The 113,336-nt window shown below is 65.0% G+C and carries 104 protein-coding genes and 1 tRNA gene (2 of these 105 cut by a window edge); 41 read left to right on the forward strand and 64 right to left on the reverse strand.

Annotated features, from left to right (window positions below; translation table 11 throughout):
* The 3 genes in view from BI327_RS12155 to BI327_RS12165 are tightly spaced (at most 22 nt apart) and all read right to left on the reverse strand, a layout consistent with a single transcriptional unit that may run on beyond the window.
* A protein-coding gene (locus tag BI327_RS12155; protein WP_076860450.1) for an enoyl-CoA hydratase/isomerase family protein crosses the window boundary here: on the reverse strand, positions 1–833 show its 5' portion. It extends 250 nt beyond the left edge of the window; the window shows 833 of its 1,083 coding nt (coding positions 1–833); the start codon lies at positions 831–833; the stop codon falls past the left edge of the window.
* Positions 830–1,975, reverse strand: a complete 1,146-nt coding sequence (locus BI327_RS12160; protein WP_076860775.1) for an isobutyryl-CoA dehydrogenase — start codon at positions 1,973–1,975, stop codon at positions 830–832. The genes BI327_RS12155 and BI327_RS12160 overlap by 4 nt, the downstream gene beginning before the upstream one ends.
* A gap of 22 nt (positions 1,976–1,997) precedes the next feature.
* Positions 1,998–3,494 carry a CoA-acylating methylmalonate-semialdehyde dehydrogenase gene (locus BI327_RS12165; protein WP_076860451.1) on the reverse strand — a complete coding sequence of 499 codons (1,497 nt, stop codon included), beginning with the start codon at positions 3,492–3,494 and terminating at the stop codon, positions 1,998–2,000.
* A 120-nt stretch (positions 3,495–3,614) separates the two neighbouring features.
* Between BI327_RS12165 and BI327_RS12170 the strand changes: the two genes are divergently transcribed.
* The gene (locus BI327_RS12170; RefSeq protein ID WP_076860452.1) at positions 3,615–4,529 is read left to right on the forward strand and encodes a LysR family transcriptional regulator; all 915 of its coding nucleotides are present in this window, start codon (positions 3,615–3,617) and stop codon (positions 4,527–4,529) included.
* Between the two features lie 148 nt (positions 4,530–4,677).
* Here BI327_RS12170 and BI327_RS12175 read toward each other — a convergent pair whose 3' ends face one another.
* Positions 4,678–5,286 carry a TetR/AcrR family transcriptional regulator gene (locus tag BI327_RS12175; RefSeq protein ID WP_076860453.1) on the reverse strand — a complete coding sequence of 203 codons (609 nt, stop codon included), beginning with the start codon at positions 5,284–5,286 and terminating at the stop codon, positions 4,678–4,680.
* A 60-nt stretch (positions 5,287–5,346) separates the two neighbouring features.
* Positions 5,347–5,898 (reverse strand): PaaI family thioesterase, encoded by a 552-nt coding sequence (locus BI327_RS12180; RefSeq protein ID WP_076860454.1) that lies wholly within the window; start codon positions 5,896–5,898, stop codon positions 5,347–5,349.
* Between the two features lie 133 nt (positions 5,899–6,031).
* Here BI327_RS12180 and BI327_RS12185 point away from each other — a divergent pair, with 133 nt between their 5' ends.
* Positions 6,032–6,802 carry an enoyl-CoA hydratase gene (locus BI327_RS12185; RefSeq protein WP_076860455.1) on the forward strand — a complete coding sequence of 257 codons (771 nt, stop codon included), beginning with the start codon at positions 6,032–6,034 and terminating at the stop codon, positions 6,800–6,802.
* Between the two features lie 270 nt (positions 6,803–7,072).
* Positions 7,073–9,352 carry an FdhF/YdeP family oxidoreductase gene (locus tag BI327_RS12190; protein ID WP_076860456.1) on the forward strand — a complete coding sequence of 760 codons (2,280 nt, stop codon included), beginning with the start codon at positions 7,073–7,075 and terminating at the stop codon, positions 9,350–9,352.
* 204 nt (positions 9,353–9,556) lie between these two features.
* Here the strand turns inward: BI327_RS12190 and BI327_RS12195 are convergent, their stop codons facing one another.
* Positions 9,557–10,816, reverse strand: coding sequence for an MFS transporter (locus BI327_RS12195; protein WP_076860457.1), 1,260 nt, complete (start codon positions 10,814–10,816; stop codon positions 9,557–9,559).
* A gap of 278 nt (positions 10,817–11,094) precedes the next feature.
* Between BI327_RS12195 and BI327_RS42685 the strand changes: the two genes are divergently transcribed.
* From BI327_RS42685 to BI327_RS12210, 4 genes are all read left to right on the forward strand, one after another.
* Positions 11,095–11,262 (forward strand): hypothetical protein, encoded by a 168-nt coding sequence (locus tag BI327_RS42685; protein ID WP_167386865.1) that lies wholly within the window; start codon positions 11,095–11,097, stop codon positions 11,260–11,262.
* Positions 11,263–11,371: 109 nt separating this feature from the next.
* Positions 11,372–11,881, forward strand: coding sequence for a ParB N-terminal domain-containing protein (locus tag BI327_RS12200; RefSeq protein WP_076860458.1), 510 nt, complete (start codon positions 11,372–11,374; stop codon positions 11,879–11,881).
* A gap of 436 nt (positions 11,882–12,317) precedes the next feature.
* A complete protein-coding gene (locus tag BI327_RS12205; RefSeq protein ID WP_076860459.1) occupies positions 12,318–13,514 on the forward strand; it encodes an acetyl-CoA C-acyltransferase in 1,197 nt (398 codons plus the stop codon).
* A gap of 215 nt (positions 13,515–13,729) precedes the next feature.
* Positions 13,730–15,034, forward strand: coding sequence for an MFS transporter (locus BI327_RS12210; RefSeq protein WP_076860460.1), 1,305 nt, complete (start codon positions 13,730–13,732; stop codon positions 15,032–15,034).
* A 28-nt stretch (positions 15,035–15,062) separates the two neighbouring features.
* Here the strand turns inward: BI327_RS12210 and BI327_RS12215 are convergent, their stop codons facing one another.
* From BI327_RS12215 to BI327_RS12225, 3 genes are all read right to left on the reverse strand, one after another.
* A complete protein-coding gene (locus BI327_RS12215; protein WP_076860461.1) occupies positions 15,063–16,403 on the reverse strand; it encodes a carbohydrate porin in 1,341 nt (446 codons plus the stop codon).
* 24 nt (positions 16,404–16,427) lie between these two features.
* Positions 16,428–17,447: a transporter gene (locus BI327_RS12220; RefSeq protein ID WP_076860462.1), complete on the reverse strand. Its 1,020-nt coding sequence runs from the start codon at positions 17,445–17,447 to the stop codon at positions 16,428–16,430.
* A gap of 154 nt (positions 17,448–17,601) precedes the next feature.
* Positions 17,602–18,387, reverse strand: coding sequence for an acetoacetate decarboxylase (locus BI327_RS12225; protein WP_076860463.1), 786 nt, complete (start codon positions 18,385–18,387; stop codon positions 17,602–17,604).
* 282 nt (positions 18,388–18,669) lie between these two features.
* Between BI327_RS12225 and BI327_RS12230 the strand changes: the two genes are divergently transcribed.
* Positions 18,670–19,833 (forward strand): patatin-like phospholipase family protein, encoded by a 1,164-nt coding sequence (locus tag BI327_RS12230; protein ID WP_076860464.1) that lies wholly within the window; start codon positions 18,670–18,672, stop codon positions 19,831–19,833.
* Between the two features lie 116 nt (positions 19,834–19,949).
* On the opposite strand, the gene BI327_RS12235 is transcribed toward BI327_RS12230, so the two are convergent.
* Together BI327_RS12235 and BI327_RS12240 are read right to left on the reverse strand one after the other, a co-directional pair.
* Positions 19,950–21,509 (reverse strand): acyl-CoA carboxylase subunit beta, encoded by a 1,560-nt coding sequence (locus BI327_RS12235; protein ID WP_076860465.1) that lies wholly within the window; start codon positions 21,507–21,509, stop codon positions 19,950–19,952.
* Entirely contained in the window at positions 21,439–22,413 is a 975-nt protein-coding gene (locus BI327_RS12240) for an IclR family transcriptional regulator (RefSeq protein WP_076860466.1), read from the reverse strand. Before BI327_RS12240 ends, BI327_RS12235 begins: the two co-directional genes overlap by 71 nt.
* A 130-nt stretch (positions 22,414–22,543) precedes the next feature.
* Between BI327_RS12240 and BI327_RS12245 the strand changes: the two genes are divergently transcribed.
* Both BI327_RS12245 and glsA read left to right on the forward strand, forming a co-directional pair.
* Positions 22,544–22,765 (forward strand): acetyl-CoA carboxylase biotin carboxyl carrier protein subunit, encoded by a 222-nt coding sequence (locus BI327_RS12245; RefSeq protein WP_076860467.1) that lies wholly within the window; start codon positions 22,544–22,546, stop codon positions 22,763–22,765.
* A 273-nt stretch (positions 22,766–23,038) separates the two neighbouring features.
* Positions 23,039–24,898 carry a glutaminase A gene (glsA, locus tag BI327_RS12250; RefSeq protein WP_076860468.1) on the forward strand — a complete coding sequence of 620 codons (1,860 nt, stop codon included), beginning with the start codon at positions 23,039–23,041 and terminating at the stop codon, positions 24,896–24,898.
* Between the two features lie 172 nt (positions 24,899–25,070).
* Here the strand turns inward: glsA and BI327_RS12255 are convergent, their stop codons facing one another.
* From BI327_RS12255 to BI327_RS12325, 15 genes are all read right to left on the reverse strand, one after another.
* A complete protein-coding gene (locus BI327_RS12255; RefSeq protein ID WP_076860469.1) occupies positions 25,071–25,598 on the reverse strand; it encodes a carboxymuconolactone decarboxylase family protein in 528 nt (175 codons plus the stop codon).
* A gap of 475 nt (positions 25,599–26,073) precedes the next feature.
* Entirely contained in the window at positions 26,074–26,433 is a 360-nt protein-coding gene (locus BI327_RS12260) for a Zn-ribbon domain-containing OB-fold protein (protein WP_076860470.1), read from the reverse strand.
* On the reverse strand, positions 26,430–27,566 hold the full coding sequence (locus BI327_RS12265) for a thiolase family protein (protein ID WP_076860471.1): 1,137 nt from the start codon (positions 27,564–27,566) through the stop codon (positions 26,430–26,432). Before BI327_RS12265 ends, BI327_RS12260 begins: the two co-directional genes overlap by 4 nt.
* A gap of 163 nt (positions 27,567–27,729) precedes the next feature.
* Positions 27,730–28,896 (reverse strand): acyl-CoA dehydrogenase family protein, encoded by a 1,167-nt coding sequence (locus tag BI327_RS12270; protein WP_076860472.1) that lies wholly within the window; start codon positions 28,894–28,896, stop codon positions 27,730–27,732.
* Between the two features lie 10 nt (positions 28,897–28,906).
* Positions 28,907–30,106: a CaiB/BaiF CoA transferase family protein gene (locus tag BI327_RS12275; protein ID WP_076860473.1), complete on the reverse strand. Its 1,200-nt coding sequence runs from the start codon at positions 30,104–30,106 to the stop codon at positions 28,907–28,909.
* A gap of 163 nt (positions 30,107–30,269) precedes the next feature.
* The gene (locus BI327_RS12280) at positions 30,270–30,470 is read right to left on the reverse strand and encodes a hypothetical protein (protein WP_024582174.1); all 201 of its coding nucleotides are present in this window, start codon (positions 30,468–30,470) and stop codon (positions 30,270–30,272) included.
* A 143-nt stretch (positions 30,471–30,613) separates the two neighbouring features.
* Complete coding sequence (locus tag BI327_RS12285) at positions 30,614–32,152, reverse strand: class I adenylate-forming enzyme family protein (RefSeq protein WP_076860474.1); 1,539 nt, start codon at positions 32,150–32,152, stop codon at positions 30,614–30,616.
* Positions 32,153–32,280: 128 nt separating this feature from the next.
* A complete protein-coding gene (locus BI327_RS12290; protein ID WP_076860475.1) occupies positions 32,281–33,450 on the reverse strand; it encodes an acetyl-CoA acetyltransferase in 1,170 nt (389 codons plus the stop codon).
* Between the two features lie 129 nt (positions 33,451–33,579).
* The gene (gene eda, locus BI327_RS12295) at positions 33,580–34,230 is read right to left on the reverse strand and encodes a bifunctional 4-hydroxy-2-oxoglutarate aldolase/2-dehydro-3-deoxy-phosphogluconate aldolase (RefSeq protein WP_076860476.1); all 651 of its coding nucleotides are present in this window, start codon (positions 34,228–34,230) and stop codon (positions 33,580–33,582) included.
* Positions 34,227–35,183, reverse strand: a complete 957-nt coding sequence (locus BI327_RS12300) for a sugar kinase (RefSeq protein ID WP_076860477.1) — start codon at positions 35,181–35,183, stop codon at positions 34,227–34,229. Before BI327_RS12300 ends, eda begins: the two co-directional genes overlap by 4 nt.
* A 27-nt stretch (positions 35,184–35,210) precedes the next feature.
* Complete coding sequence (denD, locus tag BI327_RS12305; protein WP_076860478.1) at positions 35,211–36,197, reverse strand: D-erythronate dehydrogenase; 987 nt, start codon at positions 36,195–36,197, stop codon at positions 35,211–35,213.
* Positions 36,198–36,243: 46 nt separating this feature from the next.
* Complete coding sequence (locus tag BI327_RS12310; RefSeq protein ID WP_076860479.1) at positions 36,244–37,152, reverse strand: carbohydrate ABC transporter permease; 909 nt, start codon at positions 37,150–37,152, stop codon at positions 36,244–36,246.
* Entirely contained in the window at positions 37,145–38,104 is a 960-nt protein-coding gene (locus BI327_RS12315) for a carbohydrate ABC transporter permease (RefSeq protein WP_076860480.1), read from the reverse strand. Before BI327_RS12315 ends, BI327_RS12310 begins: the two co-directional genes overlap by 8 nt.
* A gap of 107 nt (positions 38,105–38,211) precedes the next feature.
* Complete coding sequence (locus BI327_RS12320) at positions 38,212–39,534, reverse strand: ABC transporter substrate-binding protein (RefSeq protein WP_076860481.1); 1,323 nt, start codon at positions 39,532–39,534, stop codon at positions 38,212–38,214.
* A 113-nt stretch (positions 39,535–39,647) separates the two neighbouring features.
* Positions 39,648–40,715, reverse strand: coding sequence for an ABC transporter ATP-binding protein (locus BI327_RS12325; protein WP_076860482.1), 1,068 nt, complete (start codon positions 40,713–40,715; stop codon positions 39,648–39,650).
* Positions 40,716–40,920: 205 nt separating this feature from the next.
* On the opposite strand from BI327_RS12325, the gene BI327_RS12330 reads away from it, so the two are divergent.
* The 4 genes from BI327_RS12330 (at position 40,921) to BI327_RS12345 (ending at position 45,625) form a co-directional block, all read left to right on the forward strand.
* Positions 40,921–41,949, forward strand: a complete 1,029-nt coding sequence (locus BI327_RS12330; RefSeq protein ID WP_076860483.1) for an HTH-type transcriptional regulator GntR — start codon at positions 40,921–40,923, stop codon at positions 41,947–41,949.
* Positions 41,950–42,161: 212 nt separating this feature from the next.
* Positions 42,162–44,000, forward strand: coding sequence for an IlvD/Edd family dehydratase (locus tag BI327_RS12335; protein WP_076860484.1), 1,839 nt, complete (start codon positions 42,162–42,164; stop codon positions 43,998–44,000).
* Between the two features lie 121 nt (positions 44,001–44,121).
* Positions 44,122–44,853 (forward strand): SDR family oxidoreductase, encoded by a 732-nt coding sequence (locus BI327_RS12340; RefSeq protein ID WP_076860485.1) that lies wholly within the window; start codon positions 44,122–44,124, stop codon positions 44,851–44,853.
* Between the two features lie 25 nt (positions 44,854–44,878).
* Positions 44,879–45,625: an SDR family NAD(P)-dependent oxidoreductase gene (locus BI327_RS12345; RefSeq protein WP_076860486.1), complete on the forward strand. Its 747-nt coding sequence runs from the start codon at positions 44,879–44,881 to the stop codon at positions 45,623–45,625.
* Here the strand turns inward: BI327_RS12345 and BI327_RS12350 are convergent.
* Positions 45,622–46,491, reverse strand: a complete 870-nt coding sequence (locus BI327_RS12350; protein WP_076860487.1) for a LysR substrate-binding domain-containing protein — start codon at positions 46,489–46,491, stop codon at positions 45,622–45,624. The two genes, BI327_RS12345 and BI327_RS12350, sit on opposite strands and share 4 nt — an antisense overlap.
* Before the next feature lie 94 nt (positions 46,492–46,585).
* Between BI327_RS12350 and BI327_RS12355 the strand changes: the two genes are divergently transcribed.
* From BI327_RS12355 to BI327_RS12370, 4 genes are all read left to right on the forward strand, one after another.
* Positions 46,586–47,500 carry a DMT family transporter gene (locus tag BI327_RS12355; protein WP_076860488.1) on the forward strand — a complete coding sequence of 305 codons (915 nt, stop codon included), beginning with the start codon at positions 46,586–46,588 and terminating at the stop codon, positions 47,498–47,500.
* An 82-nt stretch (positions 47,501–47,582) separates the two neighbouring features.
* A complete protein-coding gene (locus tag BI327_RS12360; RefSeq protein ID WP_076860489.1) occupies positions 47,583–48,263 on the forward strand; it encodes a site-2 protease family protein in 681 nt (226 codons plus the stop codon).
* 101 nt (positions 48,264–48,364) lie between these two features.
* On the forward strand, positions 48,365–48,772 hold the full coding sequence (locus BI327_RS12365; protein ID WP_076860776.1) for a hypothetical protein: 408 nt from the start codon (positions 48,365–48,367) through the stop codon (positions 48,770–48,772).
* Positions 48,773–49,011: 239 nt separating this feature from the next.
* Complete coding sequence (locus BI327_RS12370; RefSeq protein WP_394329854.1) at positions 49,012–50,205, forward strand: ABC transporter substrate-binding protein; 1,194 nt, start codon at positions 49,012–49,014, stop codon at positions 50,203–50,205.
* A 262-nt stretch (positions 50,206–50,467) separates the two neighbouring features.
* Here BI327_RS12370 and BI327_RS12375 read toward each other — a convergent pair whose 3' ends face one another.
* The 7 genes from BI327_RS12375 to BI327_RS12405 all read right to left on the reverse strand — a co-directional run bounded on the left by BI327_RS12375 (position 50,468) and on the right by BI327_RS12405 (position 57,147).
* A complete protein-coding gene (locus tag BI327_RS12375; protein WP_076860491.1) occupies positions 50,468–51,262 on the reverse strand; it encodes a TonB family protein in 795 nt (264 codons plus the stop codon).
* A gap of 12 nt (positions 51,263–51,274) precedes the next feature.
* Positions 51,275–51,739 (reverse strand): TonB system transport protein ExbD, encoded by a 465-nt coding sequence (exbD, locus tag BI327_RS12380; protein ID WP_076860492.1) that lies wholly within the window; start codon positions 51,737–51,739, stop codon positions 51,275–51,277.
* A gap of 3 nt (positions 51,740–51,742) precedes the next feature.
* Entirely contained in the window at positions 51,743–52,780 is a 1,038-nt protein-coding gene (gene exbB / locus BI327_RS12385; protein ID WP_394329848.1) for a tonB-system energizer ExbB, read from the reverse strand.
* A gap of 3 nt (positions 52,781–52,783) precedes the next feature.
* A complete protein-coding gene (locus BI327_RS12390; protein WP_076860493.1) occupies positions 52,784–53,473 on the reverse strand; it encodes a Fe2+-dependent dioxygenase in 690 nt (229 codons plus the stop codon).
* Positions 53,474–53,493: 20 nt separating this feature from the next.
* Positions 53,494–56,058, reverse strand: a complete 2,565-nt coding sequence (locus BI327_RS12395) for a TonB-dependent receptor (protein ID WP_083742037.1) — start codon at positions 56,056–56,058, stop codon at positions 53,494–53,496.
* Positions 56,059–56,316: 258 nt separating this feature from the next.
* Entirely contained in the window at positions 56,317–56,556 is a 240-nt protein-coding gene (locus BI327_RS12400; protein ID WP_028344615.1) for a hypothetical protein, read from the reverse strand.
* Between the two features lie 129 nt (positions 56,557–56,685).
* On the reverse strand, positions 56,686–57,147 hold the full coding sequence (locus tag BI327_RS12405) for a MarR family winged helix-turn-helix transcriptional regulator (RefSeq protein ID WP_076860494.1): 462 nt from the start codon (positions 57,145–57,147) through the stop codon (positions 56,686–56,688).
* Between the two features lie 182 nt (positions 57,148–57,329).
* Between BI327_RS12405 and BI327_RS12410 the strand changes: the two genes are divergently transcribed.
* From BI327_RS12410 to BI327_RS12420, 3 genes are read left to right on the forward strand one after another with little or no spacing between them, the layout of a single operon-like run.
* Positions 57,330–58,499, forward strand: a complete 1,170-nt coding sequence (locus BI327_RS12410) for an efflux RND transporter periplasmic adaptor subunit (RefSeq protein WP_076860495.1) — start codon at positions 57,330–57,332, stop codon at positions 58,497–58,499.
* Positions 58,496–61,642: an efflux RND transporter permease subunit gene (locus BI327_RS12415; RefSeq protein ID WP_076860496.1), complete on the forward strand. Its 3,147-nt coding sequence runs from the start codon at positions 58,496–58,498 to the stop codon at positions 61,640–61,642. Before BI327_RS12410 ends, BI327_RS12415 begins: the two co-directional genes overlap by 4 nt.
* Before the next feature lie 56 nt (positions 61,643–61,698).
* The gene (locus BI327_RS12420; RefSeq protein WP_076860497.1) at positions 61,699–62,259 is read left to right on the forward strand and encodes an invasion associated locus B family protein; all 561 of its coding nucleotides are present in this window, start codon (positions 61,699–61,701) and stop codon (positions 62,257–62,259) included.
* Between the two features lie 9 nt (positions 62,260–62,268).
* Here BI327_RS12420 and BI327_RS12425 read toward each other — a convergent pair whose 3' ends face one another.
* From BI327_RS12425 to BI327_RS12445, 5 genes are all read right to left on the reverse strand, one after another.
* Complete coding sequence (locus BI327_RS12425; protein ID WP_159450439.1) at positions 62,269–63,324, reverse strand: transporter substrate-binding domain-containing protein; 1,056 nt, start codon at positions 63,322–63,324, stop codon at positions 62,269–62,271.
* A 138-nt stretch (positions 63,325–63,462) separates the two neighbouring features.
* Positions 63,463–63,870 carry a GNAT family N-acetyltransferase gene (locus tag BI327_RS12430; protein ID WP_076860499.1) on the reverse strand — a complete coding sequence of 136 codons (408 nt, stop codon included), beginning with the start codon at positions 63,868–63,870 and terminating at the stop codon, positions 63,463–63,465.
* 177 nt (positions 63,871–64,047) lie between these two features.
* Positions 64,048–64,121, reverse strand: a tRNA-Gln gene (locus BI327_RS12435).
* Between the two features lie 211 nt (positions 64,122–64,332).
* On the reverse strand, positions 64,333–64,527 hold the full coding sequence (locus BI327_RS12440) for a hypothetical protein (protein WP_143271588.1): 195 nt from the start codon (positions 64,525–64,527) through the stop codon (positions 64,333–64,335).
* Between the two features lie 188 nt (positions 64,528–64,715).
* Positions 64,716–67,208 (reverse strand): penicillin-binding protein 1A, encoded by a 2,493-nt coding sequence (locus tag BI327_RS12445; protein WP_076860501.1) that lies wholly within the window; start codon positions 67,206–67,208, stop codon positions 64,716–64,718.
* A 548-nt stretch (positions 67,209–67,756) separates the two neighbouring features.
* Here BI327_RS12445 and BI327_RS12450 point away from each other — a divergent pair.
* The gene (locus BI327_RS12450; RefSeq protein ID WP_028344609.1) at positions 67,757–68,107 is read left to right on the forward strand and encodes a hypothetical protein; all 351 of its coding nucleotides are present in this window, start codon (positions 67,757–67,759) and stop codon (positions 68,105–68,107) included.
* A 138-nt stretch (positions 68,108–68,245) separates the two neighbouring features.
* On the opposite strand, the gene ggt is transcribed toward BI327_RS12450, so the two are convergent.
* The 8 genes from ggt to BI327_RS12490 form a co-directional block, all read right to left on the reverse strand.
* Positions 68,246–69,982, reverse strand: a complete 1,737-nt coding sequence (gene ggt / locus BI327_RS12455; protein WP_076860502.1) for a gamma-glutamyltransferase — start codon at positions 69,980–69,982, stop codon at positions 68,246–68,248.
* Positions 69,983–70,066: 84 nt separating this feature from the next.
* A complete protein-coding gene (locus tag BI327_RS12460; protein ID WP_076860779.1) occupies positions 70,067–71,566 on the reverse strand; it encodes an amino acid permease in 1,500 nt (499 codons plus the stop codon).
* 146 nt (positions 71,567–71,712) lie between these two features.
* Complete coding sequence (locus BI327_RS12465) at positions 71,713–71,976, reverse strand: BA14K family protein (RefSeq protein ID WP_083742038.1); 264 nt, start codon at positions 71,974–71,976, stop codon at positions 71,713–71,715.
* 180 nt (positions 71,977–72,156) lie between these two features.
* Positions 72,157–72,702, reverse strand: a complete 546-nt coding sequence (locus BI327_RS12470) for a c-type cytochrome (protein ID WP_076860504.1) — start codon at positions 72,700–72,702, stop codon at positions 72,157–72,159.
* Entirely contained in the window at positions 72,689–73,966 is a 1,278-nt protein-coding gene (gene soxC / locus BI327_RS12475; RefSeq protein WP_076860505.1) for a sulfite dehydrogenase, read from the reverse strand. The genes BI327_RS12470 and soxC overlap by 14 nt, the downstream gene beginning before the upstream one ends.
* Positions 73,967–74,085: 119 nt before the next feature.
* Complete coding sequence (locus tag BI327_RS12480; protein ID WP_076860506.1) at positions 74,086–75,042, reverse strand: catechol 2,3-dioxygenase; 957 nt, start codon at positions 75,040–75,042, stop codon at positions 74,086–74,088.
* 153 nt (positions 75,043–75,195) lie between these two features.
* Positions 75,196–75,381 (reverse strand): hypothetical protein, encoded by a 186-nt coding sequence (locus tag BI327_RS12485; protein WP_076860507.1) that lies wholly within the window; start codon positions 75,379–75,381, stop codon positions 75,196–75,198.
* Between the two features lie 88 nt (positions 75,382–75,469).
* Positions 75,470–77,362 carry a putative bifunctional diguanylate cyclase/phosphodiesterase gene (locus tag BI327_RS12490; protein ID WP_347337670.1) on the reverse strand — a complete coding sequence of 631 codons (1,893 nt, stop codon included), beginning with the start codon at positions 77,360–77,362 and terminating at the stop codon, positions 75,470–75,472.
* 396 nt (positions 77,363–77,758) lie between these two features.
* On the opposite strand from BI327_RS12490, the gene BI327_RS12495 reads away from it, so the two are divergent.
* The 3 genes from BI327_RS12495 (at position 77,759) to BI327_RS12505 (ending at position 80,812) form a co-directional block, all read left to right on the forward strand.
* Positions 77,759–79,507, forward strand: coding sequence for an ATP-binding protein (locus tag BI327_RS12495; protein ID WP_089025445.1), 1,749 nt, complete (start codon positions 77,759–77,761; stop codon positions 79,505–79,507).
* A gap of 199 nt (positions 79,508–79,706) precedes the next feature.
* Complete coding sequence (locus tag BI327_RS12500; protein WP_076860509.1) at positions 79,707–80,285, forward strand: peroxidase-related enzyme; 579 nt, start codon at positions 79,707–79,709, stop codon at positions 80,283–80,285.
* Between the two features lie 14 nt (positions 80,286–80,299).
* Positions 80,300–80,812 (forward strand): MgtC/SapB family protein, encoded by a 513-nt coding sequence (locus BI327_RS12505; protein WP_076860510.1) that lies wholly within the window; start codon positions 80,300–80,302, stop codon positions 80,810–80,812.
* On the opposite strand, the gene BI327_RS12510 is transcribed toward BI327_RS12505, so the two are convergent.
* Positions 80,773–81,399 (reverse strand): ParB-like protein, encoded by a 627-nt coding sequence (locus BI327_RS12510; protein ID WP_076860511.1) that lies wholly within the window; start codon positions 81,397–81,399, stop codon positions 80,773–80,775. The genes BI327_RS12505 and BI327_RS12510 overlap by 40 nt on opposite strands.
* Positions 81,400–81,510: 111 nt before the next feature.
* Here BI327_RS12510 and BI327_RS12515 point away from each other — a divergent pair, with 111 nt between their 5' ends.
* The 7 genes from BI327_RS12515 (at position 81,511) to BI327_RS12545 (ending at position 87,292) form a co-directional block, all read left to right on the forward strand.
* Positions 81,511–82,368, forward strand: coding sequence for an ion channel (locus tag BI327_RS12515; protein ID WP_245334779.1), 858 nt, complete (start codon positions 81,511–81,513; stop codon positions 82,366–82,368).
* Positions 82,369–82,455: 87 nt separating this feature from the next.
* The gene (locus BI327_RS12520) at positions 82,456–82,797 is read left to right on the forward strand and encodes a hypothetical protein (RefSeq protein WP_076860513.1); all 342 of its coding nucleotides are present in this window, start codon (positions 82,456–82,458) and stop codon (positions 82,795–82,797) included.
* Between the two features lie 182 nt (positions 82,798–82,979).
* Complete coding sequence (locus BI327_RS12525) at positions 82,980–83,279, forward strand: acyl carrier protein (RefSeq protein ID WP_076860781.1); 300 nt, start codon at positions 82,980–82,982, stop codon at positions 83,277–83,279.
* Positions 83,280–83,288: 9 nt separating this feature from the next.
* Positions 83,289–83,765 carry a 3-hydroxyacyl-ACP dehydratase FabZ family protein gene (locus BI327_RS12530; RefSeq protein WP_076860514.1) on the forward strand — a complete coding sequence of 159 codons (477 nt, stop codon included), beginning with the start codon at positions 83,289–83,291 and terminating at the stop codon, positions 83,763–83,765.
* Positions 83,758–84,939, forward strand: a complete 1,182-nt coding sequence (locus BI327_RS12535) for a beta-ketoacyl-ACP synthase (RefSeq protein ID WP_076860515.1) — start codon at positions 83,758–83,760, stop codon at positions 84,937–84,939. Before BI327_RS12530 ends, BI327_RS12535 begins: the two co-directional genes overlap by 8 nt.
* Before the next feature lie 117 nt (positions 84,940–85,056).
* Positions 85,057–86,334: a beta-ketoacyl-ACP synthase gene (locus BI327_RS12540; protein ID WP_076860516.1), complete on the forward strand. Its 1,278-nt coding sequence runs from the start codon at positions 85,057–85,059 to the stop codon at positions 86,332–86,334.
* 22 nt (positions 86,335–86,356) lie between these two features.
* Entirely contained in the window at positions 86,357–87,292 is a 936-nt protein-coding gene (locus BI327_RS12545; protein WP_076860517.1) for a lipid A biosynthesis lauroyl acyltransferase, read from the forward strand.
* Positions 87,293–87,426: 134 nt separating this feature from the next.
* Here the strand turns inward: BI327_RS12545 and BI327_RS12550 are convergent, their stop codons facing one another.
* The 7 genes from BI327_RS12550 to BI327_RS12580 form a co-directional block, all read right to left on the reverse strand.
* Positions 87,427–88,536, reverse strand: coding sequence for a polyamine ABC transporter substrate-binding protein (locus tag BI327_RS12550; protein WP_076860518.1), 1,110 nt, complete (start codon positions 88,534–88,536; stop codon positions 87,427–87,429).
* Positions 88,537–88,542: 6 nt separating this feature from the next.
* Complete coding sequence (locus tag BI327_RS12555; RefSeq protein ID WP_076860519.1) at positions 88,543–89,712, reverse strand: aminotransferase; 1,170 nt, start codon at positions 89,710–89,712, stop codon at positions 88,543–88,545.
* Positions 89,713–89,720: 8 nt separating this feature from the next.
* On the reverse strand, positions 89,721–90,050 hold the full coding sequence (locus BI327_RS12560) for a rhodanese-like domain-containing protein (protein ID WP_076860520.1): 330 nt from the start codon (positions 90,048–90,050) through the stop codon (positions 89,721–89,723).
* A 136-nt stretch (positions 90,051–90,186) separates the two neighbouring features.
* Complete coding sequence (locus tag BI327_RS12565) at positions 90,187–92,112, reverse strand: potassium transporter Kup (protein ID WP_076860782.1); 1,926 nt, start codon at positions 92,110–92,112, stop codon at positions 90,187–90,189.
* Positions 92,113–92,266: 154 nt separating this feature from the next.
* Positions 92,267–94,189, reverse strand: coding sequence for a potassium transporter Kup (locus tag BI327_RS12570; protein WP_076860521.1), 1,923 nt, complete (start codon positions 94,187–94,189; stop codon positions 92,267–92,269).
* A gap of 114 nt (positions 94,190–94,303) precedes the next feature.
* Complete coding sequence (locus BI327_RS12575; protein ID WP_076860522.1) at positions 94,304–95,134, reverse strand: OmpA/MotB family protein; 831 nt, start codon at positions 95,132–95,134, stop codon at positions 94,304–94,306.
* A gap of 40 nt (positions 95,135–95,174) precedes the next feature.
* The gene (locus BI327_RS12580) at positions 95,175–95,948 is read right to left on the reverse strand and encodes a motility protein A (RefSeq protein ID WP_076860523.1); all 774 of its coding nucleotides are present in this window, start codon (positions 95,946–95,948) and stop codon (positions 95,175–95,177) included.
* 273 nt (positions 95,949–96,221) lie between these two features.
* Between BI327_RS12580 and BI327_RS12585 the strand changes: the two genes are divergently transcribed.
* The 3 genes from BI327_RS12585 to BI327_RS12595 all read left to right on the forward strand — a co-directional run bounded on the left by BI327_RS12585 (position 96,222) and on the right by BI327_RS12595 (position 98,763).
* Complete coding sequence (locus tag BI327_RS12585; RefSeq protein WP_076860524.1) at positions 96,222–97,199, forward strand: NADPH:quinone oxidoreductase family protein; 978 nt, start codon at positions 96,222–96,224, stop codon at positions 97,197–97,199.
* A gap of 838 nt (positions 97,200–98,037) precedes the next feature.
* Positions 98,038–98,226, forward strand: coding sequence for a hypothetical protein (locus BI327_RS12590; RefSeq protein ID WP_076860525.1), 189 nt, complete (start codon positions 98,038–98,040; stop codon positions 98,224–98,226).
* A 303-nt stretch (positions 98,227–98,529) separates the two neighbouring features.
* The gene (locus BI327_RS12595) at positions 98,530–98,763 is read left to right on the forward strand and encodes a hypothetical protein (RefSeq protein WP_076860526.1); all 234 of its coding nucleotides are present in this window, start codon (positions 98,530–98,532) and stop codon (positions 98,761–98,763) included.
* 10 nt (positions 98,764–98,773) lie between these two features.
* Here the strand turns inward: BI327_RS12595 and BI327_RS12600 are convergent, their stop codons facing one another.
* The 7 genes from BI327_RS12600 to BI327_RS12630 form a co-directional block, all read right to left on the reverse strand.
* Positions 98,774–100,045 carry an NAD(P)/FAD-dependent oxidoreductase gene (locus BI327_RS12600; RefSeq protein ID WP_076860527.1) on the reverse strand — a complete coding sequence of 424 codons (1,272 nt, stop codon included), beginning with the start codon at positions 100,043–100,045 and terminating at the stop codon, positions 98,774–98,776.
* Positions 100,046–100,106: 61 nt separating this feature from the next.
* The gene (locus BI327_RS12605; RefSeq protein WP_076860528.1) at positions 100,107–101,765 is read right to left on the reverse strand and encodes a thiamine pyrophosphate-binding protein; all 1,659 of its coding nucleotides are present in this window, start codon (positions 101,763–101,765) and stop codon (positions 100,107–100,109) included.
* A gap of 224 nt (positions 101,766–101,989) precedes the next feature.
* Positions 101,990–103,135 (reverse strand): acyl-CoA dehydrogenase family protein, encoded by a 1,146-nt coding sequence (locus tag BI327_RS12610; protein WP_076860783.1) that lies wholly within the window; start codon positions 103,133–103,135, stop codon positions 101,990–101,992.
* 185 nt (positions 103,136–103,320) lie between these two features.
* Complete coding sequence (locus tag BI327_RS12615) at positions 103,321–104,148, reverse strand: SDR family NAD(P)-dependent oxidoreductase (protein WP_076860529.1); 828 nt, start codon at positions 104,146–104,148, stop codon at positions 103,321–103,323.
* 9 nt (positions 104,149–104,157) lie between these two features.
* The gene (locus tag BI327_RS12620) at positions 104,158–104,562 is read right to left on the reverse strand and encodes a MaoC family dehydratase (protein ID WP_076860530.1); all 405 of its coding nucleotides are present in this window, start codon (positions 104,560–104,562) and stop codon (positions 104,158–104,160) included.
* Positions 104,559–105,014 (reverse strand): MaoC family dehydratase N-terminal domain-containing protein, encoded by a 456-nt coding sequence (locus BI327_RS12625; RefSeq protein ID WP_076860531.1) that lies wholly within the window; start codon positions 105,012–105,014, stop codon positions 104,559–104,561. Before BI327_RS12625 ends, BI327_RS12620 begins: the two co-directional genes overlap by 4 nt.
* An 8-nt stretch (positions 105,015–105,022) precedes the next feature.
* Positions 105,023–106,207 (reverse strand): lipid-transfer protein, encoded by a 1,185-nt coding sequence (locus tag BI327_RS12630; protein ID WP_076860532.1) that lies wholly within the window; start codon positions 106,205–106,207, stop codon positions 105,023–105,025.
* A 95-nt stretch (positions 106,208–106,302) separates the two neighbouring features.
* On the opposite strand from BI327_RS12630, the gene BI327_RS12635 reads away from it, so the two are divergent.
* From BI327_RS12635 to BI327_RS12655, 5 genes are all read left to right on the forward strand, one after another.
* Positions 106,303–107,103: a TetR/AcrR family transcriptional regulator gene (locus BI327_RS12635; protein ID WP_076860533.1), complete on the forward strand. Its 801-nt coding sequence runs from the start codon at positions 106,303–106,305 to the stop codon at positions 107,101–107,103.
* On the forward strand, positions 107,033–108,589 hold the full coding sequence (locus BI327_RS12640; protein WP_076860534.1) for a long-chain-fatty-acid--CoA ligase: 1,557 nt from the start codon (positions 107,033–107,035) through the stop codon (positions 108,587–108,589). Before BI327_RS12635 ends, BI327_RS12640 begins: the two co-directional genes overlap by 71 nt.
* Positions 108,590–108,681: 92 nt before the next feature.
* A complete protein-coding gene (locus BI327_RS12645) occupies positions 108,682–109,278 on the forward strand; it encodes a DUF2889 domain-containing protein (RefSeq protein WP_076860535.1) in 597 nt (198 codons plus the stop codon).
* A 55-nt stretch (positions 109,279–109,333) separates the two neighbouring features.
* The gene (locus BI327_RS12650; protein ID WP_076860536.1) at positions 109,334–109,882 is read left to right on the forward strand and encodes a GrpB family protein; all 549 of its coding nucleotides are present in this window, start codon (positions 109,334–109,336) and stop codon (positions 109,880–109,882) included.
* Positions 109,883–110,009: 127 nt separating this feature from the next.
* On the forward strand, positions 110,010–110,927 hold the full coding sequence (locus BI327_RS12655) for a DMT family transporter (protein ID WP_076860537.1): 918 nt from the start codon (positions 110,010–110,012) through the stop codon (positions 110,925–110,927).
* A 27-nt stretch (positions 110,928–110,954) separates the two neighbouring features.
* Here BI327_RS12655 and BI327_RS12660 read toward each other — a convergent pair whose 3' ends face one another.
* Together BI327_RS12660 and BI327_RS12665 are read right to left on the reverse strand one after the other, a co-directional pair.
* Complete coding sequence (locus BI327_RS12660; protein WP_076860538.1) at positions 110,955–111,425, reverse strand: carboxymuconolactone decarboxylase family protein; 471 nt, start codon at positions 111,423–111,425, stop codon at positions 110,955–110,957.
* Positions 111,422–111,835 carry a cupin domain-containing protein gene (locus tag BI327_RS12665; RefSeq protein WP_076860539.1) on the reverse strand — a complete coding sequence of 138 codons (414 nt, stop codon included), beginning with the start codon at positions 111,833–111,835 and terminating at the stop codon, positions 111,422–111,424. The genes BI327_RS12660 and BI327_RS12665 overlap by 4 nt, the downstream gene beginning before the upstream one ends.
* Before the next feature lie 89 nt (positions 111,836–111,924).
* Between BI327_RS12665 and pdxR the strand changes: the two genes are divergently transcribed.
* Positions 111,925–113,336, forward strand: the 5' portion of a protein-coding gene (gene pdxR, locus BI327_RS12670) for a MocR-like pyridoxine biosynthesis transcription factor PdxR (RefSeq protein ID WP_076860540.1). The gene runs 43 nt beyond the window's last position; the window shows 1,412 of its 1,455 coding nt (coding positions 1–1,412); the start codon lies at positions 111,925–111,927; the stop codon falls past the right edge of the window.

The raw sequence follows: 113,336 nt of genomic DNA on the forward strand, positions 1-113,336 counted from the left end.
ACCACCATGCCGCGCGGCGACTTCTCGCCGAGTGTCTTCAAAGTGGCCTGCGCCAACTCGGAGCCGTCGGCCACGAGCGCCGCGGCGATGTCGTCCATCCGTCCGCGCGCGAACCAGCCGTCGATCCTGGCCTGCATCGCGGCGACCGGGCCGGACTTTTCGCCGGTGGCAAAGCCCGCGATCAGCCGGTCGATCTCGGCCGAGCTCGTGCGAGGGGCAACCTCGGTCAGCGCCTCGCGCAGCGCAGGCAGCTTCGCGCTCGGCACCACGGCGTCGGCGAACTTGGCGTAGATCGCGTCGGGGCCGTTCATGGTCGTACCGGTCAGCCCGAAATAGGTGCCGATCTCGCCCGGCGACCGCGATAGCAGATAGGTGCCGCCGACATCGGGGAAGAAGCCGAGCCCGACCTCGGGCATCGCCAGTTTCGTCCGCTCCGTCACCACGCGGTGGCGCCCGTGGGCCGACAGCCCGACGCCGCCGCCCATCACGATGCCGTCCATGAAGGCGACATAGGGTTTCGGGAAATGCTTGATCCGCGCGTTGAGGATGTATTCGTCGCGCCACAGGATCTTGCCGAGATCACCCTTGACCTTCGAGCTTTCCCAGAGCGCGCGGATATCGCCGCCGGCGCATAGGCCGCGCTCGCCGGCGCCTTCCAGCACGATGACGGCGACGTCGGGATCGGCTTCGAACAGGTCGAGCGCCTTGTCGATGTCGTGGAACATCTCCAACGTCACCGCATTGATCGCCTTCGGCCGGTTGAGCCGGATGATGCCGGCAGAACCCTCCTTGCGCGCGATCAGATCGCCTTCTGCCGCAGCCACATCATTCATCGCGCGCCCTCGATCAACTTGCGCGACACGATCAGCCGCATGATTTCATTGGTGCCTTCGAGGATCTGGTGCACGCGCAGATCGCGCACGATCTTCTCGACGCCATATTCGCTGAGATAGCCGTAGCCGCCGTGCAGTTGCAGCGCCTGGTTGGCAACCTCGAAGCCGACATCGGTGCCGAACCGCTTGGCCATCGCACAGAGCATGGAAGCGTCGGGGTCCTTGCGGTCGAGCGCAGCCGCCGCGCGCCAGAGGAAGGTGCGTGCGGCTTCCAGCTCGGTCGCCATGTCGGCGATCTTGAATTGCAGCGCCTGGAATTCGTCGAGGCGTTTGCCGAAGGCCTTGCGGTCCTTCATGTAGGCCAGCGCCTTGTCGAGCGCGGCCTGGGCGCCGCCGAGCGAGCATGCCGCAATGTTGAGACGGCCGCCGTCGAGGCCGGCCATCGCGATCTTGAAGCCGATGCCCTCCTCGCCGAGCCGGTTCTCGACCGGCACGCGCGCGTTCTCGAACATCACGGCGCGGGTCGGCTGCGCGTTCCAGCCCATCTTGCGCTCGTTGTTGCCGAACGACACGCCCGGCGTCTTGCCGTCGATGACGATCGTCGAGACGCCGCCGGGACCATCGCCGCCGGTGCGCACCATCGCGACCAGAAGATCGGTGCTACCGGCGCCGGAGATGAACTGCTTCTGGCCGTTGAGCACGTAATGATCGCCGTCGCGCACCGCGCGGGTGCGGAGCGCAGCGGCGTCGGAGCCGGCGCCCGGCTCGGTCAGGCAATAGCTCGCGATCAGCTCCATGGTGCAGAGCTTCGGCAGCCATTGGTGGCGCTGGGTGTCGTTGCCATAGGCATCGATCATCCAGGACGCCATGTTGTGGATCGAGATGAAGGCCGACGTGGTCGGGCAGCCCGTCGCCAGCGCCTCGAAGATCAGTGCGGCGTCGAACCGCGTCATCGCCGAGCCGCCGACGTCGTCCTTGATGTAGATGCCGCCGATGCCGAGGCCTGCGGCCTCGCGCATCACGTCCACCGGAAAGTGTTTCTTCTCGTCCCATTCGAGCGCGTGCGGCGCGATCTTTTCCGCCGCAAACGCCCGTGCCATGTCGCGAACCGCGATCTGGTCCTCGATGAGAGCGAACTGCATCATTGCCTCGCCCTGAACGGACTTACTTCATCGTCGGGATCGAGAACTCCGCGCCGTCCTTGACGCCGGACGGCCAACGCGAGGTCACCGTCTTGGTCTTGGTGTAGAAGCGAACCGCGTCCGGACCGTGCTGGTTGAGATCGCCGAAGCCCGACTTCTTCCAGCCGCCGAAGGTGTAGTAAGCAATCGGCACCGGGATCGGCACGTTGACGCCAACCATGCCGACATTGACCTTGGCCGCGAAGTCGCGCGCGGCGTCGCCGTCGCGGGTGAAGATCGCAACGCCGTTGCCGTAATCATGGTCGGACGGCAGCGCCAGCGCCTCGTGATAGTCCTTGGCGCGCACCACCGAGAGCACCGGGCCGAAGATCTCTTCCTTGTAGATCCGCATGTCCTTGGTGACGTTGTCGAACAGCGAACCGCCGAGATAGAAACCGTTCTCGTAGCCCTGCATCTTGAAGCCGCGGCCGTCGACGGCGAGCGTCGCGCCTTCCTTGACGCCGATGTCGATGTAGCTCTTGACCTTCTCGACCGCCTCGCGGGTCACCAGCGGACCGTAATCGGCCGACGGATCGACCGAGGTGCCGATCTTGAGCGACTCGACGCGCGGGATCAGCTTGTCCATCAGACGGTCGGCGGTGGTCTTGCCGACGGGAACCGCGACCGACACCGCCATGCAGCGCTCGCCGGCCGAGCCGTAGCCGGCGCCGATCAGCGCATCGACCGCCTGGTCCATATCGGCGTCCGGCATGATGATGGCGTGGTTCTTGGCGCCGCCGAAGCACTGGCAGCGCTTGCCGGTCTGCGCGGCGCGCTCATAGATATACTGGGCAATGGGCGTCGAGCCGACGAAGCCGATCGCCTTGACGTCGGGATCGTCGAGGATGGCGTCGACCGCCTCCTTGTCGCCGTTGACGACGTTGAGGATGCCGGCCGGCAGGCCTGCCTCGATCATCAGCTCGGCGAGCTTCATCGGCACACCGGGATCGCGCTCCGAGGGCTTGAGGATGAAAGCATTGCCGCAGGCGATCGCGGGCGCGAACTTCCACATCGGGATCATCGCCGGGAAATTGAACGGGGTGATGCCGGCAACGACGCCGAGCGGCTGGCGCATCGAATAGATGTCGATGCCGGGGCCGGCGCCCTCGGTGTACTCGCCCTTCATAAGATGCGGGATGCCGCAGGCGAACTCGGCGACTTCGAGGCCGCGCTGGATGTCGCCCTTGGCGTCGGGAACCGTCTTGCCGTGCTCACGCGCCAGAAGCTCGGCGAGCTTGTCGTAGTCGCGCTGCACCAGCTCGACGAACTTCATCATGACGCGGGCGCGGCGCTGCGGGTTGGTGGCGGCCCATTCCGGCTGCGCGGCCCTGGCGTTCTCGACCGCGGCGCGGACTTCGGCCTTCGAGGCCAGCGCCACCTTGGCCTGGACGTCGCCGGTCATCGGTTCGAAAACGTCTGCGGTACGGCCCGAGGTGCCCTTGACCTCCTTGCCACCGATGAAATGTCCGATCGAGCGCATGGATAAACCTCCCTGAAGGACCTGAATCGCCAGCCGGCCGGCGGGATCACTTTACAAACCCTATTGACCCTGCATTTTATAGGATTCAAGTCCGATAAATTGCACCATAGATGTGCGGAAATGCTGGATCAAGGCGGCGGCACAATCGACTGGGACGACTTCCGCTTCGTGCTTGCCATCGTGCGCGGCGGGTCGGTTTCGGCTGCCGCCAAGCAGCTCGGCGTCGATCATGCCACAGTGATCCGCCGTGTCGACCGGCTGGAGCGCCACCTCTCCGCAAAACTGTTTGATCGGCGCAAGACCGGCTATCTGCTGACCGAGGCCGGCCAGCGCGTCGCCGATAGCGCGGAGGCGATGGAATCCACCATCGTGGCCAACCAGGAGGCGGTCGGCGGGTCGCGCGCGCATCTCACCGGCACGGTGCGGATCGGCGCGCCCGACGGCTTCGGCAGTCACTTTCTGGCCTCGCGGCTGGTCAAGTTCACCGAGCGGTATCCCGATCTCGATCTGCAGCTCGTCGCCACCGCGCGGCTGTTCTCGCTCTCCAAGCGCGAGGCCGACATCGCGATCAGCCTGACCATGCCGAAGGAAGGCCGCATCGTCGGCCGCAAACTGCTGGACTACACGCTCGGGCTTTATGCCGCACCCGCCTATCTCGCGCAGGCGCCTGCCATCGCGGCGCGGGCCGACCTGCCGCGGCATCGCTTCGTCGGCTACATCGAGGAGCTGCTGTTCACGCCGGAGCTGGACTATCTGCCGCAGGTCTCGCCGAAGATCTCGGCCAAATTCCGCAGCGCCAACCTGATCGCGCAGCTCAACGCCACCATCGCCGGCTTCGGCATCGCCGTGCTGCCGCACTTCATGGCGAGCGCCCACCCCGAGTTGCAGCCGGTGCTGCGCGACGAGGTGCGGATCTCGCGCACCTTCTGGCTTTTGATGCACGCCGACAGCAAGGACCTCGCCCGCATCCGCGCGGTGGCGGATTACATCTACGAGACGGTCGAAGCCGAGCGCGCGCTGTTTGGCGGGCCCTAATCTTTCCATCGTCCCGGCGAACGCCGGGACCCATAACCACAGGGCTGTGTTGTTGAAGGGATCGTGGCCCCAGCGAGGTTAAGCAACCGACACTAGGGGTAATGGGTCCCGGCCTGCGCCGGGACGACGATGGGGAAGGACCCTGCCCTTAATTCACCTTCTTCTTCGCCGGCGCCTTCGCCGTCGCGCGGCCCAGCGCCGCCTCGCGGCCTGCGGCCAGGATCTCGTCGGACATTTCGCCATTGCCGGCGATCCGCGACATCACGATGGTGCCCATCATGGTCGCCAGCGTCGCCATCGCCTGCTTGCGCGCGGTCTTGCGCGGCACGTCCTGGATCTGGTCGGTGATCATGTCGATCATCTGGTCGAGCTTGAGCGCGAAGGCCTTGCGGGTCTTCAGGCTTTCGCGGGCGATCTCGGCGCCGAGCGCCGGCACCGCGCAGCCCTGACCGGGATCGTCGCGATGGGTCGCCGACAGGTAGCCGTCGACGATGGTCGAGAGCCGCTTCTCCGGCGCCACCTCGGCCGTCACCTTGCGCCAGCGCTCGTTGGCGCGGTCCATGGCGTAGTTGAAGGCCTCGATCACCAGCGCCTCGCGCGAGTCGAAATGGGCGTAGAAGCCGCCATGGGTCAGGCCGGCATCCTTCATCAGGTCGGCGACGCCGATGCCATGGGCGCCCTTCTCGCGCAGCCGCGTCGCGGCCCTCTTCACGATCCGCGCGTGGGTCTCCTGCTTGTGTTCTTTCGAATAGCGCATGCCGATCTCATGGAATGTTTCTAATCATATAATAGCAGATTTGCGCCCGGGATGCTGCAGTTATTTCGCCTTGTTCACCCCTTGGGGTTCCCCGCCGAGCATCGAAAATGTCGCGGTCGCGTGCACCGCAAGATTGCCCCGTCCGTCGCGGACGAAGCCCTCGGTGTAGCTGGTCTGGCGGCCGCGCTTGATCACCCGGCCCTCGGCCGAGATGGTTCCTGAGCGCGCCGACAGCGGGCGCAGATAGGTCAGCTTGAGGTCAAGGGTGACGGAGGCCTGCCCCGCCGGCAGTTCGGTCGAGATCGCGCAGCCCATCGCAGTATCGAGCAGCGCCGCGGCGGTCGCGCCGTGCAGCAGGCCGATCGTGTTCTCCAGGCTCTCATGCGGCTCGAGTTCCATCACGATCCGCCCCTCGTCGACCACGGCCATGCGGAAGCCGATCAGCCTGGCCATCGGCGGCGGCGGCAGCCTCCCGTCGCGGATCGCGCGCATCGCCTCGATGCCGGTCATCCCCATCGCCGCCATCGCCACCGGCCCGGGCGCCTGCCATTCCACCACGCGCGTGCGCGTCAGCTCGGGCGAATGTAGATCTGATGTCTCGGCGGCGGTCATGACGGCTCCATTTATATGATGCATATAATTCTATATATCCGCCTCCGCCGGCGCAACCGTTGCGCCCATGCTTGACAGGGACCGGGTTTGTCCGGGACATGGCGCGATCAATTCCTGCGCCGGGACGTTCTCCATGGACATGCTCAATCCCCACTGCGGCATCGACCGCGACTCCAGAGGCGTCGTCCGCCTCACGATCTGCAACGCCGGCAAGCTGAACATCGTCAGCTCGGCCGTCACCAACGGCGTGCGCGAGGGCTTTGAGCATCTGGCCGCCGACCGCACCATCCGCGCGGTGATCCTGGCCGGCGAAAGCGAACGCAGCATGATCGGCGGCGCCGACATCAAGGAGATGGCGACGCTCGACCCGAAATCAGCCGAAGCCTTCATCAGCCGCCTGCGCGATCTCTGCGAGGCCGTGCGCAAATTCCCCGCTCCCGTGATTGCCCGCCTGCCCGGCTGGTGCCTCGGCGGCGGCCTCGAGGTCGCAGCCGCCTGCGACGTCCGCGTCGCCGCGCATGATGCGATGTTCGGCATGCCGGAGGTTCGCGTCGGCATCCCTTCGGTGATTCATGCGGCGCTGCTGCCCCGCCTGATCGGCTGGGGCCGCGCCCGCTGGCTGATGATGACCGCGGAGAACATCGACGCCCCGACCGCCCTCGCCTGGGGCCTGGTCGACACCGTGGCAAAGCCCGGCGGCCTCGACGACGCCGTCGAGCACACCGTGAAGGCGCTGCTGGAATGCGGCCCCGAAGCGCTGCGCATCCAGAAGGATTTGCTGCGGCAATGGGAGGAGCTGCCGCTGACCGAGTCGGTCAACCTCAGCGTCGGCGTGTTCGGAAAATCGTTCCAGACCGGCGAGCCGCAGCGGCTGCTGCAGGGGTTTCTGGATCGGAAGCGGTAGACGCCTGAGATCTTGTAGCCCGCATGAGCGAAGCGATATGCGGGATCGGCGGTCCCGGATGTCGCTTCGCTCATCCGGGCTACGAGATCCCTCCAGGCTACGCATTTGACGGACTGTTGACCGCAGGGCCCAACCAACTAGTCTAACCTCCATCGCCAGCGAGCGGTTCCGATCGAGAACGTCGATCGAAGCCCGCTGCCTGCGATAGAACCAACAATCCATTTCGGGAAGTACGCACGGGGTCACCACTCACAGGCTGCAGGAGGACATATGGTCCAAAAGCGCGACGTTCCCGGTATCCGCCCCTATGATGCTCCGGCCGGCGGCTGGGGCGCCCTCAAGGCCACCGCTGAGGCGGTTCGCACCCAGATGGATCTGGTCGAGGCGCCGATCACGCTGCTGCGGACCAACAAGCCCGACGGCTTCGACTGCCCAGGCTGCGCCTGGCCCGACAAGGAGCACACCTCCACCTTCCAGTTCTGCGAGAACGGCGCCAAGGCCGTGACCTGGGAGGCGACCAGCAAGCGCGTCACGGGCGAATTCTTCGCCGCCCACACCGTCACCGAATTGCTCGGCTGGACCGATTTCCATCTCGAGAACGAGGGCCGCCTGACCGAGCCCCTCGCCTATGATTCCGCGAGCGACACCTACCGGCCGATCACCTGGGATGACGCCTTCGCGCGGATCGGCGCGACGTTGCGTGCGCTACCGGATCCCAACATGGCCGAGTTCTACACCTCCGGCCGCGCCTCCAACGAGGCCGCCTTCCTGTTCCAGATCTTCGCGCGCGAATACGGCAGCAACAATTTCCCCGACTGCTCGAACATGTGCCACGAGGCCACCAGCGTCGGGCTGCCGCAGTCGATCGGCATCGGCAAGGGCACGGTGTCGCTGGACGATTTCGATCACTGCGAGCTGATCATCGCGATGGGCCACAACCCCGGCACCAATCATCCGCGCATGATGGGCACGCTGTGGGAGGTGTCGCGCCGCGGCGTGCCGATCATCGTGTTCAATCCCTTGCGCGAGCGCGCGCTGGAGCGCTTTGCCGATCCGCAGGATCCGATCGAGATGGCGACGCTGGGTTCGACCCGGATCGCCTCGACCTATTATCAGCCCAAGGTCGGCGCCGACGCCGCAGTGCTGAAGGGCGTCATGAAGGCGCTGATCGAGAAGGACGACGCGAGCCACGACGTGCTCGATCACGCCTTCATCGCCGAACACACCAACGGCTTTGATGCGTTCGCGGCCGATCTGCGCGCGACGCCGTGGGAACAGATCGAGGCGGTGTCCGGCTTCAGCCGCGCCCAGCTCGGCGAGGTCGCAACAGCCTACGCGAAATCCAACGCCACTATCGTCACTTACGGCATGGGCATCACCCAGCACATGCGCGGCACCGACAACGTCCAGCAGATCGCAAACCTGCTGCTGTTGAAGGGCAATTACGGCAAGCCCGGCGCCGGCATCTGCCCGCTGCGCGGTCACTCCAACGTGCAGGGCAACCGCACCGTCGGCATCACCGAGAAGCCCAACATCCCGATGTTCGAGGGCATCGAGCGCACCTTCGGCTTCAAGCCGCCGCGCCATCACGGCCACGACGCGGTCGCCGCGATGGAGGCGATCGACGACGGAAGGTCCAAGGTGCTGGTCTGCCTCGGCGGCAATTTTGCCATCGCCCTGCCCGACCCCGAACGCTGCGCGGCCGCGATGCGCAAGCTCGAGCTTGCCGTCCATCTCGGCACCAAGCTCAACCGCTCGCATCTCTTGATCGGCAAGCAGTCGATCATCCTGCCGGTGCTGGGGCGCACCGAGCGCGACATCCAGGCTTCCGGCCCGCAGGTCATCACCGTCGAGGATTCGATGTCGATGGTGCATGCCTCGCGCGGCAAGCTCAATCCGGCCTCCGAATTTCTGCTGTCGGAATCGGCGATCATTGCCGGCGTGGCGATGGCGACGCTGCCTTCGAGCAAGGTGCCGTGGGCCGAGCTGGTCGCCGATTACGACCGCATCCGCGACGCCATCGAGGGCGTCTTCCCGGAGTTCAAGGATTACAACGCGCGGATCCGGATTCCCGGCGGCTTCCGCCTGCCGCTGCCGCCGACCGAGCGCAAATGGACCACCGCATCCGGCAAGGCCGAATTCCTGATCTTCGACGGCCTCGAAGAAGACCCGGTGCTGTCGGACAAGTCCGTCCTCAAGCTCACCACCATCCGCAGCCACGACCAGTACAACACCACGATCTACGGCTTGAACGACCGCTATCGCGGCGTGTTCGGCCGGCGCGACGTGCTGTTCGCCAACGAGGCGGACTTGACCGCACGCGGCCTCGCCCATGGCGATCTCGTCGAGATCGAGACCGCGCTGCCCTCCGGCGAGCCGCGCCGTCTGACCCTCACCGCAATCGTCTACGACATCGCCCGCGGCTCGGTCGCTGCCTATTATCCCGAAGCCAACGGCCTGGTGCCGCTCGACTACCAGGACAAGGAAAGCGGCACGCCGTCGTACAAATCGGTGCCGGTGCACATTCGCCGCGCTGCGCAGGCGGCGTGATTTGGCTTTCGGTTCGTAGCCCGCATGAGCACAGCGATATGCGGGATATGCCTATCCCAGGATATCGCTTCGCTCATCCCGGCTACGCGCTTCATCCGGGCCCGCAAGTCGCCGTAACGACAGAGCTTGTAGCCCGCATGAGCGCAGCGACATGCGGGACCGTTCACCCCGGATATCGCTTCGCTCATCCGGGCTACGCGGACATCACCTTGCATTGGCCGGCGCATGCACCGGCCAGAGATCGGCGCGCCAGTGCAGCGCGATCGCGAGCATGGCGATGAAGCCGGCGGCGGCGAGCAGTGTGCCGGTCGCGGTGTAGCCGATCAGGTCGATCAGGCTGCCGGCGGCGAGCAGGCCGAGCGGCAGGCCGTAGATCACCATCATGCGGACGCCCATCACGCGGCCGCGCAGATGCGCGCTGGCATTGCGCATCAGCATCACCGCGGCCGAGATCATCGACATGCTCTGCGCGATGCCGGCCAGCACCAGGCAGGCCATCGCCACCGGCATGGTCCGGAGTTCGACGAACACCAAAAGCATCGCGTACCAGGCGAGCGTCGCGCCGATCAGGAGCCGCGCGATGCGCACGCCGCCGGCCATGCTGAGCGTGATCGAGCCGATCAGCGATCCCACAGCAAAGCTCGCGGAGAGATAGCCGAGCCCGGTCTGGTCGGTGTGGAAGATGTCGCGCGCGACGTAGGGCAATAGCCCGTTGGTGAGCGGAAACGCGGTGAGATTGGCGAGGAACGCGACGCAGAGCGCGGCGCGCATGCCGGGGCCGCTCCAGGCATAGACGATGCCCTCCTTGAGATCGCGCAGCAGCTTTGAACCCGGCAGGTCGATATCAGACTGATCGGCGACGCCGTGCGATTTCGGCCGGCTCATGCAGAGCATCAGGATGGCGGCGATGAAATAGAAGCTGGCGATTCCGACATAGACATAGCCGATGCCGAGCGCCGCAAACAATCCCGCCCCGGTCAGCGCCCCCGCGATCCGCGCCGAGTCCTGCGTGGTGCGCGCCAGGCTGATGGCGCCGACCAGCTGCTCCGGCGGCATGATGTCGGCGAGCAGCGCGCCGCGCACGCCGAGATCTGACGGCCGGATCAGCCCCATGATCGCGACGATGATCATGACGTTCAACGGCGCAAGGTGGCCGGTCGTCGCCAGCGTCATGATGGTCCCGGCCAGCGCCGTATAGGCAAAGCGCATCACGGCCAGCAGATCGCGATGCCCCATCCGGTCGCCGATCATGCCGACCACAGGCGCGACCAGCGTGCCGACATATTGCAGCGAGGCGAGCACGGTCAGCAGCAGCACCGAGCCGGTCTCGACCATGATGTACCAGCCGAGCACCAGCGTCTCGACCTCGAACGCCCAGGAGGTGAGCAGATCGGACGGCCACTGGAAGCGATAGCTGCGGATGCGAAACGGTGCGAGCGCGGAGGTCCGCGTGGTCCCGCTCACGACGCGATGACGCGTGTCACGGCGTGTCCTGCCCTTTTCTTGGTTCTTCTGGGTCTTGGCTTCGGATGTTGATTCTCTTGGGAAAACGTTCCGTTCCGGCAGCGTAGCGCCGAGGCAGGACGTGTCAATCGAAGCCGCCGCATGCGGCCATGCGCGATGACATCGGCGGCACGTGCTGCACTGCCCGCTCGGATGCGCCCGGCGCGCCCCCCGGATCGGCCCCTCCGCCCCACCAGACGATTGTGCTACAATGCCCTTTCGAGACCGCGGAGGACCCCATGACAGCCTTCGAAGTTTTCGCGATCTACGTGACGCCCTTTGTGATCATCGGGATCGCAATCAAGCTCGTGATGAAGCGCTATGCCGTCGATCTGCCCGATGTGCAGAAACAGGCCGGCTCCGCACCGAAGCGGCGGTTCCTGCTCGGCGCCTGGCGGTCTGATTAGGGCATGAAGTCGAGCGCTTGAGCCCCGCTCCGATTTACAAGGTGCCAGCCACGGCGTAGCGCTGCATCCTTGAACATGTTTTGGATCGCCCCTGAGGAGAAGTGACAGCGTGCCTGGCCCGGAAAGCCTTCCAATCGACCAGATCTACGTTCCCTTGAAGAAGCGGAAGACCCTTAGGCTCGAGGTCGTTCAAGAGATCGCGGCCAGCATTCTGGAAATTGGACAACAAGTCCCGATTCTGGTTCGACCAGATGAGAGCCGGCTCGTCTTGCTCGAGGGACTGCATCGGCTCGAGGCCTGCAAGGCGCTGGGCGAGACCACGATTATCGGAGTGTTGGGTTCGGCGGAGGCTGCTCACCACAAGGCTCTGCTATCAGACACAGCTGAAACCGAGGCAGAGCGGGACAAGATGGCGCGATTGAAAAAGCTGCGCCTCGAAAGGGAAGCTGCGGATAGATCGACCGCATCCGTGGCTGCAACCATGGGAACATCGGCCGAGCCTCGGTCAATGCGTTCCGGCAAGAGTATCAGACAAGGATCGTCGGGCGATCCAGCGCCGAAAACCAAAACCCTTTCGGAATGGCTCACCCAGCAAAAGCGCGATGGTGGCCGCTATTGATGGCCGGCCCGTGCGCCGGCCATGCGCTGCTGCGTCTAGGCGCCCCTGCGCTCATTCAGGCAGCCCAGCCCGCCGCAGCGCGCCCTTCATCATCGTCTCGATGTATTCTGGCTGGAAGCAATACATGCGGTAAAGGCTGTTAACCTCTCACAGCGCGTGCAACACATTCGGTGTCGTCCCTGCGAAAGCAGGGACCCATAACCACCGGCCTTGGTTGTCGGAAGGATCGTTGCCCCGCCGTCGCACAACAATTCGCATTTGGGGTAATAGGTCCTGGCTTTCGCCAGGACGACAGTAGTGATTGCGGAACCATCCCGGCCTCCGCAACTCATGCGAACACGACATTTTGTCATGGAACACGCAGTTGCATTTTTTGCGCTGCATCATATGATGCATATAATGCAATCAAATCCCCGGCATTGAAGGGAATCCTGCCATGGCATCCAGCGCCGATCCCGTCGTCATCCTCTCCGCCGCCCGCACCCCGCTCGGCCGTTTCATGGGCGAGCTCACGCCGCTCGCGGCGCACAAGCTCGGCTCGCATGTGATCGGCGCGGCGCTGGAACGCGCCAAGCTGGCGCCCGAGCGCATCGACGAGGTGTTCATGGGCAACGTGCTGCCGGCCGGCCAGGGCCAGGCCCCGGCCCGCCAGGCCGCGCGCGGCGCCAAGTTGCCCGACGCCACCGGTGCCACCACCGTCAACAAGGTCTGCGGCTCCGGCATGAAGGCGACCATGCTCGCCCATGACATCATCAAGGCCGGCTCGGCCGAGATCGTGCTGTCCGGCGGCATGGAGAGCATGAGCAATGCGCCGTACCTGTTGCAGAAAGCGCGCGGCGGCTATCGCGCCGGCCACGACCGCATCATCGACCACATGATGATGGACGGGCTCGAGGACGCCTATGAGACCGGCCGCTCGATGGGCGATTTCGGCGAGGCGACCGCGGAGGCCTATCAATTCACCCGCGCCGACCAGGACGCTTTCGCGATGGAGACGCTGAGCCGCGCCCGCAAGGCGGTGGAGAGCGGCGCCTTCAAGGCCGAGATCGCGCCGATCACGCTGGCCGAGAAGGCCGGTCCGCGCATCATCGCCAATGACGAGCACCCGCTGAAGGTCGATCCCGCAAAGATCCCCGGCCTGAAACCGGCGTTCCGCGCCAATGGCACCATCACGCCGGCCGCCTCCTCGGCCAATGCCGACGGCGCCGCTGCGCTGATCCTGGCGAGGCGCTCGCTCGCCGATCGCGACGGGCTGCCTGTGCTGGCCGAGATCAAGGGCCACGCCACCCACAGCCAGGAGCCGCAATGGTTCACGACGGCGCCGATCCCGGCGATCAGGAAGTTGCTCGACAAGGTCGGCTGGAGCGTCGGCGATGTCGACCTGTTCGAGATCAACGAGGCGTTCGCGGTGGTCGCGATGGCGGCGCAGCGCGACCTCGGCATTCCCCGTGACCGGCTCAACATCAATGGCGGCGCCTGCGCGCTCGGCCATCCGATCGGCGCCACCGGCGCGCGGCTGATCGTGACGCTGCTGCACGCGCTGGAGGCGCAGAACCTGAAGCGCGGCGTCGCTGCGCTGTGCATCGGCGGCGGCGAAGCCACCGCTATCGCGGTGGAGCTGGTGACGCACTGATTCAACGCACCGTCATTGCGAGGAGCGATAGCGACGAAGCAATCCATGCATCCGCAGGCGCGGATCGATGGATTGCTTCGCTTTGCTCGCAATGACGCGGCGAGACCGTTCGTGCCCATGTCCGAAAACGAGGGAACTTCGCCATTTTAGACATAGCGCCGTCGTGCCATATTGCGCATCACGAATAGAACCTCATTGCATTGATCCGGAACCCAATGATCTCGAACTGGCTTGCTTCCGCCCTCGCCCGCCGCAACATCCACTACGGCTGGGTGATGGTCGCCGTGACTTTCCTGGCCGCGCTGATCTCCGCCGGCACCGTTGGCGCGCCCGGCGTCTTCATCGTGCCCTTGCAGAAGGAATTCGGCTGGTCCACCGCCGAGATCTCCTCGGCGCTGTCGATCCGCTTCATCCTGTTCGGACTGATGGCGCCGTTCGCCGCCGCGCTGATGAACCGCTACGGCCTGCGCAACGTGACGCTGGCGGCGCAATTGATCGTGGTCTCCGGCCTCGTCACCTCGCTGGCGATGACGCAGGTCTGGCAACTCATCCTGCTGTGGGGTGTCGTGATCGGGATCGGCACCGGTATGACCGCGCTGGTGCTCGGCGCGACCATTGCGGCGCGCTGGTTCGTGGCGCGGCGCGGCCTCGTGATCGGCATGCTCACCGCGAGTGTCGCGACCGGGCAGCTCGCCTTCCTGCCGCTGCTTGCGACCATCACCGAACGCTACGGCTGGCGCCCCGCGCTCGGGCTGGTCTGCATCCTGCTCGGCATCGCCGCCTTTGCCGTGCTGATGCTGCTGCGCGACCGGCCGAGCGACGTCGGCCTGCGCCCGTTCGGCGATGAAGGCACCGCGCCGCTCCCCGCCCCGCCGCCGGCCAACGCGCCGATCATGGCGGTCGCGCTCGGCACGCTGCGCGACTCCTCGAAATCGTCGGTGTTCTGGATCCTGTTCGCGACGTTCTTCGTCTGCGGCGCCTCGACCAACGGCCTGGTCCAGGTTCACCTGATCCCGATGTGCCTCGATTTCGGCATCCCGCAGGTGCAGGCCGCGAGCCTGCTCGCCGCGATGGGCATCTTCGACTTCTTCGGCACCATCATTTCGGGCTGGCTGTCCGACCGGTACGACAACCGCTATCTGCTGTTCTGGTATTACGGCCTGCGCGGCCTCTCGCTGCTGTATTTGCCGTACTCCGATTTCACCTTCTACGGGCTGTCGCTGTTTGCGATGTTCTACGGGCTCGACTGGATCGCGACCGTGCCGCCGACGGTGCGGCTCACCGCGCAGCGCTTCGGCGCCGAGCGCGCCAATCTGGTGTTCGGCTGGATCTTCGCCGGCCACCAGCTCGGCGCCGGTGCCGCGGCATTCGGCGCCGGCCTGTCGCGCACGATATATTCGAGCTATCTGCCGGCGTTCTTCATTGCCGGCGCGCTCTGTGTGTTCGCGGCGCTGATCACGCTGGCGATCACTCGGCCGCAGCCGAAACCGGTGGCGGAGCCGAAGCCAGCGGCGGCTTGAGGCCCTGGCACGCGCGGCGATGCGCCGGTCAGTACGAGAGTATCGTGCGGATCCCGAACACCAGGCTGTCCTTGATCCGATGCGTCTGCGTCGGATCGTTGGGATCGACGGCGCCGCCGCCCGGATGGGCGATGTATTGAAACATCGGCTGCATCGTGAAGTTGGCATTCACGACGTGCTGGTAGGTGATCTCCAGGATCGCCTCATAGTCGCGGATCGGATACGGCGTGCCGGTGAAGATCTGGGTGTCGCGGTCGAGTGCGCGGGCGGCGTCGGAGATCCTGGCATAAATCGCCGCGATCCCGAGCCGGTCGTCAGGATACGTCTCGCTGAAGCCGGTGAACAGAAAACCTCCGTCGACATAAGTGCTGATGAGATTGCGATCCGACGGGCTCACCGAGGCGCGCGCGAAGAACGCAACGCCCTTGTCGGAATCCGGCTTGGCGCACGCAACCAGCTGCTCGTAGACCATGAAGATGCCGTTGTCCCGCCGCAGCCATCGAGTGTCGCCGGAGCTGTTGGGATCGGCGAGTGACAGCCCGTCGGCGGAGAAGCGCTGATCGGCGAACGAGCCCATGTGATACCAGGCGCCGCCGGTGATGGTTGCCGGCAGCTTGCTCTCGCCGATCTCGAACTTGTATTTGAGCTGGCCGATCCACCACGGCGGATCGTTGACGCGGAAATTGAGCCCGTGGCTGTTCAGGACCTGCGGATCGTCGGTGCCCTGCGGCGGCGAGGCCGAGCCGTCGAACACCGCCAGATAGGCGGTGATGCGGTCGGACAGATTGGCCTTGAAGCGGATGCCGGGCACGGCAAGCGGCGGCGACGGCCCGCCGGCCGGCAGAATGGTGCCGACAATGCCGGGCCAGCCCAGCGCCGAATTGATGAAGATGTCGTCGTACTGGCTGTCGATGAACTCGACGTCCGAGCCTTGCTGGCCGACGCGCACCGAGAGCTTGCCGCCGAGCAGCTTCTGCTCGATCCAGAACTCGTAGAGCCGCGTCGCCGGCAGTGACTCGACGCCGGACACCAGGAACAGGTTGCCGACATAGCTCCGCGACAGCCCGTCGCCGTGGATCTGGTACATGTTGGCGTGGAAGGTCGCGCCGGTCCAGCCCGTTACCTTCTCAAGGTCGATCGTGGTGCCGAGATCGAGACGGCCGGTATAGGCCGCGCCATTGCTGACGCCGCCGGAGACGTTGGCGAATCCCTCGCCGATATAGGTGACGCTGAACTGGTAGCCGGCATCCTCGAGTGCGGCGCGCGCATCCGCGATCCGATCGGCGACGGGCTTGTCATCCGCCTGCGCCGGCGCGCCGAGCGCGAGGGCCGCGGCCACCAATGTCGCGCGGGAAAGAACTCTGCCCATGGGGAGTGCCGCGGTGCGATCGCGCTATTTGACGATGCCGAGCCGCCGCATCAGCAGATAGGCCAGCAGCGCCGATCCGATCAGCAGGCCCGCCGCGACCAGAAACCCACTGTCGACATCGGTCAGCGGCAATCCCTTGGTGTTCATGCCGAAGATGCCGGTGACCAGCGTCGGCGGCAGCAGCATCATGGTGACGACGGACAACGCGTGGAGATGCTTGTTGCTCTCCTCCTCGAGCTTGAAGCGCAGCTCCTCCTCCAGCAGGCGGCTGCGCTCGTGCAGTTCGACGATGTCGTGGTCGAGGCCGTCGAGCCGTTGCGCAAGCTTGCCGGCTTGCAGCCGCAGCGCCGGGCTGAGATTGTCGGTGTTCTTCTGCTCGAGCCGGTGAAACAGCACGCGCAAGCCGGTGAGCTGGCGGTGCAGGCGCAGGCAGGTGCGGCGCATCTTGCTCAGATTCTTGCGCAGCTCCGATCCGGTATCCTCGGCGAGCACCCGCTCCTCGATCGCGTCGATATCGGTGCCGATCTTGTCCGCCATGCGGTCCATGGTGTCGGCGATCTCGTCGACGATCTTCTCCAGCAGCGCCGCGACGCTGCCGACGCGATGCCCGCCTTCGAGCACGCGGCGCGTCGCATCGGCCGAGCACAGCGCCTGATGGCGGCCGCTGACCAGCAGGCGCTCGGTCATCGCAAAGCGGAGAAAGCCGGTCTCGCGGGTGGCGGCTTCGACATCGCGCACCAGATCGGAGAACACGCCGTAGACGCAATTGTCGACGACGTGGATCTGCTGGAAATTGTCGTTCGACAGCAGCAAATCCCGCGCGAGTTGCGGGATGTGCATGTTGGCGAGCCACGCCCGGGTGCGGACGTCGGTCAGGTTGAAGTGCAGCCACAACCTTCCGTCGTGGCTCGGCTCGATCGGCGCATCGATCGGAAGCGGCTCGGCGCGGCCGTCATGGTGCAGGCGAAACGCCCAGACCAGGCCGGGGACCGCCTCGCGGCTCAGCAGCGAGCCGACGGGAGCAGGAGGAGGATCAGCGAGCATGACCGCTCTCCAAGGCAATCTCTTGCAAGACAACTTCCAGAACAAGCGCGCGAAATGACATCTTCAAAGCCTCGCCCACGCGCAAAGCCGAGCAGGCGCGCCTTCGTCGCAACATCAGATGACGCGCCTGTTACAGTTTTATGTCAGCAACAGCCTACTCGGCCGCAAGGCCGGTCGGCGCCGCCGCTTCCACGGTTTCCTTGTTGTAGTCGTGCACGACGCGGCCGAACGGCAGCGTCAGGTCGGCGATGTAGTGATGCGCGCCGACGACGCGCTTGACCGGGAAATCGGCGACCGGCGCGTTGACATGCGGCACCAGGTGCAGCCGGCCGGGTCCGATCCAGGAGCCCTTGACGTTGATGTCGGTCAGGTTGATCGCGACCAGCTGGCAGATCTCGAGATGGCCGTCGACACCGGGGATCATCTTCAGATTGATCTGGGTCTTCGACAGCGTGGCGCGGGTGACGTCGCCATTGCCCGCCATGCTCTCGTGCTTGTAGCCCATGGTGCCCATCGCGACGAGCTGGCCGGCATATTCCAGCGTGCCGGTCAGCGTGTCCTTGACGATCTCGAGTTTCGGATGGGCGTACTTCTTCGGGAAGCCCCAGATCTCGCGGCCGGCCGCGATCGGCGGATCATCGTCGAGATACATCTGGCAGACGAAGTTGACGTCCTCGCCGTGCAGGCGCGCGGGGATCACCAGGCCGGACTCGGTGTAGCTGCCGAAGCCGGAGCTGTCCGGCATCTTGATCCATTCGTAGTGCACGATCGCCTGCTCGATCGGCTCCAGCGGCTCAGGCAGGCCGGCGCGGATCAATTCCGGATCGGTCTCATAGGTGATGACAAGGAATTCGCGATCGATGAAGCGATACGGACCGGCGGGATAGCTCGGGCCGGCGGCCGGCATGGATGGAAGCTTGAGCAGATCTTCCCTGCGCATCGCAATAACCCCCTGTTTGCAAAGTTTGCGCGGAAGCTAGCGGCCGAGATTGACAGCGATATGAGGGATTTCCTTCAGCAACATGACCTCGGGCGCGCTTGCGTGACACCGGGCACGCTTGTGTGACCTCGGTTGCGCTTGCGCAACCTGCGTTTCGCTGACGGAGGCCAATGCTAACCATGCAGGCAGGCATGCCGGACGCGCCATGCGCGAGCGCCGCACTTGTCATCACGGCGTCATCGGCGGCCTGAATTCTCGCCGCAAAATTTTGGAGTGTTTGATATGGACGCGCGAGCCCCTCATCTTGACGACATCGAGCATGCAACGCCCGGCTGGCGTCCCGCGGGATGCGATCGCGTGGCTTTGGTGCTGCAAGGCGGCGGCGCACTCGGTGCCTATCAGGCCGGCGTCTATCAGGCGCTGCACGAATCCAACATCGAACCCGACTGGGTCTGCGGCGTCTCGATCGGCGCGATCAACTCGGCGATCATCGCAGGCAATCCTCCGGAGAAGCGGCTGGAGCGGCTGCACACGTTCTGGGACCGCATCACCAGCCGCAAGATCTGGCACTACACGCCGGATGGCGACATCTTCCGCAAGGCGCGCAACCTCACGAGCTCATGGCTGACGACGACGCTCGGGCAACCCGGCTTCTTCACCCCGCATCAGACCAATCCGTGGCTGAGCCCGGCCGGCGCGCGCACCGCCACCAGCTATTACGACACCACGCCGTTGCGTGAATCGCTGCTCGAGCTGGTCGATTTCGACCGCATCAACTCCAAGAAGATGCGCTTTGCGGTCGGCGCGGTGAACGTGCTCTCCGGCAACTTCATCTATTTCGACAACGCCCATGACGAGATCATCCCCGAGCACATCATGGCGAGCGGCGCGCTGCCGCCGGCGCTGCCGATGGTGAAGGTCGGCACCGATCATTTCTGGGACGGCGGCATCGTCTCAAATACGCCGCTGCAGCATTTGCTCGACCAGGAGGACAACGCCAACTCGCTGGTGTTCCAGGTCGACCTGTTCTCGGCGCGCGGCGTGCTGCCGCGCGATATCCAGGACGTGATGGCCCGCCACAAGGACATCATGTATTCGTCGCGCACCCGCTACAACACCGACGTCTACCGCAAGACCTACAATCTGCGCACCGCCCTGCACAACGCGCTCGGAAAAATCCCCGACGACCAGCTCTCGGACGAGGAGCGCCAGCTCAAGAAGGCGAACAGCCGGCTGCCCGGGATCACGCTGCTGCAGCTGATCTATCAGCAGAAGGCCTACGAGGGCGACGCCAAGGACCACGAGTTCTCCGGCACCTCGATGCGCGAGCACTGGGCGAGCGGACACGAGGACACCAAGCGCTCGCTCAAGCGGCGCGAATGGATCAAGATGCCCGAGAACGGCATGGGCATCGTGATCCACGACGTACATCGGGAAGCGGAGTAGGACGGATTGTCATTGCCGGGCTTGCCCCGGCAATCCATCCCGCTTCGTAAGAATCTCTCGAAGAATGATGGATGCGCGGGTCAAGCCCGCGCATGACGCGTTGGGTTCGCGGAGCCCTACGGCCGCGTCGACATGTTGCTCGGCGGCCCGACCTTGCGGATCGGCTCGGCCAGGCGCGCGAACTCGCAGAGCAGCGAGCGCGTCTTGCGCGGATCGATCACCTCCTCGACCCAGAATTTTTCGGCCGAGCGGAACGGCGAGCGCAGCTTGTTGAGGCGATCCTCGATCTCGCGCAGCTTGGCGGCGGGATCTTCGGCCGCATCGATCTCGGCGCGATAGGCCGCCTCGATGCCGCCCTCCAGCGGCAGCGAGCCCCAATAGGCCGACGGCCACGCATAGCGCATCGAGAAGCGGTTGGCCGGCTGATGCACCACGCCGGCAACGCCAAAGGCGTTGCGGATGATGATCGTGCACCACGGCACCGTGCTCTGGTTGACCGCCGCCATCGCCCGTACGCCGTGGCGGATGGTCGCCGACTTCTCCGCCTCGAGCCCGATCATGAAGCCGGGGCAATCCATCAGATAGACCACCGGCAGATGGAAGGTCTCGGCGAAGTCGACCCAGCGCACCACCTTCTGGCACGCATCCGCGGTCCACGAGCCGCCATAGTGGAACGGGTCGCTGGCGAGCAGCAGCACCGCCCTGCCCTCGATCCGCGCCAGTCCCGTGATGACAGGCCGGCCGAAATTGGCGGCGACCTCGAAGAACGAACCCTTGTCGACGACGGCCTCGATGATCGGCCGCATCTTGTAGACCTGCCGGCGGTTGCGCGGCACGGCCTTGAGCAGCGACTCCTCGGCGCGCTCGGGATCATCGGTGCAGGGAATGGTCGGCGGCAGATCGTAGACCGACGCTGGCAGATAGGACAGGAAGCGCCGCGCGTAGTCGAACGCCTCCTCCTCCGTCTCGACCGCCTGATCGATCGCGCCGGCGCGGGTCTGGATGTCCGCGCCGCCGAGCTCCTGCTTGGTCAGATCCTGGCCGAGGCGCTTCACCACCGGCGGGCCGGCGACGAACATCGCCGAATTCTTGGTCATGACCGAGTAATGCGTGGCCGCCAGCCGCGCAGCACCGAGGCCTGCGACCGAGCCGAGGCCGAGGCCGACCACCGGCACCCGCGCCAGATTGGCGGTCGTGTACCAGTACCAGCGCGTGCCGCCGACGCCGCCGGGCAGATTGGCCGCGCCCCTGGTCTCGATGGTCTTCACCGAGCCGCCGCCGCCGGAGCCTTCGATCACACGCACGATCGGCAGGCGGAAATCATGCGCCATCTCCTCCGCCATCAGCGGCTTGGCGGAAATCGATGCATCCGCCGAGCCGCCGCGCACGGTGAAGTCGTCGCCGACCACGACCACGGTGCGGCCGTCGACCTTGGCGCGGCCGAACACGCAGTTCGCAGGTGTCAGATGCTTGAGTTCGTTGCTCTCGTCGTATTCGGCGATGCCGGAGATGGCGCCGACCTCGTGGAAGCTGTTCTGGTCGACGAGCTTGTCGATGCGCTCACGAACCGTGAGCCGGCCCTGGTCGCGTTGCCGCTTGACCTTGTCAACGCCTCCCATCTCCCGCGCGAATGCTTCGCGCCGGGCGAGGTCGTCGAGTTCCGGCTTCCAGTTCATTCACTACTCCCGTCTTGATGATTTTGTTGTTGTTATGGGTGGTCACCGGAAGCGATTTGCGTTCGATCCGATTGCTGAAGATGTCGCCGTCGGCGCCTTCGAGCAGGCTGCCGAGCGCGGCGGCGAGTTCGACCATCTGCGGCGCGACCTCGCGATGCAGCCTCGCCTCGTCATACATCGCCGAGAGCAGGCCGATCGTGGTGACCACATAGGTCTGATACTGCGGCGACCACAGCGGCACCGCGACGCCGTTGATGTGCGGGCTCCACAGGCCGCAGGCGACGACGTAGCCGTGCTCCTGCAAATGACGGCGGTTGGCCTCGATGCGCGGCGTCAGCATTTTGGCGCCTTCAGGCAACTCGCCCTCCATCTCCGCGATCAGCGCGTCGCCGATCGCAGGATCGAGCGCGGCCGTGTAGGCGTGGCCGGCGGCGGTGGTCGCCATCGAGATGCGGCTGCCGGTCGCCTCATGCAGGCCGAGCGCGTTGGCGGCGCGGGCGAACTCCAGATAGACCAGATGAAAGCGGTCGGGGATCACGAAGCCGACGGTGCCGGGCAACTGATCGGCGACATCCTGCAAACGCAGCCGGATCAGATTGCGCAGCTGCAACCCCTTCATCATCGTGGTGCTCATCGCGACCGCGCTCGGACCGATCCGATATTTCTGGTCGCGCGGCAGATAGACGAGCTGTCCCATCCGCGTCAGCGTGTGCGTCAGCCGCGACACCGTCGAACGCGGCAGACCGCAGCGGTTCGAGATTTCGAGATTGCCGAGCCGCGCCTCGTGCCCCTCGAAGCACCGCAACACATCGAAGGCGCGCGACACCACCTGGATGACATCGCCATCGCCTGTCTCGCTGGCGAGCATTCCCTGCCTGCTAAGCCGTTCCGAGCGCCGTCCCATTTGTTTTGGCTCCATTCCGTCATGCGGAATAAAATTCCACTTGCAGATGAAGCTACCTCAGGCAATCTGCCACCACAACAAAAAGCCGTTCGCCGGATGAAATTTCCGCAAGACGGTAGCGGAGAGTGGAATGCCAGAGATCAAGGTTGTGACCGAAGTTGCCGGCCGCGTTTGCGCGCTTCCTGTTGAAGCCGGCAACAGCATCGGCGATGGCGACGAGATTGCGTTCGTCGAGGCGATGAAGATGGAGATACCGGTCACATCGACGACAGCAGGCAAAATCAAGTCGATTTTGGTCAAGATCGACGATGTCATCGCCGAGGGCCAGGCGATCGCGATCGTCGAGACCTGACGGCGGGTTGTCCATCCGCGCCGCACGGACCAAATTCCCAGGCGTCGCGTGTCGGTGGCGGCTCCCCTTGGAGCCGCGCGGGGCCGGACGCTGTTTCGCTTTCGAAACGTTTTCGACCCAGAAGTTTCGCATAACGAAACAAATACCGAGCAACCGCTCGCTTTGTGAACATCTGTTCGAAAGCCGGCGGCTCGTCCGATGCAGCCGCCTCCCGTCTGACGTCGAGGCGCGCTCGGTTGCGCGCGCCCTGATTGCGATGCACAACAGAAGGCGATGAAACAATCGCCTCCTCCCGTCACTGCCTCTACCGTCAACTGGGCCCGCTCGCAGCCGCCGCTGCTGCGGTTTCTGCACACTTGTTACGCAGACTTCCTGCCGGAGGACGCCGGTGCGGTGGCCGACTACATCCCCGAGCTCGGCAAGGCCGACCCTGCCCATTTCGGCATCAGCCTCGCGACGCTCGACGGCCATGTCTACGAGGTCGGCGATACCCGGGTGCCCTTCACCATCCAGTCGATGTCGAAGCCGTTCGTGTTTGCCCTCGCGCTGGACACGCTGGGTGCCGAGCGGGTGGAGAGCGTGATCGGCGTCGAACCGTCCGGCGACCCCTTCAATTCGATCCGGCTCAACGCCGAGAACCACCCGTTCAATGCGATGGTCAACGCCGGCGCGATCGCCTGCTCCGGCCTGCTGCATGCCGAGAAGGGCGACGGCGCGTTCGACTATATCCGCCAGGCGCTCGGCCGCTTCGCCGGCCGCGAGCTCGACGTCGACCATGCGGTCTACACCTCCGAGAGCGCGACCGGCGACCGCAACCGGGCGATCGGCTATCTCCTGCGCACCAACAGCGTGATCACCGAGAACGTGCCTGCGGTGCTCGACGTCTATTTCCGGCAATGCGCCATCCTGGTCACCGCGCGCGACACCGCCGTGATGGCAGCGACGCTGGCCAACCGCGGCATCAATCCCTTGACCGGCGAGCAGGTGGTGACGCCCTATGCGATCGCGCGCACGCTGTCGGTGATGACCTCGTCGGGCATGTACGACTACGCCGGCGAATGGATCTACCGTGTCGGCATCCCCGCCAAGAGCGGCGTCGGCGGCGGCATTCTGGCGGCGCTGCCGGCGCGGCTCGGGCTCGGCAGCTATTCGCCGAAGCTCGACAAGCACGGCAACAGCGTGCGCGGCATCAAGGTGTGCGAGACGCTGTCGGCACATTACGACCTGCACATGCTGAACCGCAGCGACGATGCCCGCCACAGCATCATCGCCGACTACAATATCGGCAAGAACCCGTCGCGGCGGGTGCGCCGGCCGCAGGAGCAGGAGATCCTGGCCAGGCACTTCCAGGAAGTCCGCGTGATCGAACTGGTCGGCACGCTGTCGCTCTCCAATGTCGACTATGTCTCGCGCCGCCTCGCCGGCAGCCCGCGGCCGGAGTTCGTGATCTTCGACCTGCGCCGCGTCACCGCGACCACCCGCGCCGGCGCCCGGCTGGTCGCGGAAGCCTTCCAGGAACTGGCAGAACTCGGCGTCACCGTGGTCCTGTCAGGCATCAAGCGGACCTCGCGCGAATGGGACACGATCAGCGAGTGGACCAGGCGGCTCGGCAACATCAGGGATTTCTATCTGCTCGATACCGCGATCGAATGGGCCGAGGACCAGATCGTCTACCGGTATGGCGGCTCGATCGACTTCCTCGAGACGACAGAACTTGCCGAGCAGCCGCTGCTCGCCGGACTGAACGACTCTGAGATCGCCGACCTCGCCACGCTGTGTACGGTCAGGACGTACCAGCCGAACCAGAAGATCATCGCCGCGGGCAGCGAGGCGGCCTCGCTGTTTTTCCTGCGCAGCGGCGTGGTCCACGTCACCCTCCCCGACGGCATCCGGCTCGCGACGCTGACCGCCGGCATGGCGTTCGGCGAGATGGCGCTGCTGGAGCCGAACCGCTCGGCGGACGTGGTCGCCGACTTGTCGGCCACCGCCTACGAGGTCGCGATCAAGGACTTCGAGCGCTTCCGCGAGCAGCATCCGCGCGCCGGCGAGCGGATCATGCGCAACCTCGCACAGATCCTCGCCGAGCGGCTGATCGTGGCCAATGCGAAGGTGGACTTGCTGACGTCGGGGTAGGTTTCTGTCACGCTGCGCGAGGGTATGTGCAACTCGTCATGCCCGCGCTTGACCCGGGCATCCACGTCTTGGCGCTGACCGCGAAGAAAGACGTGGATGGCCGGGTCAAGCCCGGCCATGACGTCAGAGGGTGCATGCACTCCGGCCTCTCCCCGCATCCGCGGAGAAAGGATCAGCTCACCACTTCCGTCACCGGCTGCATGTCGATCTCGAACGTCTCGAGGAATTTCGACGTCATGATGTAGAAGCCGACCGAGAGCTGCAGCTCGATCAGCGCGGCCGGTGTCAACAGCGCCGCGATCGCCTTGAAGGTCGCGTCGGTCGGCTTTTTCAGCTTGACGATCTCGTCGGTGAAGGTCAGCGCCGCGCGCTGCACCTCGTTGAAGCAGGTCGCGGGCTGCCAGTTCTCGAGCGCAGCGTTCTGCTCGTCGGTGACGCCGACATTCTTGCCGATGCGCTTGTGCGCGACGATCTCGTAAGGCGCCTCGCAGAGAATGCCGGTGCGCGTGATCGCAAGCTCGCGCACGATCGGATCGAGTTCGCCCTTGTGGCGGATCGCGCCGCCGAGCCGGCAGTACTGCTCAAAGTAGCTCGGCGAATGCGCCATCATGCGGAAGATATTGGCGTTGCGGTTCTTGTCGAGGATCTCGCGGGTGCGCGGGCTTGCCTTCGCGGGATCGGAGTAGTCGATACGGGCCATTTCCTAACCTTGATCTTGTGTCGTTTCTGTCGGGTTCCAAACAGTATCGGTCGGCCGTCGCAGGAGCAACACGCGCGAGTCAAATTGCCGCCGCATTCAAAGACAACCCTGTCACAGTCGATATTCGCTGAGTGGGGACTCGTCAAAGCGAATGCTCGACGCGGGGTGTTCCGAGTAGAAAATCTGGCCGTCGCGCGCTCTTCGAGCGCAACGATGAGTCACGCCCAAGTCTAGGGGAAACGCATGAAGGAAGCCACCAAGAGGGCGGCCTCGGAAGCGCTTGCGCAAATGCTGGCGGTGACGGCGATGCTCGTCATCGCCAGCGTCATTTTCTACTGGCACTGAGGCATGATCCCGAAAAGTGTGTAGCGGTTTTTCGGAAAGATCATGTCTAAACAAGTTATTCGTAAACTATGAGGGGCGAGAGCGAACCAGTTCAGCCTGGTGTTGCGTTCTGACCGGATCGTTCAGCCCCTCATTTCGCCTTTGCGAAATACGGAACCAGCCGTCCCGCGAATTGCGTGAAGCGCGCCGAAACCTTGTCGCCGATGGCAAGGTCGTTGTCGCCATGGGCCATCATGCGAAAGCCCTCGTCGGCATCCACGAGCACGATGTTATAGGGCACATGCGCCCGCGTTTCCGGCGTCGCGGCACGGCAGACCAGCGACGTCGCATACACCGTCCCTGCCCCGCTCGCGCGATGCTCGGCGAGGTCAGGCGAGCCGCAGGGGGCGCAGAAGCTGCGGCGGAAATATTGCCGCGCGCCGCAGCCGTTGCAGGTCTGGTAGACGATGGCCTCACTGCCCTTGGTCCAGTCGGCGATCGGTCCGCTCATCGCACGCGCTCCAGGAACATGCTGACATGCGACGACAGCACGCCGCCGTCACCGTGCAGCAGCGCGACCGAGGCGTCGCGCACCTGACGATTGTCGGCGCGGCCTGTCATCTGCAGGTGGGTTTCGACCAGATGCGCCATCGCACCGCCGACGCCGCAATGACCGTAGCTGAGCAGGCCGCCATGGGTGTTGAGCGGCATCTCGCCATCCCGATTGAAATAGCCGGCGCGCACCCGCGCCGCCGCCTCGCCACGCCCGGCGAGACCGAGGTCTTCCAGCAGCATCGCGAGCGTGATGGTGAAGCTGTCGTAGACCGCGGCGTAACGCACGTCCGGGATCGCGATGCCCGACGCCGCCTTCGCCTTCGCGATCGAAATCTCGGCGCCGAGTTCGCTCAGCGCGGGCGCCGCCGTGACGTGCTGATGGGTATGCGCCTGGGCGCAGCCGCGGACGCGCACCCGCTGCTCTCCGGTCGGCTCGCGGCTGATCACGCAGGCCGCGCCGCCATCGGACACCGGGCAGCAGTCGAGCAGTTTTAGGGGCATCGCCACCGGCTTCGAAGCCATCACGTCGGCCACCGTGATCGGATCGTGGAATTGCGCGCCGGGATGCGTCAGTGCGTGCTTGCGCATCAGCACCGCGAACTCGGCGAGGTCCTCCTGCGTGAGCCCGTATTCATGCATGTAGCGCGTCGCGACCAGGCCGTAATAGGCCGGAATCGTCGGCCCCAGCGTCACCTCGTAATCGGGATGGCCGACCTGGGCCAGCGCCTGGATCGAGGCGTCGCGGCTCTGCCCGGTCAGCCGGTTCTCGCCGCCAACCACCAGCACGTGCTTCGCGACGCCGGCATCGACCAGGTGATGCGCCAACATGGTCATCGCAAGCCCGGTGGCGCCGCCGACCTGCACGGCATGGGCATAGGACGGGCGGATGCCAAAGTGTTCGGCGAACACGGTCGCCAGCATGATGTGCGGCGACACCGTGGAGTAGCCGCACAGGATGCCGTCGATATCGGAGCGCTTCAGCCCGGCATCTGTAATCGCAAGCTCGGCCGCCTTGCTCATCAGGTCGAGCGAGGACAGGCCGTCATGCTTGCCGTAGGATGTGAGGCCGACGCCGGTGACGAAGCTCATCTGTTCACCTCCCCTTGCAAAGGGGAAGTCTGCTTGCGCGAGCAAGCCGGGTGGGGATCTGTCTCCGCACCCTGCGATCTCGCCTGTGGCGGACCCCCACCCTGCCCTCCCCCTTTCAGGGGGAGGGAAAAGACAACGATGTGGCTGCGCGGGCCCATTCTCATCAATACGACTTCGGAAGGCCGAGCACCTTCTCGCCGATGAAGCTGAGGATGAGCTGAGGGCTGATCGGCGCGATGCGCGGGATCAGCGATTCCCGCAAGTAGCGCTCGACGTGATACTCCTTGGCGTATCCGAAGCCGCCATGGGTCATCACCGCCTGCTCGCAGGCATGGAAGCCGGCTTCCGCCGCGAGATATTTTGCCGCGTTCGCGGCCGGGCCGCACGGCAGGTTCTGGTCGTATTGCCAGCCGGCGCGCAGCACCATCAGCCAGGCCGCCTCGAGCTCCATCCAGCACTTCGCCAGCGGATGCTGGATCGCCTGGTTCATGCCGATCGGGCGGTTGAACACGATGCGGCCCTTGGCGTATTCCGACGCCCGCTTCAGCGCGATCTGGCCGAGGCCGACGGCTTCGGCCGCGATCAGGATGCGCTCCGGGTTCATGCCGTGCAGGATGTATTCGAAGCCGCGGCCCTCCTCGCCGATCCGGTCCTCGACCGGAATTTCAAAGTTCTCGAAGAACAGCTCGTTGGAGTCGACGGGCTTGCGGCCCATCTTCTCGATCTCGTGCACGGTGACGCGCTTGCGATCGAAATCGGTGTAGAACAGGCTGAGGCCGTGGGTCGGGCTCTTCACCTCCTCCAGCGGTGTGGTGCGCGCGAGCAGCAGGATCTTGTTGGCGACCTGCGCAGTCGAGATCCACACCTTCTGGCCGTTGACGATGTATTTGTCGCCCTGGCGCACCGCGCGGGTCTTGAGCTGCGTGGTGTTGAGGCCGGTGTTCGGCTCGGTCACCGCGAAGCAGGACTTGTCGCGGCCGTCGATGATCGGCGGCAGCATGCGCTGGCACTGCTGCTTGGTGCCGAACACCACCACCGGGTTGAGCCCGAACACGTTCATATGCACGGCGGAGGCGCCGGACATGCCGGCGCCGGATTCCGAGATCGTGCGCATCATGATCGCAGCATCGGTGATGCCGAGCCCGGAGCCGCCATATTCCTCGGGGATGCAGATGCCGAGCCAGCCGGCATCCGCCAGCGCGCGGTGGAAGTCGGCCGGATAGCCGCCCTCCTTGTCCTTCTTCAGCCAGTAGGCCTCGTCAAAGCGCGAGCAGATTTTTGCCACCGCATCGCGGATCGATTCCTGGTTGGCGGAGAGTGCGAAATCCATCTGTCGTCTCCTATGCCTTCAGCGCCTTGGCCGCGCCGTCGCGCACCATCGCCGCGATCTCGTCCGCCGAGAAACCGGCCTCGCGCAAGATCGCTTCACTGTGCTCGCCGAGCCGCGGCGCCAGCCGGTTCGGCTCGACCTTGGTCTCCGACCACCGCGCCGACGGCGTCATGCTGCGGATACGGCCTTCGGTCGGATGCTCGACCACCGGGAAGACGCCGGTCGCGACCATATGCGGGTCTTCCAGCAGGCTCTCGAGATCGTGCATCGGCATGACAGGCACGTCGGCCTTCTCGAGGATCTCGTTCCACTCGGCCGTGGTTTTGGTCAGCAGGATGCGCGCCAGCTCGGCATAGACCACATCGATGTTGGTGGCGCGGCCGGCGAAGGTCGCGAATTTCGGATCGCTGCGCAGATCGTCGCGCCCGGTCGCTTTGAAGAAATTCTCCCACTGCTTGTCGTTGTAGACGATCACGCAGATATAGCCGTCCTGTGTCTTGTACGGCCGCCGGTCCGGCGAAAGGTGGCGCGCATAGCCGCCCTTGTCGAGCGGCGGATCGTAGGTCAACCCGCCCATGTGATCGCCCATGACGAAGCCGGCCATGGTCTCGAACATCGGAATGTCGACGCGCTGCCCCTGCCCGGTGCGGTCGCGGTGCACCAGGCTCGCGCAGATCGCACCGACCGCGGTGAGGCCGACGATGCGATCGACCAGCGCATTCGGCACGTAGCGCGGCACGCCGTCCGAGGTCTGCGCCATCAGCGCCGGCAGCGCGGTCGCGCCCTGGATCAGGTCGTCATAGGCGGGCTTGGCGGCATACGGCCCTTCCTGGCCGAAGCCGAACACGCCGGCATAGATCAGCCGCGGATTGACCTCGGCGACGACGTCGTAACCGAGCTGCAGCCGCGCCATCGCCTGCGGGCGCACATTGTAGACCAGCACGTCGGCTTTCGCGATCAGCCGCAGCACGGCTTCGCGCCCGGCCGGCTTCTTCAGATCGAGGCAGATCGAGCGCTTGCTGCGGTTGGTGTTGAGGAATACCGGTCCCATGCCGGGATGCCGGGTCGGACCGATCTGCCGCGTGACGTCGCCGTCGGGCGATTCCACCTTGATGACGTCGGCGCCGTAGTCGCCAAGCATCTGCGTGGCATAGGGGCCCATCAGCACGGTCGTCATGTCCACGACCTTGATGCCCTGCAACGGTCCCATCGTCCTGCTCGCTCCCCGGCTGTTCTGGATTGAAGCCTAGTAACGGGAGGTCTTTGCCGAGATCAAGCTGCGCCGGGCGTATGGGCGTATGCGCGCCGGCGGCCGGGCCGTTTCCGCGCGGCGGAACGCGGGCTAAGCGCACCCGCCGCCGTTCGAACTCCAGTCACTGCCCGGTCATCGCCTCGCGCGCCTTCAGGAGCTTTTCCAGTTCCGCGTTCTGCTGCTCGAGCCGCTCGGCGATGCGTTCCTCGACTTCGGCACCCGCGGCGCCTGCGGCCTGCTCGATCAGCTGCCTGATGTTGTCCCGGAGGATCGCGATGCGATCGTTCACTTCCGACAGCGACAGCGACGTCTCGATTCCCATGGTCCGTTCTCCCGGTGGCGGGCGCGGACAGCTTAGCGCGACGGAAGGCGGCGGCCTATCCCTTAACCGCTCTGGTGACCCCAATCCCTCCGTTGCATGGAGTTGTTTTCGATGTTTTCGATTCAACCCGGCCTCATCGCGCCTTAGCCCACGCCTTTGGCCATCATTTCCCGCAACGCGGTCTTCAGCACCTTGCCGTAATTGTTCTTCGGCAGGGCCTCGAGATAGACGTAGCGCTTCGGCCGCTTGAAGCGGGCGATCGCGGCGAGGCAATGCGCGTCGAGCTTGCCGTCATCGGCGCTGGCGCCGTCCTCCAGCACGACGCAGGCGACGACGATCTCGCCCCACTCCGGATCGGGCACACCGATCGCCGAGACTTCACGGACGTCCGGATGGGTCAACAGGGCTTCCTCGACCTCGCGCGGATAGATGTTGGTGCCGCCGGAGATGATCACGTCCTTGGAGCGGTCCGACAGCGTCAGGAAGCCGTCGGCATCGAGCCGGCCGACATCGCCGGTGTGCAGCCAGCCATCCCTGAGCGTCTCGGCATTGGCCTTCGGATTGTTCCAGTAGCCGAGCATCACGGTTAAGCCCTTGACCTCGATCTCGCCGGTCTCGCCTGCGGGCAGTGGCGTGCCGTCCTTGCCGGTGATGCGCACGGTGACCACGCTCTGCGCGGTGCCGACCGAGGCCAGCCGCTCCAGATAGCGCGGATGATCGCTTGCGCGGTGCCAGTCGCGCGACAGCGCCGTGATCGTCATCGGCGACTCGCCCTGGCCGTAGATCTGCACGAAGCGCTGGCCCATGGTCGCCATGGCGTCGCGGATGTCGGCGGTGTACATCGGACCGCCGCCATAGATGATGGTGCGCAGGCCATCGCCGTTCTCGCCGCGCTTCCTGGCGGCATCGACCAGGCGGCGCACCATGGTCGGAGCCGCGAACATCACGACATTGTCGAGTTGGCGGCCGAGATTGAGCACCTCGTCCGGATCGAAGCCGCCGGACTCGGGAATGACATGCCGGCCGCCCATGCGGACATGCGGGAAGTTGTAGAGCCCTGCGCCATGCGAGATCGGCGCCGCGTAGAGCGAGGCATCGTTGGGCGTCGCCGGGTCGACGTCGGCGAGATAGCACAGCGACATCGCCAGCAGATTGCCGTGGCTCAGCATCACGCCCTTGGGACGGCCTGTCGTGCCTGATGTGTAGAACAGCCACGCCAGATCATTGGTTTCGCGCGGCAACGGTGCTGGCGCGCCCTCGCCGCTTCGCATCGCCTTGTAGGCGGCGCTGTCGAGCGACAGCATGGTCATGCCGGCGGGGCAGTCGTCCTTCGCTTCGCTCAATGCTGCAATCGTGTCATCGGAGACGAAAGCGAGCTTGGCACCGCCATTGCCGCAGATCCACGCCGCCTCGCGGCCATGCAGCTTGGCATTGATCGGGATCGCGGCGGCGCCGATCCACCAGATGCCGTAGAGGCATTCGAGATACTGCGTGCAATTGGTGGCAAACAGCGCGATCCGGTCGCCGGCGGCGACCCCGTGATCGCGCGCCAGCGCCGCCCCGATCGAGGCGGCGCGGCGGGCAAAGGTCGCGTAGTCGGCGTCGAGGTCGAAGCCGGTCAGCAGCGCCGGCGCGTCGGGTCGCGCCCGCGCCGTCGCCGCCAGCCATTCGGCAATGTTCATCGCGGTAGCCCCAAGCAAACTGTCATGCCCGGGCTTGACCCGGGCATCTACGTCTTTGGTGCCACATAAGGAAGAAAGACGTGGATGGCCGGGTCAAGCCCGGCCATGACGAACGGAGAGAATGTCGCCTACTTCGCCGGCTCGAGGATCGAGACGTAGTTGGCGACCGCAGCGCCGCCCATGTTGAAGATGCCGCCGATCTGCGGGTTCTTGAGCTGCATGCCCTCGGGCGCCTGCCCGGTGAGCTGCATCGCGGTCATCACATGCATCGAGACGCCGGTGGCGCCGATCGGATGGCCCTTGGCCTTGAGGCCACCGGACGGATTGACCGGCAGCTTGCCGTCCTTCTGGGTCCAGCCTTCCATGATCGCGCGTGCGCCCTGGCCCTTCGGCGTCAGGCCCATCGCTTCATATTCGATCAGCTCGGCCACCGTGAAGCAGTCGTGGGTCTCGACGAAGGAGAGATCGGAGAGTTTGAGGCCGGCCTTGTCCAGCGCGCGCTGCCAGGCGGTGGTGCAGCCTTCGAACTGCAGGATGTCGCGCTTCGACATCGGCAGGAAATCCTGCGCATGCGCAGTGGCGCGGATGTTCACCGCCTTGCCCATGGATTTGGCGGTCTCGGCATCGGTCAGTACCAGCGCCGCGGCGCCGTCGGACACCAGCGAGCAATCGGTGCGCTTCAGGGGACCGGCGACAAACGGGTTCTTGTCACTCTCGGCGCGGCAGAACTCGAAGCCGAAATCCTTGCGCATCTGCGCGTAGGGATTGGCGACGCCGTTCTTGTGGTTCTTGGCGGCGATCATCGCCAGCGCATCCGACTGGTCGCCGTATTTCTGGAAATAGGCCTGCGCGATCTTGCCGAACACGCCGGCGAAGCCGCCGACCGTGTCGCCGTCCTCGGGCAGATACGACGCCTTCAGGAGGTTCTTGCCGATCTCCGGGCCCGGCGTCTTGGTCATTTGCTCGACGCCGACCACCAGCACGATCTTCGCGGCACCGGCCTCGATGGCGCGGATGCCCTGGTGCACGGCGGCCGATCCGGTGGCGCAGGCGTTCTCGACGCGGGTCGTCGGTTTGAAGCGCAGCGCGGGATTGGCCTGCAGCACCAGCGAAGCCGTGAAATCCTGCGGCGAGAAGCCGGCGTTGAAATGGCCGAGCATGATCTCGTCGACGTCGGATGCGGTGATGCCGGCGTCAGCCAGCGCCTCGTTGGCGACCTTGACCACGAGACCTTCAACGGTCTCTGCGTCGAATTTTCCGAATGGCGTGTGCGCCCAACCCACGATGCTGGCGGTCATGGCCGTATCTCCCTGTTCCTGTTCAGGGAGTTATGTAGCGTATCTTCGTAGCGTTTTCGAGCGAAGTGGATACCGGTTCGCGTCAAGAAAACGCGTCAAAATGAGAATCTAGAACCCCGGTGCGGGATTCTAGACGCCTTTCAGCGTTTTCATCGCCTTCGCGCACATGGCCGTTATGCCGGCCCAGTTGCCGGCGCGGATATCGGCCGCCGGGCACAGCCAGGAGCCGCCGACCGCCAGCACATTGGGCTCGGCGAGCCAGGTCGCCGCATTGGCCTCGCCGATCCCACCGGTCGGGCAGACCCTGACCTGCGGGAACGGACCGGCCAGCGCGCGCAGTGCCTTGATACCGCCGGCCTGCTCGGCGGGGAAGAATTTGACGACGTCGAAGCCGTGCGCCAGCGCCTGCATCAACTCGGATGCGGTCGCGATCCCCGGCGCGAAGGGCAGCCGGCTGGCGGCGACCGCCTTCAGCAGCTCGGGGGTCGCGCCCGGGCTGATGCCGAACCGCGCACCGAGCGCCTCGGCGCGCGCCAGATCGCCGGCATTGAGGATCGTGCCGATCCCGACCACCGCATCGGGCACCTCGGCGATGATGGCCTTTGCGGCATCGACCGCGACCGGCGTCCGCAGCGTCACCTCGAGCGTGCGCACGCCGCCGGCGACGAGCGCTTTGGCCAGCGGCACCGCGTCGGCAAGCCGCTCGATGGTCAGCACCGGGATCACGGTGGCCTGGCGGATCAGCTCGGCGATCTGGTCCTGCTTTGATGTCGTGGTCATTGCGAGGCCTTGCGGGATGGTGGGGGACGAGGCGCCTTCTTCGGCGGCATGGCGTAGCGCGGAATGATCGCGCCGGGATAGCACACCACGACACCGGCCAGCCGATGGCCCGCGCGCGCCGCCTCCTCGGGCTCGGCGCCGTTGAGCCGCGCAGCAAGATAGGCCGCGGCATAACTATCGCCGGCCGCCGTGGTATCGACCACCGGTTTCGGCAACGGCTCCGCCCTGACCTCGCGCGTCCCACCCGCAGAGCGCACGATGCAGGCCGGCTCGGCAAGCTTCAGCACGACTTCGGGGCTCGAGATGCCGGCAAGCAGTGCCGTGTTGCTCTCCCCCGGATAGAGCGGCGCCAGATCCTCGGTCGAGGCCAGCACGATATCGGCCGTCTCGAACGCATTGCTGAAAGCCTGGCGCGCGACGTTGAGGTCGGGCCAGCCGCGGGCGCGGAAATTGGTATCGAACGCGAACCGGGTGCCGAGCAGCCGCGCGCGCTTCAGCGCCAACATCAACCGCTCGCGCCCGTCCTCGCGCAGGATCGAGAGCGTGATCGCCGAGAGATAGACGAGGTCGTACGTCGCGAGCGAGTTCAACAGATCTTCCGTATCGGGCAGGTCCATCAGCTCGCGCGCGGCGGCGCCATCACGCCAGTGGAAGAAGCGCCGCTCGCCCTTGTCGTCGGTCTGGATCATGTAAAGGCCCGGCAGCTTGCCGGGCAGCCGCGCGACATGCTTGGTGCCGATTCCTTCCGCCGCCCAGCCGGCGATCATCTCATCGCTGAGCGCATCGTCGCCGAGCGCCGTGATGTAATCGATGTGGACACCGAGCCGGGACAGATAGACCGCGGTGTTGAGCGTGTCGCCGCCATAGAAGCGCGAATACAAGCCACCGATCTGCCCGCCAGGGGCCTGGCGCAGCTCGATCATGCATTCGCCGATGCTGGCAACCCTGGTCATCTCAAGAGCCGCGCTAGCCCGATGAGCTCAGGCGGCGAACTTGCCGCCGAGCTCGTCCTCGATATGGATGCGGATGATGTCGTCGAAGGTCTTCTCGGCGGTGGTGAAGCCGAGCTTCAGCGCGCGGTCGGTGGCGAAATCGCGCGGCCAGCCCGAGACGATGCCGATGATGGTCGGATCGGGCACCCGCTTGATCCGCGCGGTGACGTTCTTGCCGGCGACGCGCTCCAGCGCCGCGATCTGCTCACCGACGGTGACCGACATCCCGGGCATGCTGAGATTGCGCCGCGGCCCCATCGCGTTCAGGTCCATGGTGCCGGCATGAACCAGGAAACCGACAGCCGACTTCGGCGAGGCGTGCCAATGCCGCACGTCCTCGGAGACCGGCAGCACCGCCTCCTCGCCCGCCAGCGGCTCGCGGATGATGTTGGAGAAGAATCCGGACGCCGCCTTGTTCGGCTTGCCCGGGCGCACGCAGATCGTCGGCAGGCGAATCGAGATCCCGTCGAGCAGACCCTTGCGGGTGTAATCGTTGATCAGGAGCTCGCAGATCGACTTCTGCGTGCCGTAGCTGGTCAGCGGCGTGTGGAAGAACTCATCGCCGATCTTCTCGGGGAACGGTGCGCCGAATACCGCGATCGAGGACGTGAACACCAGCCGCGGCTTGTAACCGCCGCCGGCCGCACGGATCGCCTCGATCAGATAGCGGGTGCCGTCGAGATTGATCCGGTAACCCTTGTCGAACTCCGCCTCCGCCTCGCCCGAGACGATCGCGGCAAGGTGGAAGATCACGTCCGGCCGCTCGGCGATCAGGGGCGCGGCGGCGCCGGAATCGGCGAAGTCCGACGCGATCACCTTGAGCGGAATGTTCGCGCCCGCGGGCTTCTGCGGCTCGACCACGTCCTGCAGCGTCATCTTGGCGATGTCGCGATTGCCGAGACGGCCCTCGCGCAGCAAACGCTCGGTCAGCTTGCGGCCGACCATGCCGGCGGCGCCCAGAATCAGAATGTGCACGACCCTGCTCCTTTTCTTGTTCTTCCACGGTCCAAGGCGCGCGCGCCTATTCCTTCACGGCGCCGGTCATGGCCGACACATAATGCTCGACGAAGAAGGCGTAAAGAATGACCAGCGGCAGCGAGCCGACCAGCGCGCCCGCCATCAACGAGCCCCATTTGTAGATGTCGCCGTCGACGAACTCGTTGACGATCGCAACCGGCACCGTCTTGTTCGGCGTCGATTGCAGGAACGTCAGCGCATAGATGAACTCGTTCCAGCACAGCGTGAACGAGAAGATGAAGGCGGAGATCAGGCCCGGAATCGCCAGCGGCACGATGATCTTGACCAGGATCTGCCAGCGCGACGCGCCGTCGATCAGCGCGCATTCCTCGAGCTCATAGGGAATGGTCTTGAAATATCCCATCAGGAGCCAGGTCGAGAACGGGATCAGCAGCGTCGGGTACACCAGGATCAGCGACAGCGGCGAATCGAAGAGCCCGTAGGCCTGGATCACCGAAGCCAGCGGAATGAACAGGATCGACGGCGGCACCAGATAGGCGAAGAAGATCAGGACGCCGACAGTCTCCGCACCCTTGAAGCGCAGCCGCGTGATCGCATAGGCCGACAGCACGCTGGCGGCGATCGACAGAAACGTGGCGCCGACCGCGACATACATCGTGTTCCAGAGCCAGCGCGGATACTGGGTCTCGAACAGCAGCTTGCTGATGTGCTTGAAGGTCGGATGGATCACCCAGAACGGGTTGAACTTCTCCATGTCGATGAGCTGCTCGTCCGGTTTGATGGACGTCAGCACCATCCAGTAGAACGGGAACAGCAGCACCACGAGGATGACGAACAGCGGCAGATACAGCGTGACCACGCGCCGCGGCAGCGACTCCAGGTAGCTCATGCCCTCGGAGGCGTCGCTTGCGTTCACGGCTGCGGCTTTGGTTTGCAAGGTTGAATCAGTCATTGCTCGATCCTTGCTGCCACTTGCGGCGTTGCATGCCGAACCAGGAAATGGCGATCGCCGCGAGCAGGAACGGGATCATCGCGGTAGCGATGGCCGCGCCCTCGCCCAGTCGCCCGCTGATGATGCCGCGCTGATAGCTCAGCGTCGCCATCAGATGCGTGGCGTTGACCGGACCGCCGCGGGTCAGCGCCCAGATCAACTGGAAGTCGGTGAAGGTGAACAGCACCGAGAACGTCATCACGACGGCGATGATCGGGGTCAAGAGCGGATAGGTGATGAAGCGGAACCGCTGCCAGTTGGTCGCTCCGTCGAGCGTGGCGGCCTCATAAAGCGACGGCGACACCGTCTGCAGGCCGGCCAACAGCGTGATCGCGACGAACGGAACGCCGCGCCAGACGTTGGCGAAGATCACGCTCGCCCGCGCCCACTCCGTGTCGCCGAGGAAGTTGATGTTGCTATGGATGATGCCGAGTTTGATCAGCGACCAGGAGATGATCGAGAACTGCGAATCGTAAATCCACCAGAACGCGATCGCCGAGAGCACGGTCGGTACGATGAACGGGATCAGCACGATCGAACGGATGATCGCCTTGAACGGCATGTGCCGGTTCAGGAGCAATGCGAGGTAAAGCCCGATCGCGAATTTGATGGCGCTCGCGATAAGCGTGTAGAGCAAGGTGTTGAACACCGACAGCCAGAAGATCGAATCGTCCCACAGCCACTGGTAATTCTCGAGACCGATGAAGGCCCCGGCGCGCCCGATGCGCTCGTCGGTGAAGCTCATCCAGACGCCGAGCCCCAGCGGATAGGCCAGGAACAGGATCAGGAATGCCGCCGTCGGCAGCATGAACCAGAACGCCGCCCAATTGCGGTTTCCCTGGAGGCGCGACCACGCCGACGGCTCGCCCGTCGCGGCCGCGCGTGCCGGCATCGATGTCTGGACAGTGCTCATTCGCTCTCAGCTCCAAACCGGACGACGACACCCGACCAGTCCTGGCCGGGCGCCGCCCCGATTGCTTCAATCTCGACAGCCGGCGCCATTGCCGCGCCGGCCCTCGCTCAGCGGAAGATGCGCTTGGCCGCGCGCTCGGCCGAGGCCATCGCGGTCTTCACATCCTCGCGGCCAGTGCAGTAGTTCGCAAACATGTCGACGACGACGAAGTCGGCGATCGCGGCCGCCGCGTTCTCGCTCATCTGCGCCTCGCCTGCCGGGGTCGACGCGGTCTGGGCCACGCTCTGATACGGCGTCGTCTTCGGATCCGCAGTCCAGACCGGGTTCTTGTCGTAGCCGAGCAGGAAGTGCGACAGGTAGCCCTGCGCCGCCTCGATCCAGGGATTGAACTGATCAGGCTCCAGCATGAAGGCGGTGAACGCCTTGCAGGTCTGCGGATATTTCGAGAAGTTGAAGATCAGGATCGGGAAGCCGAGATGCAGCTCGCGCGTCTTGCCGTCGAGACCGGCGGGCAGATGGGCGTGGTTCATGTCCTCGGCGATCTGCGGATTTTCCTTCTTCGCCGTGACATAGATCGAAATGCCGTTCACGGTGAGATGCAGCTGGCCGGCGAGGAACGCCTTGTTGTTGGAGCTGTCGTTCCACGACGCGGTGCCCGGCACGAAATTATCGTACAGGCCCTTGACGTATTCGAGCGACTTCGCCGTCTCCGGCGAATTGACGACAACCTTGTTGTCCTTGTCGATCAGCTTGCCGCCATGGGCCCACAGCGCCCAGTGCAGCCAGCCGTTGGCGTCGCCCGAGGCGTGGCCGAGCGCCATGCCGGCCGGGGTGCCGTTCTTGTTCATGCCCTTCACAAGATCCGCGAAGCCGCCGAGATCCTTCGGGAACGTCTTGTGGCCCGCCTTCTCGGCGGCCGCGACACGATAATTGACCAACCCGCCGGTGGCCGCGACCGGAATGCCGATCCACTTGCCGTTCAGCATGCCGTAGGCCTTGCCGGAATCGGCCCAGCCGCCGCACTTCTTGCCGAGATAATCGGCGACGTCGGTGACGTCGACGCACTTGCTCGGGAACAGGAAGGGCAGCGAATAGAGGCCCCAGACCATGTCGAGGCCCTGCCCCGTGTTGGCCGCGACCGACGCCTTCGGCTGGATGTCGTCGTAGGATTCGTTGGAGACGTTGATCGTGACGTTGTTGGCCTTCTGGAAGGCGTCGACGATCTTCATGAACGCGACGTCTTCGGCCTCCACGAAGCGCTTCCAGCGCAGCAGATTGATCTTGGCGCCCGGCTCCGGCTTCCATTGCGCGGTCTGGGCCCAGGCCTTGGCATAGCCGAGCAGCTGATCGCTCGACATCGTTGCCGCGGCGGCCAGCATCGTGGCGCCACCCTTGAGCAGCGAACGGCGGTCAGTGTTGAAGATGGACATTGGCAATTCTCTCCCGATTTTTGGTTGTTGTTCAGAAATGATTCCTGCCGTCTGCTACGCCACGGCCGAAATCCCGGTCGAAATGATGCACTGACGAAACGTGCGGGCCGCGGTCAGCTATTCAATCGCTTCCCCGTCGAATCGTCGAACAGATGGACCAGCGCCGGATCCGGCTTGAGCCGAACCTTGTCGCCCGGGTTGAACAGATGGCGCTCGCGGAACACGGCGACGACCTGCTCGCCGCCGAGCTTGGCGAACACCTGGGTCTCCGAGCCGGTCGGCTCGACCACCACGATCTCGGCCTCGGCGCCGTCATCGGCGATGGTGAAATGCTCGGGCCGCACGCCGTAGACGGCGGGCTTGCCGTCGGAATTGGCGGGCGCCGATTTCAGCGGCAATTTGACGCCGTTCGGCCCTTCGAAATAGGCGGCGCCGTTCACCTTGACGCTGCCCTTGAGGAAATTCATCGCGGGCGAGCCGATGAAGCCGGCGACGAACTGGTTCGCCGGCGTGTCGTAGAGCTCGAGCGGCGAGCCCATCTGCTCGACGATGCCGTCATGCATCACCACGATCTTGTCGGCCATGGTCATGGCCTCGATCTGGTCGTGGGTGACGTAGACGGTGGTGGTGCGCAGCCGCTGGTGCAGCTCCTTGATCTCGGTGCGCATCGCGACGCGCAGCTTGGCGTCGAGGTTCGACAGCGGCTCGTCGAACAGGAACACCTGCGGATCGCGCACGATGGCGCGGCCCATCGCGACGCGCTGGCGCTGGCCGCCGGAGAGCTGGCGGGGATAGCGATCGAGCAGCGGCGTCAGCGCCAGGATTTCCGCGGCGCGTTTCACGCCGGTCGAGATCTCCTCGGGCTTGGCGCCGCGCAGCTTGAGCGAGAAGCCCATGTTGTCGGCGACCGTCATGTGCGGATAGAGCGCGTAGTTCTGGAACACCATCGCAATGTCGCGCTCTTTGGGCTGGACATTGTTGACGACGCGCTCGCCGATCGAGATCGTGCCGGAGGTGATGTTCTCGAGCCCCGCCAGCATGCGCAGCAGGGTCGACTTGCCGCAGCCGGAGGGGCCGACCAGAACGACGAATTCGCCGTCCTCGATCGGGATCGACACGCCGTGCAGGACCTCAAAATTGCCGAACGATTTCCGCACGTCGCGAATCTGGACCGACGACATCCACTTCCCTCCTCAAGTTCCCGACAGCGTACGACGAGTGCCGTCACCGCTCTGTTTTGTTCTGACCGCGCTGGGTGCGCCGCACTGTTGGACTGACGTTATTGTCCGCAGTTTATCCGGTTTTGGCAATCGTTCGATTAGCAATCGCTTGGTAGCGCTGTCAATATCGGTTTGTCTGCGACCATCGTCGTGATATGAGCGCTAAATGGCCCGAAAACGCATCACGCCAGGCAAGATCCGGCTCGCCGAAGTCGCAAAACTCGCCGGCGTCAGCCCGATTACGGCCTCGCGCTTCTTCAGGAATCCGGAAGCGCTCTCGGCCGGCAAACGCGCCAGGGTCGAAAGTGCGGCAAAAGAGCTCGGTTACGTGCCCAATCTCGCGGCACGCGCGCTTGCGTCGCAGCGTACCGAGGTGATCGGTGTCCTGATCCCGTCGCTGACCAACAATGTGTTCTCCGATGTGCTGCGCGGCATCTATGACGCGCTCGACGGCAGCCGCTACAGCATCCAGCTCGCCAACACCCGCTACAGCATCCTGCAGGAAGAGCGGCTGTTGCGTCTTTTTCTGGCACAGAAGCCGGCAGGCCTGATCGTCACCGGGATCAATCAGACCCCCGATTCACGCGCCATCATGGAGACGGTCGATTGCCCGATCGTCCAGATCATGGAGGTCGGCCCTTCGCCGATCGACATGATGATCGGATTCTCGCATTTTGACGCGGCAAAAGCCGCGATCGGCCATCTGCTCGCGCAGGGCTACCGCCGGATCGGCTTCCTCGGCGCGCGGATGGATCCGCGGGTGCAGCGCCGGCTCGACGGTTATCGCGCTGCGATGACGGACGCCGCGCTATTCGATCCCCAGCTCATTGTCACCACGGCGATCCCGACCTCGGTGACGCTGGGCGGAACGTTGTTTGCCGACCTGCTCGCCAAGGCACCGGACATCGACGCGGTGTTCTGCGTCAATGACGACCTCGCGCTCGGCGCGCTGTTCGAATGCAAGCGGCGCCACATGGCGGTGCCGGGGCAGATGGCCATCGTCGGCTTCAACGACCTCGAATTCATGGCGTCGAGCGAGCCGACCCTGAGCAGCGTGCGCACCAATCGCTACGAAATGGGCAGAAACGCTGCCACGATGGTGATCGAGACGCTGGAAGGCCACCGGCCGGCGGAGGCCGTCGTCGATCTCGGCTTCAGCGTCATGGAACGGCAAAGCTCGGCGCGACGCGGCTGACATCCGTCCGACACCAACCTGTCACAAGGGACGCGAAAAATGACAAAATGGTAGCGCAACCAAGTGCCTTCAACTAAGGTCCAATCCATCAAGCGAAACACCTGTGCGTGATCGTCGAGGTTTGTAATGCGCGACGATTTGCGCGAGGTAGAACAACGTTGAACCAGAGCCCTTGAATGGGCCCATCAAGAATTGCATTGCGGGAGAAACCAATGACAAAACCCCACACCAACGGGCACGGCGCCGCAGGCGAGGCCACCAAGGGCAAGGGCCGCAGGCTCCGCTCCCAGGAATGGTTCGACAACCCGCATAATCCGGGCATGACCGCGCTCTATCTCGAGCGCTATCTCAATTACGGCCTGACGCGCGAGGAATTGCAGTCCGGCAAGCCGATCATCGGCATCGCGCAAACCGGCAACGATCTGTCGCCCTGCAACCGGCATCACCTCGAGCTTGCGGACCGCGTCCGCGAGGGTATCCGCGCCGCCGGCGGCATTGCGATGGAGTTTCCGACCCATCCGATCCAGGAAACCGGCAAGCGCCCGACCGCGGCGCTCGACCGCAACCTCGCCTATCTCGGCCTCGTCGAGGTGCTGTTCGGCTACCCGCTCGATGGCGTGGTGCTGACCACCGGCTGCGACAAGACCACCCCGGCCTGCATGATGGCGGCGGCAACCGTCAATCTGCCGTCGATCGTGCTGTCGGGCGGGCCGATGCTGAACGGCTGGCACGAGGGCCAGCGCACCGGCTCTGGCACCGTGGTATGGAAGGCGCGTGAGCGGCTCGCCGCGGGCGAGATCGACTATGAGCAGTTCATCGAGATCGTGGCCTCCTCGGCGCCGTCGGTCGGCCATTGCAACACGATGGGCACCGCCTCCACGATGAACTCGCTCGCGGAAGCGCTCGGCTTCTCGCTGCCGGGCTGCGCGGCGATCCCGGCGCCCTATCGCGAGCGCGGCCAGATCGCCTACGAGACCGGCAAGCGCATCGTCGACATGGTCTGGGAAGACCTCAAGCCATCGGATTTCCTGACCCGCGAGGCGTTCGAGAACTGCATCGTGGTCAACTCCGCGATCGGCGGCTCGACCAACGCGCCGATCCACATCAACGCGCTGGCGCGCCATGTCGGCGTCGAGCTGTCGATCGACGACTGGCAGAAATATGGCCACGACGTGCCACTTTTGGTGAATATGCAGCCGGCCGGTTTCTACCTCGGCGAGGAGTATCACCGGGCCGGCGGCGTGCCCTCGGTGGTGCGCGAGCTGATCAAGCACAAGCGCATCCATGAAGGCGCCCTCACCGTTAACGGCCGCACCATGGGCGAGAACTGCAAGGAAGCACCGCAGCCCGACAACGACGTGATCTGGGGCTACGACAAGCCGCTGGTGAAGGATGCCGGCTTTCTGGTCTTGCGCGGCAATCTCTTCGATTCCGCGATCATGAAGACCAGCGTGATCTCGAAGGAATTCCGCGATCGCTACCTGTCCAACCCGAAGGACCTCAACGCCTTCGAGGGCCGCGCCATCGTGTTCGAGGGCCCGGAGGACTATCACGCACGGATCGAGGATCCCGCGCTCGACATCGACGAGCACTGCGTCCTGTTCGTCCGCGGCACCGGCCCGATCGGCTATCCCGGCGGCGCCGAGGTCGTGAACATGCAGCCGCCGGCGGCGCTGATCAAACGCGGCATCCTGTCCCTGCCCTGCATCGGCGACGGGCGGCAGTCCGGTACCTCGGGCTCGCCCTCGATCCTCAACGCCTCGCCGGAAGCCGCCGCCGATGGCGGGCTTGCGATCCTCAAGACCGACGACAAGGTGCGCATCGACCTCAACAAGGGCAGCGCCAACATCATGATCTCGGAGGACGAGCTGCGCACCCGCCGCGCCGAGCTGAAGGCCAAGGGCGGCTTCCCGCACCCGGCCAACCAGACGCCGTGGCAGGAGCTCTACCGGCAGACCGTCGGTCAGCACGCGACCGGCGCCTGTCTCGAGCTCGCAACGCGCTACCACGACATTGCCGGCAAGGTCGGCGTGGCGCGGGATAACCACTAGAGCATCGAAGCTGTCATTGCCGGGCTTGACCCGGCAATCCATCGCTCTTCGCAAGATGGATGCGCGGGTCAAGCCCGCGCATGACGCCGGAAAAACCTGCCAGAGCTAAAGGAAGAAACGCATGTCAGACAGACTGAAGGGAAAGCGCGCCGTCGTCACCGCCGCAGCGGCCGGCATCGGGCGCGCATGCGCGATCGCATTCGCCCATGAAGGCGCGACCGTGATTGCCACCGACATCAACGAGAGCGGCATCGCCACGCTGGGCAAGGACGGCATCGCCGAGACCGCCCGGCTCGACGTTCGCAGCACCGCTGACGTCAACAGCTTCGCCAAGCGCGTCGGCAAGATCGACGTCCTGCTCAATGCGGCGGGCTTCGTGCATCACGGCACCATTCTGGAGTGCTCCGACGAAGACTTCGACTTCTCGTTCGATCTCAACGTCAAATCCATGCATCGGACCATCAAGGCATTTCTGCCCGCAATGCTGGCAGGCGGCGGCGGCAGCATCGTCAACATTTCGTCCTGCGCAGCGTTGCGGCCGCCGGCCAATCGCTACGTCTACAGTGCGTCGAAGGCCGCGGTTTCGCTGCTGACGCGCGCGGTCGCGCTCGACTTCATCACCCAGGGCATCCGCTGCAACGCGATCTGCCCCGGCACCGTCGAGACGCCCTCGATGCTGGAGCGCGCAGCTGCCGCGGGTCCGGACGGGCGCGAGAAGTTCGTCGCCCGCCAGAAGATGGGCCGGCTCGGCACCGCCGAGGAGATCGCGGCCATGGCTGTGTATCTTGCAAGCGACGAAGCCGCATTCACCACCGGCGTCGACATGGTCGTCGACGGCGGGTTCATGCTCTGACGTCCCCGATCAAAAGGCATTCAGCATGAACAAGATCGATCTCAACGGCCGCGCCGCTGTCGTCACCGGAGGCGCGCAGGGGTTTGGCCGCGCCATCACCGAGCGCTTCGTCGCATCCGGCGCCAAGGTCGCGATCTGGGATTTCGATCAGCCGCTGGCGGAGAAGACCGCCAGGGCGATCGGCGAGAACGTAATCGCGATCAAGACCGACGTCACCGATCCCGACGCGGTCGACGCCGCGCGCGATCAGACGCTCAGGGCATTCGGCAGGATCGACATTCTCGTCAACAACGCCGGCATCACCGGCGCCAACAAGCCGGTATGGGAAACCGATCTCGACGACTGGCGCAGGGTGATGCGCCTCAATCTCGAGGGGCCCTTCATCTGCTGCAAGGCGATCGTGCCGACCATGATCGGCCAGAAGTATGGCCGCATCGTCAACATCGCCTCGATCGCCGGCAAGGAAGGCAATCCGAACGCCGCGCATTATTCGTCGTCGAAGGCCGGCCTGATCGCGCTGACAAAATCGCTCGGCAAGGAGCTCGCGCAGCACGACATCCTGGTCAATGCGGTGACGCCGGCGGCGGCCAAGACCGCGATCTTCGACCAGATGACGCAGCAGCACATCGACTTCATGCTGTCGAAGATTCCAAAGGCCCGCTTCGTGCTGGTCGAGGAGCTGGCCGCGATGGTGGCGTGGCTGGCTTCGGAGGATTGCGCCTTTTCGACCGGCGCGGTGTTCGACATCTCCGGCGGCCGGGCGACGTACTAGCTCGCGCGCCTCGCCGGCTGCCGCAGCGCGGCGACGAGATGATCAGCAAGCAATGATGCCGCGTGCGACAGATTTTGCGCGCGGTGCAACCGGATCTCCGCCCGTGGTAGTCGCGGCATGCCGTCGCGCGCGGTCAAGCGTCGCAGCGCCGGCGGAAAGGTGCCCGACTTGACCACGGTGATGGCGAGCCCCTGCGCCGCGATTGCCTCGACGGCGGACAGGCTATGGCTGACAAAGGCGAGCCGCCATGGCCGGTTCGCCTCATCGAGCGCCTGCATCGCCCAGCTCCGGAACAGGCAGCCCTGCGGATAGAGCGCGACCGGCAGCGGATCGAGCTCCTCGATGCGATGCGATGCGCTGGCGGCCCAGACCGCCTGCTCGGTGCGCAGCAGCTCGCCCTCGCCGCGCCCCTCGGGATGCATCGCGATCACGAGGTCATAGGCCTCGCCGAGCCGGTCCGTCATCGACGACGTCAGCCCCGTCTCCATCTCGACATGGATCAGCGGATAGTTGGCGACAAACTCCTTGAGCAGCGGCGGGACGATCAACGTCCCGTAGTCGTCCATCACGCCAAGGCGAACCCGCCCGTCGGTGCCGTGCGCGCGCACCCGGCCGACCGCCTCCGCGTTCAGGCTCAGGATGCGGCGGGCGTAACCGAGCAATCCCTCTCCGGCGGCGCTCAGATCGACGCTGGACGTGCTGCGGTGAAACAGCTCGGCCTGTAGCCGCTCCTCCAGCCGCTTCACCTGCATGCTGACGGCGGATTGGGTCCGGTTCAGCGCGGAAGCGGCGCGGGTGAAGGAGCGATGGTCGGCAACTGCGACAAAGGCCTGTAGCAGATCGGGGTCAAGGACGGGCGCACTCATAACGATCCGTGATTTGTTCGATCAAATCTATTCCATTCCCTGATTATGTCGCTGTCCCTAGATTGCGCAAGCGAAACAAACGGCTGGAAGCGGGATGGGCGAGATCTGGGGGGTATTGGCGGCGGTGACGTCGAGCGCGCTCGGCGGAACCTCGATCGGGGCGACGCGGTATCTCGCCGGCACCATCGATCCGCTGGCGATCGGCGCGTTCCGTTTCGGGATCGGCGTCCTGCTGCTGCTGCCGCTGGCGCTGCTGCAACGCCGGAGCTGGCCGCAGCAGCGCGACTGGCTCGGCGTCACCGGCCTCGGCCTGCTGTTCTTTGCGGCGTTTCCGATCCTGTTCAATGCCTCGCTGATCTTTACGACCGCAGCGCGCGGCGCGCTCGCGCTTTCGACCCTCCCGCTGCTGACCATGCTGGTCGGCGCCGCGCTCGGTGCCGAGCCACTCACCGCGCGCAAGACTAAGGGCGTGCTGGTCACGATCCTCGGTGTCTCGATGGCGCTGCTCTCCGGCCTCGCCACGGCGCCGCCGGGCGCCTGGCGCGGCGACCTCCTGATGGTGGCGGCTGCGCTGTGCATGGCGCTCTACAGCATCTGGTCGAGACCGTTCATCCGCCGCTCCGGCCCGATCCCCTTCACCACGCTCGCGATGGCGGCCGGGGCCGTGGTCCTGATCACGGCCTCGCTGCTGCGCGGCAGTTTTGCGCCGGTCGCGGATTTCGGTGTGCCGCAATGGTTCGGCGCGACCTATCTTGGCGCCTTCGGCGCAGCGCTCACCTTCTATCTCTGGGCCTTCGCGCTGGAGCGGACCACGCCGACCCGGGTGGCGATCTCGGTCACCGTCAATCCGATCGCGGCATCGCTGGTCGGCGCAGCCCTGCTCGGCGAACCGCTGAGCTGGAATCTGGTGGCCGGCATCGTCACCGTGTTTGCCGGCATCTGGATCGCGACCACCCAGCCGCAACATGCCCATGCGGCGGAGCCCGCCGTCGCACCGGACGCGCGCTGAGCCGCAGCGCCACCAGCCAAGCCGTTACCGAATCCGTGCTAGCCTGACGCTCCGGTCCAAGCGAGCCTGAGGCGACACGCCATTGAACATTTCCCTCTACGACGTCTCCGTCTGGGTGCTGCCGCTGGTCATCGCCATCACCTTCCACGAAGCGGCGCACGGCTTCCTCGCGCACCGGCTCGGCGACGACACCGCCTGGAAGCTCGGCCGCGTCAGCTTCAACCCGCTAAAACACATCGACCCGTTCGGCACGCTGATCCTGCCCGCGATGCTGCTGTTTGCGCATTCGCCGTTCCTGTTCGGCTACGCCAAGCCGGTGCCGGTGAACTTCCGCAAGCTCAACCATCCCAAGCTCGACATGGTCTGGGTGGCGCTGGCCGGCCCGGTCACCAACATCATTCTGGCGACCGCGGCGGCGCTGGCATTCCACGCGCTGCCATTGGTTCCGGCCGATGCGGCAAAATGGACCGCGGACAATCTGAAAAACGCCTTCCTGATCAACATCGTGCTCGCGATCTTCAACATGATGCCGATCCCGCCGCTGGATGGCGGCCGGGTCGCGGTCGGGCTTTTGCCGCGGCCGCTGGCGAGCCCGCTGGCCCGGCTGGAGCCCTTCGGCATGCTGATCCTGATCGGGCTGTTGATCCTGCTGCCCGTGATTGGCACGCAGATCGGCCTAAATCTTGATGTTATTTCAACGATACTGCGAACTCTGACCGGCTATGTAATCAACGCCCTTCTCCTCATTACCGGAAACACATAGCCTTGATTTGCGCATGACCTGATCGGAAAATCGGTACCCAATTTCCGGGTCGTGCGTGGGGACAGGAACGCTTCGAGGCCATGGTGATCAAAGCTGCCGATATGCTGATTGCGCGACGCGCCGACACCCGCGCGCGGGCTGACTTTGCGACCTGGAAAATGATGGCCAAGCTGAACGGCGCCTCCGCGCTGCCGCCCGAGGCGCAGAATTTCCTGGCCATCTACAAGCGGCTGCTGGAGCAGATGAACGACGCCGAGGCCAGCGAGGCGACGATCCAGGAGATGTATCGCACCTACTATGCGGAGATGGGCGGCGCCGGCAAGGCGCCGGAGGTTCCGGCGCGCACGCGCGAACCGGTCGCCGACACCGGCAACGTCACCGCATTCCGCCGCCTGCCGGCCAAGAAGGCGACCGCCTCCGATCCGAACGCCAAGCGTCCGATGCCGGTGGCGCTGATCTTCGCCTGCCTCGTCGTGGTCTACGTCGCGATCCGTTACTACTGGAAATAGCGCCGTCGGCGCGTCACCTCAGCCCAGCTTTCATGATCGATGCACGGATGCCGCGGCATCCCGTCGCGCGTCGCCGGCCACCCGATCGCCGCCGCGTGGAATATCGCGCGCGATCGATCGCAGCGGTGCCCTAGGCGATGCGCCCGATGCCGGGCATAATGCGGAACTCAAAAAAACAAAATCATACTGGAGGGAAGATGAAGCGTTCCATTGCAGCCTCGGTCGCGACAGCCTTGGTCATGACGACGAGTCTTGTGCTCGTCACCGGCGCGTCGGCGCAGACGATGGACAAGGTCGCCAAGGTCGGCGCGCTCGGCGATCAATCCGGGCTCTACCAGGATATCGGCGGTCCCGGCTCGACGGTGGCCGCGCAGATGGCGATCGAGGATTCCGGACTGCTGGCCAAGGGCTGGAAGATCGACCTGATCTCGGCCGATCACCAGAACAAGCCCGATGTCGCCGTCAACATCGGCAAGCAGTGGATCGATGTCGAGAAGGTCGACGTGTTCGTCGACCTCGCCGCCTCCAATGTCGGGCTCGCGATTGCCAACCTCGCCAAGGAGAAGAACGTCGTCAATTTGAACTCGGGCTCGGCTTCGTCGGACCTCACGGGCGCGCAGTGCTCGCCGAACACGGTGCACTGGGTCTACGACACCTACATGCTCGCCAACGGCACCGGCAAGGCGCTGGTGAAATCCGGCGGCGACACCTGGTTCTTCCTCACCGCAGACTACGCGTTCGGCCAGGCGCTCGAACGCGACACCTCGAACGTCGTCATCGCGAATGGCGGCAAGGTGCTCGGCAGCGTCAAGCATCCGCTCAACAACGCGGACTTCTCGTCCTTCCTGCTGCAGGCGCAAAGCTCGAAGGCCAAGATCGTCGGCCTTGCCAATGCCGGCGGCGACACCACCAACGCGATCAAGCAGGCCGCCGAATTCGGCATCGTCTCGGGTGGCCAACGGCTCGCGGGCATGCTGCTGTTCATCACCGACATCAATGCGCTCGGTCTCAACGTCGCGCAGGGCCTGAACTTCACCGAGACGTTCTACTGGGACATGAACGACCAGACCCGCGCCTTCACCAAGCGCTTCATGGAGCGCTTCAAGAAGAACCCGCCGACCATGGTGCAGGCCGGCGTCTATTCGTCGCTGATCCACTATTTCAAGGCGCTGGAGGCGCTCGGCGGCAATCCGCATGACGGCCGCGCCGTGGTCGCCAAGATGAAGGAGATGCCGACCGACGATCCACTGTTCGGAAAGGGCTCGATCCGCGTCGACGGCCGCAAGATCCACCCCGCCTATCTGTTCGAGGTCAAGAAGCCGTCGGAGTCGAAATATCCGTGGGACTACTACAAGCTGATCGCCACCATCCCCGCGGATGAAGCCTTCCTGCCGCTCGAGAAGAGCGTCTGCCCGCTGGTGAAGAAGAGCTGACCCTCGTTATTCCGGGCTCGCCGACGCGTCCGCGCAAAGCGCGGCCCGATGATATCGACGCTTGCGGCCAAACTCTCGGTGTCATCACCCGCGAAAGCCGGTGATCCAGTATTCCAGAGACAGTCGTTATTGAGCCGATGGGCCGCGGCGTACTGGATCGCCCGATCGAGCCGGGCGATGACAGCGAGGATGGGGACGCAGCTTCATCGTCTCGCGACATGAATCGTCCGAGTACTGCGTTTCGAATTGCGCGCGTTGCGCGCTACTTCTTCGGCTTGTTGTAGTTGACGTCGAGGCTGAAGGAGAACTGATCCTGGGTCAGGTCGGCGGGCGGCGCCGGGACCGGATCGGAACGGTGGACCATCGAGAGCGCCGCGTCGTCGAAGGCGGCGTCGCCGGACGATTCCATCACCGCGACCGACAACACCTTGCCGACGCGGTTGAGCACGAGAGCGATCTTCACCTTGGCCGTCTTGGCCTTGCCGTTCTCGGGGAATTTCTTGTGTAGGTCGAGATAGGCGCTGATCTTCTTGCCCCATTTGGCGGTCAGCAGGAGCTTGTCCTTGCCGATGCCGGGGTTGGGTGCCTTGGTGGTCTCCGACTGACGCGCATCTTCCAGCTTGGTCGGCGCGGCCGCTTCCGAGGCCTGCACCGCTTCCTGCGCGTTGGTCTCGACCTTCGCGACCTTGGCCTCCTCCTCCTTCTGCTTCTTGGTGGTGTCTTCCGTCACGATGCGGTCGGGGTCGTCGGCCTCATCCGGCTTGGCCTGAGGCAGGTCGGTATCCTTCACCTCGGCCTTCTGCTGCGCCATTTCCTGCACGGCCTGCTGGTCGTCAGCCGGCGCGCCGGGCGGTGCCGCATCATCAGGCGCGTCCGCGGAGGCAAGCTCGACGGCATATTCCGCACCTGCAGCGCCGAGACCCTCGTCGCCATCGTCGCCGCGCAAATTGGTCAGCGCCAGCGCCGCACCGCCCAGATGCAACGCAACCGCCGTCACCGCGGCAATCACCCAAAGCCGTTTCGACGTCCGCAGATCGAGATCGGGGTTGGTGGACATCGCACTTCGCCGTCAGGGTTTGGCCGGGTCGGCCTGTGCCGCCGCCGGCGCTCCCGGAACGCCCTCGAGCGTCACCAGCTTCACATGGGTGTAGCCGCCGGCGCGCAGCAGCTCCATCACGCCCATCAGCTCGCCATAGGGCACGACGCGATCGGCACGCAGGAACACGTATTTGTCCCTGCTCATGTCCGGCACCGCGTCGAGCGAGTTGATCAGGTCCGCCCGCTTCACGGCGTTCTCTCCGATCGCCAACGTCAGGTCGGGCTTGATGCTGAGATAGGTCGGCTTGTCCGGCTTCTTCTGCGGCGTGGCGCTCGAGGTCGGCAAATCGATCGGCAGGTCGACGGTCGAGAGCGGCGCCGCCACCATGAAGATGATCAGCAGCACCAGCATGACGTCGATGAACGGCGTGACGTTGATCTCGTGGGATTCCGCGAAATCGTCGTCGCCATCGTTCTCGGAGATCGAGACTGCCATCGCCTACTCCGCCGCCGCGGCGCGCGGATGCGCGCTGCGCGGAACGTCACCATGGGTACGGTCGAGATCGCGCGACAGCAGCCGCCCTGCCGCACCCGAGGCGCGGTTGACGAGCTCGAGATAGACCTTCGTGACGCGCGAGAAGTGGTTGTAGATGATCACCGCTGGGATCGCCGCGACGAGACCGATCGCGGTTGCGAGCAGCGCTTCCGCGATACCCGGCGCCACCACGGCGAGGTTCGTCGTCTGCGATTTCGAAATGCCGATGAAGCTGTTCATGATGCCCCAGACGGTGCCGAACAGGCCGACGAACGGCGACGTCGCGCCGATGGTCGCAAGCAGGCCCATGCCGACGCGGATCTTGCGGGCTTCGGCGCGCACGATCTCGGCGAAGCTCGACGCCGCGCGCTCCTTGATGCCGCTGTCGCTCGATATGCCCGCCGATAGGCGTCCCTCGCGCATCGCAGCCGCAATGAACGACGACAGCACGCTGCCCTTGGCGCCGAGCGCGAACTGCGCTTCCGCCAGGGAACGCGATTCAGCGATCTTGGCGAGCGCCCCGCGCAGCTTGCTCTGCGCGACGGTCAGCTCGACCATCTTGGCGATGAACACCGTCCAGGTGACGAGCGAGGCGAAGGCGAGACCGAGCATCACCGCCTTCACGATGATGTCGGCGTTCAGGAACATATTCCACGGCGACAATTCGTGCAGGCCGGTGGAGGTCGACTTCAGTGACTTGGCATCGCCGCTCGCGGGCACGGCCGCTGACGCATCGAGCGCCGTCGGTGCCGGAGCCGCCGCGGCAGGCGCCGGCGCGGCCTGCGCTTGCGGCGCCGGCTGGGCCACCGGCGCGGCCTGGGCGGCCGCCGCAGGCTGGGCAGCCGGAGCTTGCGCCGCCGGTGCGGGCTGAGGCCGGGTCACGGGCGCGGGCTGCGCGGCAGGCGCCGCTTGCTGCTGCGCCGAAGACGGCGCGGCCAGCATCAGTATCGCCAGCGAGGCGATCACGGCGGATGCAGCGGGGAACAACTTGGATGTCATCATCAGTTACACTTCAGCCCAGTGACGGATCAGGTTGTGATAAATCCCGGTCAATTTGACCGTTTCAGGGTCATCGCGCCCCAGCCGCTCCACCAGAGCCTGGATCGCAGTATCGAGATCAAAGATCAGGCTGCGCGCGTGGGCATCCCGTACCATGCTCTGCAGCCAGAAAAAAGACGCTACCCTGGTCCCCCGCGTGACCGGCGTGACCAGATGCAAGCTGGAAGCAGGATAAAGTACCAGATCGCCTGCCGGCAGCTTGATTTCATGGGATCCGTAGAGGTCTTCGATGACGAGCTCGCCGCCATCGTACTCCCCCGGCTCAGATAAAAACAGCGTGACCGAGAGGTCGGTGCGGATCCTCAGGCCCGTCAGCTTGTCGCCGCGCACCGCATTGTCGACATGCAGACCGAAATGGTGCCCGTCGCTGGCGGCGTAGCGGTTGAACAAGGGTGGAAAGATTCTAAGTGGGATCGCCGCCGAGATGAAGCTCGGGCTCGCCGACAGCGCCGACAGAATCCGGTTGCCGAGCTGCCGCGCGACCTCGCTGTCGGGCGGCAGCTGCTCGTTGCGCTTGACCATCGCGGATGCAGCACCCGCGGTCGAGCGGCCGTCCTCCCAGTCGCTGGCGTCCATGATGCGGCGGAAGTCCGCCACATCAGCCTTGCTCAATACGTTGGGAACACAGACCAGCATCTCGTGCCGCGAAGCCTCCGTCAGTAACGCGCAGAAACAACCAGATACGCGGCGCGTCCCGGTGCTTCGAGCACGAACGGCGCCGCGCTCTGGTACAGCGCGTCGTAGTAGCGCTTGTCGAAGATGTTGTTGACGAACAGCTTCATGGTCCAGTGCTTGTCGATCTTCGCTTCGGCAAAGGCATCGAAGCGCCAGTAGCTCGGGAGCGACGTGCCCTGGTTGGCCGCAAGGAAAGTGCCGCCATACACCTTGGAGCGATACACCGCCTGCCCGCCGAGCTCCCACATGTCGGTCAGCTGGTATTTCGAGAGCATGCTGAACGACTGATGCGCGACGTTGGCGAGCGGCAAGCCGACGTTCGAGGTGTACAAAAGCGTGTTCGCCGGCGGAATATTCGATTTAGTCACTTCAGACTGCATCAACACGAGGCCACCGAACACGCTCCACTTGTCGGTGATCTTGCCACCCACTCCGAGATCGATGCCGCGGATGCGATAGGCTGCGCCAGCGCTAATGCAGGAGACTGTCCCGGTCGTTCCGGCCGGATAAGGACAGGCGGCGGTTGCGGTCGCCGCGGTGACGTTCATCGATTCGCGCGCGTTCTCCTTCTCGGTCTGGAACAGCGCGGCCGTCACCAGCAAGTGGCGCTCGAACAATTCCCACTTGGTCCCGACTTCAATCGCCTTGTTCTTTTCCGGCCCAAAGATCTGGTTTGAATTGGCATTGAGAACCGGCGCGAGGCCACCATACTGAATGCTCGAGCCGTCAAACTCCGCACCGACCGGGTTGGAGGACGTGGCATAGGCAGCATAGACGCTTCCGTTCGGCAACGGTTTAAGTGTCAGGCCGAGGTTGAAGTTCGGCATGCCGTAGTCTTGCTGCTGCTGACCGAAGACGTTGGCGACACCATTGACCGTACCATAGCCGCTGGTCTTGATGTTGTAATCGTCATAGCGGACACCGCCATTGAGGATGACGAAGTCGTTGTAGTTGGCGGAGTCCATCACGTATCCGCTCACGGTCTCGATGCTGAGCTTGGTTGGCCTGCCGCTAAGGCTCGGGGTGCTCGTGAACGGGATGTTGGTGTATTGCGGGTTGAAGACGCTGACACCGGAGAGCGAGCCGCTGCCCGTGAAAGACGATGTGCCGGTCGTGATTTCGGAGGCCAGGCCGGTGTAGCTGTCGATTGAAGAACGCTCGTTGTCGTATTCGATACCGGCCGTCGTCGTGTGCTTGAACCCGAGGCCGTCGACCGACTTGTAGGTCGCCTCGGTCTGGTTGGCGAACACGTCGGTGACCTGATAGCGGCTCTGCGGATTGGCGCTGAGCGTATACGCCGTGAACGGGGCGCCGGCTGCCAGCGTCGGCGATTCCGGCAGCGTACCGATGTAGTTCTGGGTCGAGCGTGATTCCCGGATCTTGTTGCTGATCACGAGGTCCGGCGTGACCTGCACCTCGGCGTTGATCGTGCCGATGTCCTGCCCGGTCCTGAAGAAGTCGCGGTTGACGAAGCCGTAGAAATTGTTGCGGTTGACGCCGAAGTCCGGGAACGGGCCGCCGGCGGTCGTCGCGGTGCTCGGCCGGTAGTAAGGCACGCCGAAATCCGGGATGCCGGTGAGCTCGGTGTGGATATAGTTGCCGGTGATCTTCACCGCATCGACCGGCTTCCATGTGCCGGCGACGAACGCGCCGTCGCGATTGTCGGTGACGTAGCTGCGGCCGGCGACGCCGGCATCCTGGAACAGGCCGCCGGCGCGGATCGCCAGCGTCGGGCTGATCACCTGGTTGACATCGAGCGTCACCCGCTTGGTGCGATCGGTGCCGAACGAGGTGTCCATGTTGTAGAAGCTGTTCTGCGTCGTCGCCTGCTTGGTGACGATGTTGATCGCGCCACCGGTGGTGCCGCGGCCGGCGAAGGTCGAACCGGGGCCGCGCAGGATCTCGACCTGCTCGGTGAAGAAGTTCTCGCGGACGCTGACGCCGGCGTCGCGGACGCCGTCGATGAAGATATCGTTGCGCGCGTCGAAGCCGCGGATGAAGAAGCGGTCGCCGAACGCATTGCCGCCCTCGCCGGTGCCGAGCGTCACGCCGGCGGTGCTGAGGATCGCGGATTTCAGCGAGGTGGCGTTCTTGTCCTCGAGCACGTCCTTGGTCAGCACCGTGATTGACTTTGGCGTGTTCAGGATCGGCTCGGGAAACTTTCCGGATGCCTGCACGCGGTCGCCCTTGTACGGCGCGGCCGGGTCCGCATAGGGGTCGCGGTCAGCGGGAAGACCGCCGGCGTTGGGAAACGGCACCGGCGCCTGCTGCGCCTGCTGGTTGGTGCGCCGCGCAGCGCGGCGCAGCCCGTTGCGGGCCCGGACCTGGTCCGACGTGGGCTTTGACGAGACGGGCCGCGGGCGCGCGACCGGCGCATCGACATTCACCGGCGGCAGGTTGGATTGCTGCGCTTCGGCCCCCGAAAACGACGCCACCGCGATCAGGCTCGCAACCGCGGAGACCTTCGTGGCGGAATAGCCCGTATCATCAGCCGAACCAATCGCTGCATCGAAGCGCAGCGATCTCGGCGCCTTCACATTGCTCATTTCTTCACGCCCCCAGAAAAGCAAGTTCGTCGCGAATTCACGGTGCGACGAACTGTCTCCATCGGTTATCGAGCGTGACTTTTTTTATCAATGCGATCAGCGCCACAGTTCGCTTGAATCGCCCCAGTTCAAAGGGATTCTAATCTACGATTTGAAATCGTTCTAAACTCTAGTTTTTAAGCGTTCTAATAATCGTTCTAAACTGGTGCGCGCGCGCCGTTTGCTACTCTTGCGCGCGCCGGTCGATGTATCCGCCGATCACTCGGCGCTTGGCGGCTTCATCAGCGAAAACAGCTCGTCGATGGTCCGCTGCGCGACCTGCCGCACGCGGTCGCTGTTCTCGAGGCCAGCGATATTGACGCCGTTGACGACCGCTTTGATCTCGTCGCGGAAGTCGGTGAGAAAACGCAGCGGATCACGCTGCTCGTTGGCGACGCGCGCGATCAATCCAGTGACCAGGATTTGGCATGCCATCATGCGCCCGTTCAACTCGTCCATCGCAACCCTCGTCCTCTCGCATCGTCGCTTGCGCGATATGGACGACATCCCGCCGTGTTTCAACCGGGTCGCGCAAGCTGCAACAAGTGAACGGATGGAGAGCAAGTCTGCGCGTGTCGAGACGCGGGGCTACTTCGCAGCGAGGCGCTCCGCCTCCTCGCTGAGCGCCTTGATGCGATCCTTGACCTCGCGAAGCGTGGCGAGGCCGCTTTCGACATGCCTGTCCGAGACGTCGCGCAGCACGTCGCCGGCGATCGCATCGCGCAGACTGTCGAGATCGTCGACGAGGCGGCGCCCGGTCCGGGTCAGGAACAGGCGATTGGCGCGGCGATCCCTCGGATCGGGACGGCGCTCGAGCAGGCCATGCTCGACGAGGCGGTCAAGCAGCCGCACCAGCGAGATCGGCTGCAGCTCGAGCACGTCGGCGAGATCGACCTGCGACAGCCCCTCCTGCTCGCGCAGGCGGAACAGCACGATCCACTGGGCGCGCGTGGTCCCTCGCGCCTTGGCGCGATGATCGATATAGTTGCGCAGCAGCCTCGAACTCTCGACGAGTTGTGCGATGAACTGGCGTTTGAGATCGAGCGACATAGGGGTCCTCGGTGCGTTTCCCAGACGGAATGTTTCCGCTCGTTTCTGACCTAAACCTTTCCGAATGTTTAGGATTCTCAAGCCTTGGTGTGTTTACACATTAAGTGCACGCATATTATATCCGCAAGCTCTGTGAACCGTTTCGATCACCCTTTATTGTTACGTCGAACCCAAGAGTCCGCATGTCAAAGTCACGCACCATCGGTTGGGTTTTAGTGATCGCTGCGGTCGGCGCGGCCGGCTATTTCGGCTGGCAAAAATACTCCGACAACAAGCTGGCCGCCGAGGCCGCGCAGAAGCGTTCCGCCCAGCGCCCGGCAGTTCCGGTCAGGATCTCGCCGGTCGAGAAGGCCGACTTCCCGGTGTACCTCACCGGTCTCGGCACGGTGCAGGCGTTCAACACCGTCCAGGTCCGCACCCGGGTCGACGGCCAGATCACCAAGATCGCCTTCAAGGAAGGCCAGTTCGTCAAGGCGGGCGACACGCTGGTCGAGATCGATCCGCGGCCCTATCAGGCGACGCTCGACCAGGCCAAGGCAAAGAAGGCCCAGGACGAGGCCAACCTCGCCAACGCCAATCTGGACCTGCAGCGCTACACCAAGCTCGGCGAGTTCGCGACGCGCCAGCAGCTCGACACCCAGCGTTCCACCGTGGCGCAGCTCACGGCGCAGATCGCCGCCGACGACGCCGCCATCTTCAACGCCCAGACCCAGGTCGACTACACCACCGTGAAGTCGCCGATCGACGGGATCGTCGGCCTCCGACTGGTCGACATCGGCAACATCGTCAACGCCTCGGCCCAGACCGGCATCGTGACGATCACCCAGATCGAGCCGATCACGGTGATCTTCACCGCACCGGAAGACCAGTTGCCCGACATCAAGGCAGCGTTGGCGGTGGCACCGCCCAAGACCATTGCGCTGACCACCGACGGCAAGCGGGTGCTGTCCACGGGAACCCTGGCGCTGATCAACAATCAGGTCGACACCACGAGCGGGACTGTCCGGCTGAAAGCGGTGTTTGATAACAAGGACCATGCGCTGTGGCCGGGCCAGTCGGTCTCGACCCGGCTGCTGGTCCGAACCTTGAAGGATGCCACCGTCGTTCCGGATGACGCGGTGCAGCATGGCACCGACGGCCTCTACGCCTACTCAGTCAATCAGGAGAACAAGGCCGAGCTTCGCAAGATCAAGGTCAGCCAGTCGATCGACGGCCGGTCGGTGATCGACGAGGGCCTGTCACCGGGACAGCAGGTGATCACCGCGGGCCAGTACAAGGTCTCGCCGGGAACCCTGGTGACGACGGCGGTGGCGAGCTCGGATCCATCCCAGTCGAAGGTTACGCAGGAATGAGCGACGGAATTTCCGCACCATTCATTCGCTTCCCGATCGGCACCTCGCTGCTGATGGCGGGCATCCTGTTCGTCGGCCTCGTCGCCTACCCGCTGCTGCCGGTTGCACCGCTGCCGCAGGTCGACTTCCCGACCATCCAGATCACCGCGACACTGCCGGGCGGCAGCCCGGAGACGATGGCGACCTCGGTCGCCCAGCCGCTGGAGCGCCAGTTCGCGCAGATCCCCGGCATCGCGCAGATGACCTCGACGAGCTATCTCGGCACCGCGTCGGTCACCATCCAGTTCGACCTCAACCGCTCCATTGACGGCGCCGCCAACGACGTGCAGGCCGCCATCAACGCCGCCAGCGGCCAGTTGCCGAAGAGCCTGCCCTCGCCGCCGACCTATCGCAAGGTCAACCCGGCCGACGCACCGATCATGCTGCTGTCGGCGACCTCGGACACGCTGCCGCTGACGACGGTCAGCGATTCCGTCGACGCCCAGCTCGCCCAGCAGATCAGCCAGATTTCCGGCGTCGCGCAGGTCATCATCGGCGGCCAGCAGAAGCCGTCGGTCCGGGTCCAGATCGACCCGGCCAAGCTCGTCGCCAAGGGCCTGTCGCTGGAAGACGTCCGCGCCGCGATCAACATCGCCACCGTCGACAGCCCGAAGGGCAACATCGACGGCGCCACCCGCGCCTACACCATCTATGCCAACGACCAGCTGCTGACGGCGGATCCCTGGAACGACGTCATCATCGCCTACCGCAATGGCGGGCCGCTGCGGATCCGCGATATCGGCCAGGCCGTCACCGGACCGGAGGACGCCAAGCAGGCGGCCTGGGCCAACGGCAAGCGCGGCGTGTTCCTCGTCATCTTCAAGCAGCCCGGCGCCAACGTCATCGACACCGTCGACAAGATCAAGGCGGCGCTGCCGCGGCTGGTCGCGGCCATTCCGCCGGCGGTCAAGATCGAGGTCATCTCGGACCGCACCACCACGATCCGCGCCGCGGTGGAGGACGTCCAGTTCACCCTGCTCCTGACCATTTTCCTGGTCGTGATGGTGATCTTCGCCTTCCTGCGCAGCTTCTGGGCCACCGTAATCCCTGCCGTGACGGTGCCGCTGGCGCTGCTCGGCGCCTGCGCGCTGATGTGGATCTTCGGCTACACCCTCGACAACCTGTCGCTGATGGCGCTCACGATCGCGGTCGGCTTCGTAGTCGACGACGCCATCGTGATGCTGGAGAACATCAGCCGCTACATCGAAGAGGGCGAGCGGCCGATGGCCGCCGCCTTCAAGGGTTCCAAGGAAATCGGCTTCACCATCGTCTCGATCAGCATCTCGCTGGTCGCGGTCTTGATCCCGCTGCTCTTGATGGGCGGCATCATCGGCCGCCTGTTCCGCGAGTTCGCGGTGGTGCTGGCGATGACGATCTTCGTCTCGATGTTCGTGTCGCTGACGCTGACGCCGATGATGGCCTCGCGCTTCCTGCGCGCCCACAACGAGGAGAAGCACGGCCGCTTCTATCAGCTCAGCGAACGTGGCTTCGACGCGATGCTGCGCGGCTATCAGAGCGTGCTCGACCTCGCGCTGCGCTGGAAGTTCACGACCCTGATGATCTTCTTCGCGACGCTGGCGCTGTCGGTCTACATGTTCGTCATCATCCCGAAGGGCTTCTTCCCGCAGCAGGACGTCGGCCTGATCACCGCGACCTCGGAGGCCAACCAGGACATTTCGTTCGCCGAGATGAAGGGGAAGCAGGAGGAACTCAGCAAGATCGTCATGCAGGATCCAGGCGTGGCGACGGTGGCGATGGCGATCGGCGGCAGCGGCCGGGCCGGCAACAACGGCAACATGTTCATCACGCTGAAGCCGCTGAGCGAGCGCGACGCCAACGCGCAGCAGATCATTGCCCGCCTGCGGCCGAAGCTGGAGAAGGTGCTCGGGGCCCGGCTGTTCATGCAGGCCGCGCAGGACGTTCGCCTCGGCGGCCGCCCGACCCGTACCCAGTTCGAGTTCACGTTGCAGGACGCCAACCTCGCCGAACTGAACGAATGGGCGCCGAAGATTCTCGGCAAGATGCAGACACTGCCGCAGCTGCGCGACGTCGCGACCGACCAGCAGACCAATGGAACCACGGTCGAGTTGAAGATCAACCGCGACACCGCCTCGCGCTATGGCATCCAGCCGCAGCTGATCGACGACACGCTGTATGACGCGTTCGGCCAGCGCCAGGTGACGCAGTACTTCACCCAGCTCAACAGCTACCACGTCATCCTCGAGGTGCTGCCGGAGCTGCAGGGTTCGATCGACACGCTGAACAACATCTACGTCAAGTCGCCGCTGACCGGCGAACAGGTGCCGCTGTCGACCTTTGCGAAATGGACCAGCGCGCCGGTGCGGCCGCTCTCGATCAGCCACCAGGGCCAGTTCCCGGCGATCACCATCTCGTTCAACCTGGCGCAGGGCGTCGCTCTCGGCCAGGCCACGGAAGCGGTGCAGAAGGCAATGGTCGACCTCGGCGCGCCGCCGACCCTGAGCTCGAGCTTCCAGGGCACTGCGCAGGCGTTCCAGCAATCGCTGTCGACCGTGCCGCTACTGATCCTCGCAGCGCTCGTGGTGGTCTATCTGATCCTCGGCATTCTCTACGAAAGCTACATCCACCCGATCACCATTCTATCGACGCTGCCCTCGGCCGGCGTCGGCGCGCTGGCGATCCTGATGGCGGCCGGCTTCGACTTCTCGCTGATCGCGCTGATCGGCATCATCCTCTTGATCGGCATCGTGAAGAAGAACGGCATCATGATGGTCGACTTCGCGATCGCCGCCGAGCGCGATCAGCACATGGAGCCGGTGGCGGCGATCCGGCAGGCCGCCCTGCTCCGCTTCCGCCCGATCATGATGACGACGATGGCAGCATTGCTCGGCGGCGTGCCGCTGATGCTCGGCACCGGCACTGGCTCCGAGATCCGCCAGCCGCTCGGTTACGCCATGGTCGGCGGCCTGATCGTCAGCCAGGCACTGACGCTGTTCACGACGCCGGTCGTCTATCTCTATCTCGACAGGTTCTCCAACGCGTTCGCGAACTGGGGCCGCTCGCCGCGCGCCGACCACGATGCCGACGACGGCGACGACGGATCGGTCAAGCAGGCCGCCGAGTGACTTGACATTGCCCGGCGACCGGCACATCCGAAGATATTCATTTCGGAGCCGGTCCCGTGAAGATTGTCACAACGTCGCTTCTCGTCCTGTTCACCATATTCGGCCTGGCTGGCCTCGGCCACGCCCAGGCGCCCAAGGGCAAGAATGCGCCCGCACCGGCTGCGGCAGCTGCTCCCGCCGCGCCTCCAGGTGATGCCGCCTCGCCCAACAATTCCGGCTGGGTCGCGCGCTGCACCAGCGCGAGCCGCGAGGCGCCGCTCGAATGTGCGATGGAACAGACCGCGGTGCTGAGCAAGACCGGCCAGCTCATCGTGCTGGTCAATATCCGCGTCCCCGGCGACACCCGCGCGCCGATGGCGCTGATCCAGCTGCCGCTCGGGCTGAACCTGCCGGTCGGCGCCAAGCTGCAGGTCGACGACGGCAAGGCCGTCGACGTGCCGATCCAGACCTGCGAAGCGCGCGGCTGCTACATCAATGCGCCGATCGCCGCGGACGTCCTGAGCCAGCTGAAGTCGGGCAAGCAGCTCAAGGTGTCGTTCCAGAATCTCGGCAAGGAAACCATCAGCATCCCGATGCCGCTCGGCGACTTCGCGACGGTGTACGACAAGATCAAGTAGCCGGCATCATCACTGCCCGAAATAGGTGTCCTCGACCGACCGCCATTCCGGGCTCGCGGTGACGATGGTCAGGGCGCGATCCAGCGGCCGCTTGAGATCCGAGTTCATCGGCAACGCAAACGCCATATAGGCCGGCGCCAGCACACCGTGCGGCGGCGCGATCGTGTCGGCAAAGCGCGTTCGCGTCAGATACTGCAACGCGCCGATGCTGTTGACGACGGCATCCGCCTTCCCCGACGCAACGGCCTCGAACGTATCGGCGAGCGTCTCGTATTTCTGGTAGGCAAGCCGCTGGGTGTCGAGATATTCCGCGCCCGACGAACCCGACACGGCGCCGAGCCGCTTGCCTGAGAGGTCGCTGGTGCGATTGGCCACGATGCCCTCGACACGGCTGACCGTCATGCGTGCGATCAGGCTGGTGGTCAGCAGCGACACCAGCACCAGGCTTCCGACCATCCAGAGCACGGCAAGCCCGCGGCCGAGATGCGTCTTCGGCGTCTTGTCGCCATAACCGACCGTGGTCATGGTGACGACGGCCCAGTACATGCCCTCATGCCATGAGGTCACGGATGATGCGGTCTCGGTCGTGCCGTCCTTGCTCAGGTGCGGCCGCTCGAACCACCACATCAGCACGCCGATCACCGCCAGCAGAACGAGGATGGCGCCGATCAACTCGCCGAGCTCTCCCGCCGCCATCACATAGTCATGAAACGCGGATGCGGCCCCGGTCTTCCTTGCGAACACCGCGGCAACGCCCGATCGGTGCGTCGGATACGAAAAGTCCACGCGCGCCATGCGCTCGGGCGTGATGGTGATGGCACCGATCCCGACGTCGTAGGTGTGCGCCTCCAGCCCCGACAACAAATCGTCCAGCCGCGCCACCAGCGTCAGCTGGTACTGCCAGTGACGATCTTCCGCGACGCGCCGCCAGAGGTCGACGCTTGCGCCATCGAACAGCCCGTCACGCCCCTTCCCGCCATATGGCTCGACATCATAGACCGCGACGCGCAGCGGCATCGTCGCGCCGGACTGCGCTGCGATCCCGGCGCTGACCGAGACGATCACCAACAGCCAGCAAAGGCCGGCCCGTACGACAACGAAGCGACAGGCAATGCAATGGATAAAAATGAAACGCGCAAAATTCATGCGGCACGGTAGCGCCGCATGATGACGGATATGCCGTCTAGCGCAGCACGACCGGCGCTATCGCTCGCGCTTGTAGAGGAACGCGTTGTCCGGCTGCGGCATGCCGATGGTCTTGTAGAATCCGATCGAGTCAGGCGCCGACAGCAACAGGCACATCGATTCAGGTCCGGCGAGCCGCCGCGTTTCCGCGATCAGGCGCTTGCCGATGCCATGCCCCTGATAGTCGCGATCGACCGCGAGATCGGACAAATAGCAGCAATAGGCGAAATCGGTCAGCGCGCGCGAGACGCCGATAAGCTTGCCCGCCTTCCGCGCCGTCACGATCAGATTCGCATTGGCGATCATGCGCTCCATCCGATCGGTGTCCGCCAGCGGACGCCGCTCGCCGAGGCCCGACTGCCGCAGCACCTCGATGAATTCGTCGACGCCGATCGACGCTTCGCGGGCATAGAGAATTTCGTCCATCAACCTAAACCTCTGTCGCAACACACAGGACCACGCGCGCGAGACCATGGTGGATTACGCCGGGCTAATCCAGCCTCGATGCTGCGATAGCGCATGCCGCGTGCCCGCATCAGGCGCGGGGCCGCGCCACGCAATCTCACCGGAATTTCGGAGGATGATCGCGCCACCGAGGCGGACTGGCTGGGGAACCTGGATTCGAACCAAGACAAACAGAGTCAGAGTCTGTTGTGCTACCGTTACACCATTCCCCAAGAATAGTCCGTGGTATCAACAGCTTAGCTGGATGACTGGACATCTCGGTGCAGCGGGTTCGCCTGCCAAATCAGCGCCCGCGCGAGTGCGACCTTCTACCTGCTTGGTCCTACGCTTGGCAAGCATTGTTGGCGGCAAATGGGCGCGAAAATCTCGGCCAGTATGGGGACGGCCACAGGTGACCGCTTCCTGTCCGGTGGCGTCAATGGCTCAGCCAAGCAGTTCAAGCGCCGTCTCGGGAAAGGCAGCGAAGAGCGCCCCGACGCCAAAGCCAATGGTGCCCAGCACGATGGCGCCGAGCCAGCCGTGATGCACCCATCCATAGCTCGTACCAATCAGCGTTCCGAGCCCGATTGTGAAAATCGCCCACACGGCGTGAGCAACGACCTTCAGCACTTTGATCACGGGCACTCACCGCGGAACGCGCGCCATCGGCAGCAGACGTCCTCGCCCCTGCAATCCGGCGTCTCTCCATAAGGTCGATCTGGCAAGGAGCGCGTTCAACCGCGGCGGCCTGACAAAGCGCCGCACCGCCGCGCTGCCAGGGCGGTGCAAGGGATCGAGCGGATGCAGTCGGCTGATGCCGGCGGGCGTCAGTACAGCCCGCCCGTCCCCGACCGCATCACGGCCCGATCCGCATCCGGCGGGATCGGCTGCTGGGTCCCGTCGATCACATCAGTGCCGGCGACCATTCCGGCGTCATACACCGGCGGCGCCTGGCCCGGCTTGAAGGCTTCCAGCACCACGCCCTTCTGGCCAGGCGCGGCGCGCAGGCCGGTCTTGGCATCGACAAGCACCAGGCGGATACCGACCGGCTGCTTGAACGGGGTTGCCGGCTTGTCGGCCAGCGCAAGCTTCAGGAAGTCGCGCGCGATCGGCGCCGCGGTGTGGCCGGCCTGCGCGTTGCGGCCGAGCGAGCGCGGCTTGTCGTAGCCGACATAGAGACCGACCACGAGATCCGGCGAGAAGCCGACGAACCAGAGATCCTTGGCCTCGTTCGAGGTGCCGGTCTTGCCGGCGAGCGGCTTGCCGACATCCTTCAGCGCGGTGCCGGTGCCGGCCTGAATCACGCCCTCCATCAGCGAGGTGATCTGGTAGGCGGACATCGCGTCGAGCACCCGCTCGCGACGGTCGACGAGCTGCGGCTCCGGCTGGTTCTTCCAGCCTTCCGGCGCGTCGCAGCCGCGGCATTCGCGCTGGTCGTGTCTGAAGATGGTGTGGCCGTAGCGATCCTGGATGCGGTCGATCAGGGTCGGCTTCACGCGGATGCCGCCATTGGCGATCATCGAATAGGCCGTGGCCATCCGCATCACCGTGGTCTCGCCGGCGCCGAGTGCGTAGGCGAGATAGTTCGGCAGCTCGTCATAGACGCCGAAGCGCTTGGCATACTCGCCGATCAACGGCATGCCGATTTCCTGCGCCAGCCGCACCGTCACGGTGTTGAGCGACAGCCGCAGCGCGTTGCGCAGCGTGACCTGCCCCTGGTACTTGCCGGTCGAGAAGTTCTCCGGGCGCCAGACGTTGCCCTGCCCCTGGTCGATCTCGATTGGCGCGTCGATCATGACGGTCGATCCGGTATAGCCATTGTCGAGCGCCGACGAATAGACGATCGGCTTGAAGGTCGAGCCGGGCTGCCGGTAGGCCTGCGTCGCGCGGTTGAACTGGCTCTGGTCGAACGAGAAACCGCCGACCATCGCGAGCACGCGGCCGGTGTGCGGATCCATCGCCACCATGGCGCCCGACAGTTCGGGGACCTGGCGCAGCCGGTACTGGCCTTCGACGGGCTTGCCGTCCTTGGTGAACAGCGGATCGGCGTAGATCACGTCGCCGGGCTGCAACACCTGCGCCACCGAGGTCGGCGTCTTGCCCTTGTACGGGCCGGACACTGTTCGCGCCCATCGCACGCCTTCGAGCGTGATGATGCCGGTCTCGCGCTGCTTGCTGATGGCGCCGCCGAGCTCGCGGCCCGGCTGGAAGCCGATCCGTGCCGACTGGTCGTTGCTCTCCAGCACCACGGCCATGCGCCACGGCGAAATGTCGGAGAGCGACTTGATCTCGGCGAGCGGCACGCCCCAGTCACTGGTGAGGTCGAGCTTCTGGATCGGGCCGCGATAGCCCTGCTGCTCGTCATAGTTCACGAGCCCGGCCACCATGGTCTTGCGCGCCATCACCTGGATCTTGGGATCGAGCGTGGTGCGCACCGACAGGCCGCCTTCATAGAGCTTCTTCTCGCCGTAGCGCTCGAAGATGTCGCGGCGGACTTCCTCGGAGAAATATTCGCCGGCGAAGGTGTGCGCGCCGTTGCTGCGGTTGGTGACGGTGAGCGGATCCTTGCGCGCCTTGTCGGCGTCGGCGGCCGTGATCCAGCCGTTCTCCTGCAGGCGGTCGATCACGTAGTTGCGCCGCTCGATGGCGCGCGCACGGTTGCGCACCGGATGCAGGCTGGCCGGCATTTTCGGCAGCGCCGCCAGATAGGCCGCTTCGGAGACCGTCAGTTCGTTGACGGACTTGTCGAAATACACCAGCGAGGCCGCGGCGATGCCGTAGGCGCCGAGGCCGAGATAGATTTCGTTGAGATAGAGCTCGAGAATCTTGTCTTTGGAGTAGGTCCGCTCGATTCGCATCGCCAGCAAGGCTTCCTTGATCTTGCGGGTGAACGACACCTCGTTGGTCAAAAGGAAGTTCTTGGCGACCTGCTGGGTGATCGTGGAGGCACCCTGCGGACGACGGTTGGAGCCGAAATTCTGGATGTAGGCGACGCCGGCGCGCGCCATGCCGGTGTAATCGACGCCGCCATGCTCGTAGAAGTTCTTGTCCTCGGCCGCGAGGAAGGCGTTGATCACGAGCTTCGGCACCGCCTGGATCGGCAGATAGAGCCTGCGCTCCTTGGCGTATTCGCCGAGCAGCGAGCCATCCGCCGCGTGCACGCGGGTCATCACCGGCGGCTCGTAGTTCTGAAGCTGCGAGTAGTCGGGCAGGTCCTTGGAAAAATGCCAGAACAGCCCTGCGACCGCGGCCAGACCAGCCAGGAACAGGATGGTTCCCGCGGTGAACAGGAACCCGAAGAACCGCAACAGAAATTTCATCGACCAGATTTCCGTGGCGAATACGTCGCTCGTTCTGAGCGCGCTGCGTGCCACTTAGGCCGCCCGGTATATCGGTCGCACCCTGGACCTGCAATTCAACACCGGAGAATTTAACCGTGCCAGGCGTCAAACTTATGCCATAGAGCCCGGTTCGCGCGCGCCGCCAAATCAGCGGACCCCGTCGCCGTCCGGCTTTTTACGGGCAAGTTCAATTCCAAACTCTGCTCACCGCGATTCGCCCGCCTGGCCGAAGCTTACTCCGATGTTCAGTCGCTGCGCTTGCGCAGATTGCGAGTCGCGAAAGCAAAGCGCAGGCCGAGACCGTTGCCTTCCCTACCCGGTTGCCGTTTTGGATGCTGCGACATCAGAAACCGGTGGACAGTGCCGGCAGCTCCGCCGGATTAACGATCTGTTAACTATAACTACCCCAAGTTGTTCATATACACGCGACTCGCGAGGGGCTGATTTCGATGGCACTGCGCGGATTTAGACGGCCTTTTGCGGCCGACCCGAACGTCTTGGGATTTCCAAGACCACCGACATCGGCGATGGGCACCGAAGCGCTGGACCTGGTCTATCAGGCAGCGGACCTGTTCCGAAGCATCGAGGACAGGGCCCGCGCCGGCGAAGCGCGCGCCGAGGCCGCCGAACAGGCACAGCTCGAAATCATCGCCGCCACCGAGCGCAAGCTGAGGGACGCATCTCGGGCCCTCGAGGAAGCGCGGCGACGCATCGAGTCCCAACAGGAGCAGCTCGATGCGGCCGAATTCCGCGCCCAGGCCGCCGAGGCCGAGGCGCGTGAAGCCAAGCAATCGCTGGCTCTGGTCGAGGATGCGATCCGCCGGCGCTTGCTGCTCACGAGCGGACACGACGACGGCAGGTCAACGGCCGTCGCCTGACGCCTGGATTCGTTTTCTAATGCGGTCCTTGTGGCCCGGATGAGCCAAACGGGTCGCGCGAACGCGCGCCCGATGACAGGCTCCGCGACATCCGGGAACCCCGCATATCGCTGCGCTCATGCGGGCTACCGATTACTATCAATAGCCGGCAGCGAGCCCCGAATTGCGGCGCGGATCGTTGGCGCCGTAGAAGCGGTTGTTGCCGACCGGCTCGCCGCCCAGCGACGGCGCGCCGATGATGATCACCGCGAGGTGGTTGGCCGGCTGGGGCGGACCGAATTTGTGGCCCATGCCTTCCAGGATCTTCCGCGTATCCGGCGACAGCGTGTAGTCCTCGAGGTTGGTGGCCTCGGGAAGCCATTGCTGGTGGAAGCGCGGCATGTCCACGGCCTCCTGCGCGTTCATGCCGTAGTCGATGGCGTTGATCATCGTCAGCAGCACGGCCGTGATGATGCGGCTACCGCCGGGTGTCCCCACCACCATCGCCGGCTTGCCGTCCCTGGTCACGATGGTCGGGCTCATCGAGGACAACGGGCGCTTACCCGGGACGATCGCATTGGCCTCGCCCTGCACCAGACCGTACAGATTCGGCACGCCGACCTTGGCCGTGAAGTCGTCCATCTCGTCATTCAGCAGCACGCCGGTCTTGGCCGCCGTCACCTTGGCGCCGAACCAGTCGTTCAGCGTGTAGGTCACCGACACCGCGTTGCCGTCCTTGTCGGCGATCGAATAATGCGTGGTGTTGCTGCCCTCATGCGGCGGCACGCCGGGCTTGATTTCCCTGGACACACCGGCCTTGGCCGGATCGATCACGGCGCGGATCTTCGCGGCGTAATTCTTGTCGAGCAGCCGCTCGAGCGGATTCTTCACAAAATCAGGATCGCCGAGATAGCTGTTGCGATCGACATAGGCGTGACGCATCGCCTCGATCTGGTAGTGCACCGCCTGCGCCGAATGGTAGCCGAGCTCCTTCAGCGGATAGCCCTCGAGGACGTTCAGCATCTCGCAGATCACCACACCACCCGAACTCGGCGGCGGCGCCGAGATCACGTGGTAGCCACGATAGTCGCATTCCACCGGCGCGAGTTCGCGTACCTTGTAGTTGTCGAGGTCCTCCTGTGTGAGCAGCCCCTTGCCGGCCTGGCTCGAGGCGACGATCGCCGCCCCGACCCAGCCCTTGTAGAAGCCGTCGGTGCCGCGCTTGCTGATCTCGCGCAGCGTCTCGGCGAGTTCATGCTGCGTCAGCCGCTCGCCGACCTGGAACGGCTTGCCGTTGTTGAGGAAGATCGCGGCCGAGGCCGGATCGTCCTGAAAGTCCTTGGTCGAGGTCTGCAGCATGCTGACGTCGCCCTGGTCGAGCACGAAGCCGTCCTCGGCGAGTTGCAGCGCCGGCGCGATCAGATCCGCACGCTTCATCGTGCCGTATTTCTCGCGCGCATATTCCATCCCGGCCACCGAGCCCGGCACGCCGACGGCGAGATGCCCCTTGGTCGACAGGCCGGGGATCACGTTGCCGTCCTTGTCGAGATACATGTTGGCGGTGGCGCCCTTCGGCGCAGTCTCGCGGAAATCCAGGAAGGTCTTGCGGCCGTCGGCAAGCTGGATGGTCATGAACCCGCCGCCACCGAGATTGCCGGCGGCGGGATAGGCCACCGCGAGCGCATAACCAACGGCGACGGCCGCATCGACCGCGTTGCCGCCCCGCTTCAACACCTCGACGCCGACCTGGGTCGCAAGATGCTGCGCGGATACCACCATGCCGTTCTCGGCGGCGACCGGTGCGACCGAGGCCGCGCGACCCGGCGCGGTGGCCGTAACGCCGATCGAGACAATCGCAGCGACGATCCATCGCGCGCGCGTCGTAGGATTTTGCATGGACGTCTCCCCGGGGAATGCCGACTTGTCGCGGCTTGCCGTGCCATCTCAACGGGCAAATCTAGCAGGCCGCACGCGTGCGCACTATAGGGCCGCGCCGCCCTCACCGCGCGTCCGCAGCCGGCTGTGGCGTCTGCCATAGGCCGCATAGATCACAAGCCCAATCACCAGCCACACCGCGAGCCTGATCCAGGTGTCGAGCGGCAGGCCGAACATCAGGAACAGCGACGTTCCAGCGGCCGCCGGCGCCACCAGCCAGATCGCGGGCGCCCTGAACGGCCGCGCCAGTTCCGGATCGCGCATGCGCAGCACCAGCGTGCCGATCGACACCACGGTGAATGCGAACAGCGTCCCGATCGAGACCAGTTCGCCGACCAGCCCGATCGGCAGCAGGCCGCCGAGAACCGCGGCAATGGTGCCGGAGAAGATGGTCGAGACATAGGGCGTCCGGAAACGCGGATGGATCCTTGCGGCAAAGCCCGGCAGCAGTCCGTCATGCGCCATGGCGCGAAAGATCCGCGGTTGCGCCAGCAGCATGATCAGGATCACCGACGTCAGTCCGAACAGGATGCCGAGCTTGATGAAGGGCCCGAGCCAGCCGATACCAATCGCATCGATCCCGACCGCGATCGGATCGGGCACGCTGAGCCGGTCATACGGCACGATGCCGGTCAGCACGAATCCGACCGCGACATAGAGCGCGGCGCAGATCACCAGCGAGCCGAGAATGCCGATCGGCATGTCGCGCTCCGGCACCTTCGCCTCCTGTGCCGCGGTCGAGACCGCATCGAAGCCGATATAGGCAAAGAACACCACGGCCGCGCCGCGGACCACGCCGGACCAGCCGAATACGCCTGGACCTGCATTCGGCGGGATCAGCGCCCCCTCCGGATTGCTCGCCGTCACCCAGTTCGCCAGCGTCACCGAGGAGGCCGCGGCGGCGAGGAACAGCGCGATGACGATGAGCTTGATCACGACAACGAAGCTCGTGAAGCGCGCGGACTCGCGAATGCCGACCACGAGCAGCGTGGTGACGAAGGCGATGATCGCCATCGCCGGGATGTTGACGACCGCGCCGGTCGACGACCACGTGCCGGTGTTGACGTCGTAGGCGAGCGGCGCCGAGGTGAATTGCTGCGGCAGGTTGATGCCGAAATCGTGCATGAAGCTGACGAAATAGCCGGACCAACCGACCGAGACCGCGATCGCGCCGACCGCGTATTCGAGGATCAGATCCCAGCCGATGATCCAGGCGATCAGCTCGCCGAGCGTCGCGTAAGCATAAGTGTAGGCGCTGCCGCAGATCGGCACGGTCGACGCCATCTCGGCGTAGCACAGGCCGGCGAAGGCGCAGGCCACCGCACCAAGCATGAAGGAGAGCGTGACGGCGGGACCGGCATTCGCGGCCGCCGCGTGGCCCGTCAGCACGAAGATGCCTGCACCGATGATGCCGCCGATGCCGAGCGTGACCAGTTGCAACGCCGACAGCGAGCGTTTGAAGATCGGCGTCTCCGCGTCGCCGTCGGCCCGCGCCGCCTCCCGCAACAACTCGGAGGTCGACTTTCGATCCCAGAAACCGGCCAAGGTGTCGGTCACGGCACGTGCCCTCCGCCGCTCGGGTCCGGCGGGACCCGACACGATCGGCAGACTATAACGCGCTCGACACGTTGGCGTTCGAGCGGCCGACAAGCTCCAGCGCGCTTATCCACCGCCAAGCAAGGGCTTGGGCCCTATTGGCAAGGATGGCGTCGGCCGTCGCGGCCAAGGAAGCTGCCCGACGCCGGATCGAATGAACGGTAGCGAGCGCAGGAAGACAATGGCGCGGGCGCCGGCATCGCGCCATAGGCGTTCGCCGGGTTGCCGCCATGTCGCGCCGCCTCCTGGGCTTCACCCCACGGCGTCAAGGCGCCGCCGTTGATGGCGCTGCGCCCGGGATTTTGCGCGTCAAACAGTGCCGGCTCCGAGATCTGGGCCATGACGGGCGAGAGCGTCATCCCTGCGAGCAATATGGCGGCTGCAACCGCCCTCAATCCGGACATGCGACCACTCCTATCGATCAACGAAAACCTGTCGAAGGCCGGCCGAGCCGCCCCCAAGCGGATATGGGGACGGCCATCTTCACCCCACAGGGGCCACCGCGTCACGATGCTGCGAGCCAGCGGCTGGCTCGCCGCTCAGTGGTTATGCACGTCAGGCCGCGGATCGGAGACGAACCCGTCGCGGTTCGGCATCTTGACGGCGGCGAGCGACTTGGCGTCGAGCACGGCATTGGCCGGGACGACGCCGTTGAGGCTGAGGATGTAGGCGGACACCGCATAGACGTCCTCATTGCTCAGCGACTGTGGTGCGTTCTGCGGCATCGCGCGGCGGATATAGTCGAACAGCGTCGGGGCGTAAGGCCAATAGCTGCCGACGGTGCGGATCGGCTTCGGGCTCGCCAGCGTGCCCTGTCCGCCGACCAGACGGTCGCCGACGCCGCCCTGCCCGGTGTCGCCGTGGCACGCCGCGCACTGCTCGGCGAACACGGTGCGGCCGCGCTCGACGCTGCCGCTGCCCGGCGGCAGGCTGGAGCCGTCGCGGCCGATGTCGATGTTCCAGCCCGCGATCTCGGCCGGCGTTGCCGGACGCCCGATGCCATATCGATCGTCGGCCTGCGCGGCAGCGGCAAGCATCGCGATCGCACCCGCGAGAAGCGCCGCCTTGAGCTTACGCCTGGGCATTGGTCACCTCGCCATTCGCATCGATGCGCCAGGGCCAGATTGCGTTGTTGTGGTAGAACGAGTTGAGACCGCGCACCTTGACCAACTCCGCCAGCGTCGGCTGCACGTAGCCGGTTTCGTCGATGGCGCGGCTCTGGATCACGGCCGGGTTGCCGTTCCAGTGCCAGGGCAAGCGGAAGCGCGTGAGCGCGCGCGTCAGCACCGGCTCCTGCAATTCAGCCTGCTGCCAGCTCTTGCCTTCGTCGAGCGAGATCTCAACGCTCTTGATCTTGCCGTGGCCGCTCCAGGCAATCCCCGTGATCTCGTGGAAGCCGTGCGTCGTCAGCTTCTGCCCGCCGGACGGCCGCGTGATGATCGACTTGGCTTCCATGTAGAAGGTGAATTCGCGCGCTGTGCCGTCGGGCATCGGGTCGGTGTATTTCGAGGTCTCCTCGCGCGAATAGGCCGGCTCGGCTGTGACTTTGAGCCGGCGCAGCCACTTCACGTTCATGTTGCCCTCGAAGCCCGGCAACAACAGGCGCAGCGGATAACCCTGCTGCGGACGCAGCCGCTCGCCGTTCTGGCTGTAGACCAGCATGGCGTCGTCGAGACATTTCTCGATCGGGATCGAGCGCGTCAACGCGGCGGCGTCGGCGCCTTCGGCGACGACCCATTTGGCGCCCGGCTGCAGGCCCGCTTCGTCCAGCACCGTCTTGAGCGGCACACCGGTCCACTCCGCGCAGCTCAGGAGGCCGACGAGATCGGAGGCCGTCTTGCCGTAGGGCTTGGTGTAGACCGGATTGCCGGAGCATTCGAGGAAGTGGATCCGCGACTGCGAGGGAAAGCGGCGGATGTCCTCCATCGTGAACACCAGCGGGCGATCGACCATGCCGTGCAGCATCAGCCGGTGCTCGGCCGGGTCGATGGTCGGCACGCCGCCATGGTGGCGTTCGTAGAACAGGCCGTTCGGCGTGATGATGCCGTCGAGCTCCTGCAACGGCGTACGGCCCGATGCGGAGATATATTGCGGCAGCGTCTTCGAGATGTTCTTGACGACGCCCTTCTCGTGCACCGACGGCGTGCCATAGGGCTGGCTTCCCATCGGATCGCCGGGCGCTTTCATCCATTCCGGCACGCTGGGCGGAAGATTATTCCCCTGTTCGGCAAGCGCAGGAGAACCGGCCACTCCCGCGATCGCGGAGCCACCGGCCAGTGCCGCACCCGCCTGAAGAAATTGCCTGCGAGACGCCTCTCGCACGCGCTTGTCCGTCGTGTGTTCGCTCATCGACGTTTTCCTCTGACGTTACGAGATGCAGCCTAGCACCAAACGCCCGAGGCGATGCAATGATCCCACGCGCAGAGCTGCATCGACGGCTGCGCGCGACAGATGCGCGAGCGCGCGCCTCAATCCTTCACCGGTGGGGTGCCGTGGGTGTGGAACGACTCGATCGTCTTCAACCCCCAGGCCTGCCCCTTCTTGCGCTCCTCCTCGGTCCACACGATCGGCCTCCAGTCCGGCGCGAGGATCAGGCGGGCACCTGCATTGGCGACCTCCACGCGGTTGCCGCCGGGTTCATAGACATAGAGGAAGAAGGTCTGCTGGATCGCGTGCTTGTGCGGCCCGGTCTCGATATGCACGCCGTGCTCGAGGAAAATATCCGCAGCCCGCAGGATCTCCTCGCGGCTGTCGAGTGCGTAGGTGACGTGATGAAATCGGCCCTTCTTGCCGTAATGGTCGCGCGTATAGGCGAAGTCGTAGCTCTTGTTCGACATCGTCATCCACATCGCGGCTTCCGTGCCGTCGTTGAGTACGATCTGCTCGGTGGTGCGGCATCCCAGGTAGTTCTCGAAGAACAGGCGGTTGGCCTTGATGTCGACCGCGAGGCAGTTGAGATGGTCGAGCCGGCGGACATTGACGCCGCGCGCCGGAAAGCGCTGCGCCTGGTTCTTCAACGCAGGCTTCAGCTCAACCGGCGCCTCGTACCATTCGGTCTCGTAATAGAGCTCGATGACGTGGCCGTCGGGGTCGCGGCAGCGGAATGCCGGTCCCTGCCCCATGTCACCGTCGACCCAGCCGATGTCGAAGCCCGAGCCCTTCAGCGCGGCGACGCGGCGTTCGAGCGCCTGCGGGCTGCGGGCGCGCAGCGCCATGTGCTCCATCCCCGAGGTCTTCGACGCGGTCAGCTTCAGCGAATAGCGCTCGTAATCGTCCCAGCCGCGCAGATAGACCGACTCGCCCTTGCGGCCGCTGACGGTCATGCCCATGACATCGACGAAGAACTTCAGACTCTCGTCGGGCTTCGGCGTCAGCAGCTCCATGTGCCCGAGATGAGCGAGATCGAAGATCGGTTCCGGCTGCATGGGCGGTCTCCTTCCGCGACGACGCCGGATCGACGTCATTCCGCTCGGGCGAGCGCCGGCGCGTCGATTTGTACTAGTGTACAAAGGATTAGGTCTCGTCAACAAATTATTGGCACCGGCCATCGCGGCGCCTGTTGAGACCAGCGGCGGCGCCTAGCCCTTCGACGCCATCACCGGCGCCGATCCGTGCGGCCGGAACGCGGTCGCCGATACCGTCAACACGACGGCGAGCGCGCACACCATGTAGAGCTTCATCCGCGCCGTGCAGCGATCGGTCATCGGCAGGAAGAAGAAGAACGCGATCGCCAGAACGAGAAGTGCATTGACGAGATAGTACATGGCGGAGCCCTCTTGTTGCGGTTCAACAAGATGGCCGCCGCGCGCGCGGCATTCCGTGGCCGGAATCACATAGGAAAAACTGCCGGCGTCAGGCGACCGAGATCGCCCTCTCGCGATGCGACGACAGCAGCTTGCGGATTTCGACATCGGACACCGGCCGGCTGAACAGATAGCCCTGCATCTCGGTGCAGCCGAGGATACGAAGCATGTTGCGCTGCTGCTCGGTCTCGACGCCCTCCGCGGTCGTCGTCATGTCGCTCGCGGCGGCGATGTTCACCACGGCCTGGACGATCGTGGACGATGCGCCGGTCCCGGCGAGATCCTTGATGAAGGCGCGGTCGATCTTGATCTTGTCGAAGGGGAAGCGCTGCAGATAGCTCAGCGACGAGTAGCCGGTGCCGAAATCGTCAAGCGCAATGCGGACGCCGAGTTCGCGCAGCTGATGCAGGATATCGAGCGCGGCCTCGTCGTCGCGGATCAGCACGGCCTCCGTGATCTCGAGTTCCAGCCGCGCCGGCGCGAGCCCTGACGCCGCCAGCGCGGCCGCGACGTTGAGCGCCAGCGTCTGGCTCTTGAACTGGATCGGCGACACGTTGACCGCGACGTGGATATGCTCCGGCCAGTTCACCGCTTCGCGGCATGCGGTGTTGAGCACCCAGTGCCCGAGATCGTTGATCAGGCCGGTGTCCTCGGCGACCGGGATGAAATCCGCCGGCGAGATGGTGCCGCGCTCGGGATGGCGCCAGCGCACCAGCGCCTCGCAGCAGCTGACGCGGCTGTCCTCGAGATGAAGCAACGGCTGATAGTGCAGCTCAAAGCTGCCATCGACGATGGCCTGGCGCAGCTCCAGCTCCAGGCTGCGCCGCGCCTTGGCACGGGCGTCCATTCCGGCCTCGAAGAAGCGGTAGGTGCGGCGGCCGTCGCTCTTGGCGCCATAGAGCGCGAGGTCGGCGTTGCGCAGCAATTGATCGAGGTCGAGGCCGTCGGCGGGTGCAACGGCGATGCCGATGCTGGCGTCAGTGGTGATCAGGTGCCCGCTGCAATCGATCGGCCGGCGGATCGCCTGATAGATCGCGGCGAGGAGCTGCATGGTCTCGGTCTGATCGCGGACGCCGGTCTGGATCACGGCAAACTCGTCACCGCCGAGGCGCGCCGCGACGTCGGTCTCCCCGACGCAGCCGCGCAGCCGATCGGCAATCGCGCTGAGCAATTCGTCGCCGATCTGATGGCCGAGCGCGTCGTTGACGCTCTTGAACTCGTCGATGTCGATATACATGACCGCGAGCTGCCGATCCGGCCCGATCGCATTCAGCGCCTGCTCGAGGCGCTGGCGGAACAGCACGCGGTTGGGCAGATCGGTGAGCGCATCATAGTGCGCCATCCGCGCGATCTTGTTCTCGGTGCGCGTGCGCTCGGTAACATCCTCGATGGTCGCCACCCAGCCGCCTTCCGGCAGCGGCTTGTTGACGATCTCGATCGCGCGCCCGCCCGGCGCCTGCGTCAGCTGACGCGTGGCCCGGCCGAGCTTCACATTGCCGATGATGGCATCGCAGAACTCGTCGACATCGCCGTCGAACGAACCGGTCTCCTGCCGGTGCGCGATCAGCCGCTGCATGGTGCAGCCCGGCTTCACGACATCGGGCGAAAGCCCGAACATCTCGATGTAGGGACGGTTGCAGATGATGATGCGTGCCGAGGCATCGTAGAGCACGAGCCCCTGCGGAATGTTGTTCACCGCGGTCATCAGATTGCGGCGTTCGGTGGCGAGCCGCGCGTCGGAGACTTCATGCCGCTTCAGCAACAGGAAGACGATCACGGCCATGATCGCAAACGCCGCCATCAGCAGGCCTTCGCGCTCGCTCCATTGCGCGGTCGCGCTTCCGAGCAGGCTGCCGACCAGCAGGCCGGCACAGAACGCCAGCCCCTTGGTCGAGCTGACGTCGGCATTCCCTGACGATGAATTGCGGTGTTCGATGCGCACGCTGATCTCTCCCGGGCGCGGCATCGTTACGCAGCACAAATGGAAAGGTCGTTACAACTCGCAGTTAGCAATCGGTTACACGATACCAGGACAGAGCGGGCGACAATTCACGCCGGGACCCCCGTAAAGCTACGGAGCTGCCGATGCACTCCTCGAGATGGTGAATCCCGCCTTAACGGAAAAACCGCGAAACAATCGCGGCTGTGCCGGAAAGCGACGATTTCGCCGCCGCGGCGCGCGATCGGGCACAATCTCGCGTCACGATAGAAACAAATCGTCACCGAGAAGGTGTAGATTTAGCCGATGCGGAACCCCGGCGATTTAACGTTTTTTCCAATCCCGGGCGGGCATATTGGTCCGGACATTTAGCTTTCGAGAACGAGCCAGGCTGGAACTGTGACATCCTTTGGACGTGTGATCTCTGTGCGCGGCTCGCAGGCCCGGGTTGGACTGCTGGCGGGCGGCCAGATGCAACTTTCAGAAATGCGTGCGACGGTCGGCCGGTTCGTCAGCATCCGCTGCGCGAGTTCAGTCATCGTCGCCATGATCACTGAAGTCACGTGCGAGAACCTGCCGGCGTCCGACGAGTACATGGCGACCGCCTCGGTCGACCTGCTCGGCGAAATCCTCGGCGGCGACCGCCCGAAATTCCAGCGCGGCGTCACCCACTATCCGACCATCGGCGACAGCACCGATCTGATCACCAACCAGGAGCTGCGCACGGTCTATGCGCCGAGCGGCTCCGACCAGATCAATGTCGGCACGCTGCAGCAGGACCGCTCCGTCATCGCCTATGTCGACGTCGAGGAAATGCTGTCCAAGCACTTCGCGGTGCTCGGCTCGACCGGCGTCGGCAAATCCACCGGCGTGTCCCTGCTGCTCAACGAGATCCTGAAGTCGCGGCCGAACCTGCGCATCTTCCTGCTCGACGTGCACAACGAATACGGCCGCTGCTTCGGCGAGCGCGCGCAGGTGCTCAACCCGCGAAACCTGAAGCTGCCGTTCTGGCTGTTCAACTTCGAAGAGATCGTCGACGTGCTGTTCGGCGGCCGGCCCGGCGTGCCCGAAGAGCTCGACATCCTCGCCGAAGTGATCCCGATGGCGAAGGGCATCTACACCCAGTACCAGAACTCCGACCGGGTCGGGCTCGGGCTGAAGCGCATCGACCCCAAGCAGGTCGGCTACACCGTCGACACGCCGGTGCCCTATCGCCTCGTCGACCTGATCTCGCTGATCGACGAGCGCATGGGTAAGCTCGAGAACCGCTCCTCGCGCATCATCTATCACAAGCTGATCTCGCGCATCGACGCGGTGCGCAACGATCCGCGCTACGCCTTCATGTTCGACAACGCCAATGTCGGCGGCGACACCATGGCCGAGGTGATCAGCCATCTGTTCCGCCTGCCCGCCAACGGCAAGCCGATGACTATCATGCAACTCGCCGGCTTCCCCGCCGAAGTCGTCGATTCCGTGGTGTCGGTGCTGTGCCGCATGGCGTTCGATTTCGGGCTGTGGAGCGACGGCGTCTCGCCGATGCTGTTCGTCTGCGAGGAAGCGCACCGCTACGCCTCCGCCGACCGCAATATCGGTTTCGGACCGACCCGCAAGGCGGTGTCGCGCATCGCCAAGGAAGGCCGCAAATACGGCGTCTATCTCGGCCTGATCACCCAGCGTCCGGCCGAACTCGACGCGACCATCATCTCCCAGTGCAACACGCTGTTCACGATGCGGCTTGCCAACGACCGCGACCAGGCGCTGCTGCGCTCCGCGGTGTCGGATGCCGCCGCCAATCTGCTGTCCTTCGTACCCTCGCTCGGCACCCGCGAGGTGCTGGCATTCGGCGAAGGCGTGGCGCTGCCGACGCGGCTGCGCTTCAAGGAGGTGCCGCCGCACCAGCTGCCGCGTGGCGAGGCCACCATCGCGACCGTGCCGTCGGTCACCGCCGGCCATGACATGCATTTCGTCAGTGCCGTGCTGGAGCGCTGGCGCGGCGCGACCTCGCATCGCGACAGCCCGAGCGGCGATGCCAATTTCAACGCTCCGCCGCCGACGCGCACCATGGCGCCCGCGGAGGCGCCGATGCTGCAGCCGTCACTGGGTCTCGATCCGGACCGCTTCTCGCTGCTGAAGAAGCCGCTGCGCTAAAGCGCGATGAGATCCGGTTGGATCGTCATCCCGCTTTAGCTTCTTGTTTGGGCATGATCTCCTCGGAAAACCGCTTCGCACTTTTCCGGATCATGCCTTAGCATCATTACGGCAAGGCGCTGCTGCGCCTTGCGTCCGACCCGTCATCCTCTATGGTTTCGCCAGACGCCGCGCCCATGCGGCATGCCGGAACCATCTCATGACGCAACCCACCGCCCAACGCTTCCCGACGCCCGCTCTCGACAAGCTCCCCGAGGATATCCGCAGCCGCATCCTGGCGGTGCAGGAGAAGTCCGGCTTCGTTCCGAACGTATTCCTCACGCTGGCCTATCGCCCCGACGAGTTTCGTGCGTTCTTTGCCTATCACGACGCGCTGATGGAGAAGGACTCCGGCCTCTCCAAGGCCGAGCGCGAGATGATCGTGGTGGCGACCAGCGCCGCCAACCAGTGCCAGTATTGCGTGATCGCCCACGGCGCGATCCTGCGCATCCGCGCCAAGAATCCTGAGATCGCCGACCAGATCGCCGTCAATTATCGCAAGGCCGACATCACGCCGCGGCAGCGCGCGATGCTCGATTTCGCCATGAAGGTGAGCCGCACCGCCGAGGAGGTCGCGGAAGCGGACTTCGCCGCGCTCGCCGCCCACGGCTTCAGCGACGACGACGTCTGGGACATCGCGGCGGTTGCGGCGTTCTTCGCGCTCTCCAACCGGCTTGCGAACGTCACCGGCATGCGGCCGAACGACGAGTTCTACATGCTTGGGCGGCAGCCGAAGTAGAGGCAGAGGACGCCTTGTCGGACTGGAGCGAGATCATCCTGCGTCTCGGCGCGGCCACGCTGGCCGGCGGCGCGATCGGGCTCGACCGCGACCTGCGCGGCAAGCCGATCGGCCTGAAGACGCTCGGCCTCGTCAGCCTCTCGACCGCCATGGTCGTGCTGCTGGCCTTGCAGGCGGTCGGACCCGGGCAGTTTACCGATGCGGTCAGCCGGGTGATCCAGGGCGTGCTGACCGGCATCGGTTTTCTCGGTGCCGGCGTGATCGTGCGCCAAGGCGACCGCTTTCAGGTCCGCGGCCTGACCAGCGCCGCATGCGCGTTCTTCGCCGCATGCGTCGGGATCGTCTGCGGCGCCGGACACTGGCCGATCGTCCTCACCGCGCTCGTACTGGCGTTCCTGCTGCTGACCTTCGGCAAGCGCACCGAGCGCTGGCTGCACCAAGCGCTCGGCGGCAAGGAGGAGCTGCCCAAGCGGGAGGACGCGCCGCCTCAGTCGTCGGATGCCGGCCCGCACCAGCCGGGCAGATAGGTCGCGCCCTGGCCGCGGCCGAGCGCCAGGCCCTTCTCCAGCGCCTTGGCGAAATTATTCTCCACCGTCTTCCGCGGGATGTGGCGGCGCAGGAAATCGGCCCACAGGAATTCGCTGAACGGCGTGGTGTCCTTGGCGAAGCCGCCGGCCCGGCGCATCTCGCCGGCAAGGCTGCGGAACGGATCGTCCTTGAGGTCCTTGATCGATTTCGGGATATCCCTGAAGTGACAGCGCTCGCCCTTGGCGTTGTAGGGATAGACCCAGCGCTTGTTGTCCATCACGCCCCAGAACACGTCACGCTCGACCATTGTGAGATCGCCGATCACCGTGACCAGGATGTCCTTGACGCCCTCCTCGTGCAGCGCCCGCGCCATGTGATGATGGTCGACCACATAGTAGCGATCGTCGGGCCCATGGACGACCGGGATCATGTGCTTGCCCAGCATCTCGGCGCGCTTCTTGTCGGACTTGTGCTCGCGCCAGCGCTTCCGCTTCTCACTCACTTCCTGCATGCCGACCGTCATCTGGGTCGGTCGCAGCGACATGATCGGGACCGGTTTGACGTAGGGCTCGCGCGTGTGGGCCATGATTTGCACTCCCGTTTGACCGGTACTCCGGAATGGGTTCCACTATGGCATGATGTCACAGGCAGACGAAAGAGCCGGTTCGGCGCAATGGCTTTGAGAGCGAGCGATCGCGTGAAGGCACGCACGGTCCGCCTCGGCAACCGCGAGGTCGTGACCGAGGGACTCGAGCTCAGTTTCTGGGCAGACATCAGCCATCGCTGCATGACGGCATCCTGGCCCGGCTTTATCGGCGGTGCAGCATTGGTGTTCATCGGCTTCAACGCCATCTTCGCCTTGTTCTACTGGCTTGGCGATCATCCGATCGCCAACGTGCCGGACGGCCAGTACATCGACTACCTCTATTTCAGCATCGAAACACTTTCGACCGCGGGCTACGGCGACATGCACCCGCAAACGCATTACGGGCACTTCATCGCCACCATCGAGCTGTTCACCGGCATCTTCTCGATGTCGCTGATGACCGGACTGATCTTCGCCCGCTTCTCGCGGCCGAGCGCGCGGCTGTTGTTCGCCGACAATCCCGTGATCTCCAACCATGACGACCAGCCGACGCTGATGATCCGCCTGGCCAACGAGCGACACAACATCATCGCCAACGCCACCGCGCGGCTGTGGCTGTTCAAGAACGACCTCAGCAAGGAAGGCATGTCGTATCGCCGGTTCTTTGAGTTGCCGCTGGTGCGCAGTGAAAGCCCGGCGCTGGCGCTGAGCTGGACCGTGTTTCATGTGATCGACCAGGACAGCCCGCTGCATGGCCTCGACGCCGCAGACCTCGAAGCCATCAATGCCGGGCTCGGCCTCATCGTATCGGGCTACGACGACGTTGCAGCGCAAACTGTGCACGCGCGAAAATCATACGAGCATTCCGACATCCGCTTCGGCCATCGCTATGCCGAGATCCTGCGCGCGACCGACGACGGCCGCCTCAGGATCGACTACAGTCGGTTCCACGAGACCATCGAAGGATAAATACCACCTCTGCGCGCACCAAGATTTTAGGTGTGAAGCGCGGCGAACATGCTAAGTTGAAACGGCGACGCGACCGGACTGACAACAGTGAAGACGCAGCGGCCAATTTCCTCGGATGACGAGCACGTCGTGCTCAAATTCCGGCCGCGCACGTCGGCGCAGCCGCCCGGCAAGCGCGAGGAGCCGTCCCGATCCAGTCGCCCCCCGTCCGTCGCCAACGATCTCTCCCGCTATGAGAAGCCGCGCGAGGAGCCGGACGATTTCCGCCAGCGCATGCTCGCCAACATCGCCGCCTTCGCCTTCACCGTGGCGCTCACCGCGATCGGCATCTGGCTCGCCATGAGCATCGCCGATTTGCGCAAGACCCAGGATTGCGTGCTGATGGGCCGCCGGGATTGCGCGAAGATTACGGTAATGCCGCGCACCTAGGACTGGTCGGAACCCCGCCCAAAAACCGCCCTTGCCAGGCCGGCCAAGCTCCATTGAACTAACGGCCCTGCTCCGATATACGGGCACACGACTCCGGCAGCAGCAATAGGGCATTCCGGGGCAACGCGCCCGCCTCCTCCGAGCCGACCCGGAATTACCTTCAATATATCAAAGGCTTAATGATGTCCTCCACATTCGAGCAGATCGCCAACATTATCGCGGAGACCTGCGACATCCCGCGCGATACGATCAAGCCGGAGAGCCACGCGATCGACGATCTGGGAATCGACAGCCTCGACTTCCTCGACATTGCCTTTGCCATCGACAAGGCCTTCGGGATCAAGATGCCGCTCGAAAAGTGGACCCAGGAGGTCAACGACGGCAAGGCCACGACGGAGCAGTACTTCGTGTTGCAGAATCTCGCCGACCGCATCGACGAGCTGGTTGCGGCCAAGAATGCGGGCACGGGCACGGGCTCGTAATCGCCCATCATGCAGCTTGAAACTTTTCAGCTGATCGATCGGATCGTCGACCTCGACCTCGACGCAAGGACCATTGTCGTCGAGGCTGACGTCCCGCCGGACAGCCATTCGGTGTTCACAGGGCACTTCCCGGGTTACCCGATCATGCCCGGCGTGCTGCTCACCGAAGCAATGGCCCAGAGCTCGGGCTGGCTGATCCTTGGTCTGACCAAGTTCGAGCGCATGCCCTTCCTCGCCATGGTCAAGGAAGCCAAGATGCGCGGCTTCGTCGCCCCCGGCTCGCTTCTGACGATCGAGGCCAAGATCGAGCACGAAGGTTCAGGCTTCGCCGTGACCTCGGCGAAGGTTCGCGTCGGCAAGGAGCTCAAGTGCAATGCCGAGCTGACCTTCCGTCATATCCCGTTCCCCAGCCCGGACTTGCGTGTGCACATGGACGCGATGGCCAACAAGATCGGGTTTCCGCTGCAGGCAATGAGTAATGGCTGAGAAGGAAGTCTGGATCACCGGCGTAGGCCTGCTCTCCTCGCTCGGCGAGGGGCTGGATGCGCATTGGCAGGCGCTTGGCGAAAAGCGCGTCAATGCCGACGAGAAGCGTCTTGCGCCGTACGTGATCCATCCGATCGCCCCCGTCAGCTTCGACGCCCAGATCCCGAAAAAGGGCGATCAGCGTCAGATGGAGATGTGGCAGCGGATCGGCACCTATGCCGCCGGGCTGGCGCTCGATTCCGCCGGCGTCAAAGGCAATCAGGAAATCCTGTCGCGGATGGACATGATCATCGCAGCCGGCGGCGGCGAGCGTGATCTCAATGTCGACCTAGCGATCATGAATGCCGACGCGCAGGGCAAGCTGCCGCCTGCCCTGCTCAACGAGAAGCTGATGAACGAACTGCGCCCGACGCTGTTCCTGGCGCAGCTCTCCAACCTGCTTGCCGGCAATATTGCGATCGTTCACGGCGTGTGCGGGACCTCGCGCACCTTCATGGGCGAGGAAGCCTCGAGCATCGACGCCGCGCGGATTGCGGTGGCGCGCATCGGGGCCGGACAGAGCGACATCGCACTGGTCGGCGCGGCCCATAATGGCGATCGCGGCGACCTCTTGATGCTCTATTCATTCGGCGACTTCGCGCTCAAGGATCAATACGCGTCGGTCTGGGCCCGCAGGAATCACCCGGGCTTCGCCATCGGCTCCGCCGGCGCCTTCCTGGTGATGGAGTCGCGCGAGCACGCCGAGGCGCGCGGCGCCAAGCCATACGCCAAGCTGACCAAGGTGGTCGCCGATCTGGCCAAGCGCAAAGAACCCGGCGCAGTGATGAAGTCGCTGCAGGCGATGTGGCCGCAGCTCGGCGTCAACGACAACGCGATGCTGATCACGGGTGCGACCGGTGCCGAGCCTGCGACGGGCGAAGAGCGTGAGTTCCTCGGCCAGCATCCCGGCCTTGCCGTGCGCGCCACCGGAACGACCTTCGGCCACACCATGGAGGCCCAGTTCCCGCTCGGCCTCGCGCTGGCCGCGTTGTCGATCTCGCGCGGCGCGCTGTATCCGGCCAACGATCCGACCGGGCTGGAGGTTGAAAAGACCGAGGCGCCAACCCAGATTGTCGTGTTGGGGGTCGGCCATTGGCAGGGCGAAGGCATGGCACTGGTCGAGGCCGTCAGTTAGAGCATGATCCGGAAAAGTGCGAAGCGGTTTTCCGAGAAGATCATGCTCAAACAAACACCTGAAGCGCGATGATTCTCATCGCGCTTTGAGTTCGGCGCAAGCACCGACGGGGACACCATGACAGCACCACGCGATAAATTCGGCCGACCGATCGTTGTCGTGACCGGCATGGGAATCGTGACGTCGCTCGGCGGCGGCAAGACCGACAATTGGAAGCGCCTCTCGGCAGGCGAGTCCGGCATCAAGACCGTGACGCGTTTCCCACTCGACAGCTTGAAGACGACGATGGCCGGCGCCGTCGATTTCGTCACCGTCGACCCGTTCTCCTCGACCAGCCTGTCGCAGCGTCTGGCGGAGATCGCGGCCGAAGAGGCGCTCGAGCAATCCGGCATCGGCAGCAAGGGCGACTTCCCCGGCCCGCTGTTTCTGGCGGTCGCGCCGATCGAGACCGAATGGCCGCAGCGGCTCGAGGTCGCGCGCGAGGTCCCGACCAAGGACTTTGGCATCATCGACTATTTGGCGACCTGCAGCGGCGGCAAGTTTGCGCATTTCCACCGGCGCTTCACCTTCGGTTCGGTCGCACTCAACCTCGCCGAGACCTTCGGCACCAAGGGGTCGCCGATTTCGCTGTCGACCGCTTGCGCGTCCGGCGCGACCGCAATCCAGCTCGGCGTCGAGGCGATCCGCCGCGGCGAGACCGATGCAACGCTATGCATCGCGACCGACGGCTCGGTCAATCCCGAAGCCATGGTGCGCTTCTCGCTGCTCTCGGCCCTGTCCACCCAGAACGATCCGCCGCAGGGCGCCTCGAAGCCGTTCTCGAAGAACCGCGACGGCTTCGTGATGGCCGAAGGTGCCGGCGCGCTGGTGCTGGAGAGCTACGACGCAGCGGTGGCCCGCGGCGCGCGCATCCTGGGCGTGGTCGCCGGCTGCGGCGAGCTCACCGACTCCTTCCACCGCACCCGCTCGGCGCCTGACGGCAAGCCGGCGATCGGCTGCGTGCGCAAGACGCTCGCGGACGCCGGCATGGAGCCCGAGCAAATCGATCACATCAACGCGCACGGAACGTCGACGCCGGAAAACGACAAGATGGAATATCTTGCCACGTCGGCCGTGTTCGGCGAACACACCAAAAACATTCCGGTGTCGTCGAACAAATCGATGGTCGGCCACACCATCTCGGCGGCCGGTGCGGTCGAGGCGATCTTCTCGCTGCTCACGCTCGAGCATCAGCGGATTCCGCCGACGATCAATTACGAGGTGCCCGATCCCGCGATCCCGTTCGACGTGGTCGGCAACAAGGCACGCGACGCCAAGGTCACCGCCGTGATGTCGAACTCGTTCGGGTTCGGCGGGCAGAACGCTTCGCTGATCCTGACGCGCGAACCGGCCTGACCCGGCGCCCTCGCCTCACCAGATGAAACGCCTGCTCCTTCGCACCAGGGCGCGCCTGCGCGACGCCGCCAAGCCTGTGGCCAACGTCGCCATTGGCGCGTTGACGACCGGGCTGCTGCGCACCACGCGCTATTTCGATCCGGAGAAGACCGCGCAGTTCTTCGGCCGCGCCGCGCATTTCATCGGCCGGCGGCTGCGCGAGGATCGCATCGGCCGCGAGAATCTCACGGCCGCCTTCCCCGAGAAGTCCCCTGAGGAGATCGAGACGATCCTGACCGGGGTCTGGCACAATCTCGGACGCATCGGCGCCGAGTTCGCGCATCTTGACCGCATCTGGGACCACGATCCCCAAAATCCCGACAAGGTGGGCCGGGTCGAATTCTCCGGACGCAGCAAGGAACTGTTCGACCAGCTCCGCGACGACGGCAAGCCGGCGCTGTTCTTCGCCGCGCATCTCGGCAACTGGGAGCTGTCTCCGCTTGCCGCCGCGGCGCACGGGCTCGACGCCGCCGTCCTGTACCGACGGCCGAACATCGAAGCCGCCGACCGCGCCATCGAACGCATCCGCGCCGTCAATCTGGGCACGCTGGTGCCGGCCGGTCGCGACGCGCCGCTCAAGCTGGCGCAGGCGCTGAAGAACGGCCAGCACGTCGCGATGCTGGTCGACCAGTATTTGACCAACGGCGTTCCCGTCACCTTCTTCGGCCGCAAGACCACCGCCAACCCGTTGCTGGCGCGGTTGCGCCGACAGATCGAATGCCCGATCCACGGCACGCGGATCATCCGCCTTCCCGACGGCCGTTTCCGCGGCGAGGTGACCGAGGAAGTGCAGCCGGTGTTCGATGCCTCCGGCCAGATCGACATCCAGGGCACGATGCAGGCGATCACCGACGTCGTCGAGGGCTGGGTCCGCGAATATCCGGATCAATGGCTCTGGCTGCACCGGCGCTGGCGGTAGGCCCTCCAGTCGTCATTGCGAGCGAAGCGAAGCAATTCACCTTTCCGCGCATGCGGAGCGATGGATTGCTTCGTCGCTTCAGCGCAAAATTGCTCTGCAATTTTGTCGCGAGCTCCTCGCAAGGACGGATAAATCTATTTCCCGATCTTCACGCGGGTCCACAGGCGATTGATGATCCGCTGCGTCGCAGGATCGCGCGCCGTGATCACGAACAGCTTCTTCTGCATCGCCTCGTCGGGATAGATGTTCTTGTCGTTGAAGATCTTGGGATCGATCAGCTTCTGGCTCGCCAGATTGCCGTTGGCGTAGGACAGGAAGTTCGAATTCTTCGCCGCGACCTCAGGCCGGTAAAGGTAATTGATCAGCTCATAGGCCTCGGCGACGTTCTTCGCATCCGCCGGGATCGCGAGATTGTCGAAGAACATCTGCGCGCCCTCCTTCGGGATCGTGTAGCCGATCTCGACGCCGGTCTTGGCTTCCGCCGCCCGGCTGCGGGCCTGCATGATGTCGCCCGACCATCCGACCACGAAGCAGATTTCGCCCGAAGCCAGCGCGCTGAGATATTCGGACGAATGGAATTTGCGCACATAGGGCCGGATCTTGATGACGAGATCGGCCGCCTTCTCGAGATCAGCCTGCTTGGTCGAGTTCGGATCGAGGCCGAGATAGCTCAACGCTGCCGGCAGGATGTCGTCGGCGGAATCCAGCATATGGATGCCGCAATCCTTGAACTTGGCGAGGTTCTCCGGCTTGAACACCATGTCCCAGCTGTCGATCTTCGCGTCGGGCCCGAGGATCTTCTCCGCCATCTTCACATTGTAGCCGATGCCTGTGGTGCCCCACATGTAGTTGGCGCCGTAATTATTGCCGGGATCATAGGTCGCGAGCTGACCGGTCACGACCGGCCAGGCGTTGGCAAGGTTCGGCAGCTTCGACTTGTCGAGCTTCAGAAACACCTTCGCCGTGATCTGGCGTTGCAGGAAATAGCCGGTTGGCACCACGACGTCGTAGCCCGACTTGCCGGCCAGCAGCCGTGTCTCCAGCGTCTCATTGGCGTCGAACGTGTCGTAGACCACCTTGATGCCGGTTTCCATGGTGAAGTCCTCGAGGACTCCCGGCGCCATGTAGTTCGACCAGTTGTAGAAGTTGACCGTGCGCTCCTCCGCGCTGGCGGAGGCGGCGAGCAACAGAACCGTCGCGATCGTACCGACGAGGCTGACGAGACGACGGCTCTGCTTCTGCATTCTGGTCTACCTCTTGCGACGATGCACGGCGTCGGACAACCGCTCAAGCGCGGTGTCGAGTGTCGAGTCTTTCTTGGCGAAACAGAAACGCACCACCGACGTCACCGCATCCTGCTCGTAGAACGCCGACACGGGAATAGCCGCGACTTTGTAATCCTGCACAATTCGCCAGCAGAACTCCGCATCGGTCTCGTTGAGACCGAGCGGCGACAGGTCGACGGTGAGGAAGTAAGTCCCCTGCGACTTCAGCACCGGAAAGCCGATGCTCTCGAGCCCCCTGGTGAGGCGGTCGCGGCTGCGCGCCATGTCCTTGCGCATGTCGAAGAAATAATCGTCCGGCTTGCCGAGGCCATAGGCGACCGCGGCCTGCAGATTGGGCGCGGTCGTGAAGGTCAGGAACTGGTGCACCTTCGCAGCCACGCGGAGCAGCGGCGGTGCGGCGCAGACAAAGCCGATCTTCCATCCGGTCAGCGAGAAGATCTTGCCCGCGCTGCCGACCTTGATGGTGCGATCGCGCATGCCGGGGATCGTGATCAGCGGGATGTGCTCGCGGCCGTCGAACACGACGTGCTCCCAGACCTCGTCGCAGATCGCGACCACGTCGAACTCCTGGCAGAACCGCGCCAGCAGTTCGAGGTCCTCGCGCGGATAGACCACCGCCGCCGGATTGAGCGGATTGTTGAACAGCACCGCCTTGGTCTTGTGATTGAAGACGCTGCGCAGCATCTCCTCGTTCAGCCGCCACTCCGGCGGCTCGAGCCGCAGCAGCCGCGGAATGCCGCCGGCCTGGCGGATGATCGGCAGATAGGAATCATAGACCGGCTGGAAGCACACCACCTCGTCGCCCGGCTCGACCACGGAGAGGATCGAAGACGTCAGCGCCTCGGTGCCGCCGGAGGTGACCATCACCTCGGTCATCGGATCGAGCTTGAGCCCGTGCCAGTGGCCGTAATGCGATGCGATCGCCTGACGCAGTTCCGGAATGCCCATCATCGACGGATACTGGTTGTAGCCGTTGATGGACGCGTCCGCGGCGGCGCGGCGGATGTCCTCCGGTCCGGGATCGTCGGGAAAGCCCTGGCCGAGATTGATGGCGTTGTTGTCGCGCGCAACCTGCGACATCGCCTCGAAAATGGTGACGGGAAGGTCCGCGAAGACCTTGTTCATGGAGGTCATGTCAGGGATCAGCCGCCGGTCTTGGTCGGCAATCCCGCCGCCTTCCAGCCGATGATGCCACCCGCGAGATGCCTGTCGTAGGGCAGGCCCGCGGCCTGGGCGGCCAGCGAGGCCGTCACCGAGCGCTTGCCGGAGCGGCAGGCAAACACCACCTGCTTTCCTTTCGGATCGGGAATCGCAGCCGGATCGAAGGTCGACAGCGGCACCACGACGCCATCGGGATAGGCTTCGACTGCGACCTCATTGGGCTCGCGGACGTCGACGAGCAGGTAGCGGCCTTCCGCTATGCCCTTCGACACCTCGTCCGGAAACAAATCTTCCACCTTGTGGTCCGCCACGGAAATATCCTCCCGATATCAGCTTGGCGAGCGTCACGCGGCTCGCCGATCCGGGGCGCAAAGTCGCCCCTCGCGCGGAGAAAATCAAGCGTCCGAAACGGGTTAGATGCCGCGCGGAAACGCAGGATCGTGGCGGCTAGATCGTGACCTGGGTGCCGACCTCGACCACCCGCCCGGTCGGGATCTGGAAATAGTCGGTGGCATCGTTCGAGGAGCGGCTCAGTGCGATGAACAGATGGTCCTGCCAGCTCGGCATGCCCGAATGCGCCGCCGGTTTCAGCGCGCGGCGCGACAGGAAGAACGAGGTCGACATGATGTCGAACTGCCAGCCGAGCTTGCGGGCGATCGCCAGCGTCTTCGGCACGTTGGGCTGTTCCATGAAGCCGAATTTCAGGGTGACCTTCGAGAAGGTCTCGCTCAGCTGCTCCATTCGTACCCGCTCGGACGGATCGATGCGCGGCGTCGGCGCGGTCTCGATGGTCAGGATGACGTTCTTCTCGTGCAGCACCTTATAGTGCTTGAGGCTGTGCATCAGCGCGGTCGGCGCGCTGATGGGGTCGCTGGTCAGGAACACCGCGGTGCCGGAGACCCGCTGCGGCGGCCGCTTCTCCAACATCGCGACGAGATCGGCGAGCGGGAATTCCAGCTTGCGCGACTTCTCGAACAGCAGCCGGCTGCCGCGCCGCCAAGTATACATCACCACGATCATGGCGCCGCCGAGCGCGAGCGGCACCCAGCCGCCCTCGAACACCTTGAGCAGGTTGGCGGCGAGGAACGTGATGTCCAGGAACAGGAACGGAGCGACCAGCGCGGCCGCGGCGAGCGGCGACCAGCGCCAGACGCGCCAGATCACCACGAAGCCCATCATCGCCGTCACCACCATGGTGCCGGTCACCGAGATGCCATAGGCCGACGCCAGTGCGCTCGACGAGCGGAACATCAGCACCAGCACGATGACCGCGATGAACAGGAAACGGTTGATGCGCGGCATGTAGATCTGGCCGGAATGCGCTTCCGAGGTGTGACGGATCTCGAACCGCGGCAACAGGCCGAGCTGGATCGCCTGCCGCGTCAGCGAATAGGCGCCGGTGATGACGGCCTGGCTCGCGATCACGGTCGCCATGGTGGCGAGTGCGACCATCGGGATCAGCGCCCAGTCCGGGAACATCAGGAAGAACGGGTTCTCGATGCCCTTGGGATTGCCGATCAGGAGCGCGCCCTGTCCCAGATAGTTCAGCGCCAACGAGGGCAGCACGATGAACAGCCACGCGGTCTGGATCGGTCGTTTGCCGAAATGGCCGAGATCGGCATAGAGCGCTTCGGCGCCGGTCACCGCGAGGAAGACTGCACCGAGCGTGATGAAGCCGATCACGCCGTGATGCAGCATGAACGACACCGCAAGGATCGGATTGAGCGCGTACAACACTTCGGGATGCCGCACGATCTGCGGCAGCGCCGCGACCGCGATCAGGGCGAACCACACGCACATCACCGGGCCGAAGAAGGCCGCGACGCGCGCCGTGCCGCGCGACTGCACCGCGAACAGGAAGACGAGGATCACCACCGTAAGCGGGACGACGTAGGGATCGAAGGTCGAGGTGACGAGCTTGATGCCTTCGATCGCCGACAGCACCGAGAGCGCCGGCGTGATCACGGCGTCGCCATAGAACAGCGCACCGCTGATGATGCCGAGCAGCACGATCGCCGCGCCGCCCTTGGTCACGGCGCGCTGCGCCAGCGCCATCAGCGCCAGCGTGCCGCCCTCGCCATTGTTGTCGGCGCGCAGCAGGATCACGACGTATTTCAGCGTGACGACGACGATCAGCGCCCACAGGATCAGCGAGAGCACGCCGAGCACCGCATGCGTCGTCACCCCGCCCTCGCCGCCGGCGGCCGCGACGATGGCTTCGCGCAGCGCGTAGAGCGGGCTGGTGCCGATGTCGCCGTAGACGACACCGATGCTGCCGAGCATCAGCGCCTTGAAGGTGGCGGTCGAATGCGCCTCGCCATGGCCATTTGCCGCGGGCGTTTCCGCCGCGGTGATCGCACTCTCGGATGACATGGGAAGCTGCGCCTCTGTCTTCTGCCGCACTGCACAATGCCGGGTTGCAGGCCTATACTCCCGGCAGGAATGCATAGGTTAGCCCGGATTCAGGCCTCCACCATGCGTATCACGCATAGATCACGGCTTTTCAATGCCGGAATTTGCTTTCGGCTCAAATAGTTACCTGAGTACCCACTTCAACCACCCTCCCCGTCGGGATCTGGAAATAGTCGGTGGCGTCGTTGGCGGACCGGCTCATCGCGATGAACAGGTGGTCCTGCCACTGCGGCATCCCGGACTGGGCCGACGGCTTCAGCGAACGGCGCGACACGAAGAACGAGGTCGACATGATGTCGAACTGCCAGCCGAGCTTGCGCGCGACCGCCAGCGCCTTCGGCACGTTCGGCGATTCCATATAGCCGAAGCGCAGCCGCACCGCGGTGAACTTGTCGCTGACCTTTTCCATGTTGACGCGCTCCGACACGTCGACCCGAGGCGTCGGCGCGGTCTCGATGGTCAGGATCACGTTATGCTCGTGCAGCACCTTGTTGTGCTTGAGGTTGTGCAGCAGCGCGGTCGGCACGAAGCTCGGATCGCTGGTCAGGAACACCGCGGTGCCCTTGACGATGTGCGGCGGCCGCTTCTCGAGACTGTGGATCAGGTCGCGCAACGGCACCTCGATGCGGCGGGTCTTGGCGACCAGGATCGCGGCGCCGCGGCGCCAGGTCCAGATCATCGTCGCCATCACGACGCCGAACAGCAGCGGCACCCACGCGCCCTCGAACAGCTTCAGCAGGTTGGCGCTGAAGAAGGTCATGTCGACGATCACGAACGGCAGGATCAAAGCGGCTGCCGACGCGACGCGCCAGTTCCACAGCTTCCAGATCACGATGAAGCCCATGATGCCGTCGGCGACCATGGTGGTGGAGACGGCAATGCCGTAGGCCGAGGCGAGCCCGCTCGAGGTGCGGAACAAGAGCACCAGCAGCAGCACGCCGATCAACAGCAGCCGGTTGACCCGCGGCAGATAGATCTGCCCGGCATGGGTCTCCGAGGTGTAACGGACCTCGAAGCGCGGCAACAGCCCGAGCTGCACCGCCTGGCTGATCAGCGAATAGGCGCCGGTGATCACCGCCTGGCTCGCGATCACGGTGGCGGCGGTCGCGAGCCCGACCAGCGGCAGCAGCAGCACGTCGGGCACCATGCGGTAGAACGAGTTCTCGATCGCCGAGGGATCGGACAGCACCAGCGCGCCCTGCCCGAAATAGTTCAGCAGCAGCGACGGCAGCACGAAGAACAGCCAGCCGGACTGGATCGGCTTGCGGCCGAAATGCCCGAGGTCGGCATACAGCGCCTCGCCGCCGGTCACCGCGAGAAACACCGCGCCGAGCGTCACCAGGCCGATGGTGCCGTGGGTCAGCAGGAACTGGAGTGCGTAATACGGATTGATCGCCGCCAGCACCGACGGATCGTCCATGATGTGGACGATCCCCATCACCGCGAGCGAGGCGAACCACACCACCATGACCGGCCCGAAGGCGGAGGCGACGCGCGCAGTGCCGGAGCGCTGCACGGCGAACAGCATGACCAGGATCAGGATCGTCAGCGGCACCACATAGTGTTCGAGATGCGGCGTGGCGAGCTTGAGGCCTTCGACCGCCGACAGCACCGAGATCGCCGGCGTGATCATGGAATCGCCGATGAACATCGAGGCGCCGACCACGCCGAGCGCGAGCAGCGGCCAGCTGCGCCGACCGAGCGCGCGCTGGCCGAGCGCCATCAGCGAGAGTGTGCCGCCCTCACCATTGTTGTCGGCGCGCAGCAGCAGCAGGACGTATTTCGCGGTAACGACGGTGAACAGCGCCCACAGGATCAGGCTGAGCACGCCGAGCACCATGATGCGGGTGACCGGCTGGCCGTGCGCGGCGCCGCCGACCGCCTCACGGAATGCGTAGAGCGGCGAAGTTCCGATATCGCCGAACACCACCCCGATGCTGCCCAGTGTCAGGGCCCAGAAACTGGAGCTGGCCTGGCCTGTACCTTGGCCCGTGCCTTGCCCCTCTTGGGCTTCGGTGGATGAGACGCTGGCAGCCATGGCGAGGTTAGAACGCCCGATCGGTTGATTTTGATCCGCGCGGCTATCGACGCTTCCGCCCCGCCTGTCAACCAACCAACACGGCTAGCTTGACGGTAGCATGATATTTTACGGCTACGGCTTCAGATCCGGTGGCAGTGGCGGATTCTCCCGCATCAACGTGATGGTCACGCGACGGTTCGCCGGCAGCGTCGGATCGTCGGGAAACAGCGGCTGGCCGTCTGCCTTGCCGGAAACCGCGAAAACATGCGAGGGCGGCAGCCCTTCCCGCTCCAGGATCTGCCGTACCGCATTGGCGCGGTCCGCGGACAGGTCGAAGGCGTCATAATCGCTGCGCGCCGGCACGAAGCCTGCGGCTGTATGCCCCACGATCGCGACCCTGAGCGGCGTCGCCTTCAAGGGCGCGGCGAGCTTCTGGATCAGCCGGCGGGTGCGTTCATACGGCTCCCTGGAACCATCGGCGAACATCGAGCGGCCGTCCTGGTCGACGATCTCCAGGTTGAGCCCCTCCTTGGTCTCCTCGAACATGATGTTCTTGGAGATCTCGGTCAGCTCCGGCATGTCCTGCAGCGCCTGGCGGAGCGAAGCGGACGCGAGCGCGAATTCGCGGTCGATCTTCAGCCGCGCGCCGTTGATCTGGCTGCGCTCCTTCTCGTCCGGCGTCGGATTGGCGGAGGACTCTTCCGGCGAGATGTGCTCGACGTTCTTGAGCTTCGGCCGCGTCGGCAGACCGTCGGACTCGACGATCCCCGAATAGCGCACATTGGTCTGCACGCCGAACGCATCGCGCATCGAACCGGCGACGATCTTCAGCTTGTTGTTGTCCATGGTCGAGAACGCGACGAGCATCACGAAGAAGCTCATCATCAGGCCCATCAGGTCGGCGAAGGTCACGAACCAGCCGTGACCTCCGGTGTGGGCGTCGCCGCGCTTCTTCTTGGCCATTGTCGCGTTTTCCGGCTGCGTTTCCCGAAAGCGCCGGCCGTCAGGCCGGAACCGGCTCGCCTTCCTCGTGGCGATGCTTCTCCGGCAGATAGGCCAGCAGCATTTCGCGCACCAGCGCCGGGCTCTTGGAGTCGCGGATCATCAGGATGCCGTCGATGATCAGCGTGCGGTTGGTCTCCTCGTCGAGCAGCTTGCCATGCAGCTTGTCGGCGATCGGAAGACAGAACAGGTTGGCGACCAGCGCGCCGTACAGCGTCGCGAGCAGCGCGGTGGCCATGAAGGGACCGAGCTTCGAAGGGTCGGTCATGTTGGCGAACATCTGCACCATGCCGATCAGGGTGCCGATCATGCCGAAGGCCGGCGCGCAGTCACCGATCGCGCGGTAGATCTTGCTGCCCTCGTCGAGGTGCATCAGGAAATTGTCGCGGTCGCGCTCCATGTTGTCGCGGATGAATTCGAGGTCGTAGCCGTCGGCGACGTAGCGGATGCCCTTGGCCAGGAACGGCTCGTCGGTCTCGACCTTCTCCAGCCCGACCGGGCCCTGCTTGCGGGCGATCTCGGCGATGCGGGCGAGCTCGTCGACGAGGTCGCGCGCCGACAGCCGGCTCATGGTGAAAGCGAATTTGGCGCCGAGCGGCAGCCCATGCAGCATCACGCCGAGCGGAAAGCGGATCATCGTCGCTGCGATCGAACCGCCGAAGATGATGATCATGGCATGTTCGGAAATGAACATGTGCAGGTCGCCGCCCATGAACATCATCACCGCGATGACGATGATGCCGGCCAGCAGCCCGGCGCCTGTCATGATATCCATGAAAAACTCCAACGCGAACGCAACCCGCCTGTCCTGGACGGCGCGCAGCCCAGTGCGAGCCGCGTGGAAAAACCCTAACGTTAATGCGCTTAAGGACGCGTTACCGAATTTGGTAGGGATAACAATGGGTAAACGGCCACCTTTTCGCGATGTCGTTGAAGATGTTGGTTTTCTGCTCAGACTGCCGCCGCGCAAGGCGTAAAACCTCTCCCCGTAGAACAACGGACATGAGATAGCTTGGCGCAGAGGAAACGAACCAATGAGCAGGACAGAATGAAGGCGGTCGTCGTCGAGCACTATGCACCCATCGATCAGATCGGGCTGAAGGACATCTCCACCCCCGAACCCGGCCCCGGACAGATCCGCGTCCGGGTCCAAGCCGCGAGCATCGGCTTCGTCGACGGGCTGAAGGTCGAAGGCCGCTACCAGACCAAGGATCCGCTGCCGTTTACGCCCGGTGCGGAATTCGCCGGCGTGGTCGATGCGGTCGCAAGCGACGTCGCCGGCATCGCGCCCGGCATGCGCGTGATGGGCGCGGCGCGCTCGGGCGCGCTGGCCGAGCAGATCGTGGTGCCGGCCGAAGCGGTCGAGGTCATGCCCGACGGGCTGTCGATGGAGGCGGCCGCGGCTTTTCGCACCAATTATCTCACCGCGCTGTATGCGCTCGGCGAGCGCGGCGCGCTCAAGGCCGGCGAGCAGTTGCTGGTGCTTGGTGCCGCCGGCGGCACCGGCATTGCCGCGATCCAGGTCGGCAAGCTGCTCGGCGCGCGCGTCGTCGCCGCGGCCTCGACCGAGGAGAAGCGCAACTTCGCTCAAAGCTTCGGCGCGGACGCTGTGGTCGACTACACGAAGCCGGATTGGCGCGACGCGCTGAAGGATGCGACCGGCGGCCATGGCCCCGACGTGATCTTCGATCCGGTCGGCGGCGAGGTCTCGCTGCAGGCGTTCCGCTCGATCGCCTGGAACGGCCGCCATGTCGTGGTCGGCTTTGCGGCCGGCAGCATTCCTGCTCTGCCGTTCAATCTGCCGCTGTTGAAGGGCGGCCTCCTGATCGGCGTCGACGCTGCCCAGATCGCGCGCCGCGAGCCCGAAGCGCAGGCGCGTGTGATGACGCAATTGTCGGCGTGGTTGAACGAGGCCCGGCTCACGCCTGTGGTCGGCAAGGTGTTCGACTTCGCCGATTTTCGCGCAGCGTTCACCACCATGCAGACCCGCGCGGCGCTCGGCAAGATGGTGGTGCGGATCGGCTAGCGAAGGAGGCATCGCTGTGGCGTCGCACACGGTGTCGTCCCAGCGAAAGCAGGGACCCATACGCCGCGGCTTGTGTTGTGATTGGGACTCGTCATTCCAGCGAAACACGCTCATCAGCACTTGTGGTTATGGGTCCCTGCTTTCGCAGGGACGACACTGAATGCGTTGGACGGTCTGCGAGTCATACATCCGCGCTCTCGCGACATCATCTGTCCGAGGCTTGCTTGTCTTCCCGCCCTCTTTTGAAGAGGGCGCAGGGAAAGCCGGGTGCCGATCGCACCCATGGGCCCCGTGCAAAAGGTAGAAAGCACGGGGGTAGGACCACAGGTGTAACCGGAGCAATCCGGCTTTCCCTGCGCGATGGGCTACGGCTTATACGTGCTCTCCCCGGCGAGACTGGGCTTTGTTGTCACCGCCTTCTGCAAAGCGCTACGCGCCTTGCAGAGAGGACACCTACCACTAGGGCGTCAGGCCTGCACGATTTCGCCGTCCGCTTCACATGCTCTCGTCAGTCGCATGCTCGGCGTCCACCGCATCTCACCGCAACACTCCTGACGATGCGCAGCGCCCCTCGATCGGGTGAGACTTCGGATTTCTAGCATTCAAATGCGCTTCTGATAAAGCGAAATATTTCGTTCGCGTGGGATTGACAGGTTTTGCTGAGTTGCCCGTCGGGCAGTCACACAGCAATCACTCTCGCCAATCCCCGGCGCGCAATAGCGCAGCCGGGGGCCACGCGAAGCGCCCCGCCGAGCCCCCGGCGACAAATTATCACACGTTATTGTCGCCGGGTTCCGCGCCGCCTACCGTTTGCGGAAACGACCCGTGGACGGCAAAAATGCAGGACATGTTGACGCATCTGGAGAAACTTCGCACCGATGCCGCGGAGTGCACCTTGATCCGCGACCTGGCCACGGACATCCGGAAGCGCGAACTGTTCGCGAAGCTTGCCGAACATCTTGCGGCCCTCGCCGAAGAAGTCGAAAAGGCCGTCGCCGCGGCCGGCAAAAAGGACGAGGCCGTCTAGGGCGGCCCGCTCGGTGTTACCGGCCACGCGCGGCCGCAAAGCTACAGCTCACCGATTAGACTGCGGCATTCAGGTCCCAGGAACCAACGCCGCAACGGCGCATTGTCACCTCATCCATCGGTTGAGAGGTAGTATTCTGCTAGTATCGGTATGCGTGCCGATCCTGTAGCGTTGCCTGTCCGCCAAGGCGCCATTTCGCCGACATCTGTTTCACTTCAGGATCTTTCGTTTGGCACAAATTGCATATCCAGCATCGAGCACGATGTCTCGATCGCGCAGGCGGAGCGCCGCCAGGGACACGCGATGAAGACCGACAGGGCCATCTGGTACGTGTCGTTCGCCGTGAGAGACCCTGACGCGGTACACCACCGCTTCGCGCGACAGACCCGCACCTTCACGAGCGAGCAGGATGCCAAGGCGTTTGCGCGCACCCTGCTCGCCGAGACGCAAGACGTCAGCGCAGGCACGATCAATCCGCACGTACCCCGGCGCGTGATCGCACCGGCTGCGATCACGGCCTGGGCCGGCGAGAGCTGAGGTTTGCCTCTCACAGGAAGCGTGCAGGATCGAACGGCGCGAGTGGAATTTCCGGTGCCTTGCCGCTCAGCAGTTGCGCGACCAGCCGGCCGGTGCGGGCCGAGCCGACCAGGCCGACATGACCGTGACCGAAGGCATAGACGACATCGCGCGTGGCGCGGCTGTGGCCGATGCAGGGCCGTCCGTCGGGCATGCTCGGGCGATGGCCGAACCAGGTCTTGATCCGCGAGGCCGGAATATCCCTCGGCAGCTTCGGGAACATGCTGAGGAGATGCTCGCGCAGGATCTCGGCGCGCTTCCAGTTCGGCTCGGCGTCGAGCCCCGCGATCTCCACCGTGCCGGCGGCGCGCAGACCCTTGTCGGTCCAGTTGACGACCATCTTGGCGTCGGAAGCCATCATCGAATTGCGTGGTCCGGATTCCGGATCTTCGATCATGACGTGATAGCCGCGCTCGGTTTCCAGCGGCAGCGGATCGCCGATCGATGCGGTCAGTTGCTTCGAGCGCGCGCCCGCGGCAACGACGGCGGCATCGCAGGCGATCTCGCCGCGTTCGGTGACCACGGCGACCAGCCTGTTGCCGTCAAGCCTGAGGCCCGTGGCCTTGGCCGCGACGCGCTCGGCGCCGCTCGCGATGGCGTGCGCGGCGAGCGCCGCGACGTAAGCGCCGGGATCGCGGCAGCGCCCGGCCTCCTCGACCACGACGCCGAACTTGTAGCGCGGATGCAGATCCGGCTCACGCTGGCGCATCTCATTTTCGTCGAGCTCCAGCCATTCGATCCCGACGCGCTTGCGGATGCGCCAGCCGAGATCTTTGTCAAACGGCGCGCGCGAGGGAAACACGTGCATCACCCCGCGCCGCTCGATGAGCTCCGCCACGCCGGCTTCCTCGGCGAGCTGCCGATGCAGCAGCGGTGCGTCCTTCAGGAGATCGCGCATCGCCCGCGCGGTCGCTTCGACCTGCGCCTCGGTCCAGCTCGACAGCAGGTACTTGACCAGCCACGGCAGCGCCTTCGGCAGATATGACCAGCGGATCGCGAGCGGCCCGAGCGGATCCATCAGATAGCCCGGCACCTTCTTCCAGGTGCCGGGTTCAGCCGGCGGGATCACCGAATGCGACGACAGCCAGCCGGCATTGCCATAGCTCGCCGCCTGGGTGCCGCCGGGCTCGCCCGGATCGATCAGGGTGACGCGGTGACCCGCTCGCAGCGCCTCGATGGCGCTGATGACGCCGACCGCGCCGGCACCAATGATCGCGACGTGACGGCCGGCCGACTCCGGCATCAGCGCGCGGCCTCTTGTTTGGGCATGATCTCCTCGGAAAGCCGCTTCGCACTTTTCCGGATCATGCCCGCTCCGGTACAAAATCCTTGCCGACCGAGAGCGCGCGCTGATCGACCAGGCAGTGCAGGATCGCGGGCTTGCCAGAGGCGAGCGCACGCTCGAACGCCGGCGCGAAGTCTCCGGTGCGCTCGACCCGCTCGCCGTGGCCGCCGAATGCCTTGGCGTAGAGCGCGAAGTCCGGGTTCTTGAGCTGGGTGCCGACGACGCGGCCGGGATAGTCGCGCTCCTGATGCATGCGGATGGTGCCGTACTGCGCGTTGTCGATGACCACCACGATCAGCGGTGCGTCGTACTGCACGGCGGTGGCGAACTCCTGCCCGTTCATCAGAAAGCAGCCGTCGCCGGCGAACGCCACGACGACGCGATCCGGATGATGCCGCTTGGCCATCACCGCCGCCGGCACGCCGTAGCCCATCGAGCCCGAGGTCGGCGCGAGCTGCGCGGCGAAGCTGTGGAAGCGATGGTGGCGATGGATCCAGCCGGCATAGTTGCCGGCGCCGTTGCAGACGATCGCATCCTTCGGCAGGCGATCGCGCAGCCAGGTCACGACCTCGCCGTACTGGAAGCTGCCCGGCAGCTCGCGCGGCTTGTCGGTCCATGCGAGGTAGTCGGCGTGCGCCTTGGCCGCTTCGCCCGCCCACGCCGGCGCGGCCGCGGGCTTCATGGTCTCGACCGCCGCGGCAAAGGCCGCGGGCGTCGCCTGGATCGCCAGCGCCGGCTGATAGACCCGGCCGAGCTCCTCGGAGCCGGGATGGACATGAATCAGCTGCTGGCTCGGTGTGGGAATGTCGAGCAGCGTGTAGGACGACGACGGCATCTCCGACATGCGGCCGCCGATCAGCAGGATGACGTCGGCGCCGGTGAAGCGATCCCTGAGCTTCGGGCTCGGGCCGATGCCGAGGTCGCCGGCATAATGCGAATGGTCGGCGTCGAACAGCGAGGCGCGGCGGAACGAGGTCGCGACCGGGAGATCAAAACGCTCGGCGAAACGCGCGATGCCCTTGGCCGCCTCTGCGGTCCAGGCCGAGCCGCCGAGCACCATGATCGGCGCTTTCGCGCCGGCCAGCATGCTGCCGAGGCGCTCGAGATCGGCCGGCGCCGGCCAGCTCGCCGCGGGCTCGACCTTCGGCGCGTCGGCGACGGCAGCCGTTTCAGTCAGCATGTTCTCCGGCAGCGAGATCACGACCGGACCGGGGCGGCCCTGCAGCGCGATGCGGAAGGCGCGCGCGACCAGCTCCGGAACCCGATCCGGGCGATCGATCTCGACGGCCCATTTCGCCATGGTGCCGAACACCGCCTTGTAGTCGAGCTCCTGGAATGCCTCGCGCTCGCGCATGCCGGTGTCGACCTGGCCGACGAACAGGATCATCGGGGTGGAATCCTGCATTGCGATGTGCACGCCATGGGCGGCGTTGGTCGAGCCGGGACCGCGGGTGACGAAGCAGATGCCGGGACGGCCTGTGAGCTTGCCATAGGCCTCCGCCATCATCGCAGCACCGCCCTCGGCGCGGCAGATCACGACGTCGATCGGGCTGTCATGCAGGGCGTCGAGCGCCGCCAGATAGCTCTCGCCCGGCACGCAGGTGACGCGCTCCACGCCTTGCGCGACCAGCTGGTCGATCAGGATCTGGCCTCCGGTGCGGGCATTGCTTTTGGTCATGAGGGCTCCCTGCGGATACTGCGCGCGTTGGTTTCGCGCGGAACGTGGTCCCACGGGGGTATGATAGACGGGAATATGGCGCAAGGCCGAACTCGCCGCGGGATGCGGCAGCCGCATTGAGCCATGCGGCTGGGAAAGGGCAGCGCACGATTGCCGTCGATTTGCGCAGGACCGAGCCCCGGCACCGCCATCTGGGCATGACGGAGCGGGGGCGCAACGAAACCCTACAGCGAGCGCGCGATCAGGACCTTCATGATCTCGTTGGTGCCGCCATAGATCTTCTGGATGCGGGAATCGATGAACATCCGCGAGATAGGATATTCCTGCATGTAGCCGTAGCCGCCGAACAGTTGCAGGCATTCGTCCGCGGTTTCGACCTGCTTTTCCGAGCACCACCATTTCGCCATCGACGCCGTGACGGTGTCGAGGTCGCCGGCGACCAGCCGCTCGACGCACCAGTCGACGAACACGCGGGCGATCATCGCCTCGGTCTTGCGCTCAGCGAGCGTAAACGCGGTGTTCTGGAATTCGATCAGCGGCTTGCCGAACGCGGTGCGCTCCCTGGTGTAGTCGGCGGTGATCCTCACCGCACGCTCCATCGAGGCGACGGCGCCGATCGCGAGCGACAGCCGCTCTTGCGGCAATTGCTGCATCAGCTGCACGAAGCCGTTGCCCTCCTCACCGCCGAGCAGGTTCTCCGGCGGCACGGCGACGTTGTCGAAGAACAGCTCCGAGGTGTCCGAGGCGTGCAGGCCGATCTTGTCGAGGTTGCGGCCGCGCCGGTAGCCCTCGGCGCCGGCGGTTTCAACGACGATCAGCGAAATGCCCTTGGCGCCCGGCGCGCCGGTGCGCGCCACCACGATCACGAGATCGGCGGCCTGGCCGTTGGTGATGAACGTCTTCTGGCCGTTGATGACGTAGGAATTGCCCTGCTTCTTCGCCGTGGTCTTGACGGCCTGCAGGTCGGAGCCGGTGCCGGGCTCGGTCATCGCAATGGCGCCGACCATCTCGCCCGACGCCATCTTCGGCAGCCAGCGCTTTTTCTGCTCCTCCGAGCCGTAGTTGAGGATGTAGTGCGCCACGATCGCGCTATGCACGGAGACGCCGGTCGTCAATTCGGGGACGGTGCTCTCGAGGTCGTCGAGCACGGCCGCGTCATAGGCAAAGGTGGTCCCGAGGCCGCCATAGGCCTCCGGCACGCTCGGCAGCAACGCGCCCATCTCGCCGAGCGCGCGCCAGGCCGAGCGGTCGACCAGCTTCTGCGCGCGCCATGTCTCGGCGTGCGGCGCCAGGTCCCTGGCGAGGAATTTGCGGAACTGGTCGCGGAAGGTGTCCAGCTCCTCGGTCATCCAGGACGATCGGTAGTGCATCATTCCCTCTTTGTTCGTTCTATGCGTCTTAAACGGCCTGTGCCGACAACCACGACCTATCCCCCGTCATTGCGAGCGAAGCGAAGCAATCCATCTGACCGCATGTGCGGGACGATGGATTGCTTCGTCGCTATCGCTCCTCGCAATGACGGGGAGGCACCACGACGCGCTGTGACGCAACCAGACTAAACGATCAGACCGCCGCCGGCGACGATCACCTGACCGCTGATGTAATTCGATTCCGGGGCGCAGAACAGATAGACCGCGTCTGCCGCCTCTTCCGGCGTGCCGCCGCGGCCGAGCGGGATCATGCGGCCCATCGCCTCCAGCATCTGCGGCTGCACGCCGACCTTGATGTCACGGCCGGCGACGTCGATGGTCTTCTGCTGGGTCTCGATCGGTTGGGTCAGGCGGGTGTTGATCAGACCGAACGCCACGCAATTGACGTTGACCTTGTAGCGGCCCCACTCCTTGCACATCGTGCGCGTCAACCCGATCAGCGAGGCCTTTGCGGAAGAATAGCTGGCCTGCCCGGCATTGCCGTAGAGGCCGGCGATCGATGAGATGTTGACGACCTTGCGGAACACCTCGCGGCCCGCCTCGACCTCCTTCTTTGCCATCACCCGGATCGGCTCCGACGCCGCGCGCATGATGCGGAACGGAGCGACCAGATGGACGTCGAGCATCGCCTGGAACTGCTCGTCGGTCATCTTCTGGATCGTCGAGTCCCAAGTGTAGCCGGCATTGTTGACGATGATGTCGAGGCCGCCGAGCTGCTCGATGGCGGCGCCGACGAAACGATCGGCAAAGCCGGCCTCGGTCACGCTGCCATTGACCGCGATTGCCTCGCCGCCCATGGCCTTGATCTCGGCGACGACGGCGTTGCCCGGCTCGGCATCGAGGTCATTGACCACGACGCGCGCGCCCTCGCTCGCGAGCTTCAGCGCAATCGCGCGCCCGATGCCGCGGCCCGATCCGGAGACGAGCGCGACTTTTCCTTTCAGTTTGGACATGGTTTCTCCCTACAGCGCGATGATCGCTTCACCGGCGAGCTTGATCTCGCCGTTCTGATCCGTGGTCGTGAGCGCGAGCTTGGCGCGCTTCTCGCCGCCCTGCTCGATCAATTCGGTCACCGTGCCTTCGCAGGTCAGCGTCGCGCCGAGCTGGGTGATCGCGGCAAAACGGGTCGAGAACGAGCGGATCCGGGCCGGCGCGACCGCATCGGTCAGCGCCTGGCCGAGATAGCCCATGACCAGCATGCCGTGCGCGAACACGTCGGGGAAGCCGGCCGCTTTCGCGAAATCGATATCGACATGGATCGGGTTGTGATCGCCGGACGCGCCGCAATACAGCGCGAGGCGATGGCGAGTGATCGGCGGAAACGCCTTGTGGACGATGCGGTCTCCGACCGCAGGAGAGCTGCTCATGACGGCCTCGCATTGCGCACCACGATGGTGCGCGAGACATCGGCGACATGGACGCCGTTCTGGTTGGTGACTGATGTGTCAACCACGATCAGCGTCATCGCCCCGCCCTTCTTGTCGGTCACGCTCGTGACCCGCGGATGGAAGGTCAGGGTGTCGCCGAGCACCACGGGGGCGTGATAGTCGAAGCGCTGCTCGCCGTGCAGCACGCGGGCGAGATCGATGCCGAGCGCGGTCAAGAACTCGAACGGCACGGTCGCGTCCATCATCTCGAGGCAGAACAGATAGGTCGGCGGCACCGGCGCCGCCGTGAAGCCCGCCGCCTGCGCGGCCGCCTCGTCACGATAGACCGGATTGGTCTCGCCGAGCGTGTCGAGGAAGAAGCGCAGGCGCCCCGGCTCGACGCGCGCGGTCACGGGCGTGAAGCTACGCCCGACAGCGGATTGATCGACCATAGGCGGCCTCAGGCGCGTTCGTAGAGCGTCACGACGCAGGCGCCGCCGAGACCGAGATTGTGCTGCAGCCCAAGCCGCGCGCCCTCGACCTGGGTCGCCGCCGCGGTGCCGCGCAGCTGCCGGGTCAGCTCGTAGCACTGCGCAAGGCCGGTGGCGCCGAGCGGATGGCCTTTCGACAGCAGGCCGCCAGACGGATTGGTGACGATCCTGCCTCCGTAAGTATTGTCGCCGTCGTCGATGAACTTGGTGGCCTCGCCCTGCCCGCACAGGCCGAGCCCCTCATAGGTGATCAGCTCGTTGTGGGCGAAGCAGTCGTGCAGCTCGACGACGTCGAGATCTTTGGGCCCGATGCCGGCGGCCTCATAGACCTTGTTGGCGGCATCGCGCGCCATGTCGTAGCCGACCACCTGCATCATGTCATCAGCACCGAAGGTCGACGGCGTGTCCGTCGTCATCGCTTGCGCCGCGATGCGGACGCTCTTGTTGAGGCCGTGCTGGTCGGCGAATTTCTCGGAGACCAGGATCGCAGCCGCCCCGCCGCAGGTCGGCGGGCACGCCATCAGCCGCGTCATCACGCCGGGCCAGATCACCTGGTCGTTCATCACGTCGTCGGCGGTGACTTCTTTCCGGAACAGCGCCAGCGGATTGTTCTTGGCATGGCGGCTCGCCTTGGCACGCACCTTGGCGAAGGCGGACAGCGGTGTGCCGTATTTCTTCATGTGGCTGAGGCCGGCGCCACCGAAATAGCGCAGCGCCAGCGGCACGCCGGGCGCGTCGACCAGTTTGTCGGCGGCGGCATCGAAATCGTCGAACGCGCTGGGGCGGTCGGTGAACACGGCCCCTAACGCGCCGGGCTTCATCTGCTCGAAGCCGAGCGCCATCACGCAATCGGCGGCGCCGGACTCGATCGCCTGCCGCGCCAGGAACAGCGCGGTCGAACCGGTCGAGCAGTTGTTGTTGACGTTGACGATCGGGATGCCGGTCATGCCGACCGGATAGAGCGCGCGCTGGCCGCAGGTGGAGTCGCCATAGACATAGCCGACATAGGCCTGCTGCACCTTGCCGTAGTCGAGACCGGCATCAGCGAGCGCGAGCTTCGCGGCTTCGGCGCCCATCACATGATACGGCGCATTGGCGCCCGGCTTGACGAACGGGATCATGCCGACCCCGGCAACATAGGTGCGTGACGTCATCGCGTGTCCTCCCGAAAATTACCCACTGGACTATTTATTACCCATGGGTAATATACGGGCGATCTTCCGGAGTCAATGCGACAACAACCGACGCGATGGACGCCCGCTCCTCCTCTCCCAGCAACGAGTCCCCCTGGCTGCCGTTCGAAAGCCGGCGCCGCGCCCGCGACGAGAAGCGCGAGGCGGTGCTGCGCACGGCCGTCGCCCTGTTCCTGGAGCAGGGCTATCACCGCGCCACGCTGAATGAGGTCGCCAAGCGGCTCAACATCACCAAGCCCGCGCTCTACAACTACTTCCGCGGCAAGGACGAGATCCTCTACGAATGCTGGTCGATCGGCAATGAACTGGTCGACGACTGCATCGCCGAGACTTCGGCGAGCACCGGCAGCGGCCTCAGCAAACTGCGCAAGCTGATCGTCCGCTATGCCGAGCTGATGACCGCGGACTACGGCAAGAGCCTGGTCCGCTTTGATCTCCGCGATCTCAGCGAGGCCAATCGCAAGATCGTGCAGACAGCCAAACGACGCATCGACCGCGCGTTCCGCGACTATATCGCACAGGGCGTCGCGGACAGTTCGGTGAAACCCTGCGACCCGAAGCTCGCGGCTTTTGCCATTGCAGGCTCGCTGAACTGGATCGGTCACTGGTTCCAGCCCGGCGGTGAAATGACCGGCCGCGCCGTCGCCGAGGAATTCGCGATCCGCCTCACCGAGGGCATCGCCACAACATCAACGCGCAAGACAACAATGCGCAAAGCAGCCGTTCCGGCTGCAGAGAAGGCGGACAAACCGCCTCGCAAGGGAAACGCATCAAGGGAGGAGACGAGTGAACATCACACACGGACTGCGGCGCGCGCTGCAGGTCAATCCAAACGGGCTCGCGGTCGTCTGCGGTGAGCGGCGGCGCAACTGGCGCGAGGTCGGCAACCGCGTCGCCCGCCTCGCCTCCGCGATCCGCAGCCTTGGCGCGGACAATGGCGACCGCGTCGCGATCCTGTCGCTGAACTCCGACCGCTATCTCGAGCTGTATCTGGCGGTCGGCTGGGCCGGCGCCGTGATCGTGCCGCTCAACATCCGCTGGTCGCCGATCGAGAACGAGGATGCGCTGCGCGACTGCCGCGCGACGATCCTGTTCGTCGACAAGGCGTTCGCCCCGGTCGGCACGGCGCTGGCAGGCGCCATCCCCGGCCTCAAGCTGGTCTATGCCGACGAAGGCGACACGCCGGCAGGCATGGAGAATTACGAGACGCTGATCGCGCGCAGCGAGCCGATGCCGGATGCGATGCGCGCGCGCGACGATCTCGCCGGCATCTTCTACACCGGCGGCACCACCGGCCGCTCCAAGGGCGTGATGCTGAGCCACGGCAATCTGATGGCCAATGCGCTCAACGCGCTCGGCGAAGGCCTGTGGCCGAGCAGCACGATCTACCTGCACGCCGCGCCGATGTTCCACCTCGCCAACGGTGCGGCGATGTATTCGGTGCTGCTGTCGGGCGGCTCCAACGTCGTGATCCAGGGCTTTACGCCCGACGGCGTCGCGGCCGCCGTGCAGAAGGAGCGCATCACCGACGTGCTGCTGGTGCCGACCATGATCCAGATGTTCGTCGACCACCCGACGCTCGGCAATTACGATCTGTCGTCGCTGAAGCGGATCGCCTACGGCGCTTCCGTGATCAGCGACGCCGTGCTGATGCGCGCGATGAAGGCGCTGCCGCATGTCGAATTCACGCAAGCTTACGGCATGACCGAGCTGTCGCCGATCGCGACGCTGCTGCACTGGAAGGAACATATCGGCGACGGCCGCGCCAAGGGCCGGCATCGCGGCGCCGGCCGCGCCACGCTCGGCGCCGAAGTGAAGATCGTCGACGCCTTGGACCAGGTCGTGCCGCTCGGCACCGTCGGCGAAATCGCGGTGCGCGGCGATATGGTGATGATGGGCTATTGGGAGCGACCGGAGGAGACCGCGCGCGCCGTGATCGACGGCTGGATGCACACCGGCGACGGCGGCTACATGGACGAGGACGGCTTCGTCTACGTCGTCGACCGCGTCAAGGACATGATCATCTCCGGCGGCGAGAACGTCTATTCGGCCGAGGTCGAGAACGCGCTGGCCCAGCATCCGGCAGTGGCGCAATGCGCCGTGATCGGCATCCCGAGCGAGCGCTGGGGCGAGCAAGTCCACGCCGTGGTGGTGATGAAGAGCGGCGCCAGCGCCACTCCGGACGAGCTGATGGAGCACTGCCATACGTTGATCGCCGGCTACAAGTGCCCGCGCAGCGTCGACGTCACGTCGACCCCGTTGCCGCTCTCCGGCGCCGGCAAGATCCTGAAGCGCGAGCTGCGCAAGCCGTATTGGGAAAACCGCGAGCGGCGCGTCAGTTGACGCGCGCCGCATGGCGCCGCTTCACCGGCGGCCGTTGACATCGGCGCGCGCGGCCGATTGGATCGATCCTAGATTCAATCCAGCGAGTTCCGATGTCCGCACCCGATACCAATGCCGACGGCAAGCCCCGCCGCCTGATGCACCGCCGCTCCGTCGAATGCCTCGGCTATCTCCGCGACGACGGGCTGTGGGAAGTCGAGGCGCGGCTGGTCGACACCAAGCCCTATGCGCGGCAGGACAAGCATCGCGGCCTGCAGCAGCCCGAGGATCCCGTGCATGACATCCGCCTGCGGCTCGCGGTCGACGACAGTTTCACGATCCGCGAGACCGGCACCAATATGGCCGCGACGCCCTACCCGTCCTGCCTCGACGTCGAGGGCATTTTGCAGCGCCTGGTCGGCGAGCGCATCGGCAAGGGCTGGCGCGAGCTGGTTCGCCGCAAGATCGGCAAGCTCGAGACCTGCACCCATCTCGCCGAGCTGCTCGGTCCCGCGGTGACGACGCTGTTCCAGACCGCGACCTCGGGCAAGGACCCGCAGGGCCGCGGCGCGCTGGATCACCAGCGTGACGTCACCGAGCCGCCATTCTTCGTCGGCGGCTGCTATTCGTGGCGGCTGGATGGGCCCGTCGTCGCCGAGACATTTCCGCAGTTCGCGAAAAATCCTGTCGAGGCCAAGCAGGGTCCGTGAGTGGTGCCCGCCCGCCGCGCGCGTGATACGCTGCGGGAAGCATCAGGGGGTAAGCGTGGAGAAGTACGGCGCCGGGTCGATCGTCGTCACCGACTACGACCCCAATTGGCCCACCCTGTTCGCGCAGGAGCGCGCGCGGATCGCGCAGGCGCTCGGCGCGTTCGCATTGGCGATCGAGCATGTCGGCAGCACGGCCGTTCCAGGCCTGCCGTCGAAGCCCATCATCGACCTGCTGGTCGGTGTGCCCAGCCTCGAAGAGGCGACGCAACGATGCGTCGAGCCGATCGAGGCGCTCGGCTACATTTATGTCCCGGAATACGCCTCATGGATCCCCGGTGAGCTGTTCTTCCGCAAGGGACCGCCGGGGCCGTGGACCCACCACCTGCATGTAATGGAGCCGTCGCAGCCGCGTTGGGAGGCATTGGTGGTGTTTCGCGACTATCTTCGCGCACACCCCGAGGCGGCCCGCGCCTACGCCGACATCAAGCGGGCCCTTGCGGCCTCGTCAAAGGACAACATCGGGGCCTATCGAAACGGCAAAACCGCCTTCGTCGAAGAGACAACAGCCAAGGCGCGCGCATGGCGCGCGGCGGCGGAACATTGAAGCACAAGCGGTCCCCGCAAGCCGACACCCTTCATCGTCCGAGATGATCTCGCAATCAGACACCGCGCCACGCTGCCCTGCATCGCAATGGGTTGATCCGCGTCGCGAGCTCACGTAGTCGTCCGGCATGAGCGAACATACGGCCGGCACCAAGGCCGCGGCCCTTCCAGACACGAAAGCCATCCTGCTCGGGGTCGCAAGTGGCCTCGGCGCAGCGCTTTGCTGGGCGCTCGGCTTCGTGGCGACCCGGCACGGCCTGAAAGTCGGGTTCACGCCCGTGGACCTCTTGATGCACCGCTTCCTGTGGTCGGGCATCGTGTTCATCCCGCTCGTGCTCCGCGCCGGCCTGCGAAATCTGTGCGGCATCGGATGGGGCCGCGGCATGGCGCTGATGCTGCTGGGCGGACCGGTGATGTCGCTGATCAGCTATACCGGCTTCATGTTCGTGCCTCTGGGGCACGGCAGCGTGATTCAGCCTTCCTGCGCGACCCTGGGCGGGCTGTTTCTCGCGGTTGTCTTACTGAAGGAATCGATCTCGCTCTCCCGGGTCGCCGGTGCCGCAGCCATCGTTGTCGGGCTTGCCGTGATCGGCAGCGAGTCGATCGGCCATATGGGATCGAGCGCCGTGATCGGCGATCTGATCTTTGTCACGACCGGATTGATGTTCGCAGGCTTCGCCACGCTGGTGCGCTATTGGCGTGTGTCTGCATTCTCGGTGGCCACGGTCATCAGCGTGTTGTCGCTCTCGCTGTTTCCGCTCTATGCCGCCTCGGGAGGCCTTGCTCGCGATGCCGCCATCGGGCTGACCGAAAATGCGCTGCAAGCGGCCGCCCAGGGTATCCTGGCCGGCCCCGCAGCCATGTATTTGTTCGCGCTGTCGATCCAGCAGCTCGGCGTTGCCCGCGCAGCCGTCTTTCCCGCGACCGTCCCGGTGCTGACCTTGTTGTTGGGATGGCTCCTGATTGGCGAGCCACCGACCACGGTACAGGCGGCGGGATTGGTCACCGTATTGGCGGGATTCTATCTCGCGCAACGTCAGAGTTAGAGGATAGCGGCCGCCCTCGCATCCCGATCACGCCGCGGCGGCGGCGTGCTCGGCTACGGCCTGCGGCGGGTTGCGGAAGCCGATCGCGATCCGGTTGTAGGTGTTCATCAGACCGATCGCGATGGTCAGGTCGACCAGTTGCTTCTCGTCGAACACGATCCGCGCGGCCCGATAGTCTTCATCCGGGATCGCGGTCTCTGCCACGCGCGTGACGGTCTCGGCCCAGGCCAGCGCCGCGCGCTCCTCGGCGTCGAACAGCGCCTCCGCCTCGCGCCAGACCTGCAGCAGCGCCAGCTTCTCGGTCTTGACGCCCATCTTCAGGAGCGAGCGCGTGTGCATGTCGAGGCAATAGGCGCAGCCGTTGATCTGCGAGATCCGCAGATAGACCAGCTCGATCAGCTTCGCCGAGAGGCCGCTTTGCGTGATGTAGCCATAGACGCCACCGAGCGCCTTGATGCCCGCGGGCGCGGCCTTGCTGTAATCGATGCGCATGCTCATTGCTTGTGTCCTTCCTTGTCGTAGACAGTCAGTGCCTTGTCGTTGCTGTCGACGACGAACACCGCGAGCAGTTTGGCCGGTTCGGTCGCGCTGGCATTGCGCCCGAGCACGTGATGCGCACCGGGCGCCTCGAAGAAGCTGTCTCCGGCGCGATAGATGTGCGGCGCGGCCTCGCCCTCGACCTGGCTCTCGATCGCGCCCTGGAGGACGTAGACATAGAGAAAGCCCGACTTGGCGTGATGGTGCGGCGCCGAGGGCTCGCCCGGCGCGAAGTCGACCTCGGCCGCGACCAGCGACTTGCCGGGAATGTTCGTGATCGCATGCTCGAACTTCGGCGTCACCGTTTCCATCGCCATCGCGGGGGTCGCAAGCACCGCGCAGGTCATCACAACTGGCAGTAAAATCTTCATCTGATTGCCTCCATTGCTATCGGATAGATGCGGGTGGAGGGGCCCGAAAAGAAGCACCAAGAACGAACCGAATTGGTGTACCACGGGACATGGCCAATCCGCTTCCCATCGCGCTCGACCGCTCGGCCAAAACGCCGCTCTCGGAGCAGATCCGCAAGGCGATCGTGACAGCGATCGACAATGGCGTGCTGCTGCCGGGCGCCCGGCTGCCGTCATGGCTCGACCTCGCCGCGCAGCTCGGCGTTGCGCGCGGCACGGTGCGGGCCGCCTACGACAAGCTGTCGGACGCCCAGCACATCGTGTCGTCGAAGGCGAACGGTACGACGGTTGCGAAGCGGCCAGAGAAAGCCGCCAAGCCCGACACGCCGGTCGCACCCGGCTCGGTCGTGGAGCTGTTTCAGGACCTCACCGGCGAAGGCATCTTCCGGATGGGCGTGCCGGCGCAGGATTCACTGCCCGCCAAGCTGCTGGCGCGGATCCGTGCACGCGCCGTGCGGGCAGAATTGAGCGCAGTGACGCGCACCACCGATCCCCGTGGCGAGCTCGATTTGCGGCGCGAGATCGCAGCTCACCTCGCGATCGCGCGCGGACTCGAATGCTCGCCCGCGCAGATCGTCATCACCTCGGGTTTCAGCGGCGGCCTTGGCCTTGCGCTGCGCGTGCTCGGCCTGGAAGGCCACCGCGCATGGATGGAAGACCCGGGATTTCCATTGACCCGAAAGGGGCTCGAGCTCGGGCGGCTTGATGTCGTCCCGATCCCCGTCGATGCCCACGGCCTCGATGTCGACCACGGCATCAAGTACGCGCCCGACGCGGCGCTTGCGGTCGTGACGCCGGGACAGCAGGCGCCGCTCGGCCCGCCGCTATCGCCGACCCGCCGCGCGCAGTTGCTCGATTGGGCCGCGCAAACCGGCGCCTGGATCATCGAGGATGATTACCTCGGCGAGTTGCAGCTCGACGGCCGCGCCGCGCCCGCGCTCGCCTCGCTTGATCGCGCCGGCCGCGTGATCCATCTCGGCTCGTTCAGCAAGACGATCTCGCCGACGCTGCGGCTCGGCTTCCTGGTTGCGCCCGAGCACGTGGCGGCGCAGTTCGCCGATGTGGCGACGTGCCTCGTCCCTGCCCCCGGACCGGCCGTGCAGCTTTCCACCGCGGAGTTCATGCGCGACGGCCACTACATCCGCCACCTGCGGCGAACCAAGCGGGTCTATTGCGACAGCCGCGACGCGCTGACATCGGCGCTGCGCACGTGGAGCAACGACGTGCAGGTCGCCGGCCTCGCGGTGATGCTGCCGCTGCCGGACAAGGCCAACGATATCGAAATCGTAAGGCAGGTGCTTGCGCACGGCCTCGCGCCCGCTCCGCTTTCGCCCTGGTATTTTTCACCGAAGCGGGCGCAGTCCGGCCTGCTGCTCGGCATTGCCACCGTGCCCGATCGCGGCGTTCCGGCCGCATGCAAGCGCCTGTTCGAGGCGATCCGCAGCCAAGATCGCGGCGATGG

The sequence above is a fragment of the Bradyrhizobium mercantei genome (assembly GCF_001982635.1).
Taxonomy (GTDB): domain Bacteria; phylum Pseudomonadota; class Alphaproteobacteria; order Rhizobiales; family Xanthobacteraceae; genus Bradyrhizobium; species Bradyrhizobium mercantei.

What these genes read in the sequence shown, in the direction of transcription:
- BI327_RS12500 (WP_076860509.1), top strand. Translation starts at nt 79,707, where the DNA reads ATGACGCAACCCACCGCCCAACGCTTCCCGACGCCCGCTCTCGACAAG.
- BI327_RS12290 (WP_076860475.1), bottom strand. Translation starts at nt 33,450, where the DNA reads ATGACCGCCAGCATCGTGGGTTGGGCGCACACGCCATTCGGAAAATTC.
- BI327_RS12265 (WP_076860471.1), bottom strand. Translation starts at nt 27,566, where the DNA reads ATGAGCTTCGTCACCGGCGTCGGCCTCACATCCTACGGCAAGCATGAC.
- BI327_RS12365 (WP_076860776.1), top strand. Translation starts at nt 48,365, where the DNA reads ATGCTGATTGCGCGACGCGCCGACACCCGCGCGCGGGCTGACTTTGCG.
- BI327_RS12410 (WP_076860495.1), top strand. Translation starts at nt 57,330, where the DNA reads ATGTCAAAGTCACGCACCATCGGTTGGGTTTTAGTGATCGCTGCGGTC.
- BI327_RS12595 (WP_076860526.1), top strand. Translation starts at nt 98,530, where the DNA reads ATGAAGACCGACAGGGCCATCTGGTACGTGTCGTTCGCCGTGAGAGAC.
- BI327_RS12375 (WP_076860491.1), bottom strand. Translation starts at nt 51,262, where the DNA reads ATGTCCACCAACCCCGATCTCGATCTGCGGACGTCGAAACGGCTTTGG.
- BI327_RS12550 (WP_076860518.1), bottom strand. Translation starts at nt 88,536, where the DNA reads ATGCAGAAGCAGAGCCGTCGTCTCGTCAGCCTCGTCGGTACGATCGCG.
- BI327_RS12525 (WP_076860781.1), top strand. Translation starts at nt 82,980, where the DNA reads ATGTCCTCCACATTCGAGCAGATCGCCAACATTATCGCGGAGACCTGC.
- BI327_RS12465 (WP_083742038.1), bottom strand. Translation starts at nt 71,976, where the DNA reads ATGACGCTCTCGCCCGTCATGGCCCAGATCTCGGAGCCGGCACTGTTT.
- BI327_RS12395 (WP_083742037.1), bottom strand. Translation starts at nt 56,058, where the DNA reads ATGAGCAATGTGAAGGCGCCGAGATCGCTGCGCTTCGATGCAGCGATT.
- BI327_RS12600 (WP_076860527.1), bottom strand. Translation starts at nt 100,045, where the DNA reads ATGCCGGAGTCGGCCGGCCGTCACGTCGCGATCATTGGTGCCGGCGCG.
- BI327_RS12350 (WP_076860487.1), bottom strand. Translation starts at nt 46,491, where the DNA reads ATGAGTGCGCCCGTCCTTGACCCCGATCTGCTACAGGCCTTTGTCGCA.
- BI327_RS12330 (WP_076860483.1), top strand. Translation starts at nt 40,921, where the DNA reads ATGGCCCGAAAACGCATCACGCCAGGCAAGATCCGGCTCGCCGAAGTC.
- BI327_RS12555 (WP_076860519.1), bottom strand. Translation starts at nt 89,712, where the DNA reads ATGACCTCCATGAACAAGGTCTTCGCGGACCTTCCCGTCACCATTTTC.
- BI327_RS12325 (WP_076860482.1), bottom strand. Translation starts at nt 40,715, where the DNA reads ATGTCGTCGGTCCAGATTCGCGACGTGCGGAAATCGTTCGGCAATTTT.
- BI327_RS12180 (WP_076860454.1), bottom strand. Translation starts at nt 5,898, where the DNA reads ATGACCGCCGCCGAGACATCAGATCTACATTCGCCCGAGCTGACGCGC.
- BI327_RS12215 (WP_076860461.1), bottom strand. Translation starts at nt 16,403, where the DNA reads ATGGGCAGAGTTCTTTCCCGCGCGACATTGGTGGCCGCGGCCCTCGCG.
- BI327_RS12445 (WP_076860501.1), bottom strand. Translation starts at nt 67,208, where the DNA reads ATGAAATTTCTGTTGCGGTTCTTCGGGTTCCTGTTCACCGCGGGAACC.
- BI327_RS12175 (WP_076860453.1), bottom strand. Translation starts at nt 5,286, where the DNA reads ATGCGCTATTCGAAAGAACACAAGCAGGAGACCCACGCGCGGATCGTG.
- BI327_RS12220 (WP_076860462.1), bottom strand. Translation starts at nt 17,447, where the DNA reads ATGCTCGCTGATCCTCCTCCTGCTCCCGTCGGCTCGCTGCTGAGCCGC.
- BI327_RS12485 (WP_076860507.1), bottom strand. Translation starts at nt 75,381, where the DNA reads ATGTACTATCTCGTCAATGCACTTCTCGTTCTGGCGATCGCGTTCTTC.
- BI327_RS12415 (WP_076860496.1), top strand. Translation starts at nt 58,496, where the DNA reads ATGAGCGACGGAATTTCCGCACCATTCATTCGCTTCCCGATCGGCACC.
- BI327_RS12300 (WP_076860477.1), bottom strand. Translation starts at nt 35,183, where the DNA reads ATGACCAGGGTTGCCAGCATCGGCGAATGCATGATCGAGCTGCGCCAG.
- BI327_RS12610 (WP_076860783.1), bottom strand. Translation starts at nt 103,135, where the DNA reads ATGCACTACCGATCGTCCTGGATGACCGAGGAGCTGGACACCTTCCGC.
- eda (WP_076860476.1), bottom strand. Translation starts at nt 34,230, where the DNA reads ATGACCACGACATCAAAGCAGGACCAGATCGCCGAGCTGATCCGCCAG.
- BI327_RS12245 (WP_076860467.1), top strand. Translation starts at nt 22,544, where the DNA reads ATGCCAGAGATCAAGGTTGTGACCGAAGTTGCCGGCCGCGTTTGCGCG.
- BI327_RS12235 (WP_076860465.1), bottom strand. Translation starts at nt 21,509, where the DNA reads ATGAACTGGAAGCCGGAACTCGACGACCTCGCCCGGCGCGAAGCATTC.
- exbD (WP_076860492.1), bottom strand. Translation starts at nt 51,739, where the DNA reads ATGGCAGTCTCGATCTCCGAGAACGATGGCGACGACGATTTCGCGGAA.
- BI327_RS12400 (WP_028344615.1), bottom strand. Translation starts at nt 56,556, where the DNA reads ATGGACGAGTTGAACGGGCGCATGATGGCATGCCAAATCCTGGTCACT.
- BI327_RS12510 (WP_076860511.1), bottom strand. Translation starts at nt 81,399, where the DNA reads ATGGCCCACACGCGCGAGCCCTACGTCAAACCGGTCCCGATCATGTCG.
- BI327_RS12185 (WP_076860455.1), top strand. Translation starts at nt 6,032, where the DNA reads ATGGACATGCTCAATCCCCACTGCGGCATCGACCGCGACTCCAGAGGC.
- BI327_RS12430 (WP_076860499.1), bottom strand. Translation starts at nt 63,870, where the DNA reads ATGGACGAAATTCTCTATGCCCGCGAAGCGTCGATCGGCGTCGACGAA.
- BI327_RS12355 (WP_076860488.1), top strand. Translation starts at nt 46,586, where the DNA reads ATGGGCGAGATCTGGGGGGTATTGGCGGCGGTGACGTCGAGCGCGCTC.
- BI327_RS12270 (WP_076860472.1), bottom strand. Translation starts at nt 28,896, where the DNA reads ATGGATTTCGCACTCTCCGCCAACCAGGAATCGATCCGCGATGCGGTG.
- BI327_RS12540 (WP_076860516.1), top strand. Translation starts at nt 85,057, where the DNA reads ATGACAGCACCACGCGATAAATTCGGCCGACCGATCGTTGTCGTGACC.
- BI327_RS12170 (WP_076860452.1), top strand. Translation starts at nt 3,615, where the DNA reads ATGCTGGATCAAGGCGGCGGCACAATCGACTGGGACGACTTCCGCTTC.
- BI327_RS12605 (WP_076860528.1), bottom strand. Translation starts at nt 101,765, where the DNA reads ATGACCAAAAGCAATGCCCGCACCGGAGGCCAGATCCTGATCGACCAG.
- BI327_RS12345 (WP_076860486.1), top strand. Translation starts at nt 44,879, where the DNA reads ATGAACAAGATCGATCTCAACGGCCGCGCCGCTGTCGTCACCGGAGGC.
- BI327_RS12450 (WP_028344609.1), top strand. Translation starts at nt 67,757, where the DNA reads ATGGGCACCGAAGCGCTGGACCTGGTCTATCAGGCAGCGGACCTGTTC.
- BI327_RS12260 (WP_076860470.1), bottom strand. Translation starts at nt 26,433, where the DNA reads ATGAGCGGACCGATCGCCGACTGGACCAAGGGCAGTGAGGCCATCGTC.
- glsA (WP_076860468.1), top strand. Translation starts at nt 23,039, where the DNA reads ATGAAACAATCGCCTCCTCCCGTCACTGCCTCTACCGTCAACTGGGCC.
- BI327_RS12635 (WP_076860533.1), top strand. Translation starts at nt 106,303, where the DNA reads ATGGACGCCCGCTCCTCCTCTCCCAGCAACGAGTCCCCCTGGCTGCCG.
- BI327_RS12205 (WP_076860459.1), top strand. Translation starts at nt 12,318, where the DNA reads ATGGCATCCAGCGCCGATCCCGTCGTCATCCTCTCCGCCGCCCGCACC.
- BI327_RS12315 (WP_076860480.1), bottom strand. Translation starts at nt 38,104, where the DNA reads ATGAGCACTGTCCAGACATCGATGCCGGCACGCGCGGCCGCGACGGGC.
- BI327_RS12210 (WP_076860460.1), top strand. Translation starts at nt 13,730, where the DNA reads ATGATCTCGAACTGGCTTGCTTCCGCCCTCGCCCGCCGCAACATCCAC.
- BI327_RS12340 (WP_076860485.1), top strand. Translation starts at nt 44,122, where the DNA reads ATGTCAGACAGACTGAAGGGAAAGCGCGCCGTCGTCACCGCCGCAGCG.
- BI327_RS12620 (WP_076860530.1), bottom strand. Translation starts at nt 104,562, where the DNA reads ATGAGCAGCTCTCCTGCGGTCGGAGACCGCATCGTCCACAAGGCGTTT.
- BI327_RS12225 (WP_076860463.1), bottom strand. Translation starts at nt 18,387, where the DNA reads ATGCGCAGGGAAGATCTGCTCAAGCTTCCATCCATGCCGGCCGCCGGC.
- BI327_RS12390 (WP_076860493.1), bottom strand. Translation starts at nt 53,473, where the DNA reads ATGCTGGTCTGTGTTCCCAACGTATTGAGCAAGGCTGATGTGGCGGAC.
- BI327_RS12405 (WP_076860494.1), bottom strand. Translation starts at nt 57,147, where the DNA reads ATGTCGCTCGATCTCAAACGCCAGTTCATCGCACAACTCGTCGAGAGT.
- BI327_RS12645 (WP_076860535.1), top strand. Translation starts at nt 108,682, where the DNA reads ATGTCCGCACCCGATACCAATGCCGACGGCAAGCCCCGCCGCCTGATG.
- BI327_RS12580 (WP_076860523.1), bottom strand. Translation starts at nt 95,948, where the DNA reads ATGGATATCATGACAGGCGCCGGGCTGCTGGCCGGCATCATCGTCATC.
- BI327_RS12655 (WP_076860537.1), top strand. Translation starts at nt 110,010, where the DNA reads ATGAGCGAACATACGGCCGGCACCAAGGCCGCGGCCCTTCCAGACACG.
- BI327_RS12665 (WP_076860539.1), bottom strand. Translation starts at nt 111,835, where the DNA reads ATGAAGATTTTACTGCCAGTTGTGATGACCTGCGCGGTGCTTGCGACC.
- BI327_RS12255 (WP_076860469.1), bottom strand. Translation starts at nt 25,598, where the DNA reads ATGGCCCGTATCGACTACTCCGATCCCGCGAAGGCAAGCCCGCGCACC.
- BI327_RS12320 (WP_076860481.1), bottom strand. Translation starts at nt 39,534, where the DNA reads ATGTCCATCTTCAACACTGACCGCCGTTCGCTGCTCAAGGGTGGCGCC.
- BI327_RS12530 (WP_076860514.1), top strand. Translation starts at nt 83,289, where the DNA reads ATGCAGCTTGAAACTTTTCAGCTGATCGATCGGATCGTCGACCTCGAC.
- BI327_RS12615 (WP_076860529.1), bottom strand. Translation starts at nt 104,148, where the DNA reads ATGTCCAAACTGAAAGGAAAAGTCGCGCTCGTCTCCGGATCGGGCCGC.
- BI327_RS12160 (WP_076860775.1), bottom strand. Translation starts at nt 1,975, where the DNA reads ATGCAGTTCGCTCTCATCGAGGACCAGATCGCGGTTCGCGACATGGCA.
- BI327_RS12275 (WP_076860473.1), bottom strand. Translation starts at nt 30,106, where the DNA reads ATGGGACCGTTGCAGGGCATCAAGGTCGTGGACATGACGACCGTGCTG.
- BI327_RS12480 (WP_076860506.1), bottom strand. Translation starts at nt 75,042, where the DNA reads ATGCAGCCGGAACCGATCTTCGATCTCGCTCATCTCGGGCACATGGAG.
- BI327_RS12470 (WP_076860504.1), bottom strand. Translation starts at nt 72,702, where the DNA reads ATGCCCAGGCGTAAGCTCAAGGCGGCGCTTCTCGCGGGTGCGATCGCG.
- BI327_RS12630 (WP_076860532.1), bottom strand. Translation starts at nt 106,207, where the DNA reads ATGACGTCACGCACCTATGTTGCCGGGGTCGGCATGATCCCGTTCGTC.
- soxC (WP_076860505.1), bottom strand. Translation starts at nt 73,966, where the DNA reads ATGAGCGAACACACGACGGACAAGCGCGTGCGAGAGGCGTCTCGCAGG.
- ggt (WP_076860502.1), bottom strand. Translation starts at nt 69,982, where the DNA reads ATGCAAAATCCTACGACGCGCGCGCGATGGATCGTCGCTGCGATTGTC.
- BI327_RS12370 (WP_394329854.1), top strand. Translation starts at nt 49,012, where the DNA reads ATGACGACGAGTCTTGTGCTCGTCACCGGCGCGTCGGCGCAGACGATG.
- BI327_RS12230 (WP_076860464.1), top strand. Translation starts at nt 18,670, where the DNA reads ATGGACGCGCGAGCCCCTCATCTTGACGACATCGAGCATGCAACGCCC.
- BI327_RS12310 (WP_076860479.1), bottom strand. Translation starts at nt 37,152, where the DNA reads ATGACTGATTCAACCTTGCAAACCAAAGCCGCAGCCGTGAACGCAAGC.
- BI327_RS12535 (WP_076860515.1), top strand. Translation starts at nt 83,758, where the DNA reads ATGGCTGAGAAGGAAGTCTGGATCACCGGCGTAGGCCTGCTCTCCTCG.
- BI327_RS12285 (WP_076860474.1), bottom strand. Translation starts at nt 32,152, where the DNA reads ATGAACATTGCCGAATGGCTGGCGGCGACGGCGCGGGCGCGACCCGAC.
- BI327_RS12165 (WP_076860451.1), bottom strand. Translation starts at nt 3,494, where the DNA reads ATGCGCTCGATCGGACATTTCATCGGTGGCAAGGAGGTCAAGGGCACC.
- BI327_RS12625 (WP_076860531.1), bottom strand. Translation starts at nt 105,014, where the DNA reads ATGGTCGATCAATCCGCTGTCGGGCGTAGCTTCACGCCCGTGACCGCG.
- BI327_RS12545 (WP_076860517.1), top strand. Translation starts at nt 86,357, where the DNA reads ATGAAACGCCTGCTCCTTCGCACCAGGGCGCGCCTGCGCGACGCCGCC.
- BI327_RS12570 (WP_076860521.1), bottom strand. Translation starts at nt 94,189, where the DNA reads ATGGCTGCCAGCGTCTCATCCACCGAAGCCCAAGAGGGGCAAGGCACG.
- BI327_RS12280 (WP_024582174.1), bottom strand. Translation starts at nt 30,470, where the DNA reads ATGGGAATCGAGACGTCGCTGTCGCTGTCGGAAGTGAACGATCGCATC.
- BI327_RS12240 (WP_076860466.1), bottom strand. Translation starts at nt 22,413, where the DNA reads ATGGGACGGCGCTCGGAACGGCTTAGCAGGCAGGGAATGCTCGCCAGC.
- BI327_RS12585 (WP_076860524.1), top strand. Translation starts at nt 96,222, where the DNA reads ATGAAGGCGGTCGTCGTCGAGCACTATGCACCCATCGATCAGATCGGG.
- BI327_RS42685 (WP_167386865.1), top strand. Translation starts at nt 11,095, where the DNA reads ATGACAGCCTTCGAAGTTTTCGCGATCTACGTGACGCCCTTTGTGATC.
- BI327_RS12190 (WP_076860456.1), top strand. Translation starts at nt 7,073, where the DNA reads ATGGTCCAAAAGCGCGACGTTCCCGGTATCCGCCCCTATGATGCTCCG.
- exbB (WP_394329848.1), bottom strand. Translation starts at nt 52,780, where the DNA reads ATGATGACATCCAAGTTGTTCCCCGCTGCATCCGCCGTGATCGCCTCG.
- BI327_RS12575 (WP_076860522.1), bottom strand. Translation starts at nt 95,134, where the DNA reads ATGGCCAAGAAGAAGCGCGGCGACGCCCACACCGGAGGTCACGGCTGG.
- BI327_RS12660 (WP_076860538.1), bottom strand. Translation starts at nt 111,425, where the DNA reads ATGAGCATGCGCATCGATTACAGCAAGGCCGCGCCCGCGGGCATCAAG.
- BI327_RS12335 (WP_076860484.1), top strand. Translation starts at nt 42,162, where the DNA reads ATGACAAAACCCCACACCAACGGGCACGGCGCCGCAGGCGAGGCCACC.
- BI327_RS12565 (WP_076860782.1), bottom strand. Translation starts at nt 92,112, where the DNA reads ATGTCATCCGAGAGTGCGATCACCGCGGCGGAAACGCCCGCGGCAAAT.
- BI327_RS12590 (WP_076860525.1), top strand. Translation starts at nt 98,038, where the DNA reads ATGCAGGACATGTTGACGCATCTGGAGAAACTTCGCACCGATGCCGCG.